This is a genomic window from Stenotrophomonas sp. Nf1 (assembly GCF_003028475.1).
Classification (GTDB): Bacteria; Pseudomonadota; Gammaproteobacteria; order Xanthomonadales; family Xanthomonadaceae; genus Stenotrophomonas.
The window spans coordinates 112,351-197,636 of the sequence record NZ_PYTV01000010.1; the positions used below are offsets into that span (position 1 = coordinate 112,351).

Below are 85,286 nucleotides of genomic sequence, written 5' to 3' on the forward strand. Positions count from 1 at the left end.
CGGCAGGGTGAAGTCCTCACCGGCACGATCCTCGATCCCCGCGTCGAACTCGGTGTCCAGCCAGGTGCCACTGGCACCCACCAGCAAGCCATCCAGACCCGCCGGCAGGAAGGCCAGCTGCTGCTGCCAGTTGAACTCGGCACCACGTACCGTGGCCTTGCGGCCATTGACCGGCTGGGTCACGTCGAAGCCGCCGTAGTCCGGATCATTGGTGCGCACAGTCTGCACGATGTAGCCATCGATCGACTTGTGGAACAGGCCCAGCGAGACGATGCCAGTGCTGCCGATGTACTTCTCCACCGACAGGTCGATGTTCTTCGATTCGTACGGATCCAGCTCGGGGTTGCCCAGGCGCACTTCCTCGTCGCCACGGCTGTAGCCCACGCGCGGCGAGACGTCGCCGAACGACGGACGCGATACGGTCTTGTTGGCCGAGGCGCGCAGCACCCAGTCGTCGGCGGCGTCATAGCGCAGGTGCAGGCCCGGCAACACGTTGGTGTAGCTGCTGTTGGCCACGCGGGGGGTAACGGTGAAGGTGCGGCCATTGGCGGCGACGTCGACCTGGTTACCGATCGCCTTGAAGCGGGTGTTCTCCACCCGCACGCCGCCGATGATGCGCAGCGCGCCGACGTCCCACGTTCCCATCGCGTAGCTGGCGAAGATGTCTTCGCTGGCCACGTAATCCTCCTCCAGCGACGTCATCGCATTGGCGCCGACGTCCTGCGGGCGGGCACTGTATTGGCCACCGTTGGCGGCCCAGAACGCGCGCATCGCGGCCGAATCCATGCCCGCCCCCATGTCGCCATGGCGGTGCTCGGGCGAGCCGGCGTTCCAGCTCGACAGCGCCACCTTCGGGCCGACCCGCAGCTCGTTCTCATCGACATTGACGTCGCGGTCGCGCCAACGGCCCAGCAGGCCGAACTTGATGCTGCTGCTGTCGCCGTCGAAACGCACGTTGACCTGCGCGCTGTGTTCCTTGTCATTGACCTGCTTGGGCGAGAGCACGAAGCGGTCGAAGGCGTAGTTGGCGTTGTCCAGCCACTGCGGGTTGTCGAAGCTGTAGCTGGGCAGGCGGCTGCTCTGGTCAAGGGTGCCATTGAAGGCCTTGCCGTTGAGCTTGAAGCGCGCCTCCATCTCATCATTGACCCGCTCCTCGGTGCGGGTGTAGCCCACCTTGTAGTCGACCACCGCGTGGCTCAGCTTGTTCTCACCGCCCAGGCTGGCCGCGAAGGTGTTCTCCTTCTTGGTGCGGTAGCGCATGCGCTTGTCGATCGAATCCTTCGGCATGCCGTCCAGGCGGTACTGGTCGGCACCGGTCTGCACCATCTTGGCGTCGTCGAAGTTGAAGATCACGCGCTGACGGGTCTCGGCGTCGTCGAACTGGCTGTACAGCGTGCGCAGGTAGTACCGGCTGTCCTCGTTCGGGCGCCAGTCGAGGTTGAGGTTGGCACCGATGCGCTTGCGCTCGATCTCGTACTTGCGGTGCTGCAGATTGATCGCGGTGACATCACCGGGTGCGGCATCATCCTCGCCGTCGTACTCCACTTCGGTGTTGTCCGACTCGAACTTGCGCTTCTGGTAGTTCACGCCCAGCGCCACGCCGAAGGTATCGTTGAACACCTCGCTGTAATTGAACGCGGCCTTGGGGCTGGTCTCGCCCGACAGCTGCTGGTGGCTGCCTTCGATCTTGCCGCGCAGGCTGCGGCCGTCGCGGTCGAAGGCCGAGGCCGACTCCACCAGCACCGCGCCACCGATGGCGTCACCGGGCATGTCCGGGGTCGGTGACTTCACCACGCGCAGGCGCTCGGTGGAATCGGAGGGGATCACATCCAGCGGTGCGGCGCGGCTGGAATCCTCCGGCGTGCCCACGGCGATGCCATCCACACTGACACTGTTGAGGTTGGCGTCCAGGCCGCGGATGACCACGAAGCGGCCCTCGCCCTGGTCGCGGGTGACGCTGATGCCCGGCAGGCGCTGCAGCGACTCGGCCACGTTCTTGTCCGGGTACTGGCCCAGCGCATCGGAGGACACCGCGTCTTCGATGGCGTCGCTGCTGCGCTTGAGGTCGACCGCGCGGATCTGCGATTCGAGCTGGGCGCGCACTTCGATGCGGTCCAGGTCGACCGCATCAGCGGCCACGGCACCGGTGGCGGCGACCGCCTGCTGCCCGGCGGCCTGCAGCGGCGCAGCAGCCCCCATCGCCAGGGTCAGGGTGATGGCAACGGCCAACGGAGTCTTGATATGCACTGGGAATCCCCATTCCTGTTAAGAATGGGTCTGCACGGTATGTCCGCAAGGTTGCATGGCCATGACATGCGTCTGCACATTTCATGTACGACGGTGGCGCGCCCGGTTTGGGGTTGGGCCCGGCAATCCGGCAAAATGGTGGCCTCTCTCCTGATTCCCCTTCCCGACCATGAAGATCGTCGAAGTGCGCCACCCGCTGGTGCAGCACAAGATCGGCCTGATGCGCAACGCCGCGCTCAGCACCAAGGATTTCCGCGAACTGGCCAACGAGCTGGGCACCCTGCTGGCCTACGAGGCCACCGCCGACCTGGACACCGAGCCGCACACCCTGCCCGGCTGGGCCGGCCCGGTCACCGTGCAGCGCATCGCCGGTGCCAAGATCACCGTGGTGCCGATCCTGCGTGCCGGCCTGGGCATGCTCAGCGGCGTGCTGTCGCTGATCCCGGCCGCGCGCGTCAGCGTGGTCGGCCTGCAGCGCGATGAGGAAACCCTGCAGCCGGTGCCCTACTTCGAGCGCCTGACCGGGCGCCTGGAAGAGCGCGACGCGCTGATCCTGGACCCGATGCTGGCCACCGGCGGCACCCTGATCGCCACCATCGACATGCTCAAGCGCGCCGGCGCCCGCCGCATCAAGGGCATCTTCCTGGTGGCCGCGCCGGAGGGCATCGAGGCGGTCAAGGCCGTGCACCCGGATGTGGAAATCTACACCGCGGCCATCGATGCCCAGCTCAACGAGAAGGGCTACATCCTGCCGGGTCTGGGCGATGCCGGCGACCGCATCTTCGGTACCCGCGTGGGCTGATCCGGAGTACCGGGGGTCAGAGCCCTTTCGTTCCGAAAGGGATCTGACCGCAGCAAACTCGGGGGCGGTTCCCTCTCCACAGGAGAGGGCTCTGACCCCAAGCGCGGTGTTACAGACCGGCCGCGAATGCTTCAAGCTGGTCGATGGCGGTATTCCAGCCGTCAAAGAAACCCAACTGCTCATGCTGGTCACGCAGCGCCTTGTCCGGGTGCATCACCCGCGCGGTGTAGCGACAGCCCTCGCCCTCGTCCTCCATCGTGATGATGGCGGTGAAGCCCAGCCACGGTGACTGCGGCCGCCAGCCCGCGCCCAGCATCGAGGTGAACACCAGCCGCTGCTGCGGCACGATCTCCAGGAAGCTGCCCGGGTTGTCACTGCTGCCGCCGTCGGGGCCCTGCATGAAGGTGTGGAAGGCCCCACCCGGGCGCAGGTCGAACGCGCGTACTTCGGTGGTCCACGGCTGCGGGCACCACCACTGGCGCAGCAGCTCCGGGTCGGTCCACGCCCGCCACAGCGCGGTACGCGGTGCATTCAGTACGCGGCTGATGACCAGATCGGTCTCGGGATTGTTACCTGCGTCTGCGGCCATGGGCCTGCTCCTGTCGGTGAAGGGTTTCGACAAACTCGACCATGCGCTCGGCGCGTGCTTCCCACACGGCGCGCTGCGCGGCCAGCCATTGCTCGGCCTGGCCCAACCGTTCCGGCACCAGTTCGCAGGTGCGGATGCGCCCCTGCTTGCGGCTGCGCACCACGCCACTGCGTTCCAGCACGGCCAGATGCTTCATCAGCGAGGGCAAGGCCATCTCGAACGGCTCGGCCAGCATCGACACGGTGCGCGGCCCCTGCCCCAGCGCGGCCACGATCGCGCAGCGCGTCGGGTCGGCCAGTGCCTGGAATACCTCTTGAATGGCGGGATCATACTTACCCATATGGCTAAGTAATACGCCGATCTGAACGCCGGTGCAAGCGCTCTCGGCCCGGGGCGCATTCTTCACGTGGCCTTGCAGGCCGGAAGCGAATGCTCCGCGCACCCGCCACCCCTGGAGCTCCCGATGAAAGCCTCTTTCCTGCTGGCCGCCATCCTGCTGGTCGGCCTGCCGCTGGCCGCCAATGCCACCACCCCGCAGCAGCAGCGCATGGCCGACTGCTCGGCCAAGAACAAGGGCTTGAAGGGTGACGCCTACAAGACCGCGCAGAGCGCCTGCCTCAGTGGCCATGCCGCCGAAAGCAAAGCAGCAACCACCCCGCAGGAACGCATGCGCAAGTGCAATGCCGACGCCGGCGCCAAGAAGCTGGCCGGTGATGCGCGCAAGACCTTCATGAGCAGCTGCCTGAAGGCGTCGTAACAGTCGCGTCCGCGGAAAACCATCCACGCGTGGCGTGGATCTACCCATACATGAAGGCCGGGCATTGCCCGGCCATTTCATTACCCCAGCGCGCGCGCCTTCAGTTCACCCTGCTCATGCAGGGTCACGAATCGCCCCTTGTCGTCGCGCCCCAGCTGCGCCAGCGCCACCTGCGGGTCGTGGGTGAAGAACAGATGCACATTGCGCGCCAGCTTGTCTTCGAGGAACCGCCGTTTCTCGTCGATCAGCAGTTCGGCGTTGCGGTCGTAGCCCATCGTGATCGGCACGTGCACCCATGAGCGGCCGGGAATCAGGTCGGCGCAGAACACCACGCCGCCATGCGCGCCCTCGCCCGCATGCGCATGGCCGACGATCTCTGCCAGCATCAGGCCCGGCGTGTGGCCGTCGCTGTAACTGAAGCGCACGCTGCGGCCGAGTGCCTTTGAATACTCGCCTTCCACCACTTCCAGGCGACCACTGGCCTGCAACAGGCCGGGCAGCTCGGGGATGAAACTGGCGCGGTCGCGCGGGTGCGGTTGCAGCGCACGCTGCCAGTGCTGCGCGCCGACCACGAAAGTGGCGTTGGGGAACAGCAGCTCCGGTTCACGCCCTTCGCTCCATGCCGCCAGCAGGCCACCGGCGTGGTCGAAGTGCAGGTGGCTGAGCACCACCACGTCGATATCCTCGTGTTCGAAACCCGCCTCGCGCAGCGAATCGATCAGCACATGCTGGCTTTCCTGCACGCCGTAGCGCTCGCGCATGCGCGGATCGAAGAATGCACCGATCCCGGTTTCGAACAGTACCGTCTTGCCTTCCAGCGGGCTGGCGAGCAGCGCACGGCAGGCCAGCTCGATGCGATTGAGCTCGTCCGGTGCCGCCCATTTTTCCCACAGCGCACGCGGTGCGTTGCCGAACATCGCACCGCCGTCCAGGCGCTGCGAGTTTCCACGAATCGACCATAGTTTCATACGGCAATTATCGGCGGCACCCCGTTAAATAATCGCTAGAAAGGAAACAGAAAACCCCGCCGATGGGCGGGGTTCTGATGATCTGCCAAGTTGCCGGCCAGCGGCCGGCACTACCGCTGGATCAGCGGGCCGGCACGACCTGGGCGCTGCCCACCGGGTTGCGCGGGTCGCTGCCACCGAACAGCCGGTTCGCCTTGCGGTCCCATTCCACGGTCTGCAGGTTGCCCCACACGTGGCTGGAACCGCGGCCACCGGCAGCAGTGTCTCCCGGCAGGTCGATCCTGTGGCCCATCGCCTGCAGCTGCTTCACCGTGGCCGCGTCGAACGCATCGTCCTCGGCTTCGATCAGGTCCGGCAGCCACTGGTGGTGGTAACGCGGCAACGCAGCCACCTGCTGCGCATCCAGGCCAGCGTCGTAGCCGAGGATGCCCAGCAGCACCATGGTGATGATGCGGCTGCCCCCCGGGGTGCCCAGCACGATCACCTTGTCGTCGTTCTCCATGAAGGTCGGCGTCATCGAGCTGAGCATGCGCTTGCCCGGCTTCGGTGCATTGGCCGCGTAGCCCATCACGCCGAACGCATTGGGCGTGCCCGGCTTCAGCGCGAAGTCGTCCATTTCGTTGTTCAGCAGCACGCCGGTGCCCTTGGGAATAAGCCCCGAGCCGTACAGCAGGTTGACGGTCTGGGTGGCGCCGACGCGGTTGCCGTCGCGGTCGATGATCGAGAAGTGCGTGGTCTCGTCGTCTTCCAGCGGCGTCGGGTTGCCCGACAGCAGGTCACTGGGCGTGGCCTTCTCCGGGTGGATGGTGGCGCGCAGGCCCTGTGCGTAGTCCTTGCTGGTCAGCACCTTCTGCGGGATCTGCACGAAATCCGGATCGCCGAGGAAGAAGGTGCGGTCACGGTAGGCGCGACGCATCGACTCCACCACCAGGTGGGTGCGATGTGCCGGGTCCATCTGCTTGATGTCCCAGCCTTCCAGGATCTGCAGCATGCTGGCCAGCGCGATGCCACCGGACGACGGCGGCGGCGCGGTGGTGATCTTCCAGCCGTTGTAGTTGAAGACGATCGGCTCGCGCTGCTTCACCCGGTAGCCGGCCAGTTCCTCGGCCGTCCATTGGCCACCGGCCTGCTTCACGCCGGCCAGCAGCAGCTTGCCGGTCTGGCCCTTGTAGAAACCATCGAAGCCACCGGCCGCCAGGCGCTCCAGCGTCTGTGCCAGTTCCGGCTGCTTGAACAGGTCACCGGTAGCGATCGGCTTGCCGTTGCGCAGGTAGACCTCGCGCGTGCCGGGATAGCGCTCCATCACTTCGCGGCGCGAGGCATAGCCCTTGGCCATGCGGTCGTAGACCGGGAAGCCTTCGCGGGCGATGCGGATCGCCGGTTGCAGCGACGCCGACAGCGGCAGCTTGCCGTGCTTGGCCGACAGTTCGACCAGCGCCGCAGGCAGGCCGGGAATACCGGCCGACCAGGCACCGTTGACCGAGCGGTCGCGGTCCAGGTTGCCCTGCTTGTCGAGGAAGGCCTGCGGCGTGGCCGACGCCGGTGCGGTCTCGCGTGCATCCAGCATCACGTCCTTGCCGGTGGCCGCGTCGTGCAGCAGGAAGAAGCCGCCACCGCCGAGGCCGGAACTGATCGGCTCGACCACCGCCAGCGTGGATGACACCGCCACCGCCGCGTCGAAGGCATTGCCGCCCTGCGCCAGGATGTCGATGCCGGCCTGGGTGGCCAGCGCATGGCCGCTGGCAATGGCCGCGCCATCGGGGCGCTCGGCGCGGGCCGGGCTGTCGGCCCAGGCCATCGGGCTCAGCAGCAGGCCGAGCAGCAACAGGGGGCGGACGATCAACGTCTTCATTCGGATGGGGGCTCCGCGTAGAGTTCGGGGTGATCGTGCTGCAGCTGGCGCAGCTTGGCCAGCAGCTGGTCTTCGGTTTCCACGATCTCCGGGTCCGGGTCGATGCACTCGACCGGGCAGACGACCACGCACTGCGGTTCGTCGAAATGGCCCACGCATTCGGTGCAGCGCGCAGGGTCGATCACGTAGATGGTTTCACCCATCGCAATGGCCTGGTTCGGGCAGGCCGGCTCGCATACGTCGCAGTTGACGCAGAGCTCGTTGATTTTCAGCGACATGGCGATACTCCTCGCCCGCGCCTTGGGACAAGGACCGGCCAGCGCGGGCGCGCGGGCCGGTCAGGTCATCAGCGGCGCCCTTGCGGGTCACCGCCCGGGCCATGCCGGAGCATGGCCGCCATGGCTCGGTCTTACTTGGCTTCGACGAAAATGTACTCGGCACCGGTCGGCTGCACGGCAGCCTGCACGCGGGCGTTGTCGGCCGACTGGCCGATGAAGACGACGCGCACGCCCTTCATCGAATCCGGCGACACGTCCTTGAACACGGCCTGGATCATGTCAGCCATCTTGCCCGAGGCCGACGAACCGAAGGCCAGCATGTTGCCCGGCTGCACGCCGCGGGCCACGGCCTGGGTCGCGCTCTCGGTCTGACGCTCATACTTGGCCTGGAAGTCCGGGTCCGATTCCGGCGAGAGGTAGTACAGGAACGGGCTGTTGGTGATGTTGCCCATGTTCTGGATGGCCACTTCCTGCAGGTACTTCTTCCAGCCTGCATCGTCGTCCTTGGACGGCGCGACCAGGGCCTGCTTGGCCTCGTCGACCGGAGCGGCCTCTTCCTTCTTGCAGGCGGTGAAGGCCAGGGCCAACGAAGCGATCAGCATCGCGCGCATGGTGGTATTCATGGGTTTCCTCCCGGAATGGTGCGTGGTGTTGTACGTAATGGGGTGCAGGTACTGCGGACTTACTGCTGTGCCGCCTTCGCTTCGCGGACCTTGCGCAGGGCTTCGAGCACCGCGGCCGGTACGAAACCGGACACGTCGCCGCCCAGGCGCGCGATCTCGCGGACCAGCGAGGACGAAATGAAGCTGTGCTGTTCGGCCGGGGTCAGGAACAGGGTCTCGACCTCGGGGATCAGGTGGCGGTTCATGCTCGCCATCTGGAACTCGTACTCGAAGTCGGACACCGCGCGCAGGCCGCGCAGCAGCACCCCGCCCTGGACCGAACGTACGAAATGAGCCAGCAGCGTATCGAAGCCGATGACCTCGACGTTGCTGTGGTGCCCCAGCGCACCGCGAGCCAGCTGCACGCGCTGCTCCAGCGGCAGCGCCGGCCCCTTGGACGGGCTCTGTGCCACGCCGACCACGACCTTTTCAAACAGCGGCGCGGCCCGGCTGACCAGGTCGATATGACCATTGGTGATCGGGTCGAACGTGCCGGGGTAGACGGCGATGCGGCGGTTGGCCACGGTCATGGGCGGTTGCAGATGTTCAGATGAGGTCAAAGTGTAGCAGTGGCGCGGCGGTACAGGGCAAAGCGCACCTCGCGGGTGCCGCCCTCGCGGTGCAGCAGCCAGTCCGGCGGCAGCACCGGCACGTGGCCGGCCGGCGATTCCAGGTACAGCCAGGCATCGGCGGCCAGGTGCCGCGGTAGCTGGGCCAGCACGTCCTGCCACAGGCCATCGGCAAACGGCGGATCGATGAAGACCAGGTCGGCCTGCTGCGCCGGCGCACCCCGCAGCCAAGCCAGGGCATCGGCCTGGACCACGGCCACCTGGTCGGCCGCCTGCAGCTTGGCCACGGCGGCGGACAGATTGCGGCCCAGCTGAGCATCGCGCTCGACCAGGGTGGCATGGCTGGCGCCGCGCGAGACGGCCTCCAGGCCCAGCGCACCGCTGCCGGCGAACAGATCCAGCACACGGGCCCCACCCAGCTTGGGCATCAGCCAGTTGAACAGGGTTTCGCGCACGCGGTCGCTGCTCGGCCGCAGGCCCGGCAGGGTCGGCACCGGCAGGCGGGTGTTGCGCCAGCGCCCGCCGATGATGCGGACCTGGCCCTCATTGCCACCACGGCCGCTCATCGGCGCCCCCGGCGGGAGGTATTCGAGAATTTCAGCATGAGCGGGATTGTAGTTCGGCCGGGCTGCGCCCGGCACCCGCAGAAGCCGAAGCAACAGTCGAAGCAACTTCAAAAGCTTGATCCCTGTGGGTTGGCGGGGTGGGTCCGGTTGCGGGGGACGCCGTGAATCCGTCCATGGAGGCTCGGTCGCGCCATCCATGGCGCTCACGCCCCCGCAACCGGACCCACCCCGCCTTCGACAGTTTCCTGCGATCTGTCGGAACGACTCTTGGGGTCAGATCCGTTTTCCGTAGGAAAACGGATCTGACCCCGGATTTGTTTCGATATCTGACAGATGTGTCGACCAAGGTCGACACCTACCAACAGCCGAGTGAACCTGTCAGAGGCGGGGCGGTGTGGGTTGGCAGGACCGTTGGCGCCATGGGCCCGAGGCATGCCTCGGGCGGGTTGGGCAGGACGCCCAACCCCGGTCTTGCTGTGTGCGCAGGATTGCGCACACGAGCAAGGCGCCATCGAGCCCCCAAGGACGGGTTTACGGCGTGTCCTGCCAACCCACACCGCCCCGCCATCCCACGGAATGCCCGCTGTTGCTGTTGCCTTGGCCTCTGCAGGTGCAGGGCTGCAAGCCCTGCCCGACCAACCCCTTGATTTCGGGACAATCATCCCTACCCCTTGGCGAGGCCGCACGCGCTGGCGCGGCATTGCACACGGAGCCTTATCGATGACCGAGACCACCCAGACCCAAACCCTTGGCTTCCAGACCGAAGTCAAGCAGCTGCTGCAGCTGATGATCCACTCGCTGTACTCCAACAAGGAGATCTTCCTGCGCGAGCTGGTCTCCAATGCCGCCGACGCCGCCGACAAGCTGCGCTTCGAGGCCCTGACCCAGCCGGCCCTGCTGGAAGGTGACAGCGAGCTGCGCGTGCGCGTCAGCTTCGACCCCGCCGCCCACACCATCACCATCGAAGACAACGGCATCGGCATGAGCCGCGCCGAAGCCATCGCCCACCTCGGCACGATTGCCAAGTCCGGCACCGGCGATTTCCTGCGCCAGCTGTCCGGCGACCAGAAGAAGGATTCGCAGCTGATCGGCCAGTTCGGCGTCGGCTTCTACAGCGCCTTCATCGTCGCCGACGAAGTGGAAGTGACCTCGCGCCGCGCCGGCCTGGCTGCGGGCGAAGGCGTGCGCTGGACCTCGCGCGGCGAAGGTGACTTCGAAGTGGCCACCGTCGACAAGACCGAGCGCGGCACCCGCATCGTGCTGCACCTGAAGGACGGCGAGCACGACTTCGCCGACGGCTGGCGCCTGCGCAGCATCCTCAAGAAGTATTCGGACCACATCGGCCTGCCGATCCAGATGCCGAAGGAAGGCGAAGAAGGCGCCACCGTCGAATGGGAGACCGTCAACCGCGCCAGCGCGCTGTGGACCCGCCCGCGCACCGAGATCAGCGACGCCGAGTACACCGAGTTCTACAAGCACGTGGCGCATGACCACAGCGATCCGCTGGCGTGGAGCCACAACAAGGTCGAAGGCAAACTGGAATACACCTCGCTGCTGTACGTGCCCGGTCGCGCACCGTTCGACCTGTACCACCGCGACACGCCCAAGGGCCTGAAGCTGTACGTGCAGCGCGTGTTCGTGATGGACCAGGCCGAGCAGTTCCTGCCGCTGTACCTGCGTTTCATCAAGGGCGTGGTCGATTCCAACGACCTGTCGCTGAACGTGTCGCGCGAGATCCTGCAGTCCGGCCCGGTCATCGATTCGATGAAGGCCGCACTGACCAAGCGCTCGCTGGACATGCTGGAAAAGCTGGCTGCCGACAAGCCCGAGCAGTACGCCACGTTCTGGAAGGAATTCGGCCAGGTGCTGAAGGAAGGCCCGGCCGAGGACTACAACAACCGCGAGAAGGTGGCCGGCCTGCTGCGCTTCGCCTCCACCCGCGGCGACGGCGACGCGCAGACCGTGTCGCTGGCCGATTACATCGGCCGCATGGCCGAAGGCCAGGACAAGATATATTACCTGACCGGCGAGAGCTTCAGCCAGGTGCGCAACAGTCCGCACCTGGAAGTGTTCCGCAAGAAGGGCGTGGAAGTGCTGCTGCTGACCGATCGCATCGACGAGTGGCTGATGGGCTATCTGACCGATTTCGACGGCAAGGGCTTCGTCGACATCGCCCGTGGCGACCTCGACCTGGGCGCGCTGGAAACCGAAGCGGACAAGCAGGAACAGGAAGCCGCGGCCAAGGACAAGCAGGGCCTGGTCGAGCGCCTGAAGACGGTGCTGGGCGACGACGTGGCCGAAGTGCGCGTCTCGCACCGCCTGACCGATTCGCCGGCGGTGCTGGCCATCGGCGAGCAGGACCTGGGCCTGCAGATGCGCCAGATCCTGGAAGCCAGCGGGCAGAAGGTGCCCGACAGCAAGCCGGTACTGGAGATCAACCCGGGCCATCCGCTGATCGCCAAGCTCGATGCCGAAGCCGATGGCGCGCGTTTCGACGATCTGGGCCGGGTGCTGTTCGACCAGGCCGCGCTGGCCGCCGGTGACAGCCTGAAGGACCCGGGTGCCTATGTGGCGCGCCTGAACAAGCTGTTGCTGGAGCTGTCGGCCTGATCGAGACGGTGGTCGCCGGGCATGGCCCGGCGCTACCTTGGTAGATGCCAACCTTGGTTGGCATGCCCGCTCTGGTAGATGCCAACCTTGGTTGGCACGCCTCTATTGTGCCAACCAAGGTTGGCACCTACCGGGGCGGGCGGTTCAGGCTTCCCGGTCCAGCAGCGAACCCAGCAGCTGGTCCTGGCGGCGGATCACCGTGGCATTGGCGGCGAAGGCCACGACTTCGGCCTTGGCCGCCAGCAGATCACCCAGTGGCGCGCCCGGATCGGGGCCGGTGGTGGCCACCGCCGTCTCCACCCCGCCCTGAGCCACCGCACCGCGCTGCAGCTGCAAGCGCTCGGCTTCGGGGGTCGCCAGGCTGGCAACATTGTGTGCAGCCACCTGCACGCCCTGCTGAGCCGCGCGCATCCCGCTGAGTGCAGTTCCCATCACGTTGTTCATGGCGGCCTCCGGGCTGCACGACGCAGCCCTCCGGACCGGTTAACGGCCGGCGGGCCGCGACCTTGAGTCCACATCGGCCAGACAGGCCCGAGTGGTAGCATATCCCCCTGATTTCAGCGCCTTTTGCCAATGCTCAGTTTTTTCCGCCGCAAGAAGCCCCAGGATGCCCCCGCCACGGAGGCAGCCAAGACCCAGCACTACTCGGCTGAAGAGCTGGCGGCGGCGTTCCCGTCAGCCGCGCCCGCCGAGGACGCGCCCGCCGCATCGGCGGCCGAAGCCGTAGCACCTGCACCTGCACCTGCACCCGAACCGGCACCGGCGCCCGTACAGGCGCCCGTCGCCGAAGCGCCCGCCGTGCCGGCTGCGCCGCCGGTCATCGCGGCCGAAGACGTGCAGGCCGAAGCGCTCGCTGCGGCCGCTGTGCTGGCTCCGCTGGCCCCGGTCGTTCCGGCCGAGGAGCCGGTCGCCCCGGCCGCCGACCTGCCGGTCCTGGTCGACGCCCCGCCCGCCGCCGCCGGCAAGCCCGGCTGGCGCGAACGCCTGCGCAACAGCGTCATTGCGCGCAGCTTCGGCGGCCTGTTCTCGCGCAACCCCAAGCTCGACGATGACCTGCTGGACGAGCTGGAAACCGCATTGATCACCGCCGACGTCGGCGTCGGCGCAACCACCGATCTGGTGGAAGGCCTACGCAAGCGCATGAAGTCGCGCGAGTTCGCCGATGCCAACGCGCTGCTGGCCGCACTGCGCGCCGAACTGATCGCGATCCTGCAGCCCGTGGCCAAGCCGCTGCTGATCGACCGCACTGCCAAGCCGTTCGTGGTGCTCACCGTCGGCGTCAACGGCGTCGGCAAGACCACCACCATCGGCAAGCTGGCAAAGCGCTTCAAGGATGACGGCCACAGCCTGATGCTGGCCGCCGGCGATACCTTCCGTGCCGCTGCCGTAGCCCAGCTGCAGGCCTGGGGCGAGCGCAACGGCGTGGCCGTGGTCGCGCAGGGCCAGAACGCCGATGCCGCCTCGGTGGCATTCGACGCGCTGCAGGCCGGCAAGGCCCGTGGCACCTCGGTGCTGATTGCCGACACCGCCGGCCGCCTCCACACCCAGTCTGGCCTGATGAACGAACTGGGCAAGATCCGTCGCGTGCTCGGCAAGATCGACCCCACCGCGCCACACGAGGTGCTGATGGTGATCGACGGCACCACTGGCCAGAACGCGCTGTCGCAGCTGCGCCAGTTCAACGCCGCAGTGAACGTGACCGGCCTGGTGGTGACCAAGCTGGACGGCACCGCCAAGGGCGGCGTGGTGTTCGCGCTGGCCCGCGAGTTCGGCATTCCGATCCGTTTCGCCGGTATCGGCGAGCGCCCGGAAGACCTGCGCGTGTTCGATCCGGAAGCCTTCGTCGACGCCCTGCTGCCTGAAGCACTGGGCGGCTGATATGCCGCGCAGCCACGCATGGCGTGGCTCTACTGCCCCGCGCGCGACGCCCCGGTCCCGCGCGACACATTGGTAGAGCCACCCCACGGGTGGCTGCCCTTTCCCGGAACCCCGATGCCCCGCCAGCCGCACGCCAGCGCCGATACCGCCCAGCAAGACGGCTTCGTCGCCCGCCTGCTGCACTGGTTCGACAACCATGGCCGCCACGACCTGCCCTGGCAGCACCCGCGCAGCCCCTACCGGGTCTGGCTGTCGGAGATCATGCTGCAGCAGACCCAGGTGGCCACGGTCATCCCGTATTTCCAGCGGTTCCTGCAGCACTTCCCGACCCTGCCCGACCTCGCCGCCGCCAGCAATGATGCGGTGATGGCGCAGTGGGCCGGGCTTGGCTACTACGCCCGCGCGCGCAATCTGCACGCGGCGGCCCAGCGCTGCGTGGAGCTGCATGGCGGCGATCTGCCACGTGATTTCGACGCGCTGCATGCCCTGCCCGGCATCGGCCGCAGCACTGCCGGGGCGATCCTCAGCCAGGCCTGGAACGACCCGTTCGCGATCCTCGACGGCAACGTCAAGCGCGTGCTCAGCCGCTACCACGGCATTGACGGCTTCCCCGGCCTGCCGGCCATCGAGAAGCAGCTGTGGGCTCTCGCCGAGGCGCACGTGACGCACGTACCGGCCGGGCACATGGCCGACTACACCCAGGCGCAGATGGACCTGGGCGCGACGGTGTGCAGCCGCGCCAGGCCGGCCTGCGTGATCTGCCCGTTGCAGGACGACTGCGTGGCACGCCGCGAAGGCCGCACCGCCGATCTGCCCACACCCAAGCCGGGCAAGACCCTGCCCGAACGCGAAGCGGTGGCCCTGCTGCTGCGCGACACCCAGCAGCGCGTGCTGCTGCAGAAGCGTCCGGACACCGGCATCTGGGCGCAGCTGTGGACGCTGCCGCAGGCCGAGGCCGGCAGCGATCTGCAGGACTGGTTCGACGCGCATGTCGACGGATCACTGGAAGACGCCGAAGAACTGCCGGTGCTGCAGCACACCTTCAGCCACTACAAGTTGCACCTGCAGGTATTGTCGCGGCAGGTGCACGGCCTGCGCGTGGAAGAACCCACGCTGCGCTGGGTCGCCGCCGACGAGCTTCCGGCGCTGGGCCTGCCGGCGCCGATCCGCAAGCTGCTCGATGGCGCCAGCATCAAGGCGCCGAAACGAACGTCCAAGAAATCCCGCAACCACGAGTGAACGCCATGTCCCGAACCGTCTTCTGCCAGTACGAACAACGCGATGTCGAGGGCCTGGACTTCGTGCCCTACCCTGGCGAACTGGGCCAGCGCATCTTCAGCAACATCGGCAAGCAGGCCTGGGCCGCATGGCTGGCGCATCAGACCATGCTGATCAACGAGAACCGGCTGTCGCCGCGCACACCCCAGCACCGCGCATTCCTTGAAGGCGAACTGGTCAAGTTCCTGTTCGAGAAGGACGCAGAGAAGCCCGCAGGCTTCACCCCGGAAGCGTGACACCCAGGTAGTGCCGGCCGCTGGCCGGCAACCTGGCATCGGCGGGATGCCGGCCGGCGGCCGGCACTACCACGCTATTTGGCGTTTTCCTCGCGCTCCTGCACCTGCGCCTGGCGCAGCTCCTGTTCGGAGGTGCGCAGTGCCTTCACGTCCAGCTTGCGGATGCTGTTGATGAAGCACGGCATGCGCGGGCCGCCGGTCGGGTCGCGCACCAGCACCTTGTCGAAGCGTGACGAGACCCGGCCCATGCTGCTGGTCAGGCCGATGGCGGTGGCGTAGGACAGGTCCGGGCACGGGCCACTCAATTCCAGCAGATAGGCCTCGCTCGGGCGGGTCCACACTGCCAACGCGCTGTCACCCAGCTCGGTCCAGCCATTGAGGCTGCCGAAGAACTGCATGTCGTTCTGCGGCGCGCCAGCATGGGCGCGGTACAGGTCGAGCTTTTCGGTGCTGCTGAGCCGGCCGGTGGTCGCGCAGGCGGCCAGGGCCAGGCAGAGGCCTGCCAGCAGAAGCGGGGTCTTCATGGCGATCTCCTCGGGGAATTGTCGCCATCATGCGCCCGACCAGGCACTGCCGGCGCGACGCCCAGCGGCCCCATTCAGCCGCCGGTCGGCGGTCGGCGGTCGACCAAGGTCGACCTCTACCAATGCAGACCCAAGGCGCCGGATTCCGGTAGACGCCAACCTTGGTTGGCGCTTGCCCTGCAGCAGCAGCCGACCACGGTTGGCTTCCACCCAAGCGGGCCCAGCGGCTCAGACGTCGGCGTGGGCCAGCGCGTGCAGGCGCCCTTCGCGCAGTTCCAGCACCCGGTCCAGGCGACGTGCCAGGCTGCGGTCGTGGGTCACCAGCACCAGGCTGGTGTGGCGGGCGCGATTGAGTTCCAGCATCAGGTCGAACACGGTGCCGGCGGTGCGGTCATCCAGATTGCCGGTCGGCTCGTCGCCGAGCACACAGGCCGGATGGTTGACCAGCGCGCGCGCCACGGCGGCACGCTGGCGCTCGCCACCGGACAGCTCGCCCGGCTTGTGATCCAGACGATGGCCCAGCCCGACCGACTCCAGCAGAGCGGTGGCGCGCGCAACCGCCTCTTCCACCTCCGGACGACCGCGGACGAACGAAGTCGCGCCGTTGACGATGCTGGCCAGCGCTGACCCCACCACGCCCAGCCCCGCGTACGCCAGACGCTGCGACAGCACCGAATGCGACTTGGACAACAGCAGCGGCATCATCACGTTTTCCAGCGCAGTGAATTCCGGCAGCAGGTGATGGAACTGGTAGACAAACCCCAGCGCCTGGTTGCGCAGCAGCCCGCGCGCGGTATCGGAGAGCGCCGACATGCGCTGGCCGGCCACATAGACTTCGCCTGCACTGGGAACATCCAACCCGCCGAGCAGGTGCAGCAAGGTGCTCTTGCCCGCACCGGACGCACCGATGATCGCCACCGTTTCACCGGCAGCCACCGTCAGGTCGAGGTTGTCGAACACCGGGGTCTGCATGCGCCCTTCGGCATAGGTCTTGCCCAGCGCTTCGGCGCGGATCACTTCCTCGCCACGATCGAAGACCTTATTCATAACGCAGGGCCTCCGCCGGCTGGGTGCGTGCTGCCCGCCAGGCGGGATACAGGGTGGCCAGGAAGCTCATCAGCAGCGCCACCACGGTGATCGCCACCACGTCGCCGGTCTGCATGTCGGTCGGCAGGCCGGTGATGTAGTACACATCTTCCGGCATCAGCTTGACGTTGAACACGGCCTCGATGGCGCCGAGGATGCGTTCCAGGTTGAGGGTCAGGGTGATGCCACCGATCAGGCCGGCCAGCGTGCCGAAGATGCCGATCAGCGAGCCCTGCACCATGAACACCTGCATCACCCCGCCCGGGGTCAGGCCGAGGGTGCGCAGGATGGCGATGTCGGCCTGCTTGTCAGTCACCAGCATCACCTGCGAGGACACCAGGTTGAAGGCGCCCATGGCGATGATCAGCGACAGCAGGATGCCCATCACCACCTTCTCCATGCGCAGCGAGTGGTAGAGGTTGGCGTTCTGCTGGGTCCAGTCACTGACCCGGTAAGCACCGCCGAGGCTCTGCGCCAGGTCCACGCCCACTTCCAGCGAGCGGTCCATGTCGTGCAGTTTCAGGCGCACACCGGTGGCGCCGTCACTGCGCAGCACGCGTTCCAGGTCCTGCATGTTGGCAAAGCCGACGCCACGATCGACCTCGTTGTAGCCGGCCTCGAAGATGCCGCTGACGGTGAAGCGTTTCATTCGTGGCACCGCGCCGGCGGGCGTGCCCTGCACTTCGGCGAAGGTCACCAGCACCTGATCACCGACGTCCACGCCGAGCCAGATCGCCAGTTCCTTGCCCAGCAGCAGGTTGAAGCTGCCCGGCTTGAGGCTGTCATAACTGCCCTTGGTGACCTTCTGGTCGATCACCGAGACCTTCGGCTCCAGCGCCGGATCGATGCCCTGGATGATCGCACCCTGCACGCGCGGGCCACTGATCATCGACTGGATCTCGATGTACGGCGCGGCACCGGCCACGCGCGGGTCCTTGCCGGCAATGTCGACCACGCGCATCCAGTCCGGCATGGGCTCGCCGTCACGGCTGATGGTGGTGTGGGCGGTCATCTGCAGCAGACGGCTGCGGATTTCCTTCTGGAAACCGCTCATCACCGCCAGGGTGGTGATCAGCACCGTGACGCCGAGCGCGATGCCCAGGATCGATGCCATCGAGATGAAGGAAATGAAGCCGTTGCGGCGCTTGGCGCGCAGGTAGCGCAGGCCGATGGCCACGGGTATGGGTTTGAACATGCAGGCACGCCGGTCAATTCAGCTTATGGTGCCATTGACCGGGGCCGACGGGAAACGCTGCGTGCGGCCACGGCCAGTCGCAGTTCACGTCGCTGCCCGGAATCGAGCACATCGGGCCAGAACAACAGGCGACGCCGCCGCCGGTCCTCACGCCACAGCAACAGCAGCCAGGGGCCGCGCACCACCAGGCGGGGGGCATCGATGTCCTGCCCCGCCACCTGCAGCGGATCGGGCAGCGCCGGCAGAAGAACCCGCACACGCGGTCGGCGCAGGCGCCAGGCCAGTTCGGCCAGGCCGAACACCCAGGCCAGCAGCACGGCGGGCATCAGCAGCCGCGGCGGCAGATCCGACGCACGCAGCAGCCAGGGTGCGGCCAGCAACACCGACAGCTGGGCCACAGCCTGCAGCCGTGAGGGGCCCCACTCAAGGCTTGAGGGCGAGGATCTTCTGCATGAGGGGAATGGCGTGCGCATGCGGGCAGGCCTCGTAGCCCATGAACCAGCGCCACAACTTATCGTCCTCGCAGTCGAGCAGGAACAGGAAAACCTCGCGCTCTTCGGTCGGCGCAGTGCTCCATTCGTGGTCGAGGTAGCGCCCGAACAGCTGGTCCAGCTCGCGCATGCCGCGGCGGCAGCGCCAGCGCAGCTTCTTCAGCAGGGTTTCTTCATCCATTGTGTTTCTCCAGATACAGCAAAGCCACGCATGGCGTGGCTCTACTGGGGTCATGCAGCTACCCGGCCCTGTATCAGGCGCGGCGTTCCATCATCAGCTTCTTGATCTCGGCGATCGCCAGCGCCGGGTTCAGGCCCTTCGGGCAGGTCCGGGCGCAGTTCATGATGGTGTGGCAGCGGTACAGCTTGAACGGATCTTCCAGATCATCCAGGCGCGCACCGGTGTCCTCATCGCGCGAGTCGATGATCCAACGGTAGGCCTGCAGCAGGATCGCCGGGCCCAGATAACGCTCGCCGTTCCACCAGTAGCTCGGGCAGCTGGTCGAGCAGCAGGCGCACAGGATGCACTCGTACAGGCCGTCCAGCTTCTTGCGGTCTTCCGGCGACTGCAGGCGCTCACGGTCCGGCGGTGCCGGGGTCTGGGTGCGGATCCACGGCTTGATCGACGCGTACTGCGCGTAGAAGTGGGTCAGGTCCGGAACCAGATCCTTGACCACGTTCATGTGCGGCAGCGGGTAGATCGGCACTTCCTTCTTGCCGCAGTCCGAGATGGCTCGGGTGCAGGCCAGGGTGTTGGTGCCGTCGATGTTCATCGCGCACGAACCACAGATACCTTCGCGGCACGAGCGGCGGAAGGTCAGGGTCGGATCGATCTCGTTCTTGATCTTGATCAGGGCGTCCAGGACCATCGGGCCACAGGCGTCCAGATCGACTTCATAGGTGTCGGTGCGCGGGTTGCTGTCGTCGTCCGGACTCCAGCGGTAGATCTTGAAGGTGCGCACGTTCTTGCCGCCGTTCTTGACGGGGAAGTGCTTGCCCTTCGTGATCTTGGAATTCTTGGGGAGTGAAAACTCGGCCATGGCTGCTCTCGTTGGCTCAGGCGGCCCGCGCCCTTGGGCGCGGATTGCATGGTAGGCGGGGTCGGATCAGTACACGCGCGGCTTCGGCGGCACCACGGACACGTCGTCGGTCAACGTGTACATGTGCACCGGACGGTAGTCGAAGCTGCACTTGCCCTTCTCGTCGACGCTGACCAGGGTGTGCTTCTGCCAGTTGACGTCGTCGCGGTCCGGATAGTCCTCGTGCGCATGCGCGCCGCGGCTTTCCTTGCGCTGTTCGGCCGAGTTGATCGTCGCCACCGCGTTGAGCAGCAGGTTGTTCAGCTCGTAGGTCTCGATCAGGTCCGAGTTCCAGACCAGCGAACGGTCGGAGACCTTCACGTCCTGGAACGAGTCGAAGATCTTGTCCATCTTCTCGCAGCCTTCCTTCAGCGTCTGGCTGGTGCGGAAGACGGCGGCGTCGGCCTGCATGGTGCGCTGCATGCGATCGCGGATGACCGAGGTCGGGGTATCGCCGTCGGCGTGGCGCAGCTTGTCCAGCAGGCCCAGCGCCTTGTCGCAGGCATCGGCCGGCAGCGGCTTGTGCGATGCGCCCGGCTTGATGGTCTCGGCGCAGCGGTTGGCCACCGCACGACCGAACACCACCAGGTCCAGCAGCGAGTTCGAGCCCAGGCGGTTGGCGCCGTGCACGGACACGCAGGCCGCTTCGCCGATCGCGTACAGGCCCGGCACGACCGCATCGGGGTTGTCCCCGACCTTGCGCACCACTTCACCGTGGTAGTTGGTCGGGATGCCGCCCATGTTGTAGTGCACGGTCGGAATGACCGGGATCGGCTGCTTGTGCACGTCGACGCCGGCGAAGATGCGCGCGCTTTCGGCGATGCCCGGCAGCTTGTCGTCGATCACGCCCGGGCCGAGGTGGGTCAGGTCGAGCAGGATGTGGTCCTTGTGCTCGCCGACGCCGCGGCCTTCGCGGATCTCGATGGTCATCGAACGGCTGACCACGTCGCGCGAGGCCAGGTCCTTGTAGTGCGGTGCGTAACGCTCCATGAAGCGCTCGCCGCTGCTGTTGCGCAGGATGCCGCCTTCACCGCGGACACCCTCGGTGATCAGGCAGCCGGCACCATAGATGCCGGTCGGGTGGAACTGCACGAACTCCATGTCCTGCATGGCAATGCCGGCACGCATGGCCAGGCCGCCACCGTCGCCGGTGCAGGTGTGCGCCGAGGTGGCGCTGAAGTAGGCGCGGCCGTAGCCGCCGGTGGCCAGCACCACGCCCTGGGCGCGGAACAGGTGCAGCGTGCCATCGGACATGTCCAGGGCCAGCACGCCGCGGCAGGCGCCTTCGTCGTCGAAGATCAGGTCGAGCGCGAAGTACTCGATCATGAAGCGCGCATCGTGCTTCAGCGACTGCTGGTACAGGGTGTGCAGCATCGCGTGGCCGGTACGGTCGGCCGCCGCGCAGGTACGCTGCGCCGCCGGGCCCTCGCCGTACTTGGTGGTCATGCCACCGAACGGACGCTGGTAGATCTTGCCTTCGGCGGTGCGCGAGAACGGCACGCCGTAGTGTTCGAGCTCGATGATGGCCGGGATGGCCTCACGGCACATGTATTCGATGGCGTCCTGGTCACCCAGCCAGTCCGACCCCTTGATGGTGTCGAAGAAGTGGTAGCGCCAGTCGTCCTCGCCCATGTTGGCGAGTGCGGCCGAGATACCGCCCTGGGCGGCAACGGTGTGCGAACGGGTCGGGAAGACCTTGGTCAGGCACACGGTCTGCAGGCCCTTGGCGGCCAGGCCGAACGTGGCGCGCAGGCCGGCGCCGCCGGCGCCGACCACGACCATGTCGTACTTGTGTTCGGTGATCTTGTAAGCGGACATCTAATCTGGATTCCTGTGTAGGTGCCTGGGCTCAGGCAACGCCGAGGGCGATGCGGCCCACCGCAAACACACTGACGATCATGCCGAGCACGGCGACGAACTTCACCGCGGTCTGCAGCACCAGGGCCAGCAGCGATTCGTGGATGTAGTCTTCCAGCACGACCTGCATGCCGAGCTGTGCGTGCCAGAACATGGCAATCAGCAGGCCGATCAGCGGCACCGCGTTCCACGGCTTGGCCACGGCAGCGGCGGCAGTCGCGTAATCCGAGCCGAGCAGGCCCAGCACGAAGACCAGGAACCAGATGCCCAGCACCACCAGGGCGGCGGCGGTCAGGCGCTGGTGCACGAAGTGCTCGGTGCCGGTCTTGGCCGAACCCAGGCCGCGCACGCTCTTCAACGGGGTACGGAACTTGCTCACGCGGCACCTCCGAACATCACATAGGCCCACACCAGCAGGGTGATCACCAGGCTGCCGGTGACCGACAGCCAGCTGCTGCGGATGAAGGCGGGGATGCTGAAGCCGATGGCGAAGTCCTGCACCACATGGCGGATGCCATTGCACAGGTGATAGGCGAACGACCATGTCCACGCGAACAGGAACACGCGGCCATACCAGGCCCCGGCATGGCCGGTGAAGCAGTTCCAGGACTCGGGCCCCATCATCAGGGCCAGCAGGCCGGCGGCGATGATGAGGGCACCAACAGACAGAAAGACGCCAGTGGCTCGATGCAGGATCGAGGTGGCCATCTGAATCTGCCAGCGATACACCTGAAGGTGCGGGGAAAGTGGGCGTTGTCTGGTCGCCATTCGCTGGGCTCGTTGTCTCGGCTGGGCGGCACACGGCCGCGTTGGCTCAATGCTGATCAGAAATCGATGCAGCGTCCGTTTTTCTCCCAATCGCCATACCGCACCGGATCAAGTCCGCCGCGGCCGCCGAATTCCTCTGCTTTTTCCTGTTCCACGGGCACGGGTGCCGCAGGGACCAGCGGGGCTTCAGATTCGTCGTCGGGAGTGGGGGTTGTTTGGCCTATCATGTTCGGTCTCGCAACGCACAAATTTTAGACCTCGTTCACGTGCCTGACAACCTGCCCCCTGCTTTCGTCGGATATCCGCGCCTGCCCGGCCACCAGTTGCTGAGCCTGCAGGGCGTGGATGCGGCCGTGTTCGCCCACGCCCAGTTCAGCAGCGACGTCACCGCCCTGCCCCTGTGGCACTGGCAGTGGAGCGCCTGGCTGAGCGCCAAGGGCCGCACCCTGGCGGTGTTCCAGCTGCTCCGGCTGGCCGATGACCATGTGATGCTGGTGCTGGCCGACGGCGATGCCGATGCGATTGCGTCGCAACTGCAGCGCTTCGTGTTCCGTCGCAAGGTGAAGGTGCAGGTGCGCAACGATCTGGCCGTGGCCGGCGCCTTCACCGCGCCCGAGGCCGCCAGCGGCGCCGCCATCGCGCACACGACCGGTGACAGCTGGGAGCTGGACCTGGGCAGCGACGCGCTGCCGCGCACCCTGCGCATCGGCGCCGCTGATGCCTTTGCCGCCGGCAGCGAAACCGACGAGGCCGCTTTCGCCCTGGCCTGGCGCCAGGCCGACCTGCGCTACGGATTGCCGCGCCTGGAAGACAGCCAACGCGAAGTGTGGACCCCGCAGCAGCTGGGCCTGGACCGCCTGAACGGCTACAGCGTGAAGAAGGGCTGCTACCCGGGCCAGGAAATCGTCGCCCGTACCCACTTCCTCGGCAAAGCCAAGCGCGCGGTGCAGCTGCTGCAGACCGCGGCACCGGCACAGGCCGGCGAAGGCGTACAGCAGGACGGCGCGGCGCTGGGCACGATCGCCTGCGTGGCCGGCGAGCTGGCACTGGCGGTACTGCCGCTGGAAACCAGCGATTCCGCGCTGCAGGTGGGCGAGGCCGTGGCGCAGCGCGTACCGCTGCTGGATGGGTTGGCGCGCTGAGGTTCACGCCGGGCACGGCCCGGCGCTACCGCCGCCATGGTGGGTGCGGACCGTTGGTCCGCACTGCTTCTGCAGGCATCTCATCCACGCATGGCGTGGATCTACTGAACCCGGGACCCGATCTGGTGGGCGTGGATCTACTGAACCCGGGACCCTGCTTTGGTGGGTGCGGACCTTGGTCCGCACTGCCCCTGCCGGCACCGCATCCACGCATGGCGTGGATCTACTGAACCCGGGACCCGATCTGGTGGGTGCGGACCTTGGTCCGCACTGCCTCTGCCGGCACCGCATCCACGCATGGCGTGGATCTACTGAAGCCGAAGACCCGATCCTGGGTAGTGCCGGCCGCTGGCCGGCAGCATCGATAAGCCCGATTACAGCCGCTCGCCGGTTTCCGGGTTGAAGAAATGCAGCCCCTGCGGGTGGATCGATACACGGATGTCCTCGCCCACTGCCGGCAACGCCTGCGGGGCCACGCGCATGGTCAGCGCATGCTGGCCGCTGCTGAGGTTGACGAAGATCTCGTTGCCGACCGGCTCGATGCCTTCGATGCGTGCGCTGAACGCATGCGCATCGTCGGCGGCCGCCGGCTGCAGATGCTCCGGACGCACGCCCACCGCGATCGGCTTCTGCAGCCAGGCCGGATCGATCGTGGCCTGGCCCAGCGGCGCACGCCACTGCCCATCGACCACGGTCACGCCACCGGCATCGCCCTGCAGCGTGCCGCGCAGCACATTCATCGCCGGGCTGCCGAGGAAGCCGGCTACGAACAGGTTGGCCGGGCGGTCGTACAGCGCCATCGGTGTGTCGATCTGCTGGATGACGCCGTCCTTGAGCACCACGATGCGCTGGCCCAGCGTCATTGCTTCCACCTGATCGTGGGTCACATAGATCATGGTGGTACCCAGCTTGCGGTGCAGCTGCGCGATCTCGGTGCGCACGCTGTGGCGCAGCTTGGCATCAAGATTGGACAGCGGCTCGTCAAGCAGGAACACCGCCGGCTCACGCACCAGCGCACGGCCCAGTGCCACGCGCTGGCGCTGGCCACCGGACATTGCCTTGGGCAGCTTGTCCATCATCTCGGTCAGGCCCAGCGTCTGCGCCGCCTCGGCGATGCGCTTGTCGATGGTGGCCTTGTCGTGGCCACGCAGCTTCAGGCCGAAGGCCAGGTTCTCGGCCACGGTCATATGCGGGTACAGCGCGTAGCTCTGGAACACCATGGCGATGTCGCGGTCCTTCGGCGCCACGTCGTTGACCACGCGGTCGCCGATGCTCAGCGTGCCGCCACTGATCTCCTCCAGGCCGGCCACCATCCGCAGCAGGGTCGACTTGCCACAGCCGGACGGGCCGACCAGCACCATCAGCTCGCCATCGGCGACCTCGAAGGTGGCGTCCTTCACCGCGACCTGGCCGTTGTCATAGACCTTGCGCACACCCTGCAACTGCACTTTTGCCATATCACCTATCCGGTCCGCCCGAAGCCGGGCTGTCTTTTGGGACTGCCTCGGCCCTCCCGATGGCAGTGATGATTGCGCGCCTGCCGCATGGCGGCGAGCACTGCAATCGAATACAGTTGCCCATTCTGCCATGTAAACGTTTTCACGTGGCACTATCCGATGATCGGTGCGCACCGATCTGCGTCGGCGGAAGAACGAAGCTTCCGCCGAGGTAGTGGTTTCGAATGGAACGGTCTTCCGGAGCCCCGGAAATCGCCCCTGACGAGCCTCGGACAGGCAGTTGCGCGGATGTCCCCCGAACCCAGCCATGAAGCGATTGACAACGATGTCACCCGGATCTGAAACTCGAGCGATGCACGACACCCTCTTCCTGTTCGGTGCCACAGGTGATCTGGCCCAGCGCTACCTGTTCCCTTCGCTGCTTCGCCTGCTCGGCGACGGCCTGCTGCCGGAGGACTTCCGCATTCGTGCGCTGGCCTTGTCCGGGCATGACACCGAAGCCTTCCATGACATCCTGCGCCCGCGCCTGCAGCAGGCCATGCCGATGGCCACGCAGGATGACATCGCTGCGCTGCTGCGTCGCATCGACTACCGCTCGGTCGACCTGCGCGACGTCGACTCGGTAGCCGCCGCGGTCGCCGACCTGGTGCACCGCAAGTGCGTCAGCTACCTGGCCATTCCGCCGGGCCTGTACATCTCCACCTGCGAAGGCCTGGCCAAGGGCGGCGCCCTGGCTGCGCCGGCACGACTGATGCTGGAGAAGCCGATCGGCAGCGACAGCGAAAGCGCCGAGGAGATCATCTCCACCATCGGCCAGTGGATCGACGAGGACCGTGTGTTCCGCCTCGACCACTATCTGGGCAAGGCGGCAGTGCAGAACCTGATCGCGCTGCGCTTCGGCAACACGCTGCTGGAAGCGGTGTGGAACCGCAACTACATCGAATCGGTGCACATCCTGGTGGCCGAGAGCGAAGGCGTGGATGGCCGCGACGCCTACTACGCCCGTTCCGGCGCGCTGCGCGACATGGTGCAGAGCCATATCCTGCAGCTGCTGTGCATGGTGGCGATGGAGCCGCCGGCCTCGCTGGAAGCCGACCGCATCCGCGACGAGAAGGTCAAGGTGCTGCGCGCACTGCGCCCGCTCGATGCCAGGCACGCCGCGCGTGACAGCATCCGTGGCCGCTACACCGCCGGCGCCATCAACGGCCAGCCGGCCCAGGCCTACCAGCCGCCGGAAGGCAGCGACGTGGAAACCTTCGCCGGCGTGACCGCGCACATCGACAACTGGCGCTGGAGCGGCGTGCCGTTCCATCTGGTTACCGGCAAGCGCCTGCCCGAACGCACCACCCGCGTGGTGGTCACGCTGAAGCCGGTCACCCATTGGCTGTTCGAGCGTCCGCAGCGCGCGCAGGCCGCGCCGAACCGCCTGGTGTTCCAGCTGCAGCCGCAGGAAAACATCGAACTGGGCCTGATGAGCAGCCTGGCCGGCCCGGAATGGGGCGCGCTGGAACTGCACCCGCTGGAACTGGAACTGTCGGTGCCGACCGGCCTGCACCGTCGCATCGCCTACGAACGCCTGTTCCTGGATGCCTTCAATGGCAACCACACGCTGTTCGTGCGTGACGACGAAGTGCGCGCCGCGTGGGCCTGGATCGACAGCGTGGCCGACGCCTGGAAGGAGGCCAAGCTGCCGCTGGAACCCTACCCCGCCGGCCAGTGGGGCCCGAGCAACGCAACGGAATTCCTGCCGCAGGGCGTGGACGCACCCGACAGCGGAGCCTCGGCATGAGTGCCGGCTCGCAGCCCGTGCTGGTCGCCGACATCGGCGGCACCAACGCCCGCTTCGCCCTGGCCGACACCTCGCTGGACGCGCCACTGCTGAAGGACAGCATCCGCGAGTACGCGGTGGCCGAGTTCCCCTCGCTCGGTGATGCCGCGCGCCACCATCTGGAACAGATCGGCGCCACGGCCGGCCGCGGCGTGTTCGCGGTGGCCGGCCGCGTCGATGGTGACGAAGCGCGCATCACCAATCATCCCTGGGTGATCTCGCGCAGCCGCACCGCGGCGATGCTCGGCTTCGACGAGCTGCACCTGATCAATGATTTCGCCGCGCAGGCGATGGCGATCTCGCTGCTGCAACCCGATGACGTGGTGCAGGTCGGCGGTGCGGCCTGGGTGCCGGGCAAGCCGGGCCAGCCGCGCAACTACGCGGTGATCGGGCCGGGCACCGGGCTCGGCGTGGGTGGCCTGATCCTGCGCCACGGCCGCTGCTATCCGCTGGAAACCGAAGGCGGCCATGTCAGCTTCCCGCCGGGAACGCCGGAAGAGATCCGCATCCTGGAAATCCTCTCCGAGCAGTTCGGCCGCGTCTCAAACGAGCGACTGATCTGCGGCCCTGGCCTGGTCAACATCCATCGCGCCGTGTGCGAGATGGCCGGCATCGATCCGGGCCAGCTGCAACCGGTGGACGTGACCGCGCGCGCCCTGCATGGCGACCCGCAGGCGATGCGCACCGTGGATGTGTTCTGCGCGGTGTTCGGCGCCATTGCCGGCGATCTGGTACTGACCCAGGGCGCCTGGGACGGCGTGTTCCTGACCGGCGGGTTGACCCCGAAGATGCTCGACTCGCTGCAGCACTCTGGCTTCCGCCAGCGCTTCGAACACAAGGGCCGGTTCTCTTCGATCATGGCGCGGGTACCGTCGCTGGCGGTGATGCATCCCCACGCCGGGCTGCTGGGTGCCGCTGCCTACGCCGCCGACGCCGAACGTGACGCACCAGGAGTTGCCGCATGACCCCCGCTTTCCACGACGATCGTATCGACTTCATCCAGCATGGCGATGCCGATGGCTGGATCGAGGCGGTAGCCGCCGAGATGGCGCAGACCCTCAACCACGACATCAATGAAGTGGGCCGCGCCCGCATCCTGCTGTCGGGTGGCACCACGCCGGCGCCGGTCTACCAGGCCCTGGCGGAACTGGACGTGCATTGGGACCGGGTTGAAGTGAGCCTGGCCGACGAGCGCTGGCTGTCGCCGCAGGATCGCGACAGCAACGCCTGGCTGGTGCGCGAGCACCTGCTCAAGCGCGCCGAGGGTGCCCACTTCGATCCGCTGGTGCGGATCGGCAAGCCGCTGCCGGAATGCGTCTACACCGCCAATCTGCAGGCCCAGCACAGCCAGCCGCCGAGCCTGGTGGCGCTGGGCATGGGCAACGATGGCCACACCGCCTCGCTGTTCCCGGGCTCGAAGGATCTCGCCCGCGCTCTGGAAAGCACCCTGCCCTATGCCGCGCTGGATGCCACCGGCTGCCCGGGTGCCAACCAGTGGCCGCTGCGCATCACGCTGACCCCGCACGGCCTGCGTCAGTGCCGCCAGCGCCTGCTGCTGCTGCGCGGCAAGCAGAAGCTGCAGGTGCTGCGCCAGGCGCTGGACAGCAACGATGCCCAGCAGTACCCGATCCTCAATGCGATCAACCTGGACGGCGCGCGCCTGCGCGTCCACTGGGCTGATTGACGTCGGCGGCGGCGCCTTGCCGCCGCTTGCCTCTCGCCACCACGAACGCCGGTAGCCAATGAGCCTCCATCCGCAACTGCACGCCATCACCGAGCGCGTCATCCGCCGCAGCGCCGCCTCGCGCGCCGCCTACCTGGCCGCGATCGACGCCTCCCTGCGTGACGGCCCGTTCCGCAGCCGCCTGAGCTGCGGCAACCTCGCCCACGGCTTCGCTGCCTGCGGCGGCACCGACAAGAGCCGCCTGCGCGGCGGGGTGACGCCGAACCTGGGCATCATCACCGCCTACAACGACATGCTGTCGGCGCACCAGCCGTTCGAGACCTATCCCGAGCAGATCCGCGAGATCGCGCGCGAACTCGGCGCCACCGCACAGGTCGCCGGCGCGGTGCCGGCGATGTGCGACGGTGTCACCCAGGGCCGTGGCGGCATGGAGCTGTCGCTGTTCTCGCGCGATGTGATCGCGCAGGCCACCGCCATCGGCCTCAGCCACGACATGTTCGACACCACCGTCTACCTCGGTGTGTGCGACAAGATCGTGCCGGGCCTGCTGATCGGTGCACTGGCCTTCGGCCACCTGCCGGCGGTGTTCGTGCCGGCCGGCCCGATGACCCCGGGCATCCCCAACAAGCAGAAGGCCGAAGTGCGCGAGCGCTACGCCGCCGGCGAAGCCACCCGCGAAGAGCTGCTGGAAGCCGAGTCGGCCTCGTACCACGGCGCCGGCACCTGCACCTTCTACGGCACCGCCAATTCCAACCAGGTGCTGCTGGAAGCGATGGGCGTGCAGCTGCCGGGGGCGTCGTTCGTCAACCCGGGCACGCCGCTGCGCGATGCGCTGACCCGCGAAGCCACCGAACGTGCGCTGGACATCACCGCACTCGGCGACGACTTCCGCCCGCTGGGCCGGATCATCGATGAGCGCGCGATCATCAATGCGGTCATCGCGCTGATGGCCACCGGGGGCTCGACCAACCACACCATCCACTGGATCGCCGTAGCGCGCGCCGCCGGCATCGTGCTGACCTGGGACGACTTCGACGAGCTGTCGCAGCTGATCCCGCTGCTGGCGCGCGTCTATCCGAACGGCGAGGCCGACGTGAACCGTTTCGCCGCGGCGGGCGGCCCGGCATTCGTGTTCGGCGAGCTGATCAAGGCCGGGCTGATGCACGGCGATCTGGTCAGCGTGGCGCGCGGCGGCATGGCCGACTATGCGCGCGAACCGCAGCTGCGTGACGGCCAGCTGGTCTATCTGCCCGGCCTGGAACACAGTGCCGATGACGAGGTGGTGCGCGGCGTCGACAACCCGTTCGAACACCAGGGCGGCCTGCGCCTGCTGCGCGGCAACCTGGGCAAGTCGCTGATCAAGCTGTCGGCGGTGAAGCCGCAGTACCGCACCATCGAGGCCCCCGCCGTGGTGGTCGATGCGCCGCAGGTGCTGAACAAGCTGCACGCCGGCGGCCTGCTGCCGCAGGATTTCGTGGCGGTGGTGCGTTACCAGGGCCCGCGCGCGAACGGCATGCCGGAACTGCATTCGCTGGCGCCGCTGCTGGGGTTGCTGCAGAACCAGGGCCGACGCGTGGCACTGGTCACCGACGGTCGCCTGTCCGGCGCTTCGGGCAAGATTCCGGCAGCGATCCACGTGACCCCGGAAGCGGCACGTGGCGGCCCGCTGGCCAAGGTGCGCGAGGGCGACATGATCCGCCTTGATGGCGAGGCCGGCACGCTGGAAGTGCTGGTGGATGCGGCCGAATGGGCAGCACGCTCGCTGGCGCCGAACACTGCGCCAGCGGCGCAGGATCTTGGCCGCAATCTGTTCGCGATCAACCGTCGCGTGGTGGGTCCGGCCGACCAGGGTGCGATTTCGATTTCGTGCGGGCCGGCGGCGGCCGATGGTGGGCCGTGGGATTACGACGCGGAATACGAGCTGGGGCACGATGCGGCGGCAGCGGCGGCGCCGCATGAGGCGAAGGACGCCTGAGGATTGAAAGGCGTTGCGGGTTTGTCGCGGCGGTGAGGTTCCTGGGGGCGGCAGAGGGCAGGCCGTCGCCAGGACACGCCGTGAATACATCCCTGTAGGCTCGGTCGCGCCATCCATGGCGCGAACGGTCCTGGCGACGGCCTGCCCTCCTCCGCATCACAGTTTCCGGCGCCGATACGCCGCGAAGTGGTCACTGAAAAACAAATTCAAAAGCAGAAGCAAAGGCAGAAGCAGAGCTATGGGTATCGAACAACATCAGGTGAAGGCGGCGGAGCTGTTGCATGCGGCGGGCATCCTGCCGGTGGTGACGATTCATACGCTGGACCAGGCGCGGGCGGTCAGTGCGGCGCTGCTGGAAGGTGGGCTGCCGGCCATCGAGCTGACGCTGCGCACGCCAGTGGCGATGGAAGCGCTGGCGATGCTCAAGCGTGAGCTGCCGGATGTGGTGGTGGGTGCCGGCACGGTGCTGACCGTGGCGCAGATGCAACAGTCCATCGATGCAGGTGCGGACTTCCTGGTGACCCCGGGTACGCCGCCGGCGCTGGCCGATGCGCTGGCGGCTGCGCCACTGCCGGTCGTGCCGGGCGCTGCCACGCCGACCGAGCTGCTGTCGCTCTACGCGCGCGGCTTCCGCGTGTGCAAGCTGTTCCCGGCCACGGCCGTAGGCGGGCTGGCGATGATCAAGGGCCTGGCCGGCCCGGTCGCCGACCTCAAGCTGTGCCCGACCGGTGGCATCACCGAGAACACCGCCGCCGAATACCTGGAGCAGAAGAACGTGGTCTGCATCGGTGGCTCGTGGATGGTGCCGGGCAACTGGATCGCCAACGGCGAATGGGACAAGGTGCGCGCCAGCGCCGCCGACGCCGCGAAGATCATCCAGCGCGTGCGCGGCCATTGAGTCCGACTCAGGTGTAGAGCCGAGCCCATGCTCGGCTCCGCGCCAGCGGAAAGGAAAGCAGCCGAGCATGGGCTCGGCTCTACAGAGGGCCGAAACCGTTACAACGGCCGCGCCGGGTCCACCAGCCCGTACTGGCTGGCCATGCGTGCCAGCGCGATGTTGTCGTGGATTCCCATCTTCTCGAACAACCGCGCCTTGTGCGTGTTCACGGTCTTCGCGCTCAGGCTCAGGCGCCGTGCGATGTCTTCCTGGCGCAGGCCCTGGGTCAGCAGCAGTGCCACTTCCAGTTCACGCGGCGACAGGCTGTCGAACGGCGAACCATTGCCCTCCACCGTCGACAGCGCCAGGTTCTGCGCGATGCTGGTGCCCAGGTAGCGGCGACCAGCCGCCACATCGCGCACCGCGCGCAACAGCTCCTGCGCATCGCAGCCCTTGCCGATGTAGCCGGCCGCGCCGGCTTCGAGCAGGCGCTTTGGCAGCGGGCCGTCTTCCAGCACCGACACGATCACCACGCGGGTATTGCGGTGGCTGCGGACGATGCGCTCGGTCACTTCCATGCCGCTGACACCCGGCAGGTGCAGGTCGCACAGCACCACATCCGGCAACAACTGGCGGACATCGCGCAGCGCGTCTTCGCCGGTCTCGGCTTCGCCCACCACCTCGATGTCGGCTTCCCCCGACAGAATCATCTTCATCCCGGTGCGGACCAGTGCGTGGTCATCCACCAGGTAGACTCGAATCGTCATTCACGTACCTCTTCGAATGCGGCCATTGCAGGTCAAGCTAGGCAGGGTGCCGATACCCCGCAAGCGCGCTCGGAATGCGGCGCGGGCATTCTGCCTTGCGCATCACATAACCACGCGTTGAGCTTGCCCCCTGTCTTGCAGAACCTGCTGTTTCGAAACAACTGATCTATCACGTAGACGCCCACCGGGGGCCATCCACGTCATTCCCCCTGTGATGATGCTTCGCTGGCCTTCGCTGGCGGCGAGCCGTGACGTCGCCATGGGTGCCGGCGACTGAACATGACCAGATAGCACCCTACCACCCAAACCAGCGCGGCACACCATCCGGCCAGGATATCGGAGGGGTAATGCACCCCCAGGTAGACCCGGGACAGGCTGACCAGCAGGCTGAACGACGGGGCCAACAGCAGCACCGGCCAGCGCCAGCGGGTGTTCCAGGCCAGCAGGACCAGGGTCACCGCCAGGGTCATCGAGCCCATCGCGTGGCCGCTGGGGAAGCTGAACGTCGATTCCGGCGCGATCGACTCCCACAGGCTGGGCCGCTCGCGCTGGAAGAAGTGCTTGCTGCCCATGTTCAGCAACGCCGAGCCGACGAAGCTGACCGCCACGAAGGTGGCTTCACGCCAACGCCGGTAGCCCAGCAGCGCGCCAATGATCAGCACGTCGGCCGGGATCAGGAACCACTCGTAGCCCAGTTTCGAGATGAGCACGAAGAAGCGGTCCAGCAGCGGCGAATGCAGGCCGTGCATCTGCCACAGCAGGGGTGCATCGAAATGGAACGATTCAAATTCGTGCACTTCATCGGCCAGCGCGACGAAGCCCGCCAGCGGCAGCAGCACGCCACCGAACAGCAGGACCAGGCGCCAGGCATTGCGCGCCATCCAGTGGCGGAAACCGGAGGCGGACTCCGGCGCAGCGAGAATCGCGGGCTTATCCGGCGCTTCGGACATAGGTACGTTCGACGTAGTCGTCGATCAGGGCGACGAAGTCCTGGGCGATGTTCTCGCCACGCAGGGTCACCTTCTTTTCGCCATCGACGAACACCGGCGCCGACGGCGCCTCACCGGTACCCGGCAGCGAAATGCCGATGTTGGCATGGCGCGATTCACCGGGCCCGTTGACCACGCAGCCCATCACCGCCAGCGTCATGTTTTCCGCGCCGGGATGCTGGATCTTCCACAACGGCATCTTTTCACGGACGTGGTTCTGCACCACCTTGGCCAGTTCCTGGAAGAACTCGGAGGTGGTGCGCCCACAGCCCGGGCAGGCGGTGACCAGCGGGGTGAAAGCGCGCTGGCCGGTGGTCTGCAGCAGTTCCTGGGCGACGATCACTTCCTGCGTGCGCGACTGGCCCGGTTCCGGGGTCAGCGAGATGCGGATGGTGTCGCCGATGCCTTCCTGCAGCAGCACGCTCAGCGCCGCCGCCGAGGCGACGATGCCCTTGCTGCCGATGCCGGCTTCGGTCAGGCCCAGATGCAACGCGAAATCCGAGCGCTGGGCCAGGTCGCGGTACACCGCGATCAGTTCCTGCACGCCACTGACCTTGGCCGACAGCACGATGCGATCGCGCGGCAGGCCCAGTTCCACTGCCTGCTCAGCCGAATCCAGCGCCGAGCGGATCAGCGCCTCGCGCAGCACACGGCCAGCGTCCCAGGGCTGTTCGCGGTGGTTGTTCTCGTCCATCAGCTTCGCGGCCAGGGCCTGGTCCAGCGAGCCCCAGTTGGCACCGATGCGCACCGGCTTGTTGAAGCGGATGGCGAACTCGATCAGCTGTGCGAACTGCAGGTCCTTCTTCTTGCCGAAGCCGACGTTGCCCGGGTTGATGCGGTACTTGGCCAGCGCTTCGGCACAGGCCGGTTCGGCGCTCAGCAGCTGATGGCCGTTGTAGTGGAAGTCGCCGATCAACGGCACCTCGATGCCCATCATCGCCAGCTTGTCGACGATGCGCGGAATCGCCGCGGCAGCCTCAACGGTGTTGACGGTCAGGCGCACCATTTCCGAACCGGCGCGCCACAACTCGGCCACCTGCTTCACGCTGGAGGCCACATCGGAGGTATCGGTGTTGGTCATCGACTGCACCACCACCGGCTTGCCTCCACCGACGGTGACCCCGCCGATCTGGACGGCATGGGTCTGGCGACGGGGCCAGGCAGTGGCATCGGAGGGGGGCGTCGGGCGGGTAACGGCGTCGTGCATGGGCGCATTCTACCGCCCGGCCCCACCTTCCGGGTGAGTCGCATTCAGCCGATGGTGCGTCTGCGGCCGATTGTCGCAGGCGCCATTGCCCGGGAACGCATACGATGAGCACGAATGACCGGTCCCGACGCCCCGTTCCTGCGAACCCTGTGCAGCCTGCGCTGGCTTGCCGTGGGCGGCCAGGCGGCCACCATCCTGGTGGCCACCTGGGTACTGGGCCTGCCGCTGCCGCAACTGCCGTTGTGGGCCGGCGTGGCGGTGCTGGCGCTGTTCAACATCTACACCCAGCTGCGCCCGGAAGCCGCCGATACCGCACCCCTGACCGCGTTCGGGCACATCCTGGTGGATGTGATCATCCTGACCTGGATGGTCGGCTGGAGCGGCGGCATGGCCAACCCGTTCAGCTCGCTGTTCCTGATCCTGATCGCACTGGCTGCGTTCGCCCTGCCCCTGCGCTGGGCGCTGGCGGTGGCGCTGGCCTGCCTGCTCGGTTACGCCAGCAGTGGCATCTTCGGCCAACCCCTGCCGGACGGCTATTTCCGCGCCCAGGATCTCAACCGCTGGGGCGTGGTCGCCAACTTCCTGATCTCCGCGGCCGTGGTGCTGGCCTTCTCCACCCGCCTGGCGCTGGCCCTGCGCCAGCGCGAACTGGAGCTGTCGGCGCTGCGCGAACGCTTCGCCCGCAACGAGGGCATCGTCGCCCTGGCCACCCATGCCGCCTCGGTGGCGCACGAACTGAACACGCCGCTGGCGACCATGACCCTGCTGGCCGACGACGTGGCCGAGCGCAGCGAAGAACCGGAAGTGCGCGAGGACATGGAAACCCTGCGCGAGTTGCTGGTGCAATGCCGTGAACGCGTGCTGGCGCTGGCCGCACCGGCCTCGGCCGACGCCCCCGGCCGCCGCCACTCCAATGCCCAGCAGGTGCTGGAGCAATGGCGCCTGGTACGGCCGACCATCGACCTTCACCGCAACGACGACGCCCCGCTGCGGCTGCCACTGGACCCCGGCGTGGGCCACCTGCTGATGGTCCTGCTCAACAATGCCGCCGATGCCGGAGAGCAGGCCGGCCGGCCGCGCGTTGACCTGGACCTGCGCATTGAAGGCGACGACCTGATCGGCGAAGTCCGCGACTACGGCCACGGCTTCGATGCGCGCGCCGCCGTGCTGCCCGGCACCCTGTTCGGCAGCAGCAAGAGCGAGGGCATGGGCGTCGGCCTGGCCCTGTCCCATGCCACCATTGAACGCCTCGACGGCGAGATGTGGATGCGCCCGGCCCAGGGGGCCGGCAGCCGCGTCGGCTTCCGCCTGCCGCTGGCCCCACGCGAGGACACCCCATGAGCCTTCACCACTCCACCCTGGGCCTGCTGGTCGACGACGACGAGCTGTACCTGAGGACCCTGCAGCGCAGCCTGGCCCGCAAAGGGCTGGAAACCCAGACGGCGCAGGATGCCGCCAGCGCGCTGGCACTGGCGCGCCAACAGCCACCGGCATTCGCGCTGATCGACCTGAAGCTGGGCAGCGACTCGGGCCTGGCACTGATCCAGCCGTTGCGCGCCCTGCGTGCCGACATGCGGATCCTGCTGGTGACCGGCTATGCCAGCATCGCCACGGCGGTGGAAGCGATCAAGCTCGGTGCCGACGATTATCTGCCCAAGCCGGCCACGGTACCGATGATCCTGCGCGCCCTGGGCGAAGAGGATGACGGCCCAGCCGACGATGGCGAAATGGAAGTGCCCGACGCGATGACGCCGATCAGCCGGCTGCAGTGGGAACACATCCAGCAGGCGATGCACGAGACCGGCGGCAACGTGTCGGCGGCGGCGCGGCTGCTGGGCATGCACCGGCGCTCGCTGCAGCGCAAGCTGGCCAAGCGGCCGAGCCCGGAACGCGACCCGAGCCGGTAGTGCCGGCCACTGGCCGGCAACCCCATGAACGATGGACGCATTACGTGAATGCCGGCCAGCGGCCGGCACTACCCAAGAACGATATCACCGGTAGCGCCGGCCGCTGGCCGGCACCAGGACCTCAGCGCTTCAGCTGCGCCAGGATCTCGCGGGTCATCGGATCGGCAACCGCCACGTCCTCGCCCTGCAGCGCCGGCAGCAGGCCGCTGGCCAGCTGCTTGCCCAGTTCGACACCGAACTGGTCGAAGGCGTTGATGTTCCAGATCACCGACTGCACATACACGGCGTGCTCGTACATCGCGATCAGCGCACCCAGCGCCTGCGGCGTCAGCGCATCGAGCAGGATCAGCGTGCTCGGGCGGCCACCCGGATAATCGCGGTGCGGATCGTCACTGCCCTGGCCGTTGGCCAGCGCTTCGGTCTGCGCCAGCAGGTTGGCCAGCAGCGCCTGGTGATTGATCGTGTAGGGATCGTCGTTGTGCACGCAACCGATGAAATCGGCCGGAACGATGCTGGTGCCCTGGTGCAGCGCCTGGAAGAAGCTGTGCTGCACGTCGGTGCCCGCCCCACCCCACCACACCGGCACGGTATCGGTGGTGACCGGCTGGCCATCACGCTGCACGCGCTTGCCCAGGCTCTCCATCACCAGCTGCTGCAGGTAGGCCGGCAGCAGCGCCAGGCGCTGGTCGTAGGTCATCACCGCATGGGTGGCGCAGCCCAGCAGGTTGCGGTTCCAGATGTCGGTCAGCGCATGCAGCACCGGCAGGTTGCGCTCCAGCGGTGCGTCCAGCGCATGCGCATCCATCAGCGCCGCGCCTTCCAGCAGCTGTTCGAAACGCTCGAAACCAATGGCCAGCGCAATCGGGAAACCGACCGCCGACCACAGCGAGTAACGGCCGCCCACCCAGTCCCACATCGGCAGCACGCGCTCGGCAGCAATGGCGAAGGCCTTGGCGGCGCGCTCCGGATTGGCGCTGACTGCGTACAGGCGCTCGCTACCGCCCAGCCAATCGTGCAGGATCTGGCCGTTGAGCAGGGTTTCCTGGGTGCCGAAGGTCTTGGAGATCAGGATGCCGGCGGTCTTGGCCGGATCCAGCGCGGCCAGCGTGCGCTGCATGGCGGCGCCATCCACGTTCGATACGAAATGCACGCGCAGGCGCGCACCGGTAACCGGGCGCAGCGCATCGGCGACCAGGCGCGGACCGAGATCGGAACCACCGATGCCGACGCTGACCACATCGGTCACGCCGCTGTCTTCCAGCGCGCGCACCAGCACGCCCATGCGCTGGCGGATTTCGCGGGCGGTGGCATAGGCCTCGGCCGCCACCGGCGCATCCACCACGTCGCCACGCAGCGCGGTGTGCAGTGCGGCACGGCCTTCGGTCAGGTTGACCTGCTCACCACGGAACAACCGGGTGATGGCGTCGCCGACATCACGGTCGGCCGCCAATGCCAACAGCGCCTGCAGCGCTGCGGCATCGTATTTCTGCCGCGCGAAATTGACGTACAACGGACCGACCCGCAGCGCCAGATCCTGGACGCGGCCGGGTTCGGCGGCGAGCAGGCTGGGAATGCTTGCGCCCTTCAGGCGCTGGGCGTGGGAATGCAGCGAGTCGAATCCGTTGTTCGTTGTCATGCGGCCTGTGTCGGGATCGTGTCGTTGGTGTGGGTGATCTGGTTGCTGCCATCAACGTACACCAGCTTCGGCTTGAAGCTGTCAGCTTCCTGCTCGGTCATGCTGGCGAACGCGGCGATGATGATGATGTCACCGACCTGCACGTGGCGCGCGGCGCCACCGTTGAGCGAGACCACGCCGCTGCCGGCTTCGGCGCGGATGGCATAGGTCGAGAAGCGCGCACCGTTGGTCACGTCCCAGATGTGCACCTGCTCGAACTCGCGGATGCCGGTGGCAGCCAGCAGGTTGTCATCGATGGCGATGGAACCTTCGTAGTTCAGCTCGGAATGGGTGACGGTGGCGCGGTGGATCTTGGTCTTGAGCAGGGACAGGTGCATGGGGGCGCTGCAACGGCAAAGGAAAGAGCGGATTCTAGCACCCGTCCGGCCATCGGCATCACGACCGGCAACCTGTTCAGGAAGCGGGCCGGCAGGGAGAGCTGGGGTCAGATCCCTTTTCCTGCGGAAAAGGGATCTGACCCCATCCAGACATCAGAATTCCAGGTTGTCGATCAGCCGGGTCGTGCCCAGCCGTGCGGCGATCAGGGCCACGCGGCCACCGCCGTCAAAGCTCGGCTCGGCCAGCTCCGGCGTGCGCAGCACCGCATAGTCGACCTGGAAACCGGCGGCCTGCAGCGCCGCCGTGGCGTCCGCTTCGATCTGCGCCCGCGTGTGCCCGGCCACGTAGCCTTCGCGCATGCCCAGCAGGGTGCGGTGAATGGTGGTCGCGTGCGGGCGCTGCTCGGCACTCAGGTACTGGTTGCGCGAGCTCTTGGCCAGGCCGTCCTCGTCACGCACGATCTCGGCGCCGACGATCTGGATCGGGAACGACAGCTCGGCCACCATCTGCTTGATGACGGCCAGCTGCTGGTAATCCTTGCGCCCGAACACGGCCACGTCCGGCTGCACCTGCAGGAACAGACGCGCCACCACCGTGCACACGCCATCGAAATGGCCCGGGCGACTGGCACCCTCCAGCACTTCGCTGACACCCGGCGCGTGCATCTGCGTGGTCTTGTCCACGCCCAGCGGGTACATCGTCTCCACGCTGGGCAGCCACGCCGCATCGCAGCCGGCCTGCTCCAGCCCGGCCACGTCGGCCTCAGGCGTGCGCGGGTAGCGACTGAAGTCCTCATTCGGCCCGAACTGGGTCGGGTTGACGAAGATGCTCGCCACCACCTTGTCGGCGTACTGGCGGGCCAGGGTCACCAGCGAATGGTGCCCCCCATGCAGGTTGCCCATGGTCGGCACCAGCGCCACGCGCAGGCCCTGCTGCTTCCACTGCGCAATCTGCTCGCGCAGTGCGCCAAGTTCGTTGAAGGTCTGGATCATTGGGCGTAGGCGTGCTGTTCGTCGGGGAAGCTGCCGTCGCGCACGGCGTCGGCGAAGGCGCGGGTGGCACCGGCCACCGAACCACCTTCGGCCAGGAAGTCCTTGACGAACTTCGGGCGGCGATGGCCGCTGTCCAGGCCGAGGAAATCGTGCAACACCAGCACCTGGCCATCGCAGTGCGGGCCGGCACCGATGCCGATGGTCGGCACGTCCACCGCAGCGGTGACTTCGGCCGCCACCGGCGTCGGCACGCATTCGAGCACCATGATGCTGGCGCCCGCCGCGGCCACGGCCCGGGCATCTTCCACCAGCTGGCGCGCGGCATCGCCACGGCCCTGGATCTTGAAGCCGCCCAGGCGCAGCACCGACTGCGGGGTCAGGCCCAGGTGCGCGCAGACCGGAATCTCGCGTTCGACCAGGTAGCGGATGATGTCGACCTTGAAACCGGCACCTTCGATCTTGACCATCTCCGCGCCGGCCTGCAGCAGCTGCAGCGAAGCATCCAGCGCTCGCTCCGGGGTGGCATCGGCACCGAACGGCAGATCGGCCACCAGCAGCGCACGCTGCAGTACGCGGGCCACGGCGCGGGTGTGGTAGACCATGTCGGCCACGGTCACCGGCAGGGTCGAATCATGGCCCTGCACCACCATGCCCAGCGAATCGCCGATCAGGATCAGGTCGACACCGTTGGCGTCGAAGGTGCGGGCGAAGCCGGCGTCGTAGGCGGTCAACATGACCAGCTTCTGGCCATTGCGCTTGGCCTCGGCCAGGGCGGGAACGGTCCAGGGCTTGCTGTCTGCGTGGGTGCTCATGTGCTGATAACCGGGGGAGATAACCCGGGCATTATCACCCTATCGGCGCGATCCCGCAGGCATCCACCCGCATCACTGCATCCTGCACGCGGCCATGGCCGGGAATGGCCAGATCGGCAGCGATTTCGGCCAACGGCACCAGAACGAAAGCACGCTCGTGCAGGTACGGATGCGGCACCTTCAGATCGGGCAGATCCAACACCTGTTCGCCGTACAGCAGCAGATCCAGGTCCAGCGCTCGCGGCCCCCAATGCACCGCCGGATCGCGGACGCGGCCGAACTGCCGCTCCAGCCCGAGCATGGCCTGCAACAACTCGAGTGCAGGCAGATCGGTGAGCACCGCCGCCACGGCGTTGACGAACGGCGGCTGGTCCTCGTTGCCCCAGGCCGGGGTGGCATACAGGCGTGACGCCTGCAGCAGCCGCGTTGCAGGCAGGTCGTCCAGCGCGGCGATCGCCGCGCGGACGGTGTGGGCGGCGTCGCCAAGATTGGCGCCCAGCCCGATCCAGGCACGGGTCATGGCTTACTCGGCGGCACTGCCCGCCGGACCGCCCGCGCGGCGACGGCGACGGCGACGCTTGCGCGGCGCCCCACCGTCCTCATCACCGCCTTCGCTGTGCATCGCATCGAGCGACGACTCCAGTTCATGGCCCGATTGCGCCTGTGCCTCGCGCCAGAACGCGACATCGGCTTCGTGCTCGGCCGAGGCCACCTGGCGCAGGGCCAGGAAGTCGAATGCGGCACGGAAACGCGGATGGGTCAGGGTGCGGAACACGCGCTTGCGCTGGCGCGAGCCGAAGCGCGACTGCAGCAGCCAGATTTCCTGCATCGGCAGCGAGAAGCGGCGTGGCAGTGCGATGGTGCTCAGCTGCTGCACGGTAACGCGGTCGGCAGCACGACGCTGCGCCTCTTCCGGTGCCACGCCCTGCTTGAGCAGGGTCGCCTGCGCGCGGCAGAACGCCGGCCACAGCAGCAGGGCGAACAGGAACGCCGGCGACACCGGCTCATCATTGGCCACGCGCGCATCGGTGTTGGCCAGGCCTTCCACCAGCATGCGCCGCAGTGCGCCGGTGCGGTTCGATTTCAGCGCCTTGGCGCTTTCCGGGAACAGCACGTCGAGCAGGCCATAGCGCTCCAGGCCCTCGAAGCTGGCCACGCCGTGCCCGGACAGGAACAGCTTGAGCACTTCCTCGAACAAGCGCGCCGGGGCCGCTTCGTTGAGCAGGCCGGCCAGATGCGGGATCGGCGCAGCCGTGCCCTCTTCGATCTGGAAGCCCAGCTTGGCCGCCAGCCGCACCGCGCGCAGCATGCGCACCGGATCTTCGCGGTAACGCTGCTCGGGGTCGCCGATCAGCTTCATCAGGCGCGCCTGCACGTCTTCGAAACCACCGGTGTAGTCGCGCACCGAGAAGTCTTCGATGGCGTAGTACAGGGCGTTGCAGGTGAAGTCGCGGCGTACGGCGTCGTCTTCGATGGTGCCGTACACGTTGTCGCGCACCAGCATGCCGTTTTCCATCTCGCGGTCGCCGCTGCCGTCATCGCTGTTGGCGCGGAAGGTGGCGACTTCGATGATTTCGCGGCCGAACACCACATGGGCCAGGCGGAAGCGTCGGCCGATCAGGCGGCAGTTGCGGAACAGCTGCTTGACCTGTTCGGGCGTGGCGTCGGTGGCCACGTCGAAATCCTTGGGTTGGCCATTGACCAGCAGATCGCGCACCGCGCCGCCGACAAGGTAGGCACCGAAGCCAGCATCGCGCAGGCGGTAGAGCACGCGCAGGGCATTCGGGCTGATCTCCTTGCGGGAGATGGTGTGCTGGTCGCGCGGGATGACGCGCAGGCTGAACGGTGATGTAGCAGGGGAAATGATGTTGGCGCTTCCGGTTGAAGTTTCGGGATTGCCCAATGGCATCGAGGTGCATATACTAGCGCTCCTGCCTCGGCAGCGACACCAGTTACGCTCCCTTCGTCTAGTGGTTAGGACGTGGCCCTCTCAAGGCTAAAACAGGGGTTCGAGTCCCCTAGGGAGCGCCAGTCGCCGCAGCAGGAACCGAAAAAGCCCGCCTTGTGCGGGCTTTTCTGTTTTCCAGGGTTTGCAATGGCATCGATCGGCTTGGTCGCTTTGGCGCCTGCCTGCTCCTGCGCAGGAGGGGGCGGGCCACCCTTGCCTGGACACGCAAAAGCCCATCCATGGAGCTCGATGGCGCCTTGCTCGCGAAGCATTGCTTCGCAAGCGCCCGAACGCACAGCCGCCAGCGGCTGGGCCGGACCGCGGAGCGGGGTTTACGGCGTGTCCTGGATCGGCGGGCCTGCCGCCTCCCCTCGTTACAGGGAGGCGCTGAAAAGGTGAGTGCCGTCAGCCTTCCATCTGCTCCAGCTCCTTGCCCTTGGTCTCGCGCACGTAGCGGACCACGAAGAAGACCGAAAGGATGGCCGCAACCGCGTAGATGCCATACGCGCCGGCCAGACCGATGCCGGCCAGCAGCATCGGGAAGGTCACGGTGATCGCGAAGTTCGAGGTCCACTGCGCCGCGCCGGCCACCGCCAGCGCCGGGCCGCGGATCTGGTTGGGGAACATCTCGCCCAGCATCACCCACATCACCGGACCCCAGGACATGTTGAAGAACACCACGTAGACATTGGCCGCCACCAGCGCCAACCGCCCCATGCCATCGGACAACTGCAGGCGGCCATCGACCAGGCTGCCGCTGGCAAATGCCACCACCATCAGCACCAGCGCCACCGACATGCCGACCGAGCCGACCCACAACAGCGGCTTGCGGCCGATGCGGTCGATCAGCACCACCGTCAGCAGGCAGGCGCCAATGCTCAGTGCGCCGGACAGCACGTTGATCAGCAGCGCGTCGCCTTCGGAGAATCCAACCGCCTGCCACAGCACCGCACCGTAATAGAACACCACGTTGATGCCGACCAGCTGCTGGAACATCGCCAGGCCGATGCCCACCCACAGGATCGGACGCAGCTTGCCGGTGACCTTGTCGCGCAGGTCGGCAAAGCGTGGCTTGTGCTGGTCCTGGGCCAGGCTGGCCTCGATCTCGGCCTGCTTGGCCGCCGCTGCCACCTCGCCATACAGGCGCGACAACACCGCCCTCGCCTGCGCCTGCCGGCCCTTCAGCACCAGGAAACGCGGGCTTTCCGGAATCACCAGCAGCAACAGCAGGAACAGTGCCGAGGGCAGCGCCTGCATCCAGAACATCCAACGCCAGGCTTCATGGCCCAGCCACAACGGCTCGGTGGACGCACCGGCGGCACGCGCCAGCAGGTAGTTGCTGAGGAAGGCGGCGAACAGGCCACAGATGATGGCCATCTGCTGCACCGTGGCCAGCCGTCCCCGATAGCGTGCCGAGGCGACTTCGGCAATGTAGGCCGGCGACATCACGCTGGCCGCACCCACCGCAAAGCCACCCAGCACGCGTGCGGCGATGAACAACCAGGAGGCATGGGCGGCGCCGGCGCCCAGCGCCGACACCAGGAACAGCAGCGCCGACACGATCAGCACGCCACGGCGGCCCAGCCGGTCACCCAGCCACCCCGCCAGGAACGCGCCGATCGCACAGCCCAGCAGCATCGAGGCGACTTCGAAGCCGAGCGCCGCCTCACTGGAATTGAACGCCTGGCGCAGGCCGTCGACCGTGCCGTTGATGACACCACTATCGAAACCGAACAGGAATCCACCGAGGGTGGCCACACAGCTGATGAGGACGATGAACGCAGTGTTCTCGCCGCCCTGGGAGGCGGTACCGGGCTGGGCTTGGGACATGGACGATCCTGCTGGAAGGGAAGGCGGCCACCTGCGGCGACCGGGCGCCCGCAGCGTCGCACAGGCCCCACCCTGTCGCCAACGGGCGCGCGGCCGAGCCTGCCAGACGCCCGTTTTCCGCCCCGCGCCGACACCGGGGCCCAACCTGTTCTAGAATTGTCGGGTTCAGGAATCGATCCACCCCCAGCCCATGCCCTTTGTCGTCACCGAAAACTGCATCAAGTGCAAACACACCGATTGCGTGGAAGTGTGCCCCGTGGATTGCTTCCACGAAGGCCCAAACTTCCTGGTGATCGACCCGGATGAGTGCATCGACTGCACCCTGTGCGAGCCGGAGTGCCCGGTCAATGCGATCTTCCCGGAGGACGATGTCCCCGCCGGCCAGGAAGGCTTCGTCGCGCTCAACGCCGAGCTGTCGCGCGAGTGGCCGGTGTTGACCGTGCGCAAGGACCCGCCTGCCGACGCCGGCGAGTGGGATGGCAAGCCGGACAAGCTGAAGCTGCTGGAGCGCTGAGAAGCGCCCGCCACGGCAACAGAAAAGGGCGCCATCGGCGCCCTTTTCTGTTCTCGGCAGGGGCCAACCTGGGTTGGCACAAAAGCGCCGACCAGGGTCGGCCTCTACCAAGGCACGTCTTCCGGTAGGTGCCAACCTTGGTTGGCACAAAAACGCCGACCAGGGCTCGCCTTACTGCGCCAGCTTCGCCTTCAGCGCGGCGATCAGCTTCACCGGCGCTTCTGCAGTAGCCGGCAGGCCACGCGGGTCGACCGCGGAGATGTAGGCGCCGGCATCGACGGCGACCACACGGACCAGGAAGTTGCTGCCTTCATAGGCCACATCGTACGAACCCAGCAGCTGCGCGCGGCTGGCGATGGTCACGCCTTCCACGCCTTCCAGGGCAGTACCGACCTTGGCGAAGGCTTCATCCTTGCCACCGGCAATGGTGAAGCCGGTGTTGCCCATGGCCGGGGCCGCAGCAACCGGGGCCGCCGGCTTGGTCGCCGAGGCCAGGGTCGGCACCTTGTTGTCACCGGTGGTGGCCGGCAGGTTCAGGTCCGGCGGCACTTCCAGCGGACGCATTTCCGGGGCCAGGGCATAGTCGCCCTTGACGCCACGCTTGAAGCAGCCGGTGGTGCCGGCGGCGACGGCCACGGCAAGCAGGGCATAGGACAGGACGCGGACGGTGGAAACGGATTGACGCATGTGAATCTCCTGGATCAGACCAAGACGGGAGGTCAGTGGCTGGAAAGGGCTTCGAGGGCGGCGATGTCGCCGGCAAGATGATCGGCGGCCGCATGGTGCGATGCCGACAGCGGCAGCAGCGGCAGCCGCAGATCGTGACCGATGCCGAGGCGGCGCAGCAGCGCCTTGACCGGGATCGGGTTCGGCTCTACGCCGCAGAAATCATGGAACGGTTGCAGGCGCGCATCCCACGACCCGGTGGCTTCGTGGTCGTGGGCCGCGGCCAGCTCGCACATCCGTCGGTAGGCGCCCGGCAGCACGTTGGAGCCGACCGAGATCAAACCATCGACACCGGCCTGGATCGAACGCGCGGCGGTGCCGTCATCGCCACTGAGCACGGCGAACTGCGGGCTGCGCAGGGCCAGCAGCGCCTGCACGCGGCCGGTGTCGCCCACCGCTTCCTTGATGCCGACGATATTGGGATGGCTGGCCAGCTCGGCCACAGTCTCCGGCTGCATGTCGCAGCCGGTACGGCCGGGCACGTTGTACAGCACCACCGGCAGCCCGCCCTGGTCGGCCACCGCACGGTAATGCGCGATCAGACCGGCCTGGGTGGGGCGCACGTAGGGCGGCGTGACCACCAGCGCGTGGCTGGCCCCGAGCGCGGCGGCGCGGCGGGTCTGTTCGATGGTCTTGGCGGTACCGGACAGACCGGTGCCGGCCATGACCGGAATGCGGCCGCCGATGCGCTCGACCGCGCTGGCCAGCAGCAGGTCGTACTCGGCATCGGTGAGGGTTGCTGCTTCACCGGTCGAGCCGGCAACGACAACGCCATGGACGCCACCTTCCAGTTGCAGATGCAGCAGGCGCTGCCAACCGTCGGGATCGAGGGCGCCGTCGGCCCGGAAAGGGGTCGCCAGCGCGGTGATGAGGCCGGAAAGGGACAAGGACGTGCTGCTCTTGGCTGGGAAGGGAAACGCCCGCCACGAAAGGCCGGGGGCGACCTGAATGTTACTTGCGGCGCGAAAGCACGGGCAAGTATGCTGGACACCGGTGGATCCCCGCCTCTGGCGGGCATTCAGACTCACGCATGCATTACCCGGAATCGCCTTGACCGACACCACCCCGCGCCCCGCGCCGAGCGAAAACCACCTCCTGATCAACGCCTATACGACGCATCCGGAGTCCCCCCTGCTGTCCGTGACCCGCCGCATTGCCGACAGCGGCTGCAATCTGGTGGACGCACGGCTGGCCACGGTCGGCCGCGACGTCTCGGTCACCGCGCTGGCCACCGGCTCGTGGGACTCGGTCGCCAAGCTGGAAGCGATGCTGACCCGGCTCGAGCGCGAGGAAGGCCTGAAGCTGGTCTGGTACCGCACCGCGGCCAAGCAGGCGCAGTCCAACCTGCTGCCGTACATCGTCGAGGTGATCGCCGCCGACAAGCCGGGCATCCTGTTCCAGCTGGCCGATTTCTTCGACCGCCAGGGCATCACCATCGAGAACCTGCAGAGCACGCGCTACCGCGCCATGCAGACCGGTGCGGAGATGTTCAGCGCACAGGTCACCATCGGCGTGCCGGCCAACATGCACATCGCCGCGCTGCGCGACGATTTCCTCGAGTTCTGCGACCACCTGAACCTGGACGCGATCATGGACCCGATGAAGTTCTGAATGAATTCCTGATTTTTTCGCGCGCCTCTCACAGGCGCGTGGCGTTTCATGCAATTGTCGTAGAAAGAACCCAGGCTCGACAGAAGGACCTCATGAACAACGGCGACACCCTGGACAGCACCACCCTCTCCCTGCCGCTGGCCCTGTCCGGCGGCGCCCACGCCACCCTCGGCGAGTACGCCGGCCAGTGGTTGGTGCTGTACTTCTACCCCAAGGACAGCACCCCGGGCTGCACCACCGAAGGCATCGACTTCAACGCGCTGCTGCCGAAGTTCAAGAAGGCCGGCGCGGTCGTGCTCGGCGTCTCGCGCGACTCGGTGAAGTCGCACGACAATTTCTGTGCCAAGCAGGGCTTCAGCTTCCCGCTGGTCAGCGATGGCGACGAAGCGCTGTGCACCACCTTCGACGTGATCAAGATGAAGAACATGTACGGCAAGCAGGTACGTGGCATCGAGCGCAGCACCTTCCTGATTTCCCCCGACAGCCGCATCGTGCAGTCCTGGCGCAAGGTCAAGGTTGCCGGCCATGCCGATGCCGTTCTCGACGAACTGAAGGCCTCCCAGTCCAAGTGAGTCCCATTGCCCACCGTGTCCGCCATCACCCTGCCCTGCAGCAGGAAGTGATGGTTTTTCCCTGTCCGTAACCAGGAACCGACGATGACCCGAGGCAAGCGCATCTACGTGCTGGATACCAACGTGCTGATGCACGATCCCACCGCGCTGTTCAAATTCGAGGAGCACGACGTCTACCTGCCCATGCAGGTGATCGAGGAGCTGGACAACGGCAAGAAGGGCACCTCCGAAGCGAGCCGCAACGCCCGCCAGGTGAGCCGCTTCCTCAACGAGCTGGTGCAGGCTTCGGGCCTGGACAACCTGGCCGATGGCATTCCGCTGCAGCGGCCCAATGGCCTGCAGCTGCGCGGCAAGCAGAGCGCGGGCAAGCTGCGCTTCCAGACCAGCCATTTCGATGCCGGCAAGAGCTTCGGCAAGGTCATCCCGGACAACGCCATTCTCGGCGCGATCCTGGCCCTGAAGGAGGAAACCCCGGACCTGCCGGTGGTGTTCGTTTCCAAGGACATCAACCTGCGCATCAAGGCCGCCATCGCCGGCATCGTGTCCGAGGACTACGAGAACGACCGTGCGCTGGACGATTTCAGCCTGCTCTACACCGGCGCCACCGAGCTGCCGGAAGACTTCTGGAAGCGCCACGGCGACGACCTGCGCAGCTGGAGCGACAAGGGCCGCACGCATTACGAAATCCAGGCGCTGGACGGCGAGGAGTGGTACCCGAACCAGTACGTCTACCTGCCCGGCGAAGACGAAGTCGAGCTGCGGGTCAGCCGCGTGGTCGGCGATGGCAAGGTGGTGCTGTCGCTCGTCGATGACTTCCGCCACGGCAGCCACGCCGTGTGGGGCATCAGCGCGCGCAACCGCGAGCAGAACTTCGCGCTCAACGCGCTGATGGACCCGGAGATCGACTTCGTCACCCTGCTCGGCACCGCCGGCACCGGCAAGACCCTGCTGGCGCTGGCCGCCGGCCTGGCGCAGACCATGGACCAGCAGCGCTACCGCGAGATCATCATGACCCGCGCCACGGTCAGCGTCGGCGAGGACATCGGCTTCCTGCCCGGTACCGAGGAAGAGAAGATGACGCCGTGGATGGGCGCGCTGACCGATAATCTGGAAGTGCTCACGCACAACCAGGAAGGTGGTACCTGGGGCCGCCAGGCCACCAACGACCTGCTGGCCAGCCGCATCAAGATCCGTTCGATGAACTTCATGCGCGGCCGCACGTTCCTGTCGCGCTACCTGATCCTGGACGAGGCGCAGAACCTCACCCCCAAGCAGATGAAGACGCTGATCACCCGTGCCGGCCCCGGCACCAAGATCGTCTGCCTGGGCAATGTCGAGCAGATCGACACCCCGTACCTGACCGAGACCACCTCGGGACTGACCTACGCGGTGGACCGCTTCAAGAACTGGCCGCACAGTGCGCATATCACCCTGCGCCGTGGCGAGCGCTCGCGCCTGGCCGATTACGCCTCGGAGGTGTTGTGAACCGCTGCACCCGCCTGCTGCTGCCCACGGCGGCGATCACCCTCGCCGCCGCTCTGGGCGCCTGCACCACCACGCGCGGCCCGGCCAGCGTGCCGACCGCCGAGCGCACTGGCCAGTCGTGGGTGGTCACCCGCCCGATCATCGCCGCGCAGGTGCTCGACACCTGCTCGCGCACCAGCCCCGGCCGCGAGGCCGGGCGGGTGTCGGGGTACTGGGCGCCCAGCCGGCAGCAGGTCGACCAGCTGGAGGCGAAGCTGTCGTCGCTGGAAACGCAGGTGCCGAAGGTGCTGGACTTCGACCGCCAGTACGTCGGCATTGAAAGCACCGGCAAACGGCTGATCTACATCAACGCCTTCCATCTGCCCGACGACAGCGGCATCAATCCGGCACGGGAAGCGATCCGTGTCTGCGATGGCGGCGCGCAGTTCTGGGGCGCTGTGTTCGATCCGTCCACCAGCACCTTCAGCGAGCTGCAGTTCAACGGCGGCCTCGGCGGGCCCTGAGGGCCCGCCATGGGAATACGCCTGCCGACCTGGGTCTGGATCGGCGCGGTCGCGTTGTCGTGCGTGGCCGGCATGGTCAATGTGGTCGGTTTTCTCGGCTTCGAGCATCAGGCCGTCAGCCACATGACCGGCAGCACCAGCCAGCTGGGCATGGCGCTGGCGCAGGGTGACTGGCGCGCCGTCGGCCATCTGTGGGGTCTGCTGATCGCGTTCTCGCTCGGCGCGATGCTCAGCGGCCTGCTGATCCAGGACAACACCCTGCAACTGGGGCGTCGCTACGGCGTGGCATTGGCGCTGGAATCGGCGCTGCTGCTGGTCGCCATTCCGCTGTTCGAACAGCAGCAGATCTGGGGCGCACTGGCTGCCGCCATGGCCTGCGGCCTGCAGAACGCCATGGCCACCACCTTCAGCGGCGCGGTGGTGCGCACCACCCATCTCAGCGGCATGTTCACCGACCTGGGCATCGGTCTGGGCCACCTGCTGCGCGGACTGCCGCTGCAGGTGCGGCGGCTGACCCTGAGCGGGCTGATCATCAGCGGCTTCCTCGCCGGCGGAGTCATTGGCGCCTGGCTGTTCGTGCGCTGGCAGTACGACGCCCTGCTCGCGCCTGCCCTGCTGACCGGCCTGACCGGGCTGGGCTACGTGCTGTACCAGCAGTGGGCGCGCTGGCGCCGTTGAGGGTCGTGCTGCAGGCGCCCGGGGGTCAGATCCCTTTTCCGCAGGAAAAGGGATCTGACCCCGTCTGCCGCGCAGTCGAGCAAGCTCGACTCTACCCGCGCATGCGGGACCACGGCACAATCGACGGATGAGCCCGACCACTCCCGTCTCCGCCCTCACCATCGCCGGCTCCGATTCCGGCGGTGGCGCAGGCATCCAGGCCGACCTGAAGGCGTTCGCTGCGCATCGCGTGCACGGCCTTTCGGCGATTGCCGCGCTGACCGCGCAGAACACCCGCGGTGTCATCGCCGTGCATGTGCCGCCGATCGACTTCCTGCGCGCACAGCTGGAGGCGTGCTTTGACGACTTCGACATCCACGCGGTGAAGCTCGGCATGCTGGCCAACGCCGAGGTGATCAACACGGTGGCCGAAGTACTCGAGCGCCATCGCCCGGCGCACGTGGTGCTCGATCCGGTGATGGTTGCCACCAGCGGCGCGCGCCTGCTGGAAGACTCCGCATTGCAGGCCCTGCGTGAACGCCTGATTCCGCTGGCCACCCTGATCACCCCGAACACGCCGGAGGCAGAACTGCTGGTGGGCCGGACGATCAGCAACGGTGATGACGCCGAACGGGCCGCCGCGACCCTGCTCGACCTCGGTGCCGGCGCCGTGCTGCTCAAGGGTGGCCACCTGCAGGAAGGCAGCCGGGTGGTCGACCGCTACTTCGACGGCGTCAGCAGCGAAGAATTCATCCACACCCGCCTGCCACTGGATGCGCATGGCACCGGCTGCACGCTGGCCTCGGCCATCGCCGCGCAGCTGTGCAACGGCCTGAGCCTGGCCAATGCCTGCGAAGCCGGCATCGACTACGTTGCGCGCGGCCTGCAGCAGGGCTATGCGCCGGGCCGCAGCGAAGTGCTGGTGCTCGACCATTTCGGCGCGGCACCGCACGCATGACGCTGACACCAGACACCGTTGCCGTGCAGTGCGACGATGGCCACCGCTATGAAGTGATCGCCTGCGTGCCTGCACAGCCGATCGCACGCCTGCTGTGGCTGCCGGCACTGGGCGTGGCCGCGCGCCATTACCTGCCGTTGGCGCAGGCGCTGGCCGCAAAGGGCGTGGCGGTCTATCTGCATGAGTGGCGCGGCAACGGCAGCAGTTCGCTGCGGCCGTCGCGCACGCAGGACTGGGGCTACCGCGAGGTGCTGGAGCAGGATCTACCCACCAGCCAGGCGGTACTGGCCGCCGCGGACGATGCCGCCGGCGCCCTGCCCTGGATCATCGGCGGCCACAGTCTCGGCGGGCAGCTGGCCTGCGTGCATGCCGGCCGCAACCCGCAGCACTTCAACCGGCTGTGGCTGGCCGCCAGCGGTTCACCGTTCTGGCGCGGTTTCCCGCCACCACGTGGCTGGCTGCTGCCGCTGGTCTATCGCTTCCTGCCGTGGATCGCGCAGCGCCAGGGGGTACTGCATGGCCGTCGCCTCGGCTTCGGTGGCACCGAGGCGCGCGGGCTGATTGCCGACTGGGCGCGGGTGGGCCTGAACAATCACTATGCCGCCGCCGGCATGGACGAAGATCTGGATGCGCAGATGGCGCGCGTGCACGGCAGCGCACAGGCGGTGCTGATGGAGCACGACTGGCTGGCGCCTTCCGGATCGATGCAGGTGCTACTGGCGAAGTTGCCGAATGTTGCCGCACAGCTGCGCGTGCTGTCTGCGCAGGAACTGGGCACGCGCGCCGATCATTTCGCGTGGCTGAAGGCCCCGGAGGCGGTCGCTGGCAGCTTTTTCATTCAGTTGGGTGAAAATTTTCACAAAACTGTTGACGGTACGCGCCGACATCCGCATAATTCCGCTCCTGTCGCAGGGCGCCCGTAGCTCAGTTGGATAGAGTACCTGGCTACGAACCAGGCGGTCGGGAGTTCGAATCTCTCCGGGCGCACCACTCGACAGGTTTCCAGCATCCGCCGCTGGAAATGTTTTAAAATTTGATTGTGTACCGCGCGCCCGTAGCTCAGTTGGATAGAGTACCTGGCTACGAACCAGGCGGTCGGGAGTTCGAATCTCTCCGGGCGCACCATACACAGTCAGCACAACAAGTTTATGTAATTGGCGCCCGTAGCTCAGTTGGATAGAGTACCTGGCTACGAACCAGGCGGTCGGGAGTTCGAATCTCTCCGGGCGCACCATTACACCGAAACAGCAGGCCACGGCCTGCTGTTTTTTTATGCGTGTTTTTCGGCAGGGCTGCGCCCTGCACCCCTGGTAGTGCCGGCCGCTGGCCGGCAACCTCAACGGCAAAAGCAACAGCTGGCATTCCGTGGGCTGGCGGGGCGGCATGGGCAGGCAGGACACGCCGTAAACCCATCCATGGGGGCTCGATGGCGGCATCCATGCCGCCAACGGTCCTGCCTGCCCATGCCGCCCCACCTCTGACAGATTCTCGCGATCTGATGGATCCACGCCATGCGTGGATGAATCTCCATCGAGTTCGAGTATTTCGATAATTGATCGAAGAGCATCCACGCATGGCGTGGATCTACCGTGTCGACCAAGGTCGACACCTACCAACAGCCGCAGGAATGTGTCGAAGGCGGGGTGGATCCGGTTGCGGGAGTGTCCGCGGCATGGATGCCGCGGCCAAGCCCCCATGGACGGATTTACGGCGTCTCCCGCAACCGGACCCACCCCGCCATCCCTCAGCAAACCAGCTTCTGCTGTTGCTGTTGCTGTTGCTGTTGCTCTGGATCGTAGCGGGTGCAGGGCGCAGCCCTGCCGTACACCTACCCCCTGGCCATCGCCTGCCACCACTGCGACAGCAGCTCCGGCCTGCGCAGGCGCTCGCGCCACCAGCGCAGTGCGGCACCGTCCTCACCAGTGCGCCAGGCCAGCCAGAAGGTCTCTTCCGGCTTGTGTTCCTCCACCTCGCGGATCACCAGCTGGCCGCGTGCCACCGCTGCACGCGCACACGGCTCGGGCAGGAAGCCGAAACCCACACCCTCGCATTGCAGTTTCAATTTGCTGGCCATGTCGGGCACCGTCAGCATCTCCTGCCCCATCAACAGCCCCACCGTGCGCGGCAGCAGCCTGCGCGCCGAATCGGAAACGGCGATCGCGCAATGCTCGACCAGCTGCTCGCGCCCGAGCACACCGTCCACTGCGGCCAGGGGATGGCTCGGCGCGACCGCGAACACGAATTCCACCGTGCCCAGCGGCTCCACCACGTAGCCACCGCCGCTGGGCCCCTCGCCCGGCGCACCCACCAGCAGGTCGGCGCGCCGATCCAGCAAGGCTTCCCACGTACCAGACAGGGCTTCGCCGATCAGCCGCAGCCGGGTCGGCGCTTGCGCCTCACGGAATGCAGCGATGTCCAGCCCCAGCAACCAGGTTGGAAACACCGAGTCCACCGCCAGGGTCAGCTCGGTCTCCCAGCCGGATGCGACCCGGCGCACCCGCAGCTCCAGTTCACGGGCCGCGCGCAGCAGGTGCCGGCCTTCATCCAGCAGCGCACGACCGGCCTCGGTGGGCTCGGCTCGCGGCCCCACCCGGTCGAATAACTGAACACCCAGATCCTCCTCCAGCTTGGCCACGGTGTAGGAGATGGTCGAGGGCACCTTGTGCAGCGCCTTGCCGGCGCCGGCGAACGAGCCGCGGCGGTCGATGGCATCCAGGATCTGCAGGGCATCGAGGCTGAGCTTGAGCATTCGAATTTTTCGATGATGGCTGTCAAAACTATCCGTTTTTCAAAGCCAAGGCGCAAGCGGATACTTCTCTCCAACGGGGGAAACACGCCGACTACCGGCCCACCCCGCCCCATCGAAACCATCGAACAAGGAGATTCCATCATGCTGCAGATCCGCAAGAGCGCTACCCGTGGCCTGGCCGAGCATGGCTGGCTGTCCTCGCGCCATACCTTCTCGTTTGCCAACTACTACGACCCGCGCTACGTCAGCTTCGGCCCGCTGCGGGTGATCAACGAAGACAAGGTGATCGGCGGTCAGGGCTTCGGCACCCACAGCCACAGCAACATGGAGATCATCTCCTACGTGCTCGGCGGTGCACTGGAACACAAGGACTCGATGGGCACCGGCTCGGTGCTGCGCTATGGCGACGTGCAGCGCATGAGCGCTGGTAGCGGCGTCAGCCACAGCGAGTTCAACCACTCGGCCGACGAGACCGTGCACTTCCTGCAGATCTGGATCTTCCCGGACACCGAGAACATCGCGCCGTCCTACGAGGAGACCCACTTCACCCCGGACAGCAAGCGTGGCCAGCTGCGCCTGATCGCCTCGCCGGACGGGGCCGACGGTTCGCTGCGCATCCACCAGGATGCCCGCATCTTCGCCACCATTCTCGATGGCGGCCAGAAGCTGCACCACGCACTCGGCACCGGTCGCGGCGCCTATGTGCAGGTGGCGCGTGGCCAGCTGCAGGTGAACGGCATCACCCTGGAAGCCGGTGATGCGCTGCAGATCAGCGACGAAGCGCAGCTGACCCTGGAAAACGGCAACGACGCCGAAGTGCTGGTGTTCGACCTGCCGCTGTAACGACAGCGCCCGCGCACTTGTAGAGCCGAGCCCACGCTCGGCTGGCTGTCAAACCGCCAGCCGAGCGTGGGCTCGGCTCTACAGGACCGGCGTCAGAACCTGTACGTCATCGCCAGCCGCACATTGCGCGGCTCGCCCCAGGTGTAGGTGCTGTACCAGCTGAAAATCGTGTAATACCGCTTGTCCAGCAGGTTGTTGACGTTGAGCGTGGCCGACAGGCGATCATTGAATTCATAGCGCGCCATCGCATCGAGCAGCCAATACGGCTGGGTGCGATGCACGACCTGCGCACCGGTGGCCGGGTTGCTGATCTGGCCGAACGTGGAATCCTGCCAGCGCGCGCCACCGCCCAGTGTCAGCCCCTTCCAGTCGCCACGCAGGCGATAGCTGCTGTGCAGGCTGAACTGGTTTTCCGGTTCCAGCGTGGTGACCTTGGCACCGGCCTGGCGGGCGATCTTGTGCGAGAAGCCACCCTGCACCTGCCAGCCCTCGGCCAGCTGGCCCGACATCTCAAGCTCGTAGCCTTTGGTACGCACGCCCATCAGGGCGCGATAGGCATCCTGCCCGTCGGGAGTCTTGCCGCCGGTGGGCTGGGCGAAGTTGTCCTGGTCGAGCTGGAACAACGCCGCACTGGCATTGAAGCGTCCATCGAGGAACTCGGCCTTCAGGCCCATCTCGTAGCTGCGCCCTTCCAGCGGATCCAGCGCCTTGCCCTGCTCGTCGCGTTCGCTGTGCGGCTTGAAGATGGTGCTGTAGCTGGCATACACCGAATAGTGCTCGCCAAGGTCATAGACCACACCGGCATATGGCACGAACACGCCGGTCTCGTGCGTGCCCGGCGAACGGTAGCTGGCCAGGCGGCTGCCCACGATCACCTTCAGCGGATCGGCAACGTCGAAGCGACCGACCACGTACAGGCCATTCTCGCGGGTCACTTCATTGTTGTCGTAGCTGCGCTGCCATTGCGGCTCGGCAATGTCGCCCTGCCATGCACGGTAGTTGGGTACCTCGGTCGGATAGCCGGGCTGTGGCGCGTAGCCGGTATTGGTCCAGCGCTTGCGCGAGGCGCTGCCACCGACCACCAGCTCATGCTCGCGGCCGAACAGGCCGAAGTGACCACTCAGGTAGAAGTCGGCTGCATTGCTGACGGTCTTGCCAACGTACTTGCCCAGCCACAACGACACGCCCTCGCCGGTGACCGGATCGGGATTGCCACCGGCTGCACCCGCCAGCGCGGCGTCGTAGCCGTTGACCTGGTGGTTGAGCTGCAGCTTGGCCACCCAATCGTTGGCGAAGCTGTGCTCGAGCGTGGCAAAGCCGGTGCGCACATACTGGCGCCAGCCACTCCAGCGGGTGCCGTTGTTGAACGAGCGCGGCATGTCGTTGAAGTTGCCGGCACTGTCCAGCAGCGGAATGCCGCCCCAGGTCGAGCCCTTCGGGTCGCTGTCCATCGCATCACCGCCCACGGTCAGCAGCGTGCGCTCGCCCAGATCGGCTTCCAGCACTGCGTAGCCGACCTTGCTGGTGCGCTGGTAGTAATCAAGATTGGAGTGCTTGTCCTGCCAGGCACCCACCGCACGACCGCGCACGCGCCCATCGGCGGTCAGCGGGCCGCCGACATCGATCTCGGCGCGGTAATCATCCCAACGCCCCACACCCAGCGTCGCGCTGCCGGCAAAGTCCTTGCCGGGCTTCTTGCGCACCAGGTTGATGGTCGCGCCGGGATCACCCATGCCAGTCAACAGGCCGGTGGCGCCCTTGAGCACTTCGATGCGGTCGTAGATGGCGGTGTCGCTGAGCGTGTTGCCTGCCGAATAGGCCGAGTCACGCGACATCGGGATGCCGTCGTACTGGAAGTTCTGCACGGCGAAGCCGCGTGCGTAGTACTCGGTGCGCTCGCTGTCATAGGTGACGATGCTGATGCCCGGGGTCACCCGCATCACGTCATCGATACCGTGCAGGCCAAAGTCATCCATCTCGGCGCGGGTGATCACGCTGATGGTCTGCGGCGTCTGCCGCGGGGTCAGCACCAAGCGGGTGGCGGTGGCGATGGTGCCCGGCGTGTAGGCGCCGCTGCCTTCGGTGATGGTGCCCAGCTGGTTGGCCGTGACCTGCACGGTCTGCAGGGTCTGCGAGGTCGGCGCCTGCGTGGCCGCGTCGCGGTCAGCAGTGGACTGCGCGGCCGCGCTGGCGCTGCTGGCCAGTGCAGCGATCAGCAGGCTCTGCGCGAGCGCCTGTGGCAGCAGGCGGCGACGCAGCGACAAAGGCGAGATACGGGCAACGGGCACGGACAGCACGACGGGACCTCCACGATCGAGTGGGATCCTCTGGCGACGGCTGGAGGGAATGGGGATTCGGCCGGGTGGCCGCAGGCGCAGGAGTGTACTCCCCTGCGCCCCGGCTGTCGTGCGCTGCGCTGCCTCAGCTGCCGACGGCGGCGCAGGCTTCCAGGATCAGCGCGGTCACCTCGGCCGGCTTCGACGCCAGCGACGCATGGCTGGCATCCAGTTCCAGCAACCGCTTCGGCTGCATCCGTGCGGCCATGGCCTGCTGGTTCTCCGGCGCGATCATGCGGTCGTGGCGCGACAGCTGATACCAGCTCGGCCTGTGCTTCCACGCCGGGTCGCTGACGGCATCGCCGAAGGTGCTGGCCAGCGGCGCCTTCTGGGTGACCGCCATGACCCGGCCTTCGTCCTCGCTCAGGTCCTGGCAGAAACTCTCGTGGAACTTGTCCGCGCGCAGCCACAGGTAGCCATCGCTGTCCGGTGCCAGGTTCGGCGCCGCTTCCGGCAGATGCTGCTGGGTGATGCCGCCCGGGCTCTCGCCGGCATCCGGTGCGAAGGCGGCAATGTAGACCAGCCCCTTCACGTTGGCCTCGTTACCGGCCTGGCTGATCACCGCACCACCGTAGGAATGGCCGACCAGCAGCACCGGCCCTTCAATCTGGCGGATCATTTTCTGGGTGCGCCCGGCGTCGTCGGCCAGCGAGGTGAGCGGCAGTTCCACCGCCTGCACGCGGTCATGGCCATTGCGATGCAGTTCCAGAATCACCTTGGCCCAGTGTGCGGCCCCGCCCCAGAATCCGTGGACGAGGAGGATGGTCGGTGTCGTGCTCATGTACAGATCTCCGGCAGCGGGCGGCGGAATGCCGACCGTGCCGCCACTGTCCCCGTGTGGCGTTAACCACTGGTGACGCGATGCAATCGTATGCGTCGTCCGATGTCATCCATGGCACTTGCCGATCTCGACTGAAAACGTTTCCATGACTGCATTCCCTGGAGATCTCCATCACGCATGACGCCCTCATCCCCCCGCGCCCAGCAGCACGCAACCCGCGCCGCCTTCTTCATCCCCGGATTCGCCACTGCCGCCTGGGCGCCGATGGTGCCCTACGCCAAGACCAAGGCCGGGCTGTCCGATGCCAGCCTCGGCGCGGTGCTGCTGTGCCTCGGCCTGGGCTCGCTGCTGGCGATGCCGCTGGCGGGTGCGCTGACCGGTCGGCTGGGGTGCCGGCGGGTGATGGTGATCACCTGCGCGATGATGCTGGGCGCCCTGCCCTTGCTGGTGCTGGCACCGTCACCGCTGGCGCTGGGCGCGGCCCTGTTCGTATTCGGCGCCGGCGTGGGCGCACTGGACTGCGCGATGAACATGCAGGCGGTGGCGGTCGAGCGCGATGCTGGGCGGCCGATGATGTCCGGTTTCCATGCGTTCTACAGCATCGGCGGCTTCGTCGGTGCGGGCTGCATGACCGGCCTGCTGGTGCTTGGAACGCCATTGTGGATGGCTGCCTTGGCCTCGGTGACGGCCCTGCTGCTGGTGGCGGTGCTCGCGGCGCCACACTGGCGCCCGCAACGGATCCTGCATGAGGGGCCACTGCTGGCGCTGCCACATGGCGTGGTGCTGTTCATCGGCGTGCTGGCCTTCGTGGTGTTCCTCGGCGAAGGCTCGATGCTGGATTGGAGCGCGGTGTTCCTGGCCGAGGTACGGCAGGTGCCGCGCGACCAGGCCGGCGCAGGCTTCGCGGTGTTCACCCTGGCGATGACCGCGATGCGCCTGTTCGGCGATGGCATCGTCGAGCGCCTCGGCCGCACCCGCACGATCGTCATCGGTGGCATCACCGCGGCGGCCGGTTTTGGCCTGGCCACGCTGGTGCCATCGTTCCCGATGGCCTTGGCGGGCTACGTGCTGGTCGGGTTGGGCTGCGCCAATATCGTGCCGGCGCTGTTCTCGATGGCCGGCCAGCAGCGGGTGATGCCCGAGAGCATCGCGATCACCGCGGTCACCACGTTGGGCTACGCCGGCATCCTCGCCGGCCCGGCCGCGATTGGCGCACTGGCACATGCCACGAGCCTCGGCTTCGCCTTCCTGTGCGTGGCCGCACTGCTGCTCGGCGTGGCCGCGTCCGCCCGCTCACTGGCACGCCGCCTGCCCTGACAGAAAAAGGGGACGGAGGGGATTAAGTCGTTTCTGCCGCGTGTGTGCGGGAAACGACTTAATTCCCTCCGTCCCCTTTTTTCAGCGGTGGGCCAGCCATTCGGCCTGGGCCGGCAGCTGTGGTGCCGGGCAGGCGCTCTTCGGGTGGTGTTCGTCGCGCGCCATCCAGTCGTCGACCACGCCGGCCAGCAGGTCCAGCCGCAGCGGCAGGGTGATGTGGTCTTCGCCACGCATCTCGATGTAGTGCGCGCGCGGATTGGCCTGCGCCAGCTCGCGGCCCTGGCTGACCGGGATGTGCTGGTCGCCCTGCCCGTGCAGCAGCAGCACGCAGGCGCGGGTATCGGCCAGCGCACGCGCCACGTCCACGCGGTCCAGATCGACGTCGATGCGGCGGCTGGCGGCGGCGATCACCTGGTTGATGTCCTGGCCGCCATAGCGCCAGCGCGCGTAGGAGGCCACCGCCTGCGCCTTCAATCCTTCCGGCTGCAGGCCCATCAGGTGCGGGATCATCGTGCGGATGGCCACGCCGGCATTGGCGAACGACTCCATCGCCACCACGCCGGCCACCTGGTCGCCCAGCTTGTCGGCGGTGAACACCGCCGTGGCGGCGCCATAGGACACACCGAACAGATACAGCGGACCCGTTACTTCACCACGCGCGCGCAGCTCGCCGATCACATCGACCACGTCGTCCGATTCATAGGTGCCATAGCCGGACGGGCCGGCGCCGGACTGGCCATGGTTGCGCAGGTCCAGGGTCACCACGCGGTAGCCGGATTCGGCCAGCTGCAGCGACCACGGCAGCATCGAATCACCGTTCATCATCCAGCCGTGCAGCAGCACCACGGTGCCGCGCGGCGCCTGTGCGCGGAACGGCTGCGGCACGGCCAGGCTCAGGCCGGTATCCAGCGGCAGGCCGTTCTCGTGACGCTGCGGCAGATAGCGATAACGCGCACCGTAGTCGCCCGGATCGAACACGCGCCAGAAGATCGGCACGCCGTCGCGACCCGGTGCGAAGCCGTGGCGGTTGGGCAGTTCAGCGATGGCCGCGGCGATGCGCGGGCGATCAAGCAGCGTCGACACGCCACCCGGCGCGATCAACCGATCGGCGAGCGAGGTGGATGAGGCATTGATCGAAGAGGAGCATGCGGCCAGCCACAGGCCGGCGCACGCCAGCAGCAACAGCAGCAAGCGCTTCATGGGCAATCAGGGGAAAGGTGCGACAGCGTGGCAGGTTAGCGACGCGGGCACGGGCCATCTATCGCAGCCGGATGACGGCTTGATGACAGCGCAGGAACGATTCAGCTTGGTGCACAGGCTGTATCCATTCAGGCATTGATCCGGATCAATGAACGCGCGCGCAGCAATGCCCACAGTGCCGCCATGCGCACCTCGCTCAAGCTCGCCCTTGCCCTGGCCGCCACCGTGGCCGCCGCCTACGGCATCGCCCGCACCACGCCCTACTGGTTCGCGCCACGGCAGACGGCGCAGGTCGACATCCACGATCCGGCGCTCATCGCGCAAGGCCAGTACCTGTCGCGCACCGCCGACTGCGCGGCCTGCCATACCGCACCGGGTGGCAAGCCGTTCGCCGGTGGCCTCGGCATGCAGACGCCGATGGGCACGCTCTACTCGACCAACATCACGCCCGATCCCGAAACCGGCATCGGCGGTTACGACTACGCCGATTTCGAGCGCGCCGTACGCCGCGGCATCCGCCATGACGGCCAACCGCTGTACCCGGCGATGCCGTATGCCTCCTACGTGATCGCCAGCGATGCCGAGATCAGAGCGCTGTACGCCTACTTCATGGGTTCGGTGCAGCCGGTGAAACAGCGCAACGCTGACAGCACGATTCCCTGGCCGGCCAACACGCGCTGGCCGCTGGCATGGTGGCAGCTGCTGTTCGCACGCCCGCGCAGCTTCAGCCCGGATCCCTCGCTGGACGCCGGCCAGCAGCGTGGTGCCGAACTGGTGGAAGGCCTGGCTCACTGCGGTGCCTGCCACACACCGCGTGGCCTGGCCTTCCAGGAAAAGGCGATGGCCGACGATGGCAGCCGCCAGTTCCTGTCCGGTTCGGTGCTGGAAGGCTGGTATGCGAAGAACCTGCGCAATGAATCGACCGGGTTGGCCAGTTGGAGCGAACGCGAGATCGTCGACTTCCTGCGCACCGGCCGCACCGATCGCTCGGCGGCCTTCGGCGGCATGGCCGATGTGGTCGAGCACAGCACGCAGTACCTGTCCGACGCCGACCTGCTGGCGATGGCGCGCTATCTGAAACAGCTGCCCGCGCGCGGAGGACGCAGCGCGCAGTGGTCGCCCGCAGCCGACACCACCACCGCAGCGCTGCGCAACGGTGACTACCGCGTGGCCGGTGCGCTGGCCTATGCCGAGCACTGCCAGGCCTGCCATCGTGCCGATGGCCGCGGCATGCCGCGCGTCTATCCGGCATTGGCCGGCAACTCGATCGTGTTCGCCGATGATCCCAGTTCGCTGGTGCAGGTGACCCTGATCGGCGGCCATACGCCGCATACGCCGCATGACCGCATGGCCTTCACCATGCCCGGCTTCGAGCAGCTGCCGAACGCGCAGCTGGCGCAGATCCTGACCTTCATCCGCAGCAGCTGGGGCAACCAGGCCAGCGCGGTGAGCGAGGTCGACGTGGCGCGGATGCGCCGGGTGGTGCGCGACAAACCGCTGCACTACGTTCCGCAGGAGGCCGCACGATGAAGCGTTCGCGCAGACGTTCCCGCAGATTGCTCGGCGCTGCGATGGCCGCCGCGCTGCTGGCCATCGCCGGCACCCTCGCCCATCGCCATCTGTACCCGGATCTGGATGCCGCTGCGGCCAGTACGCTCGATATCCTCGATGCACGCGGCACGGTGATCGGGCACTACCAACCGCCCAGCGCCCAAGAAATCAGCGCGCTGGGCAACGCCGAATCGGTGATGCTCGGCCGCCGCCTGCTCAATGAAACCGCACGCCTGCTGCCGGACAACGTCGGCAACGATCTGAACTGCAACTCGTGCCACATGGCCGAGGGCAAACGGCCGTTCGGCAACCACTACTTCAACACCGGTGGCGGTGCCTATCCGCGCTACATGCCGCGTCCGGGCAAGGTGATCGGACTGGCCGAGCGCATCAACGGCTGCCTGCAGCGTTCGATGAACGGCAAGCCGCTGCCGAAGGATTCGCCGCAGATGCGCGCGATGCTCGACTACATGGCGTGGTTGAGCAGCCCTGTGCCAGACGGTGCAAAGGTGGCCGCCCCCAGCGAAGGACCCATCGACAACACGCTGACCCCGGACCCGATCCGCGGCCAGGCGCTGTACGCGGTGCAGTGCGCAGCGTGCCACGGCGACAGCGGCGAAGGACGCCGCGACGCCAGCGGTGACATCGCCTTCCCACCGCTGTGGGGCGACCACAGCTTCAACATCGGCGCTGGCATGGCGCGCCTGTACAAGGCCGCCGGCTTCATCAAGCACAACATGCCGCCGGCAGTGACCCGCGAGCCACCGCTGGGACAACAGGTGATGCCCGACCAGGACGCGGTGGACATCGCCAGCTACTTCATCAACCAGCCGCGCCCGGACTTCGCCAACAAGGACAAGGACTGGCCGCGCGATCCGAAACCCAGGGACGCGCGCTACTGAAGAACGCCACAGGCCGTCGCCGCCGTCACACAACACGATTCCTGCATCTTCACGTCATGCCGATGTCATTGGCGCTGCCGACACTCCGGGGCTTCCCTCTGCTGAAGGTCCGGTTTCGATGCGAACGATTGCGCGCTTTCCCCGTGTCTCGCTGCTTGCCCTGCTGATCGCCCCTGCACTGGACGCCCTGGCCGAGGCACCGCAGGGCGAGGCGGCCGAAGCGCGCAGCGGCGATGCCCGTACCCTGGACCAGGTGCAGGTGATCGGCCAGGCCACCAGCTACGCCAAGACCTCGGTACGCGCGGAAACCCTGAACCGGCAGACGGTGATGAGCAGCGTCAACGATGCACTCAACGAGGTGCCAGGGGTGGTGGTCAGCGAGGCCGATGCCACCGGTTCGTCGGTATGGGGCACCCAGATCAGCATGCGCGGCTTCGTCACCAACCGCGACACGCAGCAGATCGGCACCACCATCGATGGCCTGCCCAACGGCGGTTCGGGCTACGGCGGCGGCTCGCTGGCCAACCGCTACATCGACACCCTGGACCTGGAAACGGTGGAAGTCAGCCAGGGTACGGCAGATATTTCCTCGCGTTCGAACGAGGCGCTGGGCGGCACGCTGAACTTCCTCACCAGCGATCCACTGCAGGACAGCCGGCTGCGTTTCGTGGTCGGCGCCGGTGACAACGATGCACGCAAGTACTACGTGCGCTACGACACCGGCCTGCTCGGGGGCCATACCCGCGCCTGGGTCAGCGCCTCCTCGTCGAAGGTGCACGACTGGATCGATGGCACCGGCCACGCCAGCAACGATCACATCGCCGGCAAGTTCATCACCGAACTCGACCGCTGGACACTGACCGGCTACCTCTCCTACAACGATGCCGACGAGCCGGAATACACCAGCGTTTCGCCGAAGGGGTTTGCCACCAACCCGGAGCGCGACAACCTGGTCGGCACCCTGACCGGCATCCCGTACCTGGACCAGAACTACCGTTCCGGTTCGCGCGCCCTGCGCGAAAACACCTTCGGCTACCTGCGCGCAGCCTTTGACGGCGGCAATGGTTTCAAGGCCTCGATGGCCGCCTATGGGCATCGCATGCAGGGCCGGGGCGACTGGCTGCCGCCGTACCTGGCGCAGGTCAGCGACGATGGCGCCGGCCGCCCCGAAGCGGAGTACATCGGTGGCAAGACGGTGTACGGCGGCAGCAACCGCGGCCAGATCTTCTTCGTCAATCCCGATGGCAGCGCCGCGCAGCGCCTGGCCAGCTGCACGCCACGGCTGGGCTTCACTGCCGAGTACGACCCGAACTGCTACGCCGGCAACGTGCTGGGCGCGCAGTCGTATCGCCACACGCACTACGACAACGACCGCATGGGCATGACCGCCGACGTCGAGTGGCGGCAGACCTTCGGCGCGGTCGACAACACGATCCGTGGCGGCCTGTGGGTGGAGAAGCTGGACCGTTCGGCGCGCCGCGACTGGCACCGCCTGCTCGCTGTCGGCCAGAGCATCGACTTCGACCACCAGCCGTACTGGGTGCAGTTCGAGGACAAGTACAAGGTTGACGAGCAGATGTACTACGTCGAGGACGTGGCGCGCTTCGGCCCGTTCAGCGCGCGCGTGGGCGTGAAGCAGTTCTTCGTCGACCAGTCGCGCCGCCGCGTGATCGGTGCCAGCGAGCACGTCACCTCCGATTCCAAGTCCGATCCGCTGCTGTCGACCGGCTTTACCTGGGCGCCTGGCGTGGAGGGCATGGAGCTGTTCGCCGGCTTCTCGCAGAACTTCGCCGCGATTCCGTCCGGCGTGCTTGGTGAAACCGACCCGCAGCGCTTCCGCAACGTCGAGCCGGAGACCGCCGACAACATCGAAGTGGGCATGCGCATCAGCCGCTGGCCGCTGACCGCCTCGGTCACGCTGTACAACATCAAGTTCGACAACCGCATCGTCTACCTGCCGGCCGGCTTCGTCAGCGGCATCGATTACCTGGGCGAGACCGACGGCGTCTACGAGAACTTCGGTGGCGTGGAAAGCAACGGCCTGGAAGCAGCGTTCGGCTATGGTTGGGACAACGGCTGGCGGATCAATGCCGCCTACACCTACAACCGTTCCAAGTACCTGGGCAGCGGCAACGTCGCCCGCGATGCCCAGCTGGGCATCGTCGACGGCGCCAAGGTGATCGGCCAGCCGGAGAACACCCTGGTGCTGTCGGCCGACTGGCAGGGCGCCAACTGGAACTTCGGTCTGTCCGGCCATTACCTGGGCACGCGCTATCTGGACGCCGCCAACGTCAACAAACTGCCCTCGGCCACGGTGTTCAACGCCAACATCGGCTTCGATCTGCAGGGCCTGTCGCCGCGCCTGAAGGGCATGGGCGCCAACCTGGTGGTGAGCAACCTCACCGATAAGCGGTATCTTGCGGGGGTGGACGGCCGCGACAACGCCTTCATCGGCGCCCCGCGCACCGTCGGCATCTCCTTCCGTGTGGACCTGTGAGTGAGCCCGTGACCGATATCGGCCGACGCCGGTTGTTGCAGGCCGGCGTTGCCGCCGGCCTTTCCCCACTGCTGCCCAGCATCGCCCGGGCCGCAGCGATCGCCCCCGCCGCGCAGACGCGCAGCCTGGAAGACCTGCAGCACATTGTGGTGTTCATGCAGGAGAACCGTTCGTTCGACCACTACTTCGGCACGCTGCCGGGGGTGCGCGGTTTCGGCGACCGTTTCGTCGCCCCGGCCGCCGCGCTGGAAGCCGGTGGGCGCATGCGCAGCCTGTGGCTGCAGCCCGATGCCAGCGGCAAGCGGGCGATCGCGCCCTTCCCGCTCGATACCGCCGCGCACTTCGGCTACATGCGCGTGGAAGGCACGCCGCATACCTGGCCCGATGCGCAGCGCGCCTGGGACCACGGCCGCATGGGGCAATGGCCGAAGGCCAAGCAGAACCACTCGATGGGCTACTTCCAGCGCAGTGACCTGCCGTTCCAGTTCGCGCTGGCCGATGCGTTCACGATCTGCGATGCCTACCATTGCGCGATGCAGGCCGGCACCAACCCGAACCGGGTGTTCCTGTGGACCGGTCACAACGATGCACAGGCCCGCGCCGGTGGCCCGGTGATCGCCAACTCGCATGACAACTTCCCCGAACACGGCGGGCATCCGGCGTCGTACCGCTGGACCAGCCATGTCGAGCGCCTGCAGAAAGCCGGCGTGTCCTGGCAGATCTACCAGGACATGGCCGACAACTTCACCGACAACCCGCTGGCCGGCTTCGAGGCGTTCCGTCGCGCCTACAGCGCTGCACCCGGGCATGACCCGCAGCTGCGCGCGCGCGGGGTCAGCACCCGTGGGCTGACGCAACTGCGCCAGGACGTGCTCGACGGGCGCCTGCCGCAGGTCAGTTTCATCATCGCTGATGCTGCCGGCAGCGAACACCCCGGCCCCTCCAGCCCGGCCCAGGGCGCGGCCTATACCGCACGCGTGCTGGACGCGCTGACTGCCGATCCGGAGGTGTGGAGCCGCACCGCCCTGCTGCTGATGTTCGACGAGAACGACGGCTTCTTCGACCATATGCCGCCACCGGCCCCTCCCTCAGCAATGAACGGTGGCTGGGCGGGTGCGTCGTCGGTCAGCACCGAGGGCGAGTACCACCGCCACCCGGCACCGGGCGACGAAAAATACGATGCCGCCGAACTGCGCGGACGCCCCTACGGGCTGGGCCCGCGCGTGCCGCTGTATGTGATCTCGCCGTGGAGCCGGGGGGGCTGGGTCGATTCCCAGGTGTACGACCACACCTCGGTGATACGACTGATCGAACGCCGCTTCGGTGTGGCTGCCCCGGACATTTCGCCGTGGCGCCGCGCGGTCTGTGGTGATCTGACCGGCGCGTTCGACTTCGCCCAGCGCGACACCCGCCCGTTCGTGCGCGGCCTGCCCGACGTGAGCGCGGTGGCTGCCCGTGCCGCCGCCCTGCCTGGGCGCACCGTGCCAACGTTGCCGGAAGGACTGAAACCGGCGAAGCAGGAAAGCGGTGTGCGACCGGCGCGGGCGCTGCCCTACCGGCCACAGGCATCGATTGCGTCGCTCGACGCCTCAGGCCTGGATCTGTCCTTGTCCTGCGAAGGCGCAGCGGCGGTGCTGCATGTCTACGACCGGCTGCGTCCTGATGCGATACCCCGCCGCTACACACTCGTGCCGGGCACCCCGCTGCGGGAGCGTTGGCCGCTTGATGCGCAGGGTCGCTACGATCTGTGGCTGCTGGGCCCGAACGGATTCCACCGGCATTTCCAGGGTGCGGCCAAGGGCCCGACCGTACAGGCGGTACTCGACCGCGCCGATGGCCAGTTGCGCCTGCACCTGCGCAACCTGGGGAACGCTGCGCAGCCGCTGCGCGTGCAGGCCGGCGCCTACGCCGGGCATATGCCCGAGCAGACGCTGACATTGCCCGCCCGTGCGGAAACCACGCTGGCATGGGATGCAGCGCCCACGGCGGGGTGGTATGACCTGAGCATCGGCGCGGGCCAGAGCCAGTTGCGCCTGGCCGGGCGCGCCGAAGATGGACGCCCGGGAACCAGCGACCCGGCGATGGGCAGCGAGCCGCTACGCTTCGAGCACGATTGAGCAATCATGCCTTTGCGGCGTCGGGCACGACGAGGCGGCCGCGCCCTTGTAGAGTCGAGCGTTGCTCGACTGCTTGTTCCGGCCAATGATCGAAAAGCAGTCAAGCATCGCTCGACTCTACAAAAGCGCAGCAACACTGGATTGGCGCAGACCCAAGCCGCGCCCGTCTACCTGCAATCCAGTCACGCACCTACGCTTGTCTCCTCGGTGGTCACCCAGGCAGCGGTCCCACCGGCGCCCTCTGGAGACCGTCATGAACCAAACCCACACTCCCTTCGATACCGATCCGCTGGAAACGCGCGAGTGGCGTGAATCGCTGGAGGCGGTGCTGCAGTCCGGTGGCCGGCCGCGTGCGCACTACCTGATCGACCAGCTGAGCGAGCTCGACGCACAACAGCATGGCGACCTGCACACCCGGGCCTGGACCGCCTACATCAATACCGTTCCGCCCGAACGGCAGCCGGCCTACCCCGGTGACCTTGCCATCGAGCGCCGCCTGAACGCGATGATCCGCTGGAACGCGATGGTGATGGTGCTGCGTGCCGGCAAGCATTCCAACGTCGGCGGCCACATCGCCACCTACCAGTCGGCGGCGGTGCTGTACGACGTCGGCTTCGATCACTTCTTCCGTGGCCGCACCGACACCTTCGACGGCGACATGATCTACATCCAGGGCCACTCCGCGCCGGGCATCTATGGCCGCGCCTACGTGGAGGGCCGCATCGACCCGGCACGGATGGACAACTTCCGCCGCGAAGCCGGTCGTGAGGGCCTGTCCTCGTATCCACACCCGCGCCTGATGCCGGAATTCTGGCAGTTCCCCACGGTATCGATGGGCCTTGGCCCGCTGACCGCCGCTTACCAGGCGCGCTACATGCGCTACCTGGAATACCGCGACCTGAAAGAACACCAGGGCCGCAAGGTCTGGGCCTTCCTTGGCGATGGCGAGATGGACCAGCCCGAATCACTGGCGGCGATCTCGCTGGCCGGCCGCGAGCGGCTGGACAACCTGGTGTTCGTGGTCAACTGCAATCTGCAGCGCCTGGATGGTCCGGTACGGGGCAACGCCAAGGTGATCCAGGAACTGGAGGGCACCTTCCGCGCCGCTGGCTGGAACGTGATCAAGGTGATCTGGGGCAGTGGCTGGGACGAACTTCTGGCACGCGATCACAGCGGCCTGCTGCGCCAGCGCATGATGGAATGCGTGGACGGCGACTACCAGACGTTCAAGTCGCAGAGCGGTGCCTATGTACGCGAGCATTTCTTCGGCCGCTACCCCGAACTGCTGGAGCTGGTCGCGCACATCAGCGACGACGAGATCTGGGCGCTGGCGCGTGGTGGCCATGATCCGCAGAAGGTGTTCGCCGCCTACCAGCAGGCGGTGAATACCAGCGGCCGGCCGAGCGTGATCCTGGCCAAGACGGTCAAGGGCTTCGGCATGGGCGAAGCCGGCGAAGGCCAGAACATCAACCATCAGCTGAAGAAGATGAGCGCCGATGCGGTCCGTGCCTTCCGCGATCGGTTCAACCTGCCGGTCAGCGACGAGCAGCTGGAGGAAATGCCCTACCTGCGCCCCGAACCCGGCAGTGCCGAAGCGATCTACTTCGCCGAGCGCCGCCGCCTCCAGGGTGGCCAGCTGCCGGCGCGGCTGGCGAAGGTCGATCCGCTGCCGCTGCCCCCACTGTCGATCTTCAACAGCCAGCTGCAGGGCAGCGGTGAGCGCGGCCAGTCCACCACCATGGGCTTCGTGCGCATCCTCACCCGCCTGCTGAAGGACCCGGAGCTGGGCAAGTGGGTGATTCCGATCGTGCCCGATGAATCACGCACCTTCGGCATGGAAGGCCTGTTCCGCCAGATCGGCATCCATTCCTACCTGGGCCAGCTGTACACCCCGCAGGATGCGGGCCAGTTGAGCTACTACAAGGAAGCCAAGGATGGCCAGATCCTGCAGGAAGGCATCAACGAATCCGGCGCGATCTGTTCGTGGATCGCTGCCGGCACCGCGTACAGCAACCACGGCCTGGCCACGATTCCGTTCTACATCTTCTATTCGATGTTCGGCCTGCAGCGGGTCGGCGACCTGGCCTGGGCCGCCGCCGATGCGCGCACCCGCGGTTTCCTGCTCGGTGCCACCTCCGGTCGCACCACGCTGATGGGCGAAGGCCTGCAGCACGACGATGGCCACAGCCACGTACTGTCCTCGGTGATTCCCAGCTGTGTGTCCTACGACCCGACCTACAACTACGAGCTGGCGGTGATCATCCACGACGGCCTGCGCCGGATGTATGTCGAGCAGGAAGACATCTACTACTACATCACCGTGCTCAACGAGAACTACCCGCAACCGGCATTGCCCGAGGGCGCCGAGGCCGGCATCCTCAAGGGCCTGTACCTGCTGCACGCCGCCGCGGCCGGGACCGCCTCACAGCCTCGCGTGCAGCTGATGGGCAGCGGCGCGATCCTGCGCGAAGTGGAAGCGGCGGCCGAGCTGCTACGGCAGGATTTCGGCATTGCCAGCGAGGTGTGGAGCGCGACCAGCCTGACCGAACTGCGCCGCGATGGCCTGGCCACCGAGCGCTGGAACCTGCTGCATCCGGCCGAAGACCCACGCCTGCCCTACGTGCAGCGGTGCCTGCAGAACCATGACGGCCCCGTGGTGGTGGCCACCGACTACATGAAGATCGTCGGCGATCAGATCCGTCCCTTCATCAACGATCGCCGTTTCATCGCGCTCGGCACCGATGGCTTCGGTCGCTCCGATACGCGTGAATCGCTGCGTACCTTCTTCGAAGTAGACCGGCATTTCATCGTGCTGGCCGCGCTGAAGGCGCTGGCCGACGAAGGCCGCATCGAACGCGCGCGCATGCAGGAAGCGATCGACCGCTACGGCATCGATGCCGGCAAGCCCGATCCTGCGGCGCCCTGACTCGGTGCATCACGCCTGCGCATCGACGCTGCACAGGCGAGCTGGCTACGGCCCTACGGCATGCGCTTGAACAGATTGGTCTGCAGGATCGGCGTGCCGTCGTGGCCGTAGAACGCCTTGGTCTCGGTCATCGTCGCGTGGTCGGCTGCCACCGTATAGATGCGCGTGGAGGCCGGCGTGCCATGGTCCACCAGCTGCATCACCAGCGTGTTCGGTGCCGGCAGTTTCAGATTCGCCTTGTCTGCGCCATACGTGCCGGACAGGGCCCCCGGCGTGCCATCCAGCGCAAGCGTGCCATCGGACTTCATCGTCTTGCCGTCGTGCAGCACGATATCCACGTGCGAACTCCAGCGGCCGGCGCCGGCGTCCCGGAACTCCAGCAGCACCTGCTTCGGGCGCTGCGCGACGGGCAGCGCCGAGGTGGAGACATCCAGCGACCAGCGACCCAACAGCGGCGAAGGCGCAGCCTCCACCGCCTGCAGCGACGCGGCCGGCAGCGAAAGCGCGGACAGCAACAGCACGGACAACAGCTTCATACGATGCTCCGTTCGAGTGAAGAAGGGCCTGCGCGTGCGTGGCGCTGCGCAGTGACCCGGATCGTGCGCGCTGGCGGGGCGCCAGGCAAGCCGTCCAGATGAACAGGGGCACCCGGCCCGGGCGCTTGCAGCGGTCACTGTGTCACTTGTCGCCACAAATAGTTACGTTATAACATTTCACGCCATTTTCACGGAGCGTGTCATGCGTCGCCACCTGCTTGCTGCAGCCATTCTGTTCGCCGTCCACAGCGCCCATGCTGCGGACGAACCTACCCTCCCTACCCTGCGGGTCGAGGCCACCCAGCCCTCGCGCATCGACAGCCGGGTCACCGTCGACAACCCACAGGCGCAGAACCGTACCCTGGGCAACCTGCTCGAACATGTCTCCGGGGTGCAGAGCAGCGCCTTCGGGCCCAACGCAGGTGCGCCGGTCATCCGCAGCCTCAGCGGCAACCGCGTGCAGATCCTGCAGGACGGCCAGTCCATCCTGGGCATGAATGCGATCAGTGGTGACATCAACATTCCCTTCGATCCGCTGTTCGTGCGCAGTGTCACCGTCAACAAGTCCTCCGATACGGTGCGCCATGGCGGCAACGCGATCGGCGGCAGCGTCGAGATCGACTCCGGCCTGATCTCGCGCACCATGGAAGACAAGGACCAGTCGATGGAGCTGGTCCTGCGCAAAGGCTTCAACGCGGCCGATGCGCAGGGCTTCCGCATGAACTTCAACAACCAGCGCAATCTCTCCACCAACCTGCAGGTCTCGCGCCAGCGCATCTCGCACTACGACATCCCCGGTGACAGCAAGGCCGGCGTCTGCAACACCCGCCTGTTCCCGGCCGCCGGTGGCGTCAACTCCGCTCTGGCTGACAGCTGCCAGAAGGAGGCGCGTGTGCAGCAGATCTACAACAAGGCCTCGCAGCCGTATATCGACCAGTTCATGACCGAGAACCCGGACTGGGCCGACGGCGATTTCTCGTTCTACACCAACAACCCGACCTCGGTCTGGCAGCGCCGCACCTATATCAATCCGGTCAATCCTGCCTACGTCGCCGGCACGCCGTCCTACGTGCAGAAGCAGGTCAACAATGACGTGACGCCCAACTATCACCACCGGCTGGGCAACAGCTACGCGCGCAACTCGCAGGTGGCGCTCGGCTCGACCCTGTTCTTCGACCGTGGCTACGTTGGTGTCAGCATCGATGCCAAGGACAGCGAGTACGGCGTGCCCGGCTTCTCGATGCAGAATCTCTCGTTTGGTTCCAACTACGCCGACGGCCTGCCGGTGGGCGTGGTGATCAAGCAGCAGCGCTACGCACTGGAGGCGCTGTTGCGCGATCCACTGCCGGGGTTCGAACGCGCCGAACTGCGCGTTTCAAGACTGGACAACACCTCGGGCGAACGGCTCGGTGCTTCCAGGGCCAACGACTACGACTTCCAGAGTACCCTGGCCGAACTGCTGCTCAGCCACCAGCGGATCGGGCCGCTCAGTGGTCTGCTGGGTGTGAGCCGTCAGTCGCGCGACGTCACCGGCAGTGGCTCGCTGCGCTACCTGCCCGACGTCAACAGCCGCAGCGATGCGGTGTTCCTGAAGGAAACGCTGGATTTCGGCTGGGCCACCTTCGATGCCGGCGCGCGCCATGAGCGCGTCGACCACGCACTGCAGCCCAGCCGTTTCAAGACCTCGCGCAATGCCGCCAACACGAAACTGCAGGACCGTTCCTACCGGCTCAACAGCTACAGCCTCGGTTCGTATGTCGAGCTGGGTCCGCTGTTCGCGGCGAAGCTGCGCTACTCATCATCGCAACGCGCCCCTGAGATCAACGAGCTGTATGCCAGCAACGCGCACTACTCGGTGATGACCCAGGAAGAAGGCAACCAGAATCTCGAACCGGAGCGTGCGAAGAATCTGGAGCTGACCGGCCTGTTCCACCTGGGTGGATTCGAACTGTCGGCGACCGCCTACCGGATGCGCTACGAGAACTATCTCTACCTCGGCCATTCCGGCGCGCAGATGGCCAACCGCCTGCCGCTGAAGTACTGGAAGCAGACCGACACCACGGTGAAGGGCTTCGAGATCGATGCATCGCAGGCGCTGGACCTCGGACGCTATGGCACGTTGAACATGTCCGCCTTCGCCGACCTGGTGAAGAACCAGGCCGACCGGCCCGATTCACTGCGCGCCCACAATGATGGCCAATACCTGCCGAACATGCCGACCAACCGCTACGGCGCCAACCTGCAATGGCAGCGGCAGGGCTGGAAGGCGCAGCTGTCCAGCACCTACTACGACACCCAGAAGTACCTCGGCCGCAACGTCAGCGAGGAGATTCCGCTGGATGCGTTCAACCTGGTCGATCTGCAGGTCAGCCGCGAACTGCCGGTACGCAACGCCTACATCGCCGGCATGGAAGTGTTCGTCAACGGCAGCAACCTGCTCAACGAGGAAGCGCGCCCGCACAACTCGCCGTTGAAATACATCGCGCCACTGCCGGGGCGCGGATTCCAGGTGGGTGTGACGGTGAAGCTCTGAGCAGAGCCTGATCCGGCCGCCATCCAGCGATCGATGACCGCTGGATGGCACGCCGGGTTCCTGCATCCGCGCAAAGAAAAACGCCTGCAGATCGGGGATCTGCAGGCGCTTCTTTGTATCTGGCGGAGTGAGAGGGATTCGAACCCTCGATAGAGCTTTTGACCCTATACTCCCTTAGCAGGGGAGCCCCTTCGGCCACTCGGGCATCACTCCGGGGTGTTCTCCGCGTCTGGTGCGTTGCACCTCAGCGGGGCGTGAATCATAACGTTAATCGAGTGCGAAGGTAAAGCGTTATTCGGCAGAATTTTCGCTACCGGTACCACCGGCTTCGTCACCGCGCTGGATGCGCTGGTAGATCTCTTCGCGATGCACAGCGACGTCCTTCGGCGCGGTGATGCCGATACGCACCTGGTTACCCTTGACGCCAAGCACGGTGACGCTCACCGAGTCACCGATCATCAGGGTTTCGCCGACGCGGCGAGTCAGGATCAACATTTTTGTAAGTCTCCATGGAACCGTGTGGAAGGGTATCCCCCACCGGCTTGACGCTCCGTCAAGAAGCGCTACCACGACAAAGGGAAAAGATTCGCAATGGTACCGTCAGCCGTCCCGCTCCTACAAGGAGGGGGACGGCAGGGTTCATCACAGGCGGGGGCTGACCCATTCGACGACTGCAGCCAGCGCAGTGGCAAGGGCGGGCCCGTCCTCGCCACCACCCTGGGCGAGGTCCGGGCGTCCGCCGCCCTTGCCCCCGATCTGACCGGCGATATGGGACAACAGTTCCCCGGCCTTGACCTTGCCCATTGCGCTGCCGTTCACACCCGCGACCAGGGCGGCCTTGCCGTCCTGGGCACCGGCCAGCACGATCACCGCGTTGCCCAGCTGCTGCTTGAGGCGGTCCACGGCGTCGCGCAGGGCCTTGGCGTCGAAGCCCTCCAGGCGGGCCGCCAGCACCTTCACACCGGCGACCTCGACGGCCTGGCCGGACAGGTCGGCCGTGGCGCCGGCGGCAACCTTGGCCTTCACGGCTTCCAGTTCGCGCTCCAGCTGCTTCTGGCGCTGGCCGAGGGCTCGGATCTTCTCGACCACGTCGGCGGCGCTGCCGCCGAGCAGGTCAGCGGCCTCGGCCAGTCGGGCCTCTTCAGCGTCCACGTAATCCAGGGCACCCTGGCCGGTGACCGCTTCGATGCGGCGCACGCCGGCGGACACACCGCCCTCGGAGGTGATCTTGAACAGGCCGATGTCGCCGGTACGGTTGACGTGGGTGCCACCGCACAGCTCGGTGGAGTAGTCGCCCATCTTCAGCACGCGCACGTGCTCGCCGTACTTTTCACCGAACAGGGCCATGGCACCAAAGTCCAGGGCCTCCTGCATGGCCATGGTGTGCACTTCGGCAGCGTTGTTGGCACGCACCTGCTGGTTGACCTTGCGCTCGATCACCGCCAGTTCTTCGGCGCTGATCGGCTGGAAGTGCGAGAAGTCGAAGCGCAGGCGGTCCGGCGCCACCAGCGAGCCCTTCTGCTGCACATGGGTGCCCAGCACTTCACGCAGGGCCGCGTGCAGCAGGTGGGTGGCCGAGTGGTTGAGGATGGTGGCGCCACGGCGCTCGCCATCGACCTGGCCGGCCAGCACGTCGCCGACCTTCAGGCCACCTTCGGACAGGGTGCCGACATGGCCATGGAACTGACCAGCGAACTTCTGGGTATCGTCCACCGCCAGGCGGACGCCGTTGCCGGTCAGCACGCCGGTATCGCCGACCTGGCCGCCCGACTCGGCGTAGAACGGGGTCTTGTCGGTAATCACGATCACCGCGTCACCGGCATCGGCCGACTGCACCGGACGACCGTCCTTGAGCAGGGCCAGCACGGTCAGCCCATCGGCCTGCAGACGGTCATAGCCGAGGAACACGGTCGGGCTGAGGGTGGCCACCAGCTCGGCCGGCAGGGTCACGCCGCCGCCGAACTTGCCGGCCGCACGCGCGGTCTCGCGCTGCTGCTCCATCGCCGCATCGAAGCCGGCGATGTCGACGGTCAGGTCACGCTCGCGGGCGATGTCCTGGGTCAGGTCGAGCGGGAAGCCATAGGTGTCGTACAGGCGGAAGGCGTCGACGCCCGGAATCACGCCAGCGCTGGCCTTGCCCGCGACGTCCTCGAAGATCTTCATGCCGGCATCGAGGGTCTCGGCGAAACGCTCTTCCTCGGCCTGCAGCGCGCGGGTGACGGTGTCCACCGCCGCCGGCAGTTCCGGATAGGCCTCGCCCATCTGCTCGACCAGGGTCGGCACCAGCTTGCTGAAGAACGGCTGGCGCACGCCCAGCATCCAGCCGTGGCGCAGGGCGCGACGGATGATACGGCGCAGCACGTAACCACGGCCTTCGTTGGACGGCAGCACGCCGTCGACGATCAGGAACGAACAGGCGCGGATGTGATCGGCGATCACCCGCAGCGACTTGTTCTCCAGGTCGGCGGTGCCGGTCAGCTCGGAGGCCTTGCGGATCAGTGCCTGGAACAGGTCGATCTCGTAGTTGGTATGCACGTGCTGCAGGATCGCCGCCAGGCGCTCCAGGCCCATGCCGGTATCCACGCACGGCGCCGGCAGCGGCACCAGGGTGCCGTCGGGCTGGCGGTCGAACTGCATGAACACCAGGTTCCAGATCTCGATGAAGCGGTCACCGTCCTCATCCGGGGAACCCGGCGGGCCACCGGCGATGTGGTCGCCGTGGTCGTAGAAGATCTCGGTGCACGGGCCGCACGGGCCGGTGTCGGCCATCTGCCAGAAGTTGTCCGAAGCGAACGGCGCGCCCTTGTTGTCGCCGATGCGCACGATGCGCGCTTCCGGAATGCCGACCATGTCGCGCCACAGCGCGTAGGCTTCGTCATCGGTCTGGTACACGGTGACCAGCAGGCGCTCGGCCGGCAGCTTCCAGACCTGGGTCAGCAGCTCCCAGGCCCAGGCGATCGCGTCCTTCTTGAAGTAGTCGCCGAAGGACCAGTTGCCCAGCATTTCGAAGAAGGTGTGGTGGCGTGCGGTGTAACCGACCTGGTCAAGATCGTTGTGCTTGCCGCCCGCGCGCAGGCAGCGCTGGACGTCGGCCGCACGCACGTAGCTGCGCTTCTCCGCGCCAAGGAACACGTCCTTGAACTGCACCATGCCGGAGTTGGTGAACAGCAGGGTCGGATCATTGCCCGGCACCAGCGGCGCCGACGGCACGATGGTGTGGCCTTTGCCCTTGAAGAATTCAAGGAAATCGCTGCGGATCTGGGAAGTCGTGAATTTGGCGGATGCGTTCATTGGGGGCTGGCAGTCTGCGGGCCGGCGGACCCGGACCACCGGCCGCGTTGGCCAGGGTCGCGACGGACCGCCGAAAACCTAAAGGGTATCAGGCCCGGCGCCGCCAGTCTCAGTCATCCGGGTCGTAGCGGGTTGCCCGGCGGATGCTGTCGCCGTCGAAACCCCGCCGGGCCAGCAGATCGGCGGCCTTGCGCCGCTGCGTCAGGTCCTGCGGGCCGGCCTCACCGAAGCGTCGGCGGACCAGATCACGGGCATTTTCCTGCCAGTCGCCCTCATAGCTGTCCATCGCGGCGGCGATTGCCGCGCTGTCCAGACCATGGGTACCCAGTTCGGCGCGGACATGGATCGGGCCATAGCCGGTGTTGGCACGCATCCGCACCAGGTTCTCGGCAAAGCGGGTGTCATCCTGCCAGCCGGCCTCGGTCAGCTTGGCGACAGCGGCCTGTGCGGCTTCGTCTTCGATACCGCGCGCGGTCAACTTGCGGGTGAGTTCCTTGCGCGAGTGCTCACGGCGGACCAGCAGGCCCAGTGCCCGTTGTACGGGAGTCTGCTCGCGTGGCCGGCGCTTGCGGCCAGTAGGAATGTCTTCGGCGTCGGACATCGGTACTCCAAGGGTGGCGCCGTCCGTGGCGCCCTGCCCATCCCTGGGCGATTCGAACCTGCGGGACAGGGCAACGTCACTGACGGCGCCGCCCTGCCCCACAGCAAGCCTTACTCGTCGTCGCCGTCGTCGTCGCCTTCCTCGCGGGCCGCTTCGGCCGGCTGGAACTTCTCGCGCAGCTCGGCTTCGAGCTTGGCGGCGACGGTCGGGTTGTCGCGCAGGTAGCCGCGGGCGTTGTCCTTGCCCTGGCCAATGCGCTCTTCACCGTAGCTGTACCAGGCGCCGGCCTTCTCGACCAGCTTGGCCTCCACGCCCATGTCGATCAGTTCGCCTTCGCGGCTGATGCCCTCGCCGTACAGGATCTCGGTGATGACCTGCTTGAACGGCGGCGCCAGCTTGTTCTTGACGACCTTGATCTTGGTCTGGTTGCCGATGATCTCGTCGCCCTTCTTGATCGCGCCGATGCGGCGGATGTCCAGGCGGACCGAGGCATAGAACTTCAGCGCGTTGCCGCCGGTGGTGGTTTCCGGGCTCTGACCCGGCATCATCACGCCGATCTTCATGCGCAGCTGGTTGATGAAGATCACCAGGGTGTTGGAGCGCTTGATGTTGCCGGTCAGCTTGCGCAGCGCCTGGCTCATCAGGCGGGCCTGCAGGCCCGGCAGCTGGTCGCCCATCTCGCCTTCGATTTCGGCCTTCGGGGTCAGCGCCGCGACCGAGTCGATCACCAGGATGTCCACTGAGCCCGAACGGACCAGCATGTCGGCGATTTCCAGCGCCTGCTCACCGGTATCCGGCTGCGACAGCAGCAGATCGTCCACGTTCACGCCCAGCTTGCCGGCGTAGATCGGATCCAGCGCGTGCTCGGCGTCGATGAAGGCCGCAGTGCCGCCCATCTTCTGGCACTCGGCGATGGCCTGCAGGGTCAGCGTGGTCTTGCCCGAGGATTCCGGCCCGTAGATCTCAACGACACGGCCCTTCGGCAGGCCGCCAATGCCCAGTGCGATGTCAAGCATCAGCGAGCCGGTCGGGATGGCTTCAACGGGCTCGACCACGCGGTCGCCCATGCGCATCACCGAGCCCTTGCCGAACTGCTTCTCGATCTGGCCCAGAGCTGCAGCGAGGGCGCGCTTCTTGTTCTCGTCCATCGGAGGGGTCCTTGCAGAGGTGGAATCGTTGGAGGTGCTGTCTTTGGGGGTCTTCTTTGCCATGGGCTCACTTTAAGTCGGACGTATCGCACAGGCTGAGATTCTGCCCGGCGCTCTGAAAAGAATTATCGGACATCCGTACCAACCTCAGTGGAACCAGAGAATCGCCACAAAAGACCGCGGGGTAATGCACTGTGGAACAGGTCAACGGTTGGGCCGCAGCAGGCCGCAATAGAGGCCTTCGATGGCGAAGTCCTGGTCCGGCAGCACCTCGATCGGCTTGTAATCGGGGTTGCGCGGCAGCAGGCGGATACGGTCCTTGGCGATCTTCAGCAGCTTGACTGTGATCTCGTCATCGATGCGTGCCACCACGATCTGCCCGGAATGGGCGTCGCGGGTGCGGTGCACGCCGATCAGGTCACCGTCGAAGATGCCCTCGTCGATCATCGAATCGCCCTGCACTTTCAGCAGGTAGTCCGGGGCCGGCGAGAAGAACACCCGGTCCAGCACCACGAAGTCATCAGAGCCGATGTCAGCGCCGATCGGCAGGCCGGCCGCGACCCGGCCCAGTACCGGCAGGCGCAGGACGCTGTCAGGCAGCCCCGGCTCGGCCAGCTTCTCGACCGCGGGGGCCTGCACCAGACGGATGCCGCGGGCCTGGCCCGGAATGCGACGGATCGCACCGGCCTGCTCAAGGGCTTCCAGGTGGTACTGTGCCGCGCGTACGCCCTTGAAGCCGAACGCACGTGCGATTTCCGTCTGCGACGGCGGTGCGCCTTCGCTCTCGATACGCTCGGCGATCAACTGCAGGATCGCCTGCTGGGTGTCGGTCAGGTCCATGGTTAGTAGTATTACTACTAATATCCGGGACTGCAAGTGCCGGGGGCGACAGACAGACGATGAGGTGATCTGTCGTGCCGAGCCATGCTCGGCAAGCGCGCGGATGCGCGGTTGGCCGGCAAAAAGCAAGAGCAGCAGCAGACGCAGCCGACCAGCGGTCGGCTCTACGGGAATCGCTGCGCGATTCCGCGGTTCCCTTTGGGAACCGCTGCGGCAAGCACACTACGTGTGCTTGCCGCTTCTCCAGATCGAAAACAGGATCCACACGCCGCAGAAGCCGGCGCCGATGAAGCCGCACACGCCCAGCGCCAGCAGCCAGCGGCTGGAAACGCCGCCGACGCTGTGCATCACGATCGACGAGCCGATGATCAGTGCGGCCGTGACGATGCCCATCACCAGCCGGTTCGCGGCGCGGTTGACCTGCTCGCCGAAGCCCTGCAGCGCGCTGGTTTCCACTTTCAACTGCAGCCGGCCACGACGCGCTGCCTGCACCAGTTTGCGCAGGTCGCGCGGCAGTTCACCGGCAAAATCGACCAGGCCCAGCAGGCTGCGCCGGCCGCGCTTGAGCAGCGCCCTGGGTGCGTAGCGTTGCAACACCACGCGTTCAAGGAACGGGCGCGCAGCGCTGGCCATGTCGAAATCCGGATCAAGCTGCCGACCCATGCCTTCCAGGGTCAGGAAGGCCTTGATCATCAAGGCCAGATCGGCCGGCAGGGTCAGGCTGTAGCTACGCAGCAGCTGGGTGATGTCGCCCAGCATCAGTCCGATGCGCAGGTCCTTCAGTGGCACGCCGCGATACTGGTCAACGAACTGGCTGATGTCGTGCTGCAGCCGGTTCTCGTCCACTTCCACGCCACCGGCCCAGTCCAGCAGCACGTCGGCCACACCCTGCGGGTCCTGTTCGACCAGGCCGTGCAGCAACTGCGCCACCTGAAAACGGCGCACCTCGGACAACGCGCCGACCATGCCGAAATCAATCACGCCGATGCGGCCGTCGCGCAGGTAGATGATGTTGCCCGGGTGCGGATCGGCGTGGAAGCTGCCGTCCTCGAGCACCATCTTCAACACGATATCGGCGCCGCGTCGGGCCAGTTCGCGGCGGTCCAGCCCCGCCGCATCGACGCCAGCCAGATCACGGCCGGGAATGCCGTCGACGAAGTCCTGCACGTTCAGGCTCTCGCAGGTCCACTGCCAGTGCACGCCCGGGATCAGGATGTCGTCACGGCCGTTGAAGTTGCGCGCGATGCGCTCGGCGTTGCGGCATTCGGCAGCGAAATCCAGTTCGCGGCGCAACGACACGGTGAACTGCTGCACGACCTCGGCCGGGCGGTAGCGACGCAGATCCGGCAGGCGGGCTTCAACGATCTCGGCCAGCCGCGCCAGCAGGCGCAGGTCGGCCTCGACCACGTCACGGATGCCCGGGCGGCGCACCTTCAGTACCACTTCCCGGCCGTCATGCAGGCGCGCCCGATGGGCCTGTGCCAGCGAGGCGGCGGCCATCGGCGTTTCATCAAGGAAGGCGAACACCTCGCCTGGCGCGGCGCCGAGGTCAGCCTCCAACTGCGCGCGGATCTCGGCATACGGCAACGCGGGCACCGCGTTCTGCAGCTCGGACAACTCGGCGATCCACTCCGGGGGCAGCAGATCCACGCGCGTGGCCAACACCTGGCCAAGCTTGACGAAGGTTGGGCCCAGATCCTGCATCGCGCTGCGCACACGCACCGGCGCGGTCATCCGCAGCAGCTCCTGGCGGTCCTCGTTCCAGTGCAGCAGGCGCCCTGCCCGCTCCAGCGTGGTGGCCAGCCCGATGCGCCGCACCACGTCGCCGAAGCCGTAGCGGATCAGGACGACGGCGATTTCCTGCAGTCGGCCCAGGTCACGGACCGTGCCCAGCGTTTCCCACATCATGCGTGCTCCGGACGATTACCGGAGCAGCATGTCACAGCTGGGCGTCGATGCCGCGCAACGCCGCCGCCACGGTTTGCCGGCGGATGGCTTCGCGGTCGCCATCGAACTGGAACAACTCGGCGCGGGCGTAGCCGCCACGGCGCTTCCAGCCGATCCAGACGCTGCCCACCGGCTTGTCCGGGCTGCCACCGCCCGGGCCGGCGATGCCGGTGACCGCCACCGCGATGCCGGCACCGGAGTTGACCAGGGCGCCGGACACCATCTCCAGCACGGTCTCACGGCTGACCGCACCAAACTGCTCCAGGGTCTGCGCGCGCACTCCAAGCAGGCGTTGCTTGGCCTCGTAGCTGTACACCACCATGCCGCAATCGAAGAACGCCGAGGAGCCGGCGACATCGGTCATGCATTTGGCGATCCAGCCGCCACTGCAGCTTTCGGCGGTCACCAGCTGCAGCGAGGCCTGCTGCAGGCGCTGCCCAAGCGCGGCGGACTGGGCGTTGAGATCGGCGTCGGTGGGGATGGACATCGGCATGACGGTGGGGTGAAGAACCTGCACGTTGTACCGCAGATGACCGGTTGATGTCGCGCGCCGCAGCAATGGCAGTCGCCGGACATGGCCCGGCGCTACCTCACCACTCCGGCAGCTTCTCCGGCAACAGGGCGCGGATCGGTGCACCGTCGGCACTGGCGGCCAGCTTCTCAGCCTCGGCGATCGGCAGGTCGACCTGCAGCAGCCAGCCTTCCTCATCGGCCTGCTCGCTGCGGATCACTTCCAGCTGGTGCAGGCGCGCGCGCAGGCGGCCGGCATCCGGCGGCAGGCGCAGCTCGCCGGTAACGTGCTGCAGGCCCAGGCGCTTGCCCAGCACTGCCTGCAACAGCTCCAGGCCCTGCCCGTCGCGTGCGGAAATCCACACACGTTCACGTCGCGATTCGTCGGGCACGCCGTCCTGACCGTCGTGGCGGACGTCGGCGCCGTCGATACGGTCGATCTTGTTGAACACCAGCAGCTGCGGCAGATCGCCGGCGCCAACCGCAGTCAGCACCTCGTCCACCTGCGCGATGCGTTCCTCGCGATGGGGGTCGGCGGCATCGACCACGTGCAGCAGGAAATCGGCCTCGCGCGCCTCGGACAGCGTCGAGCGGAACGCGGCGACCAGATCGTGCGGCAGGTCGCGGACGAAGCCCACGGTATCGGCCAGCACCACGTTGCCACCCGGCACCGCGATACGGCGCACGGTCGGGTCCAGCGTGGCGAACAACTGATCGGCGGCGTAGGCCTCGGCGCCGGTCATCGCATTGAACAGCGTCGACTTGCCGGCGTTGGTATAGCCCACCAGAGCCACACGCGGCAGTTCGCTGCGCACACGGGCACGGCGCATCTGGGTGCGCTGCACCTCGACCTTCTCAAGCCGCTTCTGCAGCTGCTCGACGCGCTTCTGCAGCAGGCGGCGGTCGGTTTCCAGCTGGGTTTCACCAGGGCCACGCAGGCCGATCGAGCCGCCGCGCTGGCGCTCCAGATGGGTCCAGCCACGCACCAGCCGCGTCGCCAGGTGGCGCAGCTGGGCAAGTTCGACCTGCAGCTTGCCCTCGTGGCTGTGCGCACGCTGGGCGAAGATGTCCAGAATCAGGCCGGTACGGTCGATCACCCGGCGTTCCAGGAACCGTTCCAGGTTGCGCTCCTGGCCCGGGCTCAACGCATGGTTGACCAGGATCAGGTCGGCCCCGCTGGCATCGGCCGCCGCCTTGATCTCGTCCAGCTTGCCGCTGCCGATCAGGGTCGACGGGTTGGGACGGTCCAGGCGCGCGGTGATCGTCGCGGCGATGCTGGCCCCGGCCGAGCGGGCCAGATCACCGAACTCTTCCAGCACATCGTCTTCCAGCTTGCCAAAATGCGGCTGGATCAACAGGGCGTGTTCGCCCTTTTTCGAGCGGTCAAACATTCACCGCTCCGGTCTTACTCGTCTGCTTCATCACCTGCCTGACCACCTTCACTGGACTGCACATAGCCGCCACCCGGGCCCACCTTCACGTTGCGTGCCGGCACCACCGTGGAAATGGCGTGCTTGTAGACCATCTGGCTCACCGTATTGCGAAGCAGGACCACGAACTGGTCGAACGACTCGATCGTGCCCTGCAGCTTGATGCCGTTGACCAGGTACACCGAAACCGGCACGCGCTCGCGCCGCAGTGCGTTCAAGAAAGGATCCTGCAGCGATTGCCCCTTGGACATTGCACACTCCTGATTATTGTTCTTATTGGGTTGCCGACGGTTTGCCACGGCCCCCGAGCCGCCCGCCGACCGATGATGTTACACGGCTGGCGGGGGTTCAGCGTGCGACGAAGGTCGACACCGCCTCGGCCAGTCGCTCCTGGTCGATGTGGGGGTCGAACCAGCGCGCATCAAGCTCGCCGCGCAGCCAGGTCAGCTGGCGCTTGGCCAACTGGCGGGTGGCGAAGATCGCCTTGTCCCGGAAGCGGGCCGGGTCGCCCTCCCCGTCCAGATGCTCCCAGGCCTGGCGATAGCCGACCGCGCGCACCGCCGGCAGGTCCAGGGGCGCCTCGACCGCGGCCATTTGCGGCATCGCGCGCAACGCGCGGACCTCGTCGAGGAAGCCCTGCTCCAGCATGGCGTCGAAGCGGGCCTCGATGCGCTGGTGCAGCACCGCACGCTCTCGCGGCGCCAGGATCAGCTTCAGGGTACGCACCGGCAACGGCGCCACACCCGGCCGGCGCTGCCATTCGCTGATCGGTGTGCCGGTGAGACGGTAGACCTCCAGCGCCCGCTGGATGCGCTGCGGGTCGGTGGCGTGGATGCGCGCGGCGGCAGCCGGATCGACATCGGTCAGCTCCGCATGCAATGCCGCCCAGCCCCGTTCGGCGGCCTCGGCGGCCAGCACCGCACGCGTCTCCGGATCGGCCTCCGGCATCGGCGACAGGCCCTGCAGCAGGGCCCGGAAATACAGACCGGTGCCGCCGGCCAGGATCGGCGTCCTGCCGCGCGCCACAATATCGGCCACCACCCGGCCGGCATCGGCCGCGAATTCGGCCGCCGAGTAGGTCTGCCACGGATCACGCAGGTCCAGCAGATGGTGCGGCGCCTGTGCACGCTCGGCGGCATCGGGCTTGGCCGAGCCGATATCCAGATGGCGGTAGACCAGCGCCGAATCGACGCTGACGATTTCGCCATCCAGCTGCCGGGCCAGCGCGATCGCGGTGGCGGTCTTGCCGCTGGCGGTCGGCCCCATCACGGCGATCGCCAGCGGGCGCCGGTCGATGCCCATCAGTCTTCGTCCGGCCAGCGGATCGTCGGCGTGGCGTCGGCGCGCGGCGTCGGCACCGCATCGACGGCCTGCCAGATCTTCAGCGCATCGACGGTGGCGGCCACATCATGCACGCGCACGATGCGGGCACCCCGCTGCACCGCGATCAGATGCGCCGCCACCGAGGCCGCCACGCGTTCGGAGGGCGTGTCGCGGCCGGTCAGTTCGCCGAGGCTGCGCTTGCGCGACAGGCCGGCCAGCATCGGAACGCCCAGCTCCAGGAAGCGCTCCGAGCGCGCCAGCAGGGTCAGGTTGTGGGCGGTGGTCTTGCCGAAACCGAAACCGGGATCGATCAGCAGGTTCTTCCTGGCGATGCCGGCCATCTCGGCAGCGAACAGGCGCTGGACCAGGAAGCCATGCACCTCGGCGACCACGTCGTCGTAGTGGGGGTCGGCCTGCATATGGCCCGGCTCGCCCTGCATGTGCATCAGCACCACTGGCACGCCGGCGTCGGCAGCCGCTTCCAGTGCGCCGTCCTGGCGCAGGCCGAAAATGTCATTGATCATGCCGGCGCCGGCGGCCACCGCTGCGCGCATCACCTCCGGCTTGAAGGTGTCGATGCTGATCGGCACGGCGCTGCGCGCGGCCAACTGCTCGATCACCGGGATCACCCGGCGCAGCTCCTCCTCCACCGATACCGGCGCAGCGCCCGGACGGGTCGACTCGCCGCCGATGTCGAGCAGGTCGGCGCCCTCCTCGACCAGCTTCAGGCCGTGGGCGACCGCGGCCTCGGTGCTGTCGTGCGCGCCGCCATCGGAGAACGAGTCCGGGGTGACGTTGACGATGCCCATGACCCGGGCACGGTCCAGGCGCAGGATGCGGCCGGCGCAATCGAGCTGGGGCGACGTATCGAACATGGGTGATCCTGCTGGGACAACGGCGGGTAGTTTAGTTCGGCAGGGCGGCGCCCTGCACCCGCAGCGGCAACAGCCACCGCCACAGCAAGAGCTGAAGCAACAGCAGAAGCCGGTTTCCTGAGGGATGGCGCGGTGGGTCCGGTTGCGGGAGACGCCGTAAACCCCCCTCCGGGGTCCGGCCCAGCCGCCGGCGGCTGGGCGTTCGGGCGCTTGCGAAGCAGTGCTTCGCAAGCAAAGCGCCCTCACCCATGGGGGCTTGGCCGCGGCATCCATGCCGCGGACACTC

General features: G+C 66.9%; 79 protein-coding genes and 5 tRNA genes (1 of these 84 running past the window's edge). 34 read left to right on the plus strand and 50 right to left on the minus strand.

Translation table 11 applies throughout. From position 1 onward, the window contains the following. Positions 1–2,247, minus strand: partial view of a TonB-dependent receptor gene (locus C9412_RS17275; RefSeq protein WP_107232757.1) — the 5' portion only. 315 nt of this gene lie to the left of the window's left edge; 2,247 of the gene's 2,562 nt are visible here — the first part of the coding sequence; it begins with the start codon at positions 2,245–2,247; its stop codon lies off the left edge, out of view. Positions 2,248–2,416: 169 nt separating this feature from the next. Between C9412_RS17275 and upp the strand changes: the two genes are divergently transcribed. Beyond that, positions 2,417–3,049, plus strand: a complete 633-nt coding sequence (gene upp, locus C9412_RS17280; RefSeq protein ID WP_107232758.1) for a uracil phosphoribosyltransferase — start codon at positions 2,417–2,419, stop codon at positions 3,047–3,049. Positions 3,050–3,158: 109 nt separating this feature from the next. On the opposite strand, the gene C9412_RS17285 is transcribed toward upp, so the two are convergent. Further along, positions 3,159–3,638, minus strand: a complete 480-nt coding sequence (locus C9412_RS17285; RefSeq protein WP_107232759.1) for an SRPBCC family protein — start codon at positions 3,636–3,638, stop codon at positions 3,159–3,161. Next, complete coding sequence (locus C9412_RS17290; protein ID WP_258190339.1) at positions 3,619–4,044, minus strand: metalloregulator ArsR/SmtB family transcription factor; 426 nt, start codon at positions 4,042–4,044, stop codon at positions 3,619–3,621. The genes C9412_RS17285 and C9412_RS17290 overlap by 20 nt, the downstream gene beginning before the upstream one ends. 57 nt (positions 4,045–4,101) lie before the next feature. On the opposite strand from C9412_RS17290, the gene C9412_RS17295 reads away from it, so the two are divergent. After that, positions 4,102–4,395, plus strand: a complete 294-nt coding sequence (locus tag C9412_RS17295) for a PsiF family protein (protein ID WP_107232761.1) — start codon at positions 4,102–4,104, stop codon at positions 4,393–4,395. An 80-nt stretch (positions 4,396–4,475) separates the two neighbouring features. Here C9412_RS17295 and C9412_RS17300 read toward each other — a convergent pair whose 3' ends face one another. From C9412_RS17300 to rsmD, 6 genes are all read right to left on the minus strand, one after another. After that, positions 4,476–5,363, minus strand: a complete 888-nt coding sequence (locus C9412_RS17300) for an MBL fold metallo-hydrolase (RefSeq protein WP_107232762.1) — start codon at positions 5,361–5,363, stop codon at positions 4,476–4,478. 121 nt (positions 5,364–5,484) lie between these two features. Further along, a complete protein-coding gene (gene ggt / locus C9412_RS17305; protein ID WP_107232763.1) occupies positions 5,485–7,215 on the minus strand; it encodes a gamma-glutamyltransferase in 1,731 nt (576 codons plus the stop codon). After that, a complete protein-coding gene (locus C9412_RS17310; protein ID WP_004153175.1) occupies positions 7,212–7,493 on the minus strand; it encodes a YfhL family 4Fe-4S dicluster ferredoxin in 282 nt (93 codons plus the stop codon). Before C9412_RS17310 ends, ggt begins: the two co-directional genes overlap by 4 nt. 131 nt (positions 7,494–7,624) lie before the next feature. Further along, entirely contained in the window at positions 7,625–8,116 is a 492-nt protein-coding gene (locus tag C9412_RS17315) for a hypothetical protein (RefSeq protein WP_107232764.1), read from the minus strand. Positions 8,117–8,175: 59 nt separating this feature from the next. Then, complete coding sequence (gene coaD / locus C9412_RS17320; protein ID WP_107232765.1) at positions 8,176–8,685, minus strand: pantetheine-phosphate adenylyltransferase; 510 nt, start codon at positions 8,683–8,685, stop codon at positions 8,176–8,178. A 26-nt stretch (positions 8,686–8,711) separates the two neighbouring features. Then, positions 8,712–9,290 (minus strand): 16S rRNA (guanine(966)-N(2))-methyltransferase RsmD, encoded by a 579-nt coding sequence (gene rsmD / locus C9412_RS17325; RefSeq protein WP_107232766.1) that lies wholly within the window; start codon positions 9,288–9,290, stop codon positions 8,712–8,714. Positions 9,291–10,010: 720 nt separating this feature from the next. Between rsmD and htpG the strand changes: the two genes are divergently transcribed. Then, positions 10,011–11,900: a molecular chaperone HtpG gene (gene htpG / locus C9412_RS17330; protein ID WP_107232767.1), complete on the plus strand. Its 1,890-nt coding sequence runs from the start codon at positions 10,011–10,013 to the stop codon at positions 11,898–11,900. A 144-nt stretch (positions 11,901–12,044) separates the two neighbouring features. Here the strand turns inward: htpG and C9412_RS17335 are convergent, their stop codons facing one another. Beyond that, on the minus strand, positions 12,045–12,344 hold the full coding sequence (locus C9412_RS17335; protein WP_107232768.1) for a hypothetical protein: 300 nt from the start codon (positions 12,342–12,344) through the stop codon (positions 12,045–12,047). Between the two features lie 129 nt (positions 12,345–12,473). Here C9412_RS17335 and ftsY point away from each other — a divergent pair, with 129 nt between their 5' ends. The 3 genes from ftsY to C9412_RS17350 all read left to right on the plus strand — a co-directional run bounded on the left by ftsY (position 12,474) and on the right by C9412_RS17350 (position 15,292). Further along, positions 12,474–13,778, plus strand: a complete 1,305-nt coding sequence (gene ftsY, locus C9412_RS17340) for a signal recognition particle-docking protein FtsY (RefSeq protein ID WP_107232769.1) — start codon at positions 12,474–12,476, stop codon at positions 13,776–13,778. A 114-nt stretch (positions 13,779–13,892) separates the two neighbouring features. Then, positions 13,893–15,017: an A/G-specific adenine glycosylase gene (mutY, locus tag C9412_RS17345; protein WP_107232770.1), complete on the plus strand. Its 1,125-nt coding sequence runs from the start codon at positions 13,893–13,895 to the stop codon at positions 15,015–15,017. Between the two features lie 5 nt (positions 15,018–15,022). Continuing rightward, on the plus strand, positions 15,023–15,292 hold the full coding sequence (locus C9412_RS17350) for an oxidative damage protection protein (protein WP_107232771.1): 270 nt from the start codon (positions 15,023–15,025) through the stop codon (positions 15,290–15,292). A 74-nt stretch (positions 15,293–15,366) separates the two neighbouring features. Here C9412_RS17350 and C9412_RS17355 read toward each other — a convergent pair whose 3' ends face one another. The 10 genes from C9412_RS17355 to C9412_RS17400 form a co-directional block, all read right to left on the minus strand. Beyond that, a complete protein-coding gene (locus tag C9412_RS17355) occupies positions 15,367–15,816 on the minus strand; it encodes a DUF6491 family protein (RefSeq protein ID WP_107232772.1) in 450 nt (149 codons plus the stop codon). 228 nt (positions 15,817–16,044) lie between these two features. Continuing rightward, a complete protein-coding gene (locus C9412_RS17360; RefSeq protein WP_107232773.1) occupies positions 16,045–16,863 on the minus strand; it encodes an ATP-binding cassette domain-containing protein in 819 nt (272 codons plus the stop codon). Further along, positions 16,856–18,097: a lipoprotein-releasing ABC transporter permease subunit gene (locus C9412_RS17365; protein ID WP_107232774.1), complete on the minus strand. Its 1,242-nt coding sequence runs from the start codon at positions 18,095–18,097 to the stop codon at positions 16,856–16,858. Before C9412_RS17365 ends, C9412_RS17360 begins: the two co-directional genes overlap by 8 nt. 23 nt (positions 18,098–18,120) lie before the next feature. After that, the gene (locus C9412_RS17370; protein WP_107232775.1) at positions 18,121–18,570 is read right to left on the minus strand and encodes a hypothetical protein; all 450 of its coding nucleotides are present in this window, start codon (positions 18,568–18,570) and stop codon (positions 18,121–18,123) included. Continuing rightward, positions 18,521–18,769, minus strand: coding sequence for a succinate dehydrogenase assembly factor 2 (locus tag C9412_RS17375; RefSeq protein ID WP_065722897.1), 249 nt, complete (start codon positions 18,767–18,769; stop codon positions 18,521–18,523). Before C9412_RS17375 ends, C9412_RS17370 begins: the two co-directional genes overlap by 50 nt. A 73-nt stretch (positions 18,770–18,842) precedes the next feature. Next, the gene (locus C9412_RS17380; RefSeq protein ID WP_005409079.1) at positions 18,843–19,628 is read right to left on the minus strand and encodes a succinate dehydrogenase iron-sulfur subunit; all 786 of its coding nucleotides are present in this window, start codon (positions 19,626–19,628) and stop codon (positions 18,843–18,845) included. Between the two features lie 66 nt (positions 19,629–19,694). Beyond that, positions 19,695–21,485 (minus strand): succinate dehydrogenase flavoprotein subunit, encoded by a 1,791-nt coding sequence (sdhA, locus tag C9412_RS17385; protein WP_107232776.1) that lies wholly within the window; start codon positions 21,483–21,485, stop codon positions 19,695–19,697. Positions 21,486–21,516: 31 nt separating this feature from the next. Next, positions 21,517–21,903 carry a succinate dehydrogenase, hydrophobic membrane anchor protein gene (gene sdhD, locus C9412_RS17390; RefSeq protein WP_049434183.1) on the minus strand — a complete coding sequence of 129 codons (387 nt, stop codon included), beginning with the start codon at positions 21,901–21,903 and terminating at the stop codon, positions 21,517–21,519. Beyond that, positions 21,900–22,292: a succinate dehydrogenase, cytochrome b556 subunit gene (gene sdhC, locus C9412_RS17395; RefSeq protein WP_005409076.1), complete on the minus strand. Its 393-nt coding sequence runs from the start codon at positions 22,290–22,292 to the stop codon at positions 21,900–21,902. Before sdhC ends, sdhD begins: the two co-directional genes overlap by 4 nt. A gap of 56 nt (positions 22,293–22,348) precedes the next feature. Then, a complete protein-coding gene (locus C9412_RS17400) occupies positions 22,349–22,519 on the minus strand; it encodes a DUF1674 domain-containing protein (protein ID WP_005409075.1) in 171 nt (56 codons plus the stop codon). Between the two features lie 39 nt (positions 22,520–22,558). On the opposite strand from C9412_RS17400, the gene C9412_RS17405 reads away from it, so the two are divergent. Further along, the gene (locus C9412_RS17405) at positions 22,559–23,434 is read left to right on the plus strand and encodes a folate-binding protein YgfZ (RefSeq protein ID WP_107232777.1); all 876 of its coding nucleotides are present in this window, start codon (positions 22,559–22,561) and stop codon (positions 23,432–23,434) included. A gap of 374 nt (positions 23,435–23,808) precedes the next feature. Here the strand turns inward: C9412_RS17405 and ugpC are convergent, their stop codons facing one another. After that, positions 23,809–24,891: a sn-glycerol-3-phosphate ABC transporter ATP-binding protein UgpC gene (gene ugpC, locus C9412_RS17410; RefSeq protein WP_107232778.1), complete on the minus strand. Its 1,083-nt coding sequence runs from the start codon at positions 24,889–24,891 to the stop codon at positions 23,809–23,811. 352 nt (positions 24,892–25,243) lie between these two features. On the opposite strand from ugpC, the gene zwf reads away from it, so the two are divergent. From zwf to eda, 5 genes are all read left to right on the plus strand, one after another. Next, entirely contained in the window at positions 25,244–26,680 is a 1,437-nt protein-coding gene (zwf, locus tag C9412_RS17415; RefSeq protein WP_107232779.1) for a glucose-6-phosphate dehydrogenase, read from the plus strand. Further along, a complete protein-coding gene (gene glk, locus C9412_RS17420) occupies positions 26,677–27,684 on the plus strand; it encodes a glucokinase (protein WP_107232780.1) in 1,008 nt (335 codons plus the stop codon). The genes zwf and glk overlap by 4 nt, the downstream gene beginning before the upstream one ends. After that, positions 27,681–28,403, plus strand: a complete 723-nt coding sequence (gene pgl / locus C9412_RS17425) for a 6-phosphogluconolactonase (protein WP_107232781.1) — start codon at positions 27,681–27,683, stop codon at positions 28,401–28,403. The genes glk and pgl overlap by 4 nt, the downstream gene beginning before the upstream one ends. 58 nt (positions 28,404–28,461) lie before the next feature. Next, positions 28,462–30,378, plus strand: a complete 1,917-nt coding sequence (gene edd / locus C9412_RS17430; RefSeq protein ID WP_107232782.1) for a phosphogluconate dehydratase — start codon at positions 28,462–28,464, stop codon at positions 30,376–30,378. A gap of 238 nt (positions 30,379–30,616) precedes the next feature. Further along, complete coding sequence (eda, locus tag C9412_RS17435; RefSeq protein ID WP_107232783.1) at positions 30,617–31,276, plus strand: bifunctional 4-hydroxy-2-oxoglutarate aldolase/2-dehydro-3-deoxy-phosphogluconate aldolase; 660 nt, start codon at positions 30,617–30,619, stop codon at positions 31,274–31,276. Positions 31,277–31,374: 98 nt separating this feature from the next. On the opposite strand, the gene C9412_RS17440 is transcribed toward eda, so the two are convergent. The 3 genes from C9412_RS17440 to ispG all read right to left on the minus strand — a co-directional run bounded on the left by C9412_RS17440 (position 31,375) and on the right by ispG (position 34,218). Further along, on the minus strand, positions 31,375–32,022 hold the full coding sequence (locus tag C9412_RS17440; protein ID WP_057496875.1) for a response regulator: 648 nt from the start codon (positions 32,020–32,022) through the stop codon (positions 31,375–31,377). A 200-nt stretch (positions 32,023–32,222) separates the two neighbouring features. Continuing rightward, positions 32,223–32,972 (minus strand): phosphatase PAP2 family protein, encoded by a 750-nt coding sequence (locus tag C9412_RS17445; protein WP_107232784.1) that lies wholly within the window; start codon positions 32,970–32,972, stop codon positions 32,223–32,225. Then, on the minus strand, positions 32,953–34,218 hold the full coding sequence (gene ispG / locus C9412_RS17450) for a flavodoxin-dependent (E)-4-hydroxy-3-methylbut-2-enyl-diphosphate synthase (protein ID WP_107232785.1): 1,266 nt from the start codon (positions 34,216–34,218) through the stop codon (positions 32,953–32,955). The genes C9412_RS17445 and ispG overlap by 20 nt, the downstream gene beginning before the upstream one ends. Positions 34,219–34,332: 114 nt before the next feature. Here ispG and C9412_RS17455 point away from each other — a divergent pair, with 114 nt between their 5' ends. Both C9412_RS17455 and C9412_RS17460 read left to right on the plus strand, forming a co-directional pair. After that, entirely contained in the window at positions 34,333–35,559 is a 1,227-nt protein-coding gene (locus C9412_RS17455) for an ATP-binding protein (protein ID WP_107232786.1), read from the plus strand. Next, positions 35,556–36,125, plus strand: coding sequence for a response regulator transcription factor (locus tag C9412_RS17460; protein WP_057496879.1), 570 nt, complete (start codon positions 35,556–35,558; stop codon positions 36,123–36,125). The genes C9412_RS17455 and C9412_RS17460 overlap by 4 nt, the downstream gene beginning before the upstream one ends. A 121-nt stretch (positions 36,126–36,246) precedes the next feature. Here C9412_RS17460 and pgi read toward each other — a convergent pair whose 3' ends face one another. From pgi to pcnB, 6 genes are all read right to left on the minus strand, one after another. Then, positions 36,247–37,761: a glucose-6-phosphate isomerase gene (gene pgi, locus C9412_RS17465; RefSeq protein ID WP_107232787.1), complete on the minus strand. Its 1,515-nt coding sequence runs from the start codon at positions 37,759–37,761 to the stop codon at positions 36,247–36,249. Then, the gene (gene panD, locus C9412_RS17470; protein ID WP_008268179.1) at positions 37,758–38,138 is read right to left on the minus strand and encodes an aspartate 1-decarboxylase; all 381 of its coding nucleotides are present in this window, start codon (positions 38,136–38,138) and stop codon (positions 37,758–37,760) included. The genes pgi and panD overlap by 4 nt, the downstream gene beginning before the upstream one ends. 153 nt (positions 38,139–38,291) lie before the next feature. Beyond that, a complete protein-coding gene (gene panC / locus C9412_RS17475; protein WP_107232788.1) occupies positions 38,292–39,131 on the minus strand; it encodes a pantoate--beta-alanine ligase in 840 nt (279 codons plus the stop codon). Further along, a complete protein-coding gene (gene panB / locus C9412_RS17480; protein ID WP_107232789.1) occupies positions 39,128–39,943 on the minus strand; it encodes a 3-methyl-2-oxobutanoate hydroxymethyltransferase in 816 nt (271 codons plus the stop codon). Before panB ends, panC begins: the two co-directional genes overlap by 4 nt. 34 nt (positions 39,944–39,977) lie before the next feature. Then, a complete protein-coding gene (gene folK, locus C9412_RS17485; protein ID WP_107232790.1) occupies positions 39,978–40,463 on the minus strand; it encodes a 2-amino-4-hydroxy-6-hydroxymethyldihydropteridine diphosphokinase in 486 nt (161 codons plus the stop codon). 3 nt (positions 40,464–40,466) lie between these two features. After that, positions 40,467–41,852 (minus strand): polynucleotide adenylyltransferase PcnB, encoded by a 1,386-nt coding sequence (gene pcnB, locus C9412_RS17490; protein ID WP_181358758.1) that lies wholly within the window; start codon positions 41,850–41,852, stop codon positions 40,467–40,469. Between the two features lie 47 nt (positions 41,853–41,899). Between pcnB and C9412_RS17495 the strand changes: the two genes are divergently transcribed. Beyond that, positions 41,900–41,974, plus strand: a tRNA-Glu gene (locus C9412_RS17495). A gap of 322 nt (positions 41,975–42,296) precedes the next feature. Here C9412_RS17495 and C9412_RS17500 read toward each other — a convergent pair. Continuing rightward, positions 42,297–43,721: a sugar porter family MFS transporter gene (locus tag C9412_RS17500; RefSeq protein WP_107232792.1), complete on the minus strand. Its 1,425-nt coding sequence runs from the start codon at positions 43,719–43,721 to the stop codon at positions 42,297–42,299. A gap of 190 nt (positions 43,722–43,911) precedes the next feature. Between C9412_RS17500 and fdxA the strand changes: the two genes are divergently transcribed. Beyond that, a complete protein-coding gene (fdxA, locus tag C9412_RS17505) occupies positions 43,912–44,235 on the plus strand; it encodes a ferredoxin FdxA (protein ID WP_057496885.1) in 324 nt (107 codons plus the stop codon). 171 nt (positions 44,236–44,406) lie between these two features. On the opposite strand, the gene C9412_RS17510 is transcribed toward fdxA, so the two are convergent. Together C9412_RS17510 and dapA are read right to left on the minus strand one after the other, a co-directional pair. After that, a complete protein-coding gene (locus C9412_RS17510; RefSeq protein WP_107232793.1) occupies positions 44,407–44,922 on the minus strand; it encodes a hypothetical protein in 516 nt (171 codons plus the stop codon). A gap of 32 nt (positions 44,923–44,954) precedes the next feature. Next, the gene (gene dapA / locus C9412_RS17515) at positions 44,955–45,848 is read right to left on the minus strand and encodes a 4-hydroxy-tetrahydrodipicolinate synthase (protein WP_107232794.1); all 894 of its coding nucleotides are present in this window, start codon (positions 45,846–45,848) and stop codon (positions 44,955–44,957) included. Between the two features lie 163 nt (positions 45,849–46,011). Between dapA and C9412_RS17520 the strand changes: the two genes are divergently transcribed. From C9412_RS17520 to C9412_RS17565, 10 genes are all read left to right on the plus strand, one after another. Continuing rightward, the gene (locus C9412_RS17520; protein ID WP_005409051.1) at positions 46,012–46,572 is read left to right on the plus strand and encodes a glycine cleavage system protein R; all 561 of its coding nucleotides are present in this window, start codon (positions 46,012–46,014) and stop codon (positions 46,570–46,572) included. Between the two features lie 92 nt (positions 46,573–46,664). After that, positions 46,665–47,144 (plus strand): peroxiredoxin, encoded by a 480-nt coding sequence (locus tag C9412_RS17525; protein WP_107232795.1) that lies wholly within the window; start codon positions 46,665–46,667, stop codon positions 47,142–47,144. Positions 47,145–47,228: 84 nt separating this feature from the next. Continuing rightward, positions 47,229–48,629, plus strand: a complete 1,401-nt coding sequence (locus C9412_RS17530) for a PhoH family protein (RefSeq protein ID WP_107232796.1) — start codon at positions 47,229–47,231, stop codon at positions 48,627–48,629. Beyond that, positions 48,626–49,132 carry a hypothetical protein gene (locus C9412_RS17535; RefSeq protein WP_107232797.1) on the plus strand — a complete coding sequence of 169 codons (507 nt, stop codon included), beginning with the start codon at positions 48,626–48,628 and terminating at the stop codon, positions 49,130–49,132. The genes C9412_RS17530 and C9412_RS17535 overlap by 4 nt, the downstream gene beginning before the upstream one ends. Positions 49,133–49,141: 9 nt before the next feature. Continuing rightward, the gene (locus C9412_RS17540) at positions 49,142–49,810 is read left to right on the plus strand and encodes a YoaK family protein (RefSeq protein WP_107232798.1); all 669 of its coding nucleotides are present in this window, start codon (positions 49,142–49,144) and stop codon (positions 49,808–49,810) included. A gap of 127 nt (positions 49,811–49,937) precedes the next feature. Continuing rightward, positions 49,938–50,747 (plus strand): bifunctional hydroxymethylpyrimidine kinase/phosphomethylpyrimidine kinase, encoded by an 810-nt coding sequence (thiD, locus tag C9412_RS17545; protein ID WP_107232799.1) that lies wholly within the window; start codon positions 49,938–49,940, stop codon positions 50,745–50,747. Further along, a complete protein-coding gene (locus C9412_RS17550; RefSeq protein ID WP_107232800.1) occupies positions 50,744–51,670 on the plus strand; it encodes an alpha/beta fold hydrolase in 927 nt (308 codons plus the stop codon). Before thiD ends, C9412_RS17550 begins: the two co-directional genes overlap by 4 nt. Beyond that, positions 51,661–51,737 (plus strand) — tRNA-Arg (locus C9412_RS17555). The genes C9412_RS17550 and C9412_RS17555 overlap by 10 nt, the downstream gene beginning before the upstream one ends. A 58-nt stretch (positions 51,738–51,795) precedes the next feature. Next, positions 51,796–51,872: transfer RNA gene (locus C9412_RS17560), tRNA-Arg, on the plus strand. A gap of 32 nt (positions 51,873–51,904) precedes the next feature. Beyond that, positions 51,905–51,981, plus strand: a tRNA-Arg gene (locus tag C9412_RS17565). A gap of 594 nt (positions 51,982–52,575) precedes the next feature. Here the strand turns inward: C9412_RS17565 and C9412_RS17580 are convergent. Further along, positions 52,576–53,496, minus strand: a complete 921-nt coding sequence (locus tag C9412_RS17580; protein ID WP_107232802.1) for a LysR family transcriptional regulator — start codon at positions 53,494–53,496, stop codon at positions 52,576–52,578. Positions 53,497–53,637: 141 nt separating this feature from the next. On the opposite strand from C9412_RS17580, the gene C9412_RS17585 reads away from it, so the two are divergent. Further along, positions 53,638–54,339 (plus strand): pirin family protein, encoded by a 702-nt coding sequence (locus tag C9412_RS17585; protein ID WP_107232803.1) that lies wholly within the window; start codon positions 53,638–53,640, stop codon positions 54,337–54,339. A 92-nt stretch (positions 54,340–54,431) separates the two neighbouring features. Here the strand turns inward: C9412_RS17585 and C9412_RS17590 are convergent, their stop codons facing one another. Next, complete coding sequence (locus C9412_RS17590) at positions 54,432–56,636, minus strand: TonB-dependent siderophore receptor (protein ID WP_107232804.1); 2,205 nt, start codon at positions 56,634–56,636, stop codon at positions 54,432–54,434. 124 nt (positions 56,637–56,760) lie between these two features. Next, positions 56,761–57,456, minus strand: coding sequence for an alpha/beta hydrolase (locus C9412_RS17595; RefSeq protein ID WP_107232805.1), 696 nt, complete (start codon positions 57,454–57,456; stop codon positions 56,761–56,763). Between the two features lie 177 nt (positions 57,457–57,633). Between C9412_RS17595 and C9412_RS17600 the strand changes: the two genes are divergently transcribed. Continuing rightward, positions 57,634–58,773, plus strand: a complete 1,140-nt coding sequence (locus tag C9412_RS17600; protein WP_107232806.1) for an MFS transporter — start codon at positions 57,634–57,636, stop codon at positions 58,771–58,773. A gap of 81 nt (positions 58,774–58,854) precedes the next feature. Here the strand turns inward: C9412_RS17600 and C9412_RS17605 are convergent, their stop codons facing one another. Further along, positions 58,855–59,973 carry an alpha/beta fold hydrolase gene (locus tag C9412_RS17605; RefSeq protein WP_107232807.1) on the minus strand — a complete coding sequence of 373 codons (1,119 nt, stop codon included), beginning with the start codon at positions 59,971–59,973 and terminating at the stop codon, positions 58,855–58,857. 183 nt (positions 59,974–60,156) lie between these two features. Between C9412_RS17605 and C9412_RS17610 the strand changes: the two genes are divergently transcribed. From C9412_RS17610 to aceE, 5 genes are all read left to right on the plus strand, one after another. Then, entirely contained in the window at positions 60,157–61,503 is a 1,347-nt protein-coding gene (locus tag C9412_RS17610; RefSeq protein ID WP_107232822.1) for a cytochrome c, read from the plus strand. Beyond that, complete coding sequence (locus tag C9412_RS17615; RefSeq protein WP_107232808.1) at positions 61,500–62,426, plus strand: c-type cytochrome; 927 nt, start codon at positions 61,500–61,502, stop codon at positions 62,424–62,426. The genes C9412_RS17610 and C9412_RS17615 overlap by 4 nt, the downstream gene beginning before the upstream one ends. A gap of 118 nt (positions 62,427–62,544) precedes the next feature. Continuing rightward, positions 62,545–64,923, plus strand: coding sequence for a TonB-dependent receptor (locus tag C9412_RS17620; RefSeq protein ID WP_107232809.1), 2,379 nt, complete (start codon positions 62,545–62,547; stop codon positions 64,921–64,923). 8 nt (positions 64,924–64,931) lie between these two features. Next, positions 64,932–67,040 (plus strand): phospholipase C, phosphocholine-specific, encoded by a 2,109-nt coding sequence (locus C9412_RS17625; protein WP_107232810.1) that lies wholly within the window; start codon positions 64,932–64,934, stop codon positions 67,038–67,040. 253 nt (positions 67,041–67,293) lie between these two features. Beyond that, positions 67,294–69,966 (plus strand): pyruvate dehydrogenase (acetyl-transferring), homodimeric type, encoded by a 2,673-nt coding sequence (gene aceE / locus C9412_RS17630; RefSeq protein WP_107232811.1) that lies wholly within the window; start codon positions 67,294–67,296, stop codon positions 69,964–69,966. A gap of 53 nt (positions 69,967–70,019) precedes the next feature. On the opposite strand, the gene C9412_RS17635 is transcribed toward aceE, so the two are convergent. Further along, positions 70,020–70,502: a LuxR family transcriptional regulator gene (locus tag C9412_RS17635; RefSeq protein WP_107232812.1), complete on the minus strand. Its 483-nt coding sequence runs from the start codon at positions 70,500–70,502 to the stop codon at positions 70,020–70,022. Positions 70,503–70,704: 202 nt separating this feature from the next. Between C9412_RS17635 and C9412_RS17640 the strand changes: the two genes are divergently transcribed. Continuing rightward, a complete protein-coding gene (locus tag C9412_RS17640; protein ID WP_107232813.1) occupies positions 70,705–73,035 on the plus strand; it encodes a TonB-dependent receptor in 2,331 nt (776 codons plus the stop codon). A 120-nt stretch (positions 73,036–73,155) separates the two neighbouring features. On the opposite strand, the gene C9412_RS17645 is transcribed toward C9412_RS17640, so the two are convergent. The 12 genes from C9412_RS17645 to folP form a co-directional block, all read right to left on the minus strand. Continuing rightward, positions 73,156–73,248: transfer RNA gene (locus C9412_RS17645), tRNA-Ser, on the minus strand. A gap of 78 nt (positions 73,249–73,326) precedes the next feature. Then, positions 73,327–73,530, minus strand: a complete 204-nt coding sequence (csrA, locus tag C9412_RS17650; RefSeq protein ID WP_004152909.1) for a carbon storage regulator CsrA — start codon at positions 73,528–73,530, stop codon at positions 73,327–73,329. Positions 73,531–73,677: 147 nt separating this feature from the next. Next, on the minus strand, positions 73,678–76,326 hold the full coding sequence (gene alaS, locus C9412_RS17655) for an alanine--tRNA ligase (RefSeq protein WP_107232814.1): 2,649 nt from the start codon (positions 76,324–76,326) through the stop codon (positions 73,678–73,680). Between the two features lie 109 nt (positions 76,327–76,435). Beyond that, positions 76,436–76,927, minus strand: coding sequence for a recombination regulator RecX (recX, locus tag C9412_RS17660; RefSeq protein ID WP_005409024.1), 492 nt, complete (start codon positions 76,925–76,927; stop codon positions 76,436–76,438). Between the two features lie 110 nt (positions 76,928–77,037). Next, positions 77,038–78,075 carry a recombinase RecA gene (recA, locus tag C9412_RS17665; protein ID WP_057498318.1) on the minus strand — a complete coding sequence of 346 codons (1,038 nt, stop codon included), beginning with the start codon at positions 78,073–78,075 and terminating at the stop codon, positions 77,038–77,040. 204 nt (positions 78,076–78,279) lie between these two features. Beyond that, positions 78,280–78,915: a transcriptional repressor LexA gene (gene lexA / locus C9412_RS17670; RefSeq protein WP_057498317.1), complete on the minus strand. Its 636-nt coding sequence runs from the start codon at positions 78,913–78,915 to the stop codon at positions 78,280–78,282. 222 nt (positions 78,916–79,137) lie between these two features. Further along, positions 79,138–80,820: a 2-polyprenylphenol 6-hydroxylase gene (gene ubiB, locus C9412_RS17675; RefSeq protein ID WP_107232823.1), complete on the minus strand. Its 1,683-nt coding sequence runs from the start codon at positions 80,818–80,820 to the stop codon at positions 79,138–79,140. Between the two features lie 34 nt (positions 80,821–80,854). Further along, a complete protein-coding gene (locus C9412_RS17680; RefSeq protein ID WP_107232824.1) occupies positions 80,855–81,349 on the minus strand; it encodes a nicotinamide-nucleotide amidohydrolase family protein in 495 nt (164 codons plus the stop codon). Positions 81,350–81,452: 103 nt separating this feature from the next. Beyond that, positions 81,453–82,763 (minus strand): ribosome rescue GTPase HflX, encoded by a 1,311-nt coding sequence (hflX, locus tag C9412_RS17685; protein ID WP_049445660.1) that lies wholly within the window; start codon positions 82,761–82,763, stop codon positions 81,453–81,455. 14 nt (positions 82,764–82,777) lie between these two features. Continuing rightward, the gene (hfq, locus tag C9412_RS17690; RefSeq protein ID WP_057498314.1) at positions 82,778–83,053 is read right to left on the minus strand and encodes an RNA chaperone Hfq; all 276 of its coding nucleotides are present in this window, start codon (positions 83,051–83,053) and stop codon (positions 82,778–82,780) included. A gap of 97 nt (positions 83,054–83,150) precedes the next feature. Next, positions 83,151–84,104: a tRNA (adenosine(37)-N6)-dimethylallyltransferase MiaA gene (gene miaA, locus C9412_RS17695; protein ID WP_107232815.1), complete on the minus strand. Its 954-nt coding sequence runs from the start codon at positions 84,102–84,104 to the stop codon at positions 83,151–83,153. Then, positions 84,104–85,000, minus strand: coding sequence for a dihydropteroate synthase (gene folP / locus C9412_RS17700; RefSeq protein ID WP_107232816.1), 897 nt, complete (start codon positions 84,998–85,000; stop codon positions 84,104–84,106). Before folP ends, miaA begins: the two co-directional genes overlap by 1 nt. Between the last annotated feature and the right edge of the window lie 286 nt (positions 85,001–85,286).

What these genes read in the sequence shown, in the direction of transcription:
- upp (WP_107232758.1), top strand. Translation starts at nt 2,417, where the DNA reads ATGAAGATCGTCGAAGTGCGCCACCCGCTGGTGCAGCACAAGATCGGC.
- C9412_RS17285 (WP_107232759.1), bottom strand. Translation starts at nt 3,638, where the DNA reads ATGGCCGCAGACGCAGGTAACAATCCCGAGACCGATCTGGTCATCAGC.
- C9412_RS17295 (WP_107232761.1), top strand. Translation starts at nt 4,102, where the DNA reads ATGAAAGCCTCTTTCCTGCTGGCCGCCATCCTGCTGGTCGGCCTGCCG.
- C9412_RS17300 (WP_107232762.1), bottom strand. Translation starts at nt 5,363, where the DNA reads ATGAAACTATGGTCGATTCGTGGAAACTCGCAGCGCCTGGACGGCGGT.
- ggt (WP_107232763.1), bottom strand. Translation starts at nt 7,215, where the DNA reads ATGAAGACGTTGATCGTCCGCCCCCTGTTGCTGCTCGGCCTGCTGCTG.
- C9412_RS17310 (WP_004153175.1), bottom strand. Translation starts at nt 7,493, where the DNA reads ATGTCGCTGAAAATCAACGAGCTCTGCGTCAACTGCGACGTATGCGAG.
- C9412_RS17315 (WP_107232764.1), bottom strand. Translation starts at nt 8,116, where the DNA reads ATGAATACCACCATGCGCGCGATGCTGATCGCTTCGTTGGCCCTGGCC.
- coaD (WP_107232765.1), bottom strand. Translation starts at nt 8,685, where the DNA reads ATGACCGTGGCCAACCGCCGCATCGCCGTCTACCCCGGCACGTTCGAC.
- rsmD (WP_107232766.1), bottom strand. Translation starts at nt 9,290, where the DNA reads ATGAGCGGCCGTGGTGGCAATGAGGGCCAGGTCCGCATCATCGGCGGG.
- htpG (WP_107232767.1), top strand. Translation starts at nt 10,011, where the DNA reads ATGACCGAGACCACCCAGACCCAAACCCTTGGCTTCCAGACCGAAGTC.
- C9412_RS17335 (WP_107232768.1), bottom strand. Translation starts at nt 12,344, where the DNA reads ATGAACAACGTGATGGGAACTGCACTCAGCGGGATGCGCGCGGCTCAG.
- ftsY (WP_107232769.1), top strand. Translation starts at nt 12,474, where the DNA reads ATGCTCAGTTTTTTCCGCCGCAAGAAGCCCCAGGATGCCCCCGCCACG.
- mutY (WP_107232770.1), top strand. Translation starts at nt 13,893, where the DNA reads ATGCCCCGCCAGCCGCACGCCAGCGCCGATACCGCCCAGCAAGACGGC.
- C9412_RS17350 (WP_107232771.1), top strand. Translation starts at nt 15,023, where the DNA reads ATGTCCCGAACCGTCTTCTGCCAGTACGAACAACGCGATGTCGAGGGC.
- C9412_RS17355 (WP_107232772.1), bottom strand. Translation starts at nt 15,816, where the DNA reads ATGAAGACCCCGCTTCTGCTGGCAGGCCTCTGCCTGGCCCTGGCCGCC.
- C9412_RS17360 (WP_107232773.1), bottom strand. Translation starts at nt 16,863, where the DNA reads ATGAATAAGGTCTTCGATCGTGGCGAGGAAGTGATCCGCGCCGAAGCG.
- C9412_RS17365 (WP_107232774.1), bottom strand. Translation starts at nt 18,097, where the DNA reads ATGTTCAAACCCATACCCGTGGCCATCGGCCTGCGCTACCTGCGCGCC.
- C9412_RS17370 (WP_107232775.1), bottom strand. Translation starts at nt 18,570, where the DNA reads ATGCGCACGCCATTCCCCTCATGCAGAAGATCCTCGCCCTCAAGCCTT.
- C9412_RS17375 (WP_065722897.1), bottom strand. Translation starts at nt 18,769, where the DNA reads ATGGATGAAGAAACCCTGCTGAAGAAGCTGCGCTGGCGCTGCCGCCGC.
- C9412_RS17380 (WP_005409079.1), bottom strand. Translation starts at nt 19,628, where the DNA reads ATGGCCGAGTTTTCACTCCCCAAGAATTCCAAGATCACGAAGGGCAAG.
- sdhA (WP_107232776.1), bottom strand. Translation starts at nt 21,485, where the DNA reads ATGTCCGCTTACAAGATCACCGAACACAAGTACGACATGGTCGTGGTC.
- sdhC (WP_005409076.1), bottom strand. Translation starts at nt 22,292, where the DNA reads ATGGCGACCAGACAACGCCCACTTTCCCCGCACCTTCAGGTGTATCGC.
- C9412_RS17400 (WP_005409075.1), bottom strand. Translation starts at nt 22,519, where the DNA reads ATGATAGGCCAAACAACCCCCACTCCCGACGACGAATCTGAAGCCCCG.
- ugpC (WP_107232778.1), bottom strand. Translation starts at nt 24,891, where the DNA reads ATGGCAAAAGTGCAGTTGCAGGGTGTGCGCAAGGTCTATGACAACGGC.
- zwf (WP_107232779.1), top strand. Translation starts at nt 25,244, where the DNA reads ATGCACGACACCCTCTTCCTGTTCGGTGCCACAGGTGATCTGGCCCAG.
- glk (WP_107232780.1), top strand. Translation starts at nt 26,677, where the DNA reads ATGAGTGCCGGCTCGCAGCCCGTGCTGGTCGCCGACATCGGCGGCACC.
- pgl (WP_107232781.1), top strand. Translation starts at nt 27,681, where the DNA reads ATGACCCCCGCTTTCCACGACGATCGTATCGACTTCATCCAGCATGGC.
- edd (WP_107232782.1), top strand. Translation starts at nt 28,462, where the DNA reads ATGAGCCTCCATCCGCAACTGCACGCCATCACCGAGCGCGTCATCCGC.
- eda (WP_107232783.1), top strand. Translation starts at nt 30,617, where the DNA reads ATGGGTATCGAACAACATCAGGTGAAGGCGGCGGAGCTGTTGCATGCG.
- C9412_RS17440 (WP_057496875.1), bottom strand. Translation starts at nt 32,022, where the DNA reads ATGACGATTCGAGTCTACCTGGTGGATGACCACGCACTGGTCCGCACC.
- C9412_RS17445 (WP_107232784.1), bottom strand. Translation starts at nt 32,972, where the DNA reads ATGTCCGAAGCGCCGGATAAGCCCGCGATTCTCGCTGCGCCGGAGTCC.
- ispG (WP_107232785.1), bottom strand. Translation starts at nt 34,218, where the DNA reads ATGCACGACGCCGTTACCCGCCCGACGCCCCCCTCCGATGCCACTGCC.
- C9412_RS17455 (WP_107232786.1), top strand. Translation starts at nt 34,333, where the DNA reads ATGACCGGTCCCGACGCCCCGTTCCTGCGAACCCTGTGCAGCCTGCGC.
- C9412_RS17460 (WP_057496879.1), top strand. Translation starts at nt 35,556, where the DNA reads ATGAGCCTTCACCACTCCACCCTGGGCCTGCTGGTCGACGACGACGAG.
- pgi (WP_107232787.1), bottom strand. Translation starts at nt 37,761, where the DNA reads ATGACAACGAACAACGGATTCGACTCGCTGCATTCCCACGCCCAGCGC.
- panD (WP_008268179.1), bottom strand. Translation starts at nt 38,138, where the DNA reads ATGCACCTGTCCCTGCTCAAGACCAAGATCCACCGCGCCACCGTCACC.
- panC (WP_107232788.1), bottom strand. Translation starts at nt 39,131, where the DNA reads ATGATCCAGACCTTCAACGAACTTGGCGCACTGCGCGAGCAGATTGCG.
- panB (WP_107232789.1), bottom strand. Translation starts at nt 39,943, where the DNA reads ATGAGCACCCACGCAGACAGCAAGCCCTGGACCGTTCCCGCCCTGGCC.
- folK (WP_107232790.1), bottom strand. Translation starts at nt 40,463, where the DNA reads ATGACCCGTGCCTGGATCGGGCTGGGCGCCAATCTTGGCGACGCCGCC.
- pcnB (WP_181358758.1), bottom strand. Translation starts at nt 41,852, where the DNA reads ATGCCATTGGGCAATCCCGAAACTTCAACCGGAAGCGCCAACATCATT.
- C9412_RS17500 (WP_107232792.1), bottom strand. Translation starts at nt 43,721, where the DNA reads ATGTCCCAAGCCCAGCCCGGTACCGCCTCCCAGGGCGGCGAGAACACT.
- fdxA (WP_057496885.1), top strand. Translation starts at nt 43,912, where the DNA reads ATGCCCTTTGTCGTCACCGAAAACTGCATCAAGTGCAAACACACCGAT.
- C9412_RS17510 (WP_107232793.1), bottom strand. Translation starts at nt 44,922, where the DNA reads ATGCGTCAATCCGTTTCCACCGTCCGCGTCCTGTCCTATGCCCTGCTT.
- C9412_RS17525 (WP_107232795.1), top strand. Translation starts at nt 46,665, where the DNA reads ATGAACAACGGCGACACCCTGGACAGCACCACCCTCTCCCTGCCGCTG.
- C9412_RS17530 (WP_107232796.1), top strand. Translation starts at nt 47,229, where the DNA reads ATGACCCGAGGCAAGCGCATCTACGTGCTGGATACCAACGTGCTGATG.
- C9412_RS17540 (WP_107232798.1), top strand. Translation starts at nt 49,142, where the DNA reads ATGGGAATACGCCTGCCGACCTGGGTCTGGATCGGCGCGGTCGCGTTG.
- thiD (WP_107232799.1), top strand. Translation starts at nt 49,938, where the DNA reads ATGAGCCCGACCACTCCCGTCTCCGCCCTCACCATCGCCGGCTCCGAT.
- C9412_RS17550 (WP_107232800.1), top strand. Translation starts at nt 50,744, where the DNA reads ATGACGCTGACACCAGACACCGTTGCCGTGCAGTGCGACGATGGCCAC.
- C9412_RS17580 (WP_107232802.1), bottom strand. Translation starts at nt 53,496, where the DNA reads ATGCTCAAGCTCAGCCTCGATGCCCTGCAGATCCTGGATGCCATCGAC.
- C9412_RS17585 (WP_107232803.1), top strand. Translation starts at nt 53,638, where the DNA reads ATGCTGCAGATCCGCAAGAGCGCTACCCGTGGCCTGGCCGAGCATGGC.
- C9412_RS17595 (WP_107232805.1), bottom strand. Translation starts at nt 57,456, where the DNA reads ATGAGCACGACACCGACCATCCTCCTCGTCCACGGATTCTGGGGCGGG.
- C9412_RS17600 (WP_107232806.1), top strand. Translation starts at nt 57,634, where the DNA reads ATGACGCCCTCATCCCCCCGCGCCCAGCAGCACGCAACCCGCGCCGCC.
- C9412_RS17605 (WP_107232807.1), bottom strand. Translation starts at nt 59,973, where the DNA reads ATGAAGCGCTTGCTGCTGTTGCTGCTGGCGTGCGCCGGCCTGTGGCTG.
- C9412_RS17610 (WP_107232822.1), top strand. Translation starts at nt 60,157, where the DNA reads ATGCGCACCTCGCTCAAGCTCGCCCTTGCCCTGGCCGCCACCGTGGCC.
- C9412_RS17615 (WP_107232808.1), top strand. Translation starts at nt 61,500, where the DNA reads ATGAAGCGTTCGCGCAGACGTTCCCGCAGATTGCTCGGCGCTGCGATG.
- C9412_RS17620 (WP_107232809.1), top strand. Translation starts at nt 62,545, where the DNA reads ATGCGAACGATTGCGCGCTTTCCCCGTGTCTCGCTGCTTGCCCTGCTG.
- aceE (WP_107232811.1), top strand. Translation starts at nt 67,294, where the DNA reads ATGAACCAAACCCACACTCCCTTCGATACCGATCCGCTGGAAACGCGC.
- C9412_RS17635 (WP_107232812.1), bottom strand. Translation starts at nt 70,502, where the DNA reads ATGAAGCTGTTGTCCGTGCTGTTGCTGTCCGCGCTTTCGCTGCCGGCC.
- C9412_RS17640 (WP_107232813.1), top strand. Translation starts at nt 70,705, where the DNA reads ATGCGTCGCCACCTGCTTGCTGCAGCCATTCTGTTCGCCGTCCACAGC.
- csrA (WP_004152909.1), bottom strand. Translation starts at nt 73,530, where the DNA reads ATGTTGATCCTGACTCGCCGCGTCGGCGAAACCCTGATGATCGGTGAC.
- alaS (WP_107232814.1), bottom strand. Translation starts at nt 76,326, where the DNA reads ATGAACGCATCCGCCAAATTCACGACTTCCCAGATCCGCAGCGATTTC.
- recX (WP_005409024.1), bottom strand. Translation starts at nt 76,927, where the DNA reads ATGTCCGACGCCGAAGACATTCCTACTGGCCGCAAGCGCCGGCCACGC.
- recA (WP_057498318.1), bottom strand. Translation starts at nt 78,075, where the DNA reads ATGGACGAGAACAAGAAGCGCGCCCTCGCTGCAGCTCTGGGCCAGATC.
- lexA (WP_057498317.1), bottom strand. Translation starts at nt 78,915, where the DNA reads ATGGACCTGACCGACACCCAGCAGGCGATCCTGCAGTTGATCGCCGAG.
- ubiB (WP_107232823.1), bottom strand. Translation starts at nt 80,820, where the DNA reads ATGTGGGAAACGCTGGGCACGGTCCGTGACCTGGGCCGACTGCAGGAA.
- C9412_RS17680 (WP_107232824.1), bottom strand. Translation starts at nt 81,349, where the DNA reads ATGTCCATCCCCACCGACGCCGATCTCAACGCCCAGTCCGCCGCGCTT.
- hflX (WP_049445660.1), bottom strand. Translation starts at nt 82,763, where the DNA reads ATGTTTGACCGCTCGAAAAAGGGCGAACACGCCCTGTTGATCCAGCCG.
- hfq (WP_057498314.1), bottom strand. Translation starts at nt 83,053, where the DNA reads ATGTCCAAGGGGCAATCGCTGCAGGATCCTTTCTTGAACGCACTGCGG.
- miaA (WP_107232815.1), bottom strand. Translation starts at nt 84,104, where the DNA reads ATGGGCATCGACCGGCGCCCGCTGGCGATCGCCGTGATGGGGCCGACC.
- folP (WP_107232816.1), bottom strand. Translation starts at nt 85,000, where the DNA reads ATGTTCGATACGTCGCCCCAGCTCGATTGCGCCGGCCGCATCCTGCGC.